The sequence below is a fragment of the Roseibium sp. R5 genome (assembly GCF_055755305.1).
In genome coordinates this window covers 5,075,276-5,190,618 of record NZ_CM146910.1, presented here as the reverse complement: position 1 = coordinate 5,190,618, position 115,343 = coordinate 5,075,276, and the positions used below count along the sequence as shown (strand labels likewise).

Below are 115,343 nucleotides of genomic sequence, written 5' to 3'. Positions count from 1 at the left end.
TCTTTCGAGTTCTGGGGCATACATTTTTCTGTTGCCGACCGAGATCGCGCCAAAGCGACCGTCGAGGCCAAGGGCGGAGCGGTTCTTTACGAGGACGATGATGCGGTCCTAGTTCAGGACCCGGATGGCGCGGCGTTCTTCGTGGCTGTGCCCAAAGCTGGTGCAAACAGTGAGGACGACTCGGCGTCCAAGTCTCTTTTCCGTTATTGGAAGCCTGCGGCCGCGCTCGCCGTGTTGTGGGGGGCATTTTTGCTGGACCAGTCCTGGGTCTGGGGGCTGATATTCCTTGCCTGGGCCATTCCGGCACTTCGCACCGGAGAAACGCATCTCATCGAACCGGTTCGCCAACGCGAAACACCCGTTCTGTTTTGGTCGATTACACTTACCTGGATCATTTTGAGCGCCGCAGTGCTGATATACGACTTCTAACTCGATATTGGCTCCCACCTAATTGACGCTGCGCCCAACGCCAATGGTGCCTTTCGCATCTGCGCGTTCGATCACAGTGACTGCTTGCTATTTTTTTAATAGCGACTTATTGCTATGAAAAGAATAGCATGAGGTCTTGTGATGATAGCGTTGCTTCCGGCAGTCGCCGCTTTGTCGGCGTCATTTGGTTGGGCATCTGGAATTGTCCTGGCCCAGTGGCCTGCCCGTCAGCTGGGTACTTTTGAGTTTACGAGAATTCAGCTGATTGCGTGCGCGGCCTTGATGTCTTTGGTGTCATCAGTGCTGGGCCTGTGGCCGGCCCCTGCCACCATCGACATCCCGGCGTACACTTTGAGCGTGGTCGGTGGTGTCTTGCTCGGCAACCTTGCCATGATCGAGTGTCTCCGACGGGGAGGCCTGCGTCTGACGGAACTGCTTTTGTGCTTGAAGGCGCCTCTCGTTGCGTTGATCGCCTACATTTGGCTCGGCGAAACGCTTTCTCTTGCGGACATCACAGGTGCAGGCGTGGTTATCACGGGCATTGTTCTGGCGATCCAGGCCAATCACGCGGATGAGGGGCCGAAAACCGGTGCTCGCAAAATCCTGGGGCCAGTGGTTCTATTGGGGATTGCAGCCGCCGCTCTTCAGGGAGGTGGGTTTCTTGCCGTTAAGCCGATGCTTGAGCAAGGTGCGGAGCCCATTGCCGTGGCGGCCATTCGCCTTACAGGGGCAGCCGGTCTTGTTATTTTGATTAGCCTGTGGCCAGCGGCGAGCTTCAAGCCAAAATCCGAGCCTAACGCTTATCTTGTTGTGCGCACGATTTTGCCAGGCGTCATTGGCTACGGATTTTCTTCGTCTCTGTTGCTTTATGCCTTTGCGCACATGGAGGCGGGGATCGCGGCGGTGCTGGGATCCCTATCCCCGCTGTTTGTGCTGCCGATCCTGTGGCTGAAAACAAAAATGCGCCCGGACCCCAGGGCCATTGCGGGCGCATTCCTTGCGGTGACAGGCACCGCCATCATTGTTCTAGGTTAAAGTCCTAGTCGAATTCGGGACCGCGAACCCGGTACGGGGTGATTTCCCGCCATGCCTTCATCAAAGTGTCCAGCTCATCATCCCCGTGCGGCGGCAGCATAATCTGGATCTTGACCAGGAGGTCGCCATGACCGCCGTTTTTGGTCGGCAAGCCTTTGCCCTTCAAACGCATGGTCTTGCCGCTGGAGGTATTCTCCGGAATGGTCAGATTGACAGCGCCGGTCAGGGTCGGTGTCCGGATCTTAGCGCCGAGGATCGCCTCATAGAGTGTGATCGGCAAATCCAGATGAAGATCGGAGCCTTTGACGTCAAACAGCTTGTGCGTCTTGAAGCGGACCTCAATCAGGGCATCGCCTGCAGGACCACCTTGGTCGCCCGGATGACCCTGACCTTTCAATCGGATCTTTTCGCCCTCAACCACGCCTTTGGGAAGTGTGACATTGACGGTTTTACCGCTCGGGAGCGTAACCTGAGCCTTGCCGGAGTTGAGAATATCCTCCAGCGACACAGCGGCTATCAGATCTGCATTCGCGCCTTTAGAGGGGGAGGACCGGCGCGCCTTGGCGCCGCCCGCACCTGAAAACCCGCTGGCACCTGGGCCCGCACTTCCGCGCGCTCCACCACGGCTGCCGAAACCACCCAAAATGTCATTCAGGATGTCATCGAACCCGCCACCGCCCGCAGCTCCGCCGGAGGAGCGGAACCCTCGGGAGCCACCGGCTGCACCAAAGTCTTCAAATCCGGAAAATCCGTCAAAACCACGCGACTGGAATTTCTGTTTGCCCTCGGCATCAATTTCGCCGCGATCAAACTGGGCCCGCTTGTCCTTGTCGCCGATGATTTCATAGGCCTGGTTTACTTCGGAAAAGCGCTGCTGTGCCCCCGGATCGTCCTTGTTCTGATCCGGGTGGTATTTTTTGGCCAATTGCCGAAAGGCCTTTTTGATGTCGCCCTCGCTGGCGGATTTCGCCACCCCGAGAACGCTGTAGGGATCCCGCATTCGTCTCACCAGTGTTCACAAGATTGCCGGTCTGGACCGCTTGTGCCGGTCTTGATGCCTGTCACAAGGCACTGCCCGCATATCGTTGTCCGACCATCGTTACCTTAGATATCGTAACGGATAGGAAAAAATTCCAGAGCGCCGACGGTGGACCCTCGGTTCTTTTACAGCGAATTTTCCGTTGTTCAAGCGTCAGCGACTGTGAGCGCTGTGACGGCAAACTTCTGCGTAATGTCCCGGCAAGCTGTGCCGGAGTAAAGTTTGATACCGCTGATCGTGTTGGCGGTGGTTTTGAAACCAAGGCACCCGGTCTGCGTAAATGCAGTCGAATTGATTTCGGAAATTGTTCCAGAATTCCCGCTGATGCCGTTCAGCCACGGCAGTTTCAAGTCTTCCAGGCCCGCCCCGCTCGCCAGATCCTGGTCAAGGGTGTCAAAGTTCTTCGCAATGGATTGCCGGTCCTCAACGCTGAGATCTGTGTAGGCTTCATCTGCCGCTGAGGGAATGGACCCGGTCAGAATGATCGGTGTTTTCAAGTCATCGGTGCCGACCTGCATGCCAACCTGGCTGCATCCCGATGTGGTCAATCCCATGACAAGTGCGCACACCACCGCGTATTGGCTTTTCAGGGGGTGGATCTTGCTGGGTCTGGCAGTATATGAACGCATACGGCGCATCACTTGATAGCCTTTCTCAAGGGCGGCATCTTCTTGCCGTTCCTCCGGCCATCGAATCCTTCGACAGGGTACCAATGACAGACCTCAAGAATCCCCATGAAGAGTTAACAAAAGGTGACTTTGTTGAGGCAGAGAAACCATTTGAGCTGTTTGATGAATGGCTTGAGAAAGCCAAAACGACCGAACCGAATGATCCGAATGCTTTGGCGCTGTCGACGGTTGATCCGGACGGATTACCAAATGTACGCATGGTTCTCCTGAAGGGTTTTGATGAAACCGGGTTTGTTTTTTACACAAACCTGGAAAGCGCCAAGGGCCGTGAGCTGTTGTCGGCTGGTAAGGCGGCCATGTGCTTCCATTGGAAGTCGCTGCGGCGGCAAATCCGGATTCGCGGCGAGATTGTTCAGGTTCCGGCGGAAGAGGCAGATGAGTACTACCAGTCCCGTCCGCGCGGCAGCCGTATCGGTGCCTGGGCCTCCCACCAATCCCGTCCGCTGGAAAGCCGCTTTGCGCTGGAAAAAGAAGTTGCCAAATACACGGCGAAGTTCGGTATTGGCGAAATTCCACGCCCAGAACATTGGTCTGGTCTGCGCTTGATCCCAAGTGAGATTGAGTTTTGGGCGGACCGGCCCTTTAGGCTTCATGACCGTGTAAAGTTCACGAGGTCCAGCCCGTCCGAGCCATGGAACAAAGAGCGCCTTTATCCTTAGGCCGTGTGGACGAATTGGAGACGTATTTCGTGAGACAAGTGCCAAGATATGGCGGCGACGGTCCGGTAGAGCGTATCGATATACGGTCAAGGGATCGGCGGTGCCAGATCGCTGGCACCTGTCTCACCCTTTGGGCCGTGTTTGCATTGCTCAATTCCAGCGCAAATCCGTCTTGATGATGCGCTAGCATCACCTTCACCGGATTTCCTTGATCTTGAACGATGCAAATCCCGGCGAAATACATCTCCAATTCGTCCATACGTCCTAAACCCGCTCAGAGCAGCCGGAGCCAGCGGAAAAGGAAGAAGGTCACTCCGACGGAGATCACCATCAAACCAATGGCAAAAAGGAACCCCATTTGCCATTGGAGCTCCGGCATATTGACGAAATTCATGCCGTAGATCGACGCAATCAGCGTCGGAGGCAAGAAAATCAGCCCCAAAACGGTAAAGATTTTCGCGATCTGGTTTTGCTCCATGGAGACCAGGCCAACGGTTGCATCCAAAAGAAACGTGAGTTTGTTGTCGAGCGCATCGCCGTGTTCCTTGATGGAATGGATGTCCCGCCCATACATCTTGCAATCGGTCAGTTGGTCGTCGCTGAGATTGAAGCGCTTTGCATGGGTGGTCATGTAAAGCACCATCCTTGCCAGCCCAGCGCACACATCGTGCATCTTGGCAACTCTCAAGCCAATCCGTCCGAGTTCCCTGATCGCGTCCTTATAGCTGGCGGTTTTCCGTGTGTTAAGGCCGTCGCCGAAGACTTTCAGCGCAAGGTCGTCATAACAAGCAGACGCGGTTTCCATTTCGTCGGCGCACCGGTCGACGATGATGTCCAACAGCGCGAACATGATCGCAGGTCCAAGATGCGCGATCGTCGCGTCCGATTGTACCTTTCGGGCCAAAAGTGTCAGGGATTTCGGCTCGCCGTATCGAACGGTCACCAGGCGTTTTGCATTCAGAACAAAGGTCACGGAAGACCGGACCGGATCCAGAGTATGGGACACGGCAGGCATTTGTGCCGTCATCACGACCGCGCCAGGTTCTAGATAGAATCGTTCGGACGTTTCGATTGAGGTGATTTCGTCCGGGTTCGGGATCTCGGCCCCCATCAACCGCTCTGCCTTGGTCCGCTCTTCTTGCGTTGGACTGATGAGATCAATCCACACGGAGGTTGATGGCAGGGCTACGTCATCGGCCAGCTCGATACGTTCCAGGCCATTCACTGACGGGCAATAGGCAATGATCATTCAGACAAGCTCCACCCAGATTGCAATGCAATCGACACTCAGGAGCTTGCCCAAAATTACTGGGCGCACGCAACCACTTTTGCGGCTATTTCAATAACATACCCTGACCAACAAACACTGTTGACAGATCATCCAAACGCTCACGGTTTGCACGCGCTGTTGCTGCGCATGCAAAAGGGTTTGGCGGTATGTCGTTTGTTTTGAAACCAGAAGGCGATGCCTGATCGCCTCGGATTACGCCTGACGGATTATTTTCCGGAGGTCTTTTTTGAGAACGGACGCGAGCACAATGCTGCAGCGTTCAAGGCTGCAATGCCAACTGGCTTGTAGAGGCTTTCAAGTTTTGCTCCAGCCTGTGCAGTTTGTGCAGGGCGGGCAGTTTGATCAGACATTGTTCCGTTCCGTCTTTCTGTCTCAGTTTTTAATCGATGCGGCCTAAGAGTGTTTCGGTCCGCAATCGGTGATGTGGTGCCGGAATAAGGCGCTTAGATGACATTTTGTCCATTTTTCGCTTTTTCTTACCCGGATAAACGTAGGATGCCCCGACGTTCCGTGTTCGGCTACTCAAAAAGGATGTCAGGTTGTTACCAACTTGGGTCAAACGTGAACAATTCCGGTAAGGCTTTCTTAACGAACCGGGTGAGCGCATTGGTTGCGAAGTACTTCAGGCCGGAGATCGATGTATTGCCGGGGACATCAGGCACATGCCCGCTATGCCGGCACGGTCAGGAATGCTAGACAGACGATTGGAAACTGAACGCAAGGTCAGATGAAGCAATACCCGGCTCACAGATCAAAAGCTGCACCAGCCAGCCGCACTCTCGGGGCGCTTGCGTTCGCGCTGGCTTTGGTCACCTTGGTGACGCAGCGTTTTGACCTTCTGACACCCGATACATTCGTTTTGTCCCTCTCTGTGGCAGCCGGTTTGGCCGTCGCGGCCATGCTGTGTGGGCTGATCGCCTTTGTCCGGATCTGGAGCCGTGGCGGCGGCGGTATCGGATCTTCCATACTTGGTGTCATGTTGGGTGCCGTCGCGCTGTGCGCGCCTGCAGCCGTTCTGGGACTTCTCATCGTGGATCCGGAGCTCACGGATGTGACCACGGACCCGGACGAACCACCGCTGCTGGTGGAGGTTCTGCCGCAGTCGGACCAGGCTGTATTGGTTTGGATGGCGTCGCATGTCCGGAACACGGCCTGGACCCAGTACCAGGAGGTCATGCGCACTGAGAGGTTAGCTGCGGAGCTTCAATTGGAGCTCTACCCGGACATTGTTCCACGGCGCTACCGGATAACTCCGGGCGAATTGCACGCGGCTGCAAAGAAGGCGGTTGATGAGCTGAACTGGCGGGTTGTTGACGAACTTCCGCCCGACCTTTTGGATGCGCCCACCGCATTATGGGCCGAGGAAACCACTCAGCTGTTGGGCCTTAAGCATGATATTGCCCTGAGGGTCCGCCCGGATCCGGTCGGTGCGCTCCTTGATGTTCGTTCCAGATCTCAGTCGCCTTTGCGTGAGTTTTCAGGCAATGCGGATGTCATTCGAGGTCTCATGGCTGAAGTCGACCGGGTCCTTCTTGAAACCTACGGCGATCTGGAGCGTCTGGCGGTTGAAGAGGCCGACCTTCAGGAGGACGCCCCTCTGGAAGTTTTTGAACGCGATCGGGAAACAATCCCGCTGCCGAGTTTCAAGCCCTACTTTGAAGATGATGAAGGGCTCTCTGCCGACGCCTTTGAGCTGGATGATCTCGAAGGATGATATCTATCGGTTACACCGTTAGCCGGAACGTCGCGTCCAGAGCCAGACTTGGGTCTGCAATTGTCCGACCGCGTTCGGTCAAATCTTCCAAATGTGCAAACACTGACAGCCCTGCCGCACCATGTAGTTTGGGATCCACATCGGCGTAAAGCTTGGCAACGATCTCCGGAATGCCGCGTGGTTGCGCACCGAGTTCATTCAGGATTGAAGCCTCGCGGGACAATCTGTGCTGTTTCAGCTGCTCAACATAGAGGGGCGCACTAGAAACAAGACCGCCATGCCCTGGCAGATAGGTTGTCTCGGAGCGCGCAAGCAGCTTGTCGATGGAAGCCATGTAGTCGCGCATAGACCCGTCGGGGGCAGCGACAATGGACGTAGACCAAGCCATGACATGGTCTCCACTGATCAGCACGTCTTCGCCGGAGAGTGCAAAACACATGTGATTGGCGGTATGACCTGGTGTGGCGATGGCTTCAAACTTGATGCCTGCTGCTTCAAATACATCGCCATCCTGATACTCCTGATCCGGCGCGTAGTCCTTGTCGCCGCTGGCATCCAGTGGATTGACTTCACCTTCCATGAGGGGACGGGCCGCATGGTGCGGCGCGCATCCGATGATCTTTGCGCCTGAGCGTTCTTGAAGCATCCGTGCCGCGGGCGAGTGGTCCACATGTGTGTGCGTGACCAGGATAGCCTCGATCTGTGCGCCGTGCGTGAGCGACAGCAGCGTGTTTACATGTTCTTCGTCCGCCGGGCCCGGATCCACAACAACCAGTTGCTTATGGCCCAGAATGTAGCTGTTCGTGCCATGAAAAGTGAACGGGCCCGGGTTTCTTGCTGTCACGCGGCAAAGGCCGGGCAGGAGCTCCACGCGTTCCCCATAGCGCGGATCGAAGGATCGGTCATGTTTCATGCTAAGATGGTTCCTGAAGGATGGGACCGGACGTCACGCAATTGACGTTTGAATCGGATAACGGCCATATGATGAAGCATCGAGCCCAAAACATGGGATCTTGTCAAACCCGATGAAACAAGATGTCGAAAACAACGCTGCCATGACGAGCCAAGTGGCATCGGAATTTGAATGCCGGTTTGAGAGCGTAATACCGCTTGCGCGACTTGATGCGTTCAAGCTGGTTGTCGACCATCCGGAGCTTTGGTGGTGCCCGCCCATGAGTGAGGCCCCCAGCGGTGACCTTGATGTCCGCATAGAGCCCTTTGCTGGCGGCGCCTGTTACCAAATCGACGACAAGGGGCAGCGGCGCATCTGGGGTACCGTTCTTTCTATAGAAGAACCGCTCTACATTCGGATTTCTTGGCAGGTGGCGCAGGATGGAAGTCTGATCGCGGATCCGGCTGCAGCTAGCCGGGTCATGCTCAATTTTCGCGAGGCCGGAGAGGTGACGCGGGTCGAGGTCGTACACAACAAGTTTCTGCGGCATGGCGAGGCGGGCGGCGAATATATGCAGCTCATGATGCAATCGAATGGCTGGCCACGAATTTTGAAGAACATTGGTGCGGCGGCAAAAACGCTGAAGCGGAAATGATGCGCCTGCGTCAGGAAGCCGCCATTCTGTCGTTTAGCTGACATGCATTCTGTGCTAGGCGGAGTGCAAATTTCCTGCCTTCACACCCTAACCTGCAAGGTGAGGTGTCGAAATAACCATAACCGGCGGACACCCAGAGTTCGTTTCAAACCCGCAAGCCCATGACCGTGTCTCAACCGCCTTTTGAAGACAGCCCTCAGATTTCGCCTGTGGAAACACCGAGGCGCCGCTTGAGGGATGCGCGGTGGGCGCTCTTGGCCAGCGCGGTCATTCTGACTGGTCTGGTGGTTGTGTATGAAATCCCGGTTTGGGTGGGGTTCCTCTGTTTTGCGGCCACTTTGGCAGCCACGCTCTCAATTCCCCGCAACTCCGCCAGCCGACGGCTGAAGATCAATGCGCAGCGCAGAATGCGGCGCATGTGGCCTGGAACGGACATGAAGGTCACGGTCGATGCTTTGCCAACACCGTGCTTCGTTGCAGATGCGCGTGGCATCACTCGGTATGTAAACGCACGGGCGATGGAGATTTACCCCGGCGCGAAACCGGGAGATCCGTTGTCGTTCTCCTTGCGGGCTCCATCGCTTTTGGAAGCGTTTGATCGCGCCTGTTCAAACGGCACTGCAGAGCGCATCAATTGGATCGAGAAGGTTCCAACAGAAACCTGGCTTGAGGCCTATATTGCGCCCATTCACGAGCTGGGTCCTCAAGAAGGACAGGCGAGTAGCCGGAAGCCCGCTTTTGTTCTTGTCGTGGTCCAGGATCAGACGGAAAACCGGCGCCTTGAACGTATGCGGACCGATTTCGTGGCCAATGCCAGCCATGAACTGCGCACGCCACTCGCGTCACTGACCGGTTTTGTCGAGACCTTGCAAGGGCCAGCTCGCGACGACGCTGAGGCACGTGACCGGTTCTTGTCGATCATGCTGGATCAGGCCGGGCGGATGCGCCGGTTGATCGACGACATCTTGTCATTGTCGCGCATCGAACTGCGTGCCCATGTTCGCCCGCAAACTTCAGTCGATCTTTGCGAAATCGTCCGGCACACAAATGACGCTCTTGGGCCGTTGGCGCGCGACATGAACATGACGATCCGGCTGGATCTCCCCGAGAAGCCAGTGATGATTTCGGGTGACCGGGACGAACTGATCCAGGTAACAGAAAACCTGGTCGAGAATGCGCTCAAATACGGCAGCACCGGCGAAGTCGTCGATGTCAGCTTGACCTCTAAACAGATGGGCGAGGGCGAGATCGCGTGGGAACTTGCCGTGCGTGACTACGGAGAAGGGATTGCTCCGGAACACCTGCCGCGCCTTACAGAACGGTTCTACCGTGTTGATGTTGATTCCAGCCGGGCCATGAAAGGCACCGGACTAGGTCTTGCGATCGTCAAGCACATCCTGACCCGTCATCGCGCCCGGCTCGATGTGGAGAGTGCACCGGGTAAGGGCGCCACGTTCAAGGTGATCATTTCCGGCTAATGTCTGTTTCCAGGCCGAGCAACCGCGACTTATCCGGTTGCTGGATCGAAAGTCTTCATTGTCAGAATGACTTATGGGGCGAGTTCGCTGGCTAATCACGCGAACCGTGCTGGAACGTGTTCTACTACCTAAAGAAGCGGGTTCGAGGTGAGGAGACCTGAGAGCTTCTCCACTGCGTGTCAGTCACGCCATGGATTATGTGTTAATCGGAAGCGCTGGATGACACAAAGAAATGTAGAATTGTAGAATTAATCAATGAATACAGATACTTACAATGTCATAAAACTGAAAAAAATCTGTCATAGAACTCTCATCCATCGGGCCTAGGTTCCGGGCAGCGCTTGGACGAAATCGCGTCCAGCGTGGATTTGCAAACCTTGACATTCAAAGGGAGTGGTCAAGTGAAATTTACGACCCTCGTTAGCGCAACTGCTCTTGCTGTTGCTTCCACTGCATTCGTTGGCGCCGCTCAGGCTCGCGACCAGGTTCAGGTTGCCGGTTCTTCAACCGTTCTTCCTTACGCTTCTATCGTCGCTGAAGTTTTCGGTGAAAACACCGACTTCCCGACACCGGTTGTTGAGTCCGGCGGTTCTTCTGCTGGCCTGAAGCGCTTCTGTGAAGGTGTTGGCGAAAACACCATCGACGTTGCAAACGCTTCCCGCGCAATTCGCGAAAAAGAGATCAAGGCTTGCGCAGAGAATGGCGTAACCGACATCATGGAAGTTCGCATCGGTTATGACGGGATCGTTTTCGCGTCCCAAAAAGACGGCCCGGCTTTCACCGCTTTCACACCGGTTCAGTGGCATAACGCCCTGGCTCCGAAGGTTCTGGTTGATGGCGCTATCGTCGACAATCCGTACACAAAGTGGTCCGAAGTAGACGCTTCCCTGCCGGACGTTGAAATCGCTGCTTTCATCCCGGGCACCAAGCACGGCACTCGTGAAGTCTTCGAAGAGAAAGTTCTCCTCGTTGGTTGTGAAGAGTCCGGCGCCATGAAGGCGATGATGGATGGCGGCATGTCCGAAGACGACGCTGAAGACGCATGTCTTGCAGTTCGTACAGACGGCAAGTCCGTGGACATCGACGGCGACTACACCGAGACCCTGGCTCGCATCGATTCCAACCCGAACGGCGTTGGCGTTTTCGGTCTGGCGTTCTACGAGAACAACACCGACAAGCTGAAAGTTGCGACCATGTCTGACATCGCACCTTCCACTGAGACCATCTCCACTGGTGAGTATCCGGTTTCCCGCCCGCTGTTCTTCTACGTCAAGAAAGCACACATCGGCGTTATCCCGGGTCTGAAAGAGTACGCTCAGTTCTTCACAGCTGACGAAATCGCTGGCCCGCAAGGCCCGCTGGCTCAGTACGGCCTGGTTTCCGATCCGGAGCTGGCTGCTACTCAGGCTTCCATCGAAGCTGAAGAAACCATGAAGTAATCGAGCCTTCAGGTTCGAATATGAGGGGCGGCATATTCCGCCGCCCCTTTCTCCTTTTTGGAAATTTCATATAAAATCCGGGGAAGCAGATGCCTGTGGTCTGGCTCATCTTGATCGTACTCGCCATTGCGGTGGTGGGCTACGTACTCGGACGTGGTCGAGCTTTAGCGAGCGCAGGAGGCGAGCAAATAAAGCTACATTCGCTTCCTTCGTATTACGGCTCAAACGTCGCAATGAAGGTGGTGGTTCCTGCCTTCCTCATTCTGGTCCTATGGCTGCTGGCGCAGCCTTTGATCGTTAACAACAGTGTTTCAGGTTTGATCCCGGACAGCGAGATCGCGGAAGGGTCGTCGCGTGGGCTTGTGCTTGCCGAAGTCCGCCGTGCTGCGCGCGGTTTGGACAACGCCGTTGCTCAAGGGCTGATTTCGGAAGACTTCGCGCGCAATGCCCGTGCCGACTTCAACGATGTCACGGCACGGCTGAAAGAGGCGGGGCAGGTCGTCACGTCTCAGATCACGCAGCCAATCCTCCGGGCAGCCCAAGAGTACCGGGTCCTGAACGCCACTGGCAATTTCATGATGTCGATTGTCGTCATCCTTGCGGCTTTGGCCGGGGCGGCATGGGGACTTTATGAATCCCGGGCAGACTTCCGAGCCAGGAACACGGTTGAGCGGGGCATCAAGGCGCTTTTGATATCAGCCGCATCGATCGCGATCCTGACGACTGCCGGGATCGTCTTTTCGCTGGTGTTCAACACGGTTGAGTTCTTCCGGCTCTACCCTGCATTCGACTTCTTCTTCGGCCTGACGTGGTCACCAACCTTCTCCGGCCGCGGCGGCAATTCACAACTCGGGATCATCCCGCTCTTGTGGGGCACGTTCTACATCTCGTTCGTCGCCCTAGCCGTGGCTGTCCCGATCGGGCTGTTTGCTGCGGTATACCTCTCAGAGTACGCCGGACCGAAGGTGCGCGCCGTCGCCAAGCCGCTTCTTGAGATCCTCGCCGGCATTCCGACGATCGTTTACGGTCTCTTTGCGCTGCTGACAGTCGGCCCGCTTCTTGTCTCGGTCTTTGGGCCGGACGGGGCCGGGATTATGCAGTCCGGTACGGCAGTGATGACCGCCGGCCTCGTGATGGGCATCATGCTGATCCCGTTTGTGAGTTCGCTCTCTGACGATATCATCAACGCGGTTCCGCAAGCCATGCGTGACGGCTCTTATGGCTTGGGTGCGACCAAGTCCGAAACCGTCAAGCAGGTTATTCTGCCGGCCGCCCTTCCGGGTATCGTTGGTGCGATCCTGCTGGCAGCCTCCCGGGCCATCGGTGAAACGATGATCGTGGTACTCGGTGCGGGTGCCGCAGCGCGCCTCAGCTTGAACCCCTTCGACGCAATGACAACAGTGACAGCGAAGATCGTCAGCCAACTGACGGGCGATGCAGACTTTGCATCTCCGGTGGCGCTGGTCGCCTTTGCGCTGGGCATGACGCTCTTTGTAGTGACGCTCGGTTTGAACATTGTCGCGCTCTACATCGTGCGCAAATACCGGGAGCAGTATGACTGATGACCGACGCAACTCTTTCTCCAGAAGGTGCAAAAGCGCCTGAAAAAACGTCGGCACAGCCGCGATCACTGTATGCGACGGACGAGCTGACGAAGAAACGCAATGCGTCCGAGAAACGCTTTCAGGCTTACGGCATTGCCGCTATCGGAGCCGGTCTGTTTTTCTTGGTTGTCCTGGCCTACTCAATCATTAGCGAAGGCATTCCAGCCTTTACGCGGACGGTTCTGACCGTTGAGTTTACGGTCACCCAGGAACAGTTCGACGATGCTGAAAGCCAGCTCTTCAAGACACGGGCTTACGAGGCTGTGTTCACTGAAGCGATGAGCGCGCAGTTTGAGCAAAAGAACATTCAGGTGCCGTTCGATATTGCCGCGATTGAGCGGATTGTCGGCAAGCCAGGAAGCACCATTCGCGAGTTCTACCGGGCAAACCCGGACCAGCTTGGTCAGCCGGTTGCCTTCGAACTGGCGGCTTCCTCCCGTGTTGACGGTTACATGAATGGCCGCCTGACCCGGGACAATATCACGGACAGCCGGTTCCTCCAGAAATCCGATCTTGATCTGGTCGATGTGCTGGTCGAGAGCGGGATTATCCAGACGGTCTTCAACTGGCCGTTCATCACCGGGGCAGACTCTGGAGTGGACAATCCGGGCGGTGCCGGCATCGGAGCCTCTGTGGTCGGATCGTTCTTCATGATGCTGGTGGTGTTGTTCCTGTCCCTGCCGATTGGAGTAGCCGCATCCATCTATCTTGAAGAGTTCGCACCGCAGAACAAGTTAACTGACTTGATCGAGGTGAACATTTCAAACCTTGCGGCCGTTCCGTCCATCGTGTTCGGTATTCTTGGTCTTGCGGTGTTCATCCAGTTCATGCACTTGCCGCAATCGGCGCCGATCGTTGGCGGTCTTGTTCTGACACTGATGACGCTGCCCACGATCATCATCTCCACACGCGCCTCGCTGAAGGCCGTGCCGCCAAGCATCCGCGATGCAGCCCTGGGCGTTGGAGCCTCAAAAATGCAGGCCGTGTTCCATCATGTTTTGCCGCTGGCGATGCCGGGCATCTTGACCGGAACGATCATCGGTCTGGCTCAGGCTCTTGGGGAAACAGCACCGCTGCTTCTCATCGGGATGGTCGGCTTTGTGGCCCGCGGATATCCGGACGGTTTCGTTTCCGGATTTATGGACCCGAACTCCGCGATGCCGGCACAGATCTACACCTGGGCGGCCCGTTCCGACTTCGCGTTCTACGAGAAAGCCTGGGGCGGTATCATCGTCCTCCTGATCTTCCTTCTGTCTATGAACATCCTCGCGATTATCCTGCGCCGCAGGTTCGAGCGTCGCTGGTAAGGAGGCGTACCCATGAATGACATGCCGAAAATTGAACAGGCGACAGATATGACCGACAGCAAGATTTCAGCCAATAAAGTGCAGGTCTATTACGGCGACACGCACGCGATCAAGGACGTGGATATTGAAATCCAGCCGCGTTCGGTCACGGCCTTCATTGGCCCGTCCGGGTGTGGCAAGTCGACATTCTTGCGGACCATCAACCGCATGAACGACACGATCGATATCTGCCGGGTCGAAGGCTCCATCCAGATCGACGGCGAAGACATCTACGATCCGAAGGTCGATCCGGTGCAGCTGCGCGCCAAGGTCGGAATGGTATTCCAGAAGCCGAACCCGTTCCCGAAATCGATTTACGATAACGTAGCCTACGGCCCGCGCATTCACGGTCTGGCCCGGAACCGGGCTGAGCTTGATGACATCGTGGCCTCCAGCCTGCAAAAAGCGGGTCTTTGGGAAGAAGCCAAGGATCGTCTCGACGAACCTGGAACCGGCATGTCCGGTGGTCAGCAGCAGCGCCTGTGTATTGCTCGCGCGATTGCCGTTAGCCCGGAAGTGATCCTGATGGATGAGCCGTGTTCCGCTCTCGATCCGATCGCGACTGCCAAGGTTGAGGAACTGATCGACGAGCTGCGCGAGAATTACACGATTGTGATCGTAACGCACTCCATGCAGCAGGCCGCTCGCGTGTCTCAGCGCACTGCATTCTTCCACTTGGGAATTCTGGTTGAAGAAGGTCCGACACAGGATATCTTCACCAACCCGGTGGACAAGCGTACGCAGGACTACATTACCGGCCGCTTCGGTTAACCGGATTGCACATTTTTTCGAAGGGACACAGGATGTCTGAACATACAGTCACGGCTTATGATGACGAATTGAACGTCATGGCCGGCCGGATCGCTGAAATGGGCGGTCTCGCAGAAAAAGCATTTGCAGAAGCCGTTTCCGCCCTCGTGTCCGGCGACACCGATTTGGCGCGCCGCGTGATTGATCAGGATCGCCGTCTTGATGCGCTGCATCAGGACGTTGAGGAAGGCCTGATCGCAATGATCGTGCGCCGTCAGCCGATGGGGCAGGATCTGCGTGAAATCACGGCTGCCAGCCGGATCGCGAACGATCTGGAGCGTGTTGGCGATCTTGCAAAGAACGTTGCCAAGCGGGCAATCGCAATCGACAACGACATTCAGAGCAAGAAGCTGGCAATCGGCGTCGAGCACATGACCGAGCTGGCCCTCGGGCAGCTGAAAAAGGTTCTGGATGCCTACACCGGACGCAATGCAGAGGCAGCGCGCCACGTGCAGGAAGCTGATGCCGAAGTCGATGCGATCTACACCTCTCTGTTTCGCGAACTTCTGACGTACATGATGGAAGACCCTCGGGTGATCACCTCCTGCGTCCATCTCCTCTTCTGTGCGAAGAACATCGAGCGGATCGGCGATCATGCCACCAACATTGCCGAAAACGTCTTCTTCATGGTGACGGGCGAACGGCTTCCGGAAGACCGCACCAAGGTTGATGAAACCGGCGCTATGTGAGTTGCCAGAGCCAGCCTGAGCGGGCTGTGAAGCAGGAACTGTAAGCCGGCGCTTTGGTGCCGGCTGAGGGAATTGGAGTGAGAATTCATGCCGAAGGTCCTCATCGTCGAAGACGAAGAACCGTTGAGCCTTCTGTTGCGGTATAATCTGGAAGCGGAAGGATACGCCGTCGAGACCTGTGTCCGCGGCGACGAGGCGGAAATCCGCCTCCGGGAAACCCAGCCGGACCTTTTGTTGCTGGACTGGATGTTGCCCGGACTGTCCGGCATAGAACTGTGCCGGCGCCTGCGGGCACGCGAAGACACCGAGCGCTTGCCGGTCATCATGCTGACGGCGCGCGGCGAGGAAGCTGAGCGCATCAGAGGCCTGTCGACCGGAGCGGACGACTACGTGGTCAAACCGTTCTCAGTGCCCGAACTGATGGCGCGTGTCCGCGCGATCTTGCGGCGGGCAAGCCCGGAGGTGGTGTCCACGATGCTGCGCTCTGGCGATATCGAACTTGACCGGGAAACACACCGCGTCCGGCGCAGCACCAAGGAAATCCATTTGGGGCCAACAGAGTTTCGCCTTCTGGAATTCCTGATGACCGCACCAGGCCGGGTCTTTTCCCGCGAACAGCTGCTGGACGGTGTTTGGGGGCACGATGTCTATGTGGATGAACGCACGGTCGATGTTCACGTAGGCCGCCTGCGCAAAGCGCTGAACAAGGGCAAGGCGAAGGATCCGATCCGCACGGTGCGCGGGGCTGGGTATGCCTTCAACGACCAGTTCACGGCAGCCTGATCGAGACTTTCAAGACAAACAAAAAAGCAACGGTGTTGGTAGTCAAGCGGAGACCATCATCGTTTCTTTTAGCCTTGCATTGAGAATGATGATCATTTTTCGCATGACGGCGACGAGGGCGACCTTTGACGGTTTTCCATTTGTTTTGAGGCGTTTGTAGAAGGCCTTCATGACCGGATCAAAGCGGATGGCTGGCAGAGCTGCGACGTAGAGAGCATCTCGGATTTGCCGCCGTCCACCGGAGATCATGCGTTTGCCCCGCATGAGGCCGCTATCCTTGTTGAGCGGGGCCACGCCGACGAGCTTGGCGACCTGTCCTTTGGACAAGCTCCCCAGCTCCGGCAAGTCGGCCAGCAGGAAGCAAGCTGTTCTTAGACCGATGCCTTTGAGGGACATGAGAACATTGGCCCTTTGGGCAAGTGCCGGGTCCGACCTGATGCAAAGCTCCATGTCGTCGATAACAGCCTGGCGCTGATTGGTCAAAAAGCGCAGACTTTCTTCGATCCAGGCTATCGTCCTGCCGGTCTGCTTTTCCCTGCGGTTCTTTTCTTGAACGATCATATGGCTCAGTTGCCGGTATCTTTGAACCAGCTCCTTGAGCAGGGTCTGGGCCGCGGAGCTGGGAGTGAGGAGGCGTGTCTCCAGGCGTTGGCCATAGTCGGCCAGAATGAAGGCATCAATCTTGTCGGTCTTGGAGAGCTGGCCACAGGCCCGGGCAAATTGCCGGACTTGCTTGGCGTTCACCTTGGCAACTGGCCGGCCAACCGCCAGAAGGGCAGCCTCAACGGCACGCTCATAGCCGCCGGTCGGCTCCAGGATCAGCCGTTCTATCGAGTTGAACCGCATGAGAAAGGTCAGGAATGCATCGATCCCTTCCTCCGTGTTGGTGAAACTCGCACGCTGCTCATCGGGCAGAACGCAAACGTCAAACGTGGATTTTGATATGTCGATGCCGACAAAACGGCTAGCATAAGGCATGGCTTGGTCTCCCTTATACGCGAGCGCGAAGCTCTCTCAACGGTTCGACGAAGCCTCAAGTGTGTGAAGGGTTCTGCTTTTTTGCGAACGCAAGGTTCATGCCCGCAAGGGCTCAACCACTTCACACACCGTCATAAAGGTAAGGCCATACCTCAATGACAAAGAGGCCGGAGCATCAAACCATGCTCCGGCCTCATAATGTATAAGCCCGCCAAATCGGCGGGCTTTTTCTTGGGTATTTCGAGATCAGGAAGCCTGGGCAACACTGGTCTTGTTGTTGGCGCTCCGGCGGCGGTCTGCGACCGGCTGGTAAGCAATCTTGCAGTGGTAGGGGCAGTAGGGCACGCCGGCTTCGGATACTTGACCACAGAAGTAGAAGTCTTCTGTCGCCGGATCGCCGATCGGCCACTTACAGGTGCGCTCAGTTAGCGTCAGGATAGTCGCCCGCTTGGACATTGGAACAACATCAGCGATCGGTTCTGCAACGGGTTGAACCTCTGCGACCGGGGCTGGCGTCGGCTCCATCTTCAGCGCTGCGGTACCTTGGGTCTGCGGCTGTGTTTGCGGACGTTTCGGTGCCGATTGAGACGCCGGATTGGCCGTTGTGCGGGGACGGCGCGGTTTTGCGCTTGAGGAAGAAGACTTTGCGCGGCCGGAAAGACCAAGCCGGTGTACCTTGCCAATCACTGCGTTCCGGGTGACACCGCCAAGCTCACCCGCAATCTGGCTTGCGCTCAAACCATCGCCCCAGAGCTTCTTCAAAAGCTCAACCCGTTCGTTCGTCCAACTCATTGCCGCACCCCTTGCCAAGGCCAGTGACTGGCCAAAATCCCGTTATTGGACACGCGAACGCAAGTCCATTATGGCATATCTTGTGCCTCTATTTGATACGCCGCACGAGATGTCGTGTCTGATTAGTCAAAGGTTACAATAACGTTAATTTGTGAAGCAACCGTCAGGCTGCAGTGAGTTGGGGATGAACGGACTTTTCCCCAACAGATGCGAGGTCCTTGAGACTTTTACATAAAACAGCCCGAACCCCGGCAATGGCCATTTCCATTGACAGGCGGGGACCTCGGCAGTGTATAAGGATCTTGCAACGTGCCGCCGCTTTGGCGGCACATTGCGTTTTTGGCCTGTAATTTAAGGCGATGCCCCGGAGTTCCGACGGTCCGATACCAGTGGCGCTTCCGGCGGCCAAAGGAGACTAAAGAGGTATGTCCGCGTCCGCGCTTTTTGGAAACTACGCAAGATCGAACCTGTCATTCGATCACGGGGAAGGTGTCTGGCTTGTTACGAGTGACGGCCGACGATTTCTCGATTGCGGGTCCGGGATCGCGGTAAATTCGCTCGGACATGCTCATCCGCATCTGGTCCAGGCCCTTCAGGATCAGGCGGCCAAGCTGTGGCATATTTCCAATTTGCATCAGATGCCGGATGGCGCGCGGCTTGCGCAGCGCCTCACCGATGCAACATTTGCAGACAAGGTTTTGTTCGTGAATTCCGGCGCCGAAGCAATGGAAGCGGCGATCAAGTGTGCCCGGCGTTATCACTATGACCGCAATGAGCCGGACCGGTATCAGATCGTGACCTTCGAAGGTGCTTTCCATGGTCGGACACTCGGCACGATTGCAGCAGGTGGCCAGGCAAAATACCTCGAAGGTTTCGGACCTAAGGCCCCGGGCTTCGATCAGGTGCCCAGCGGGGACTTGGAGGCCTTGAAAGCCATGGTCGGTCCGCAAACCGCAGCGATCGCGATCGAACCCATCCAAGGCGAGGGCGGCATTCGGGAAGTCGACTACGAATTCCTGCGCGCTCTGCGCAAGCTTTGTGATGAAACCGGAGCCCTGCTGATCTTTGACGAAATCCAGACGGGTGTCGGCCGGACCGGAAAAATGTTCGCGCATCAGTGGACTGGCGTTGATCCGGATCTGATGGCCGTCGCCAAGGGCATAGGCAGCGGGTTCCCGATGGGCGCTTGCCTTGCGACCGAAGAAGTTGCGTCCGCGCTGGCACCTGGAACCCACGGCACGACCTTCGGTGGCAATCCGCTCGCTATGGCTGTTGGTAATGCGGTTTTGGACGTCATCCTTGCTGATGGTTTTCTGGAAGAGGTTCAAAAGAAGGGCCTCTCCTTCAAGCAAAAGCTTTCCGGGCTGGTCGATAGCCACCCGAAGGTGTTTGAGGCTGTACGGGGCAATGGTCTGATGCTCGGCATCAAGTGCACCGCGCCGGTGGGAGACTATGTCGCCGCCGCGCGCGAAGCGGGCATTCTTGCGGTCCCGGCCGGTGACAACGTCGTCCGGATCCTGCCGCCACTGACCATCTCGGAAGAAGAGATTTCCGATGCGGTTGATCGGCTGGAGAAGGCCGCAGTTGCCGTTGAGAGAAAGTTGTTGGAAGGAGCGGCCGAATGACCGCCAACGGAGCGTACAAAAACTTCCTGGATCTGACCCAATTCGAGGGCGATGATCTGCGCGCTATTCTGGAAACAGGAAAGAAGATCAAGGCAACCCGCAACGGCGTTCGCCGGGGTGAGGGGCCGCTGGCCGGCAAAGTTCTGGCCATGATTTTCGAACAGCCATCGACACGGACCCGCATTTCCTTTGACGTTGGGATGCGCGAACTCGGCGGCGAGACGTTGATGCTGACCGGTGCGGAGATGCAGCTGGGCCGAGGCGAGACCATCGCAGACACGGCGAAGGTGCTGTCCCGGTTCGTCGACGGCGTCATGATCCGGATCCTGGACCACGAAGCCCTCAATGAACTGGCTGAAAACGCGACCATTCCGGTGATCAATGGCCTGACAAAGATCTCGCATCCGTGCCAGATCATGGCAGACATCATGACTTTCGAAGAGCATCGCGGCGGCATCTCCGGGCGCAGCATTGCCTGGACCGGCGACAGCAACAATGTTCTGGCGTCCTGGGTTCACGCCGCACCGCGCCTGGATTTCGAACTGCGCATCGCGACACCAGCCGAACTGGCCCCACCGCAGGATCTGATTGAGACCGCCCGTGCCAAGGGTGGTTCCATTCTGGTTACCGACGACCCATATGAGGCTGTCAAAGGGACCGACTGTGTCGTCACCGATTGCTGGGTGTCGATGGGCGACGATGATGCCGAAAGCCGTCACAATCTGCTGAGCGCCTATCAGGTAAATGAGCGTCTGATGGCGGAGGCAAATGGTGATGCACTGTTTATGCATTGCCTTCCGGCACACCGCGGCGAGGAAGTCACCAACGAGGTCATGGACGGTCCCAACTCTGTCGTGTTTGACGAAGCCGAAAACCGGCTCCATGCTCAAAAGGGCATTTTGGCCTGGTGTTTCGGCGCAGCTTGAGGCGTAGCCAAAGTGGCATTAAATTTGGAAGAACTGGGCATCAAGCCCGCAGGGCTGGACGCTGTCCGGCCCTTTGCCGTGGAAGGACTGGATGTCCGCGGGCGCAGTGTTGCGCTTGGCCCCATCCTTGAGAAAATTCTTGGACGCCATGATTATCCGGAGCCGGTATCCCGGCTTCTGGCGGAAGCCATTGTCCTGACAAGCCTGCTCGGAACCTCTCTGAAGTTCGACGGGCGGTTTACACTCCAGACCCAGACGCAGGGTCCGGTGTCAATGCTGGTCGTCGATTTTGAAACGCCGGACGCAATCCGTGCTTGCGCAACGTTCGACGCAGAACGTGTTGCCGGGTTGATCGATGCCGGTGCTGCGACACCAGAGGCGCTGCTCGGGCATGGTCATCTGGCGATGACCATCGATCAGGGCAAGCACATGCAGCGCTACCAGGGCTTGGTCGAGCTGAATGGTATCTCATTGGAAGAAGTCGCGCGCCGGTACTTCGAGCGATCTGAGCAGATCCCGACCGAAGTCCGTTTGGCTGTCGGTGAACTCTACACCCGGCAGGACGGAGATGCGCCGGTCAAATCCTGGACAGGCGGTGGCTTGCTCATCCAGTTCCTGCCTGAAGCGCCGGAACGGATGCGTCCGGCGGACATTGATCCGGGTGATGCGCCGGCGGGAACCGTTCGTCACGAAATTGACGAAGATGATGCCTGGGTCGAGGCCAAGGCACTTGTCGATACGGTCCAGGATGTGGAGCTGACCGACCCTGAAGTCAGCGTCGAAACGCTGCTCTACCGGTTATTTCATGAGCGCGGCGTCCGGCTTTTCGATGCCCAGCCGATTGCCGACAAGTGCCGTTGCTCGCGCGACAAAGTTGCCAATGTTTTGGCAAACTTTAGCGCAGACGAAGTGGAAGAAGTCACAGTTGATGGCAAAATCGTCGTGACGTGCGAATTCTGCAGCACCACTTACGAATTTGACCGCTGAGAACACACTGCAGGCCGGGGACATCTGGCCTGCAGACTGTATCCGCTGATACATTTGGATACACGAATTCCGGCCTCAAGGGCGCGTTTCTGCGCTGAAAACCTTGATTTTTTGCGGTGCAAAGTAATCTTATGCCCACTGTTCGCGTATAGTTTAGAGCCGTCGCATTCGCACCTGTGAGAAAGCTTGAGTATGTTGCAGTCCGTTGACCCGGAAACCGGCAAGCCGCCAAGTCCTGAAGTCCTTCCGCCCGCAGGCCGGACGCGGACACCGATGGAGCGCACAAAGCTGGTGCTGAAAGCGCTGCTTCAAACGGCTTTGGCGTTTGCCATTCTCTTTGGTGCCTTCAAGGGCATGAACCAGCTCATTGCAACCCGCCCGGACGTGCCGAAACGGCCCGTTCAGGAAAAAAGCTACGCGGTTGAAACAACCACCGTTCAACAAGGCGATTATGCGCCCTTGATCTCCGTTTACGGCCAGACCCAGGCTGGTCGGGAGGTCGATTTGCGGGCGCTGGTCGGCGGCGAGATTGTCGAAGTTCATCCAGACTTGAAGGCAGGCGGCAAAGTCGAGCGCGGCGATACCCTGGTTGTGATTGATCGTTTCGACTATGAAGGGGCCGTGACTGAAGCCCGTGCCAACCTTGCTGAAGCGCAAGCCGCAATGGTGGAAAACGAGGGCCGTGTTGCGCTTGAAAAGGCCAATCTGATTCGTGCCGGAGAACAGCTGGAGTTTGCCCAACGTGATCTGGAGCGGGCAGAGGAGCTTCTAGGACGCGGTGCGGCAACAGAGCGAACGGTTGACGACCGTAAGCTGATCGTGTCCCAACGCCAGCAAAGCGTTGAACGGTCAGAAAACACGTTGGCTTTGGAAGAGGCAAAAGTCGTTCAGCAAAAGGCGACTGTCGAGCGCCTGGAATGGCGCCTTGAAAACGCTCAGCGCCAGTTGGAGAACACTGTCCTTACCGCACCATTCGATGCGATCGTGCGCTCTTCGGCAGCAGAGCCAGGACGTCTTATCAGCGTAAATGATGCAATCGTATCCCTCTACGACAGCAGCGAATTCGAAGTCCGGCTGACCCTGTCGGACAACCAGTACGGCCGCTTGCTCGAAGACAGCGGTACGGTTGTCGGGCGCCCTGTCGACGTAATTTGGAACCTCGGGGATCAGCCTGTCACTTATGCGGCCACAGTCACGCGAATTGGAGCGGATGTCGCAAGTGACCGGGGCGGCGTTGATCTGATAGCGCGCATTGATGCGTCTGGAGCGGCTGTTCCGCTGCGGCCGGGTGCCTTCGTCGAAGTGGCGGTTCCGGACAGAACCTACGCCAACAGCTTTCGCATCCCGGAAACAGCCTATTATGGCCAGGGGACTGTCTATGTCGTTGAAGACAATCGCCTTCAGGCCAGGTCAGTGAATGCACTTGCGATTGACGACGGCTTCATCCTTGTGCGCGGCGATTTGAACTCCGGTGAAACCTTGTTGGTGACGCGGATCCCGGAAGCTGGCGAAGGATTGCTGGTCAGCGATGTGAACGCTGAGCAACCGGCCGCGAACCAAGCTGCTGAACCTGCAGATCAATCTGCTGCGGTCGCGCAGTAAAGGGGGACGACATGGCACGCTCTATGGAACCTCGCGGCATCATGGAAGTTCTTGTCCGGCACCCGAATGCAGCCAACCTAATCATGGCAATCATGGTGCTTTTTGGCGCATACGGCCTTGCCAAGCTGAACACGCAGTTCTTTCCAACCGTCAAGATCGACAGCATCTCCGTATCGGTTGCCTGGCCGGGAGCCAGTGCGGAGGACGTTTCGTCCAACATTCTTGAGGTCATCGAGCCCGAACTCCGGTTCATCGATGGCATGAAGGAATTGACATCCTACGGCCGCGAAGGCAGCGCCTCGGTGCGGATGGAGTTCTTTGAAGGCACCGACATGCAAAAGGCATTGTCGGACGTTGAACAGGCCGTCTCTGCCGTTACTACGCTTCCCGTGGATTCCGAAACGCCCGTCGTATCGGCGGCAAACTTTACAGACGGAGTGGCAACGCTTGCCCTGCGTGGTCCGTTCCCGGAGCAGGCGCTGAAAGTCTTTGCGCGGCAGATGCGCGATGACCTGCTCGCCCGTGGCATCGACAAGGTTGAGCTCAAGGGTTACCGGTCGCCGGAGTATCTCGTTGAAATACCGGAACGCGAACTTCGCCGGCTGGATCTGACCGTCTCGGATGTGGCTACCCAGATTGCCGGAAACACAGTTGATTTGCCTGCTGGCAATCTCGACGGAGGTGTCGAACGGCAGATCAGGGCCTTGTCTGAGGACCGGTCTCCGGAGGCTGTTGGCCGCGTTGAGGTGAAGTCCTTTGCATCGGGCGAAAAGACCAAGGTTGAGGATATCGGCACGGTCGTCCGGGATTTTGACGAAAGCGAAAACCAGGGTTTTTCTCAAGGCGCGCGCGCAATTGAGCTCGACATTCTTCGAGCCGAGACCACCGACACATTGAAGGCAGCGCAGATCGTCGATGACTATTTGGCAGAAATCACGCCTCAGCTGCCGCAGTCACTCGAAATCCTGAAATACGATGTCCGCGCCGATGCCGTGAAGGGCCGCATCAACCTGCTTGTCGAAAACGGGCTCACTGGTCTCGTGCTCGTGGTTGGGATTTTGTTCTTGTTCCTTAACGCACGGATCGCACTTTGGGTGGCAGCCGGCATTCCGGTCGCCATGATGGCAACGCTCGGGATCATGTGGCTGATGGGCGAGAGCATCAACATGATCTCCATGTTCGCCCTTATCATGATGCTCGGCGTGATTGTTGATGATGCGATTGTGGTCGGCGAGCATACCGCGACCCGGCAAGCCATGGGTGACAGTCCTGAAGATGCGGCTGTCAACGGGGCAACCACGATGCTGGCGCCGATCTTTGCCGCAAGCCTTACGACCATTGCGGCCTTTGTGCCGATCCTCCTGATCAGTGATGTGCTCGGTCAAATCATGGGAACGCTGCCCGTCGTTGTGGTCGCTGTTGTCATCGCATCCTTGATCGAATGTTTCATGATCCTTCCGGGCCACCTGTCGCATGCCCTCGGCAGCCGGCCGCGCTGGAACTGGTGGCGCGTCGTTCTTCTTGCGGGTGCGCCGGCGCTGTTCCTGAGCGCGCTTGTCAACCAGCCGGACACGTCGGTTCCCCCATTCCTGGATGTGATCGATGATCCCTTGCGCGCCCTCAAGAATACCGTCGGTTTGGTTCCGTTCGAGGCGATTGTTGTCGCGGTCTGTTTTACACTTGCAGTCGGATTTGAAGCTTTTCTGAGTGTCATGCGCCGATCACGGGCCGGGTCCCGCCGCAGCGGCCAGCCAAGCTGGTTCCGCCGCGGGTTTGACGCTGGCTTCAACTGGGTCCGCGATTATCCCTTCCATGCCTTTGTGAAGGTCGCGGTGAACTGGCGGTATGTGACCTTCGCGGTTGCTGTGGCCGCCATGGTGCTGGCTGTGGGGCTTGTCCGTGGTGGTCGGGTTGGCTTCACATTCTTTCCCTCGCCAGAAGCGGAAAACCTGACTGCCTCTATCTTTTTCCATGCTGGCATCCCGGAAGATCAGGCAATCGCCGGGATAATCAAAATTGAGGACGCCCTAAAAGAAGCGGAAGCGGAGCTCAGCGGCGGCGCTGGTTTGAGCCTTGTCGTTGCGACCTACGCAACGCTTGGTGTTGCGGGCAACAACCGTGGGGACAATGTCGCAAACATCACGGTGCAACTCAGCCGGTCCGAGGAGCGGACTGTCCGGACGCCGGCCATTGTGAATGCGTGGCGGGCAGCTGTTCCGGAGATTCCGGGCATCTCCCGCGTTGCGATCGCCGAACGGCGCGGCGGTCCTCCAGGGCGGGATCTGGATATCCGTCTGACCGGCGCATCGCTTCAGGATTTGAAGGCGGCAGCACGGGAGCTGCAGCAGGAACTGTCTGCGTTCCCGGGCACCAGCGGCGTTGAGGATGATTTGCCCTATGGCAAGCCGGAGCTGCTGGTCGAGCTGACGCCACGCGGACGGGCGCTCGGGTTCACGGTGGAAAGCGCAGCCCGGCAGATCCGCAATGCGTTTGAGGGCAACATCGCCCGGAGGTTTGCTGAAGGCGATGAAGAGGTGACCGTTCGGGTTCGCCAGCAGATCGATGTGGAGGGTACGGCCGCCTTGCGGCAGCTGTCCTTGCGAACACCGGGCGGTGAATTCGTACCGCTCACAGAAGTGGTCAACCTAACCGATGCGCAAGGCTTTTCGGTAATCCTGCGCCGGGATGGCAAGACGGTTGTCTCCGTGGTCGCCGACATCGACAGCACGGTGACGTCGAACAACCAGATCATTGCCGAGCTTCAGGAAACCTTCCTGCCCAATCTCGCAAGAACCTACGGTCTGGAGTATTCTTTTGCGGGTAGGGCAGAGGAGCAGGCGAATGCGTTCTCCGAGCTCCTGACCGGTGTGCTCATGGCAATCGCAGGGATCTACATCATCCTTGCTGCGATTTTCGGCAGTTATTCCCGGCCGCTCGTTGTCATGTCGATCATTCCGTTTGGCATCGTCGGCGCAATTGTCGGCCACTACCTGATGGGCTTCAAACTCACCATTCTCAGCATGATCGGTTTGCTCGGACTTGCCGGGATCCTGGTCAACAACTCGATCATTTTGGTCGCCCGTTTCGAGGAACGGCGCAAGAGTGGCGAAGACCTGGATTCAGCTGCAATCAGTTCAAGCTGCGATCGTCTTCGGGCCGTGTTGTTGACCTCAATGACCACCATCGGCGGGTTGTTGCCGCTGATGTTTGAGACCAGCCTGCAGGCGCAGTTCCTGCTACCCATGGCCATCACGATCGTGTTCGGCTTGGCGACCGCAACAGCGCTGGTTTTGGTGCTGGTGCCGGCTCTCCTGAAGATTGGCGACGATATCGCCGGTCTTATTCAGCTGCGCCAGAGACCTGTGCCACCATCTGCTGGGACCGGACGTGGATTGACCCCAGCCGAGTAGTGTCAATTCCCGGCTGCGAATTCTGCAACGGCTTGAGCGGCAGCGTGGATGTTGCCATCGAGCGTTGCGGGCGATTTGCCGCGCGGACCAAAGTCGTGGTTGCCGTCTTCCAAATACCTGAGCGCGACAGCATCGGGCAGAGTGATGGCATCAATTTCCGCCTGATTGCCAAAGGGATCGCGATCTCCCTGCAGAATTAGTACCGGGCGCTTGGCGTCCTGAAGAGGGGAAAGCCGCCAATCGGCATCCGGCTTGCCTGTGGGATGGAACGGATAACCGAAGCAGCAGACACCCTTAACCCGGGAGGGCAGCGAGCCGCCGCCGGACAACATGGCAGCCACCCGGCCGCCCATGGATTTCCCGCCCACAAAAAGCGGGCCTTCTGCTTCACTCATCAGCGTCTGCAGGGCAGTTTGGAACTCACCGGTCAGCTTGTCGGCCTTCGGTGGCGGTTTTTTGGGGCCGCCAGTTCTGCGGCCAGCCATGTAAGCAAATTCGAACCGTGCACTCGCAATTCTGTTTTCGGCGAGCGCACCTGCAAGCTTCTCCATGAACGTGGAATCCATCGGTGCGCCGGCCCCATGTGCCAGGAGTAGTGTTGCCAAGGGGTCTGTGTCCGGCCGGGTCCAAAGAAAATCAGTCATGGTTTTGTCTGCTGTGCCGCGCGAATGTGAATTGCTGGAAATCGTGTCCGTGCACTACATATGCTCGGCAAGGAAAGCAAGTCAGGGATGTGAGGTGCAGGTGGAGACGGCTGAATTACTGGAAAGTCTGGATACGAACACAATCCGGCTGGCCTGTTTTGCGGGAATATTTGGCCTGATGGCGGCTGTTGAATTTGCATTGCCGAAGCGGGAGCAACCACTAGGGCGGAGCAAACGTTGGCCGACCAATTGGGCGCTCGTCGTTCTTGATGCAGCGTTGGTTCGGTTCATCTTTCCAATTGGTGGTGTTGGTTTGGCGATGCTGGCCTTCGATAACGGCTGGGGCCTGTTCGGCTGGCTCGGCTGGTCGGGCGTTGCGGCCTGGTTGCTGACCTTCGTTATTCTGGATCTTGCGGTCTGGTTTCAACATTGGGCGTCTCACAAGGTGCCGCTGTTCTGGCGCATTCACCGGATGCACCACGCAGATGCTGAGGTCGATGTTTCGACCGCCCTTCGGTTTCATCCGATTGAGATCCTTCTCTCGTTTGTCTGGAAAGGTGCGGTTATAGTCGCGCTCGGCGGACCGGTGGAAGCGGTGCTGGTTTTTGAAATCGTGTTGAATGGCGCAGCGCTCTTCAATCATGCCAATGCCTCGCTCCCGGAATGGCTTGACCGGATCCTGAGAGTGTTGATCGTGACACCGGACATGCACCGGGTACATCATTCGGTTGAGCGCCGCGAAACGGACTCGAACTACGGCTTCAATCTTTCCGTATGGGATCGGATTTTCGGAACCTATGTGCCGCAGCCTGAGCGGGGGCACGATGGCATGGAGCTCGGCCTTGGACCCGAACTCACACCGAAAGCGCACAGTTTGCCGTTCAGTCTGGCTATTCCGTTTCTAAGGTCCGGACGGCGTCCCGAGGCACCTGAAAATCAGTAGAAACTGAGTGGGAAGTAACGCAGATACAGTTCCTGGTAGACGCCCTTTTGGTGCAGCTGCCTTAGGGCATAGTTCAATGCTGCGGCCCGCTCGGTATCACCGCTCCGCGTAGCAATCGCCATACCCTCCCCAAAGTAACCCGGCTCCAACCACGGACCACCGGCAAAGTGGCAGCAGTTTTCTGCGGCCGGGCTGCGCAGCCAAAACGAGAGACTGAGACCGTCACCAAAATGAGCATCTGCCGTCCCATTCTTCACGGCTTCTCTCGCTTCTGCAGTGGACGGGAAGTTCAGTATGTCGGCGCTGGGCCAGAACTTGCGGGCAAAGGCTTCGTAACGGGTTCCGGCTTGGACCGCGACTGTTTGGCCGGGTTCGGGAGCATCGCCGAAGTCGTTATCCGCTGAATTTGAAACGATCACACGGGCCGGCAGTTTCATGTAATCGTCGGTGAATGTCAGATCGCGGGCCTGCGGTGCATACCGGGAAAGGCCTGAGATGATTGCGTCTCCCTCTTCCTCCTCCAAGGCCGGGATCAAGACCTCAAAGTCCTTTATTTTCAACGCACAGGAGATTGCGAGCTCCTGGCATAGGGCACGGGACAAGTCGATGTTAAACCCTGTCAAGCGGCCTTGCGGATCGCGGAACACAAAGGGCGGGAAGTTGTCCGTTGCAAGAAACTGGATTGTGTCCGGGATGTTGTTCGGCCGGTCGAAAACAGCTTTGTGATCCCAGAAATTTGGAACGATGATTTCCGGTTGATCTGCCCGAGCTAAATCAGAAGTTGCAACCATAGCGATTATAGTTAATAGTAATGCAACTAAATATAAGAAAGTAACACCAAATACCCGTTTGCCGGGGGGCAGCAACTCAGATTCGTTTATTGACGATCCCCTACGGCAGAAGTGCGTGTATCGAGTATGCGGGGGGAACGGAAATGCAGGACAGTCTGCCGGGTGTTCTTGAAATCCTGTTGTCACGTGGCGTTCCCCGATCGGTTTTAACAGCGGCTCATGACGCGGCCCAAGTTCATGGCGTCCCGTTCGAAGAATATCTGCTTCGCCACGCCATTGTCACTACGGAGTGTCTTTACAGCGCCTTTGCAGAACTCTGCAATCTACCGTTTTTGCCCGAAAACGGATTTCGGTTGCGCACCTTGAATGACCGGCCATTGGCCATAGGGGAGGCGGAGTTCGGCCCGACCCTTCTATCGCTTTACCGGAACCAGGCGCTTTATGCGATCGCTCCGGAGCCCGGACAGTTTCTCGCGGTCCGCCGCCATTTGGAACGCCATCCGGTGCTAGCCAAACAAATCCGGATTACGACCCCGGCCGCAATCGAATATGCGTCCCATGTATCCAATTCACCGGCCGGAGAATTGGAAATCCGGTTTCCGTCCTATTCGGCGCGGCATATCCGGTTGCCGGCGGTCCTTTTGATCCTGTGTTTTCTCGCTGTCTTTGTGCTGGGTGTCAGCCAGATGATCTCCGGGGCTTTGCTGTTTGTTGTAACCGGCGTCGTTTCGCTGTCCTGTTTGGGAGCCGGGATCATCCGCTTTGTTTGCGCACAGTCTTCTCAAGAGGAAGACTTGGTCTACCATTTGCCGGAACCCTTGAGCTCCGGGCTGATCATTTGGCCGAGATATACGGTTCTTGTTCCGCTCTATAGGGAAGCAGGTGTTGTTCCGGATCTGCTACGGGCCCTGAACGCACTGAACTATCCGCGTGACCGGCTTCAGATCCTTCTCCTGATGGAAACGGACGACCTTGAAACCGCTGCAGCCCTTCCTGAAGATCTGCCACCTCACATCGAAGCCTTGGTGGTGCCGGACGGGACACCCCGGACGAAACCACGCGCGTTGGACTACGGTCTGGCAGCGGCCACCGGAACTTATGTGACTGTCTTCGATGCGGAGGACCGGCCAGACCCTGACCAGCTGAAGAAGGCGGCTTTCCTGTTTGCTCGAGGACCGGCCGAACTCGCTTGCCTGCAAGCGCGATTGCTTGTCGACAACGCCAACGAGACCTTCATCTCCCGCCAGTTCGCGCTTGAATATGCCTGCCTGTTTGACCAGTTGTTGCCGTGGTTGTTCAGGCATCGTTGGCCGTTTCCACTGGGGGGGACCTCCAACCACTTCCGCATCAGTGCATTGCATGCTGTTGGTGGGTGGGACCGGTACAACGTGACTGAAGACGCTGATCTCGGCGTCCGGCTCGAACGGCTTGGGTTCCGGCTCGGTGTCTTGCCGTGTCAGACATTGGAAGAAGCGCCGGTTACCTTGAGGGCTTGGCTCGCCCAGCGCGCCCGCTGGCACAAAGGGTGGCTGCAGACAATTTTCGTTCATGCCCGATCACCGAGACGGCTACTGAGCGATCTGGGAGCGGTCAGAACAGCCGTTTTGGCGGCATTGTTCCTCGGCACTTTTCTCTTGATCGCACTACATCCGGTTTTCTTGGTTCTTCTGACCGGCTCTCTCCTTGGGTATTACGACCACACTTATTTCTTCGGCAATATTGTGCTGACCGTGATGTTTGTATCAGGTGCGGCCGCTGGCTATGCGGGCGCTTTGTTTGCTTTGTGGACAGGTGCCCGCAGGCGCGGGCATGGCATCCGGTTGCTCGACGCACCGGGCGTCTTGATCTACTGGATGTTTGCGGGTCTCGCTTTTTACAGAGCCGTCTGGGAATTGGCCTCAGCACCTTACCGCTGGAACAAGACGGAACATGGTGTATCGCGTCAACGAACCTCTTTGACCGATTGGAAAACGGCGCCCGAAGCGGAACTAAAATAAGCATTATCTTTGTTGCAAAGCGTAATCATCCCATTTTCTTGAAAAATCGAAAACTGCTGATCTCTTTCCCCTCTGGCCTATGGAGCGTTTGAAGGCCATATTTCCGTTTGCAACTGAAATTAAGGGAAGAATGGCAGTGCCGAAGTCGTACTACGCGCCCACAGGCGGACATCCAGGGCAGGAAACACTCTTGACTGACAGGGCCGTCTTTACAGACGCCTATGCCGTCATTCCGCGCCGGACCATGCGCGATATCGTAACCAGTTACCTGCCATTTTGGGACGAGACGCGTCTTTGGGTCCTGTCCCGCCCATTGTCCGGGTTTGCCGAGACCTTTTCGCAGTACATCATGGAAGTCTCACCCGGTGGCGGGTCAGAGCGCCCGGAAACAGACCCCGATGCTGAAGGTGTTTTGTTTGTTGTGGAGGGCGAGGCCGTTCTGACTGTCGAGGGAACGCGCCATGACTTGCACGCCGGAAGTTATGCCTTCCTGCCGCCCGAGACGGATTGGACCTTCAAGAATGAAAGCACCAATCCAGTGCGCTTTCACTGGGTACGCAAATCCTATGAAGCTGTCGACGGTCTGGATTTCCCTGAGGTCTTTGTGAGCCATGAAGACGATGTCGCGCCAATAGAGATGCCGGGAACGGACGGCAAGTGGGCAACGACCCGCTTCGTCGATCCGAAAGACTTGCGGCACGACATGCATGTCAACATCGTCACCTTCCAGCCGGGGGCGGTTATTCCCTTTGCCGAAACCCATGTGATGGAGCACGGGCTTTATGTGCTCGAAGGCAAGGCGGTTTACCGGCTCAATCAGGATTGGGTGGAAGTGGAGGCCGGTGACTACATGTGGCTCCGGGCCTTTTGTCCTCAAGCCTGTTATGCCGGTGGCCCGGGGCCATTCCGATACCTTCTCTACAAGGACGTCAATCGGCACATGGCGCTCTAAACAGCTGCACCAGACGGAATGGGACGAGGTAAGGCAGTACCCTGCTCTTTCCCATAATTGTCTCTAAGGACAATGTTTTTCGAGACAGGCAGCCATGGATTGATAACAATATGACTGCGGTCCAGCTTCACCTGCCGGGCCGTGAAAGCCCGGTCTTGCCGGGTGTTCCGGCTGCTCTTCATCATAGCGGACATGTAACATGCGGATCGTCATCAACGGGTTCGGCCGTATTGGCCGGACTGTCTTGCGCCAAATACTGCGGTTGCCAGCTGGTCACTCCATTGATGTGATGCAGATCAATGACATCGCCGCGCTCGAGACTTGCGCGTACCTCTTCAAGTACGACAGCGTCTTTGGTCCTTATCCGGGATCCGTTGAGCGCACGGACAACAGCCTGATCGTGGACGGGCGTGAGATCCCGTTCACGTGTGCTCCGGACATTTCCGGGTTCGACCTGTCAGGTGTGGATGTGGTTATGGAATGCACCGGGCGGGCTGATACCAGAGATGTTGCGTCCCGGGGCCTCAAGGCCGGCGCCAGCAATGTGCTGATCTCCGGACCGTCTGCTGCTGCAGATGTGACCCTGGTGCTCGGGGCAAACAAAGATCAGCTCGGCAGACACACGATTGTGTCCAATGGGTCTTGCACAACAAACGCCCTGGCTCCGCTCTTGCGCGGAATTGATGATGCGATCGGCATCGAAACCGGCCACATGACGACGGTCCACTGTTACACCGGCAGTCAGCCGATGGTGGATGCACCGCGTGGGCCGCTGGAGCGCAGCCGAGCAGGCGGTGTGTCCATGGTTCCGACGACCACCAGTGCGACCAAGCTCTTGGGCGTTGTTCTGCCGCAGCTGGACGGCAAAGTCAGCGGGGCTGCCGTACGAGTTCCCTCGATCAGTGTCTCGGCAATAGACGTTACGCTGACGTTGAAAGAGCCGCCTGAAGATGACTTCAACGCGCAGCTCCAGGAGATCTTTGACAGCAGTTCAATCGTCGGTTTTACAAACGATCACGTCGTCTCGACCGATATGCGTGCCCGGCCGGAGTCTCTGGTTGTTGCTCTGCCGGAAACGCTTGCCGTTGGGGACCGTCAGGTCCGCATTTTCGGCTGGTACGACAATGAATGGGGCTTTTCCTGCCGGATGATCGACATGGCGCGCCTCATGGCGGCCCGGTAGGTCAAACCGCGTCAACGATCCAGGGCGTATCGAACCAGTGTTCTTCCAAGTTCGCCCCATCCCCGATCCGGTCGACGACGATATAGCGGCCAGGTTTTTCGATTGGGGCAAGGACCCCGTGCCACGTTCCCCGATGAAGGTTGATGGATTGCCCTGGCTGGGTGACAAAGGCTGTCAAATTGACCGGTGCGCCGTCCTGGTCTTCGGCGACAATCACCAGCATCGGAACACTGTCCAGCGGAACAAACGCCTGACTGCCGTCCGGGTGCCGCTCGACCATGTCGACCGTGTAGGGAAAGGTTCGAGCCTTGGCGTCAAAGAGGCTGATCCCGGCGCGGCCGCTGCCGAAATCAACCTTTGCCAGATCATGATGGCGCCCGCACATGCCTTGGTTGATGATCTTGTCCGGCTCACCGGATACCTCGATCACATCGCCATAGGCAGAAAAGGCCTCAGCTGTCAGTGGCGCGGGCGTCAGAACATGGGTCATGGCAGAACATCCGTCAGCCGGAACTCCGCGATCCGCTCAACCTGCCGGCAGGCCTCGGCAAATTCCGTTTCACGATCATTGCCGATCCGCTCGTGAAAGGCAGCCAGGATGGACGCCTTGGTGTGATCACGGACGGCGATGATGAATGGGAAGCCGTGCTTGGCGACGTAGTCGGAATTGAGCTTGGTAAAGGTCTCCCGCTCGTCATCGGTGAGCATATCCAGACCCGCACCTGCTTGTTCGCTGCTGCTTTCTGCTGTCAGGCGGCCAGCCGCTGCCAGTTTTCCGGCAAGATCCGGGTGCGCGGTCAAAACGCCCAGGCGTTCATCGGCGCTCGCGGTCCGGAATTTGCGGCAGAGCGCATTGTGCACCCCGGCCGCACAGTCATGCGCCGGGCCGAGTTCCAAATCAAACGCTCGTTCTGCAATCCAGGGCGAGTGCTCAAAGATGCCGCCGAATTTGGCAACGTACGTGCCGCGATCCATCTGGCTCGGCCGCTCAAAGGCTTGCGGCGGATGGTGTTTGGCCCAATGCTTAGCAATCTCGATCCGGCGCGGACACCAAACGTCGGTGTGGCTCTGGATGTAATCGATAAACTTCTTCAAGGCCGCGATCTTGCCCGGCCGGCCGATCAAGCGACAGTGAAGGCCTATAGACATCATCTTCGGAGCGCCCGTTTCACCTTCGGCATAGAGAACATCGAATGCGTTTTTCAGGTACTCGAAGAAATCCTCACCGCTGCTCCATCCCGGCGACACGGAAAAGCGCATGTCGTTGGCTTCCAGCGTATAGGGGATGATCAGCTGTTGCCTGCCGCCGATCTCAAGCCAATAGGGCAGGTCGTCGTCATAGGTGTCGGAGATATAGTCAAAGCCACCTTCTTCCGCGACCAGCCGGACCGTGTTTTCCGAGCAGCGACCAGTGTACCAGCCGTGTGGACGCTCACCTGTGACTTCTGTGTGGAGACGGATCGCTTCTGCGATGGCCGCGCGTTCGGTCTCCGGATCCATGTCCTTGTGTTCGATCCATTTCAGACCATGGCTGGCAATTTCCCAGCCGGCGCTCTTCATGGCCGCGACCTGTTCCGGATTTCGGGCGAGCGCTGTTGCAACACCGTAGATGGTTAGCGGGATGTTCGCGCCGGTGAAGAGCCGGTGGATCCGCCAGAAACCGGCGCGCGCGCCGTACTCATACATGGATTCCATGTTCCAATGGCGTTGACCCGGCCACTGGGCGGCACCCGGAATATCTGACAAGAACGCTTCAGACGCGGGATCGCCGTGAAGGACGCAGTTCTCGCCGCCTTCCTCATAATTCAGAACGAATTGCACAGCGACCTTGGCACCGTTCGGCCAGTTTGCGTTCGGCGGCGTGGGACCATAACCACGAAGATTGCGGGGATAGCGATTCAAGACAGACCTCCAAGCTTTCCGGTCTTATAAAACAGCGCGCGGGTATTCGGTTTTCGATAATTCTTGAAAGTGCTTCACAGTTCCAGTTTCAGACTGAAGGCGTTTTGGCCAGTTCGTCTTGAATGTGTGCAACCATGAAATCGATAAAGAGGCGGACTTTAGGATCCTGGCGGCGGCGGTGGGTGTAAAGGCATGCCATCTGTACCGGTATCGGTGGCTCGCTTTCCAAAACCTGAACCAAGCGCCCGGACTTCAAATGTTCCGCCACTTCAAACACTGGTTTTAGAACAATCCCGTGGCCTTCCAGCGCCCAAGCGGTGAGCACATCGCCGTGGTCGGACTCAAAAGGGCCTTTGACCGGAATGCGCTTTACACCCTCGGGTGTTTCAAGGGGCCACTGAAATTCCGGCGCGCCGGGATAGCGCATGTTCAGGCAGTCGAATTTTCCTGTCGACAAGTCGGCGCTCGATGCCGGTTGTCCCGTCTTGGCGATGTAGTCCGGCGAAGCGCAGAGGATCCTCTGGCAATCGGCGATCTTGCGGATCTTCAGGTTCGAGTCTTCCGGAACTCCCAAAAAGAACGCCGCATCGAGGCCTTCGCCTGTCAGGTCGACCTTCCGGTCAGACAAGCGCAGCCGGATATCGATCAGCGGATGGTCTGCCTTGAAGGTCGGAATGGCCGGGGCAATCAGACTTTGCCCCATGCTGATGGGAGCCGCGACGAACAGTGTCCCGCGCGGTGAGCGGGTCATGTTGGTGATTTCCGCTTCCGCTTCTTCCACCGCTTCCATTATTTTTGTTGCGCCGCGGTAAAAGATATTGCCCTGTTCGGTGGGGCTCAGGGCGCGTGTCGTGCGCTGAAACAGCCGGACATTCAGGTGTTCTTCCAGTTGAGAAATCCGGGACGACGCGACCGCAGACGAGATTCTAAGGTCCCTTGCGGCCGCGGACATGTTACCGAGCTCGTAGACACGTAAAAAGGTGCGGATATTCTCCAGGTAAGCCATTTGGCGATTGTTCCGAATTTTTTGAAACTGCTTGGATTATGTCGGGATACCAGAAAATTGAATGATCGACTAGGTTGATGGCAAAGTTTTTGGAGGGATTGGAATGCTGGATATCGCCATCATTTGGGACTGGCTGATGTTTGCCGTCAGGTGGCTTCATGTCATCACCGCGATCGCTTGGATCGGATCGTCGTTTTACTTCATTGCGCTTGATCTGGGCCTTAGAAAAGTGCCGCATTTGCCTGTTGGCGCGCATGGTGAAGAATGGCAGGTCCACGGCGGCGGCTTCTACCATATCCAGAAATACCTGGTCGCGCCTGCCAACATGCCGGAGCATCTGATCTGGTTCAAATGGGAGAGTTATGCGACCTGGTTGTCCGGCGCGGCTCTCTTGATGATGGTCTACTGGGTCGGCGGCGAACTCTATCTGATCGATCCGGCAAAAGCGGACCTTGCGCTTTGGCAGGGCATCTTGATCTCCGCAGCATCCCTGTCGATCGGCTGGCTTGTCTATGACTTCCTCTGCAAGTCGAAGCTTGGCGACAACCCGACCCTATTGATGGTTCTCCTGTTCGCGCTGCTGGTCGTCATGGGATATGGCTACAATCTGGTCTTCACCGGCCGGGCCACCATGCTGCATTTGGGCGCCTTTACGGCGACCATCATGTCGGCGAATGTCTTCTTCATCATCATTCCAAACCAGAAAATCGTCGTCGCGGACTTGAAGGCGGGACGGACGCCTGATCCGAAATACGGCAAGATCGCCAAGCTGCGGTCCACGCACAACAACTACCTGACCCTGCCAGTCATCTTCCTGATGCTGTCCAATCACTACCCGTTGGCGTTTGCCTCGGAATACAACTGGGTGATTGCAGCGCTTGTTTTCCTGATGGGCGTCACCATCCGGCACTACTTCAACTCCAACCATGCCGGTACCGGCAATCCGACCTGGACATGGCTGGTAACCGCGCTTCTGTTCCTCGGTGTTATCTGGCTGTCGATGGCTCCGCTTCAGCACGACACCTACGAAGCGTCCGAAGCGCGTCCGCTGACAAAGACCGAGCAGGTCTTTGCCAATGCCGAAGGGTTTGAAGAGGTGATGGCGATCGTGCCCGGGCGCTGTGCCATGTGCCATGCACGGGAGCCCTTCTACGAGGGGATCCACTGGGCACCGAAAGATGTGCTTCTGGAGACGGAAGCAGATGTTGTGCGCTCGGCCAAGCAGGTTTATCTCCAAGCTGGTGTGACCAACGCCATGCCGCCGGCCAATGTGTCTCATATGGAAGAGAGCGAACGGCGCGCGATTGTGGCTTGGTACCGGAACGCCACCAAGGATCAGCCGTTCTGGATCGGCGCGCGCTGACGGACCGGTCGGTCAATTTCTTTCACGCTTGAAATAACGCGCTTGTTAAACAGCACCTGCCCGCCTCCCAATGCTTTAATTCGGGAGGCGGCATTGTTCGCTGTTCGGCTCTGTCAATTGAAGACTTGTGTCATTCGGCAATTCTCCAAATAAAAAACTTTGCCTATGCCCTTGCGTCACGGGGTTTTACTAAGGCCGTCCCGCATCTATGGTTGAGGCACAATCTTCAGTGCTTGAGGAGGCAACTGAAGGTTGTTTGAGGAACAGGCGTTGATGCCGGGGGGAAGTAATGACATCAAGCGATCGTCCGTGGACCGCGTTTTATGGACCCGATGTGCGGTCCGATATAGAGGCCGCATCCTACCGCACGATCAGTGACTTGATCCGGTCTGCAGCAGACACTTTCAAGTCTGCCCCGGCCTTCACGACCTGCATGCACAATGGCATGAACGGCACTTTGACCTTCGAGCAGGTCGATGAAATGTCAGACGCCTTTGCGGTCTATCTTCGGGAGGTGGCAGGACTTGCACAGGGCGACCGCGTAGCGTTGCAAATGCCAAATGGCCTGTCGTTTCCAATCGCGGCCTTTGGGATCTTCAAGGCCGGCTGTGTTCTGGTAAACGTCAACCCGCTTTACACGGCTGAAGAGATGGCGCGGCAGTTCCAGGATGCGGAACCGCGTGCGCTGGTGATTGTCGATATGTTTGCCGACAAGATCCCGGCTGCAACAAAGGGACATCCGATCCCCAACATTATCGTCACGCGGGTTGCGGAGTTTTTGCCTTCGTTGCCGCGCGGCATCATCGGGTTGGTGCAAAAGTACTGGGACCGGTCGGTCAGACCGATCGAAGTCCCGCATATCCGTTTTCCGGAAGCGCTTGCCGCGGGGCGGGACCACAAAACCCGCGACCATGTCGAAGTTGATGCCTATCACCAGTCTGTCGAGCCCGACGATGTGGCCTGCTTGCAATACACCGGCGGGACGACGGGTGTTGCGAAGGGCGCGATGCTCACCCACAAGAACCTGCTAATGAACATGGAGCAATCGCTGGAGATGTGTCCGGCGGTGCAACGAGGTGAGGAGGTCGCTCTGACAGCCCTTCCGCTTTACCATATCTTCGCGTTCACGCTGAATTTGCTTGCCTTTTATTGGATCGGATCGCGGAATATTCTGATCCCAAATCCCCGGCCGCTGACCAATCTCAAACGCGCGTTTGAGAATTACAAGATCACCTGGATGAGCGGGGTGAACACCTTGTTCAACGGTCTGTGCAACGAAACTTGGTTTCTCGACAGCCCGCCAAAATATCTGAAGTTTTCCTCTGCCGGCGGCATGGCCTTGCAGGCAGATGTTGCTCGGAGATGGGAAGAGGTGACAGGCCGGCCGGTGCTGCAGGGCTACGGGCTGACCGAAACCTCACCTGTTCTCAGTTTCAATCCAATCGGCAAGACGCGGGACGGTTCAATCGGGATACCGCTGCCGTCCACCTTGTTGCGCTGTGTGGACGATGACGGCAACCCGGTGCCGCAGGGCGAGCGCGGAGAAATCGCCGCCAAAGGCCCACAGGTCATGGCTGGATATTGGAACAAGCCAGAAGAGACCGCGATCGTCATGCGAGATGGTTGGTTTCTGACAGGTGATATCGGCGTGATGGAGCCGGATGGGTACTTCTACATCGTTGACCGGAAGAAGGACATGATTGTCGTGTCGGGCTTCAATGTGTACCCGAACGAGGTCGAAGACTGCCTTGCCTTGCATCCGGGCATCTTCGAAGCTGCCGTAATTGGCGTTCCGGATGACACCACTGGAGAAGCGGTGAAGGCCTATGTTGTTCTGAACGACAAGAGCCTGACCAAAGAGGCGATCCGGGTTCATTGCAAGGAGCACCTGACAGCCTACAAGGTGCCCAAACGGGTTGAGATCCGGGACGACCTGCCCAAATCAAACGTTGGCAAGATCCTCAGAAAAGACCTGCGCGCAGAAGAGCTGCAGGCGGCGGAGTAATAATCCATGGTCGGAGCATTTGAACAGGCGCTTCTGGCGGCCATGATCTTTGTCATCATGCTGGGAATGGGCGCGTCCCTGACCCCGCGCGACTTCTATCTGGCACTGCGCCGACCCTATGGTCTCGCCGTTGGTGTCGTCTCGCAATATGGCTTTATGCCGTTCATCGGCTTCCTGATGACACTGGCTTTGGCATTGCCCGAGCCGATTGCAATCGGGCTGTTGATCATGTCCTGCATGCCGGGAGGCACAACATCGAACATTTTTGCCTATTTCTCCAAAGGCAATCTGGCACTCTCCGTACTCATGACGGTGACCTCGACCGTGTTCGGCGTCATACTTATTCCGATTGTCCTTGTGATCTACGCCACGGCGCTGGATCTCGAAATCCCGCGGGAAAACATCATCGCAACCCTTTTGATCCTGTTGGTCCCTGTCGCGATCGGCATGGGTTTGCGCAAAATCAGTGCAAATATCGGAGCGGTGACGGAGTTCTTCGGATCGGCCTTGGCCTTGTTCTTTATCGCCTTCATCGCGATCTCTTGGATCCCGCGGAACTGGCAATTCCTTCTGACAACCACACCGGCGACCTATTTCGCAGCGATCATGCTCGGTGTCTTCGGGATATTGGTCGGCTATCTCTTCGCATGGTCCTTGAAGCTCCATCCGCGCAATATTCGGACAATCGCCTTGGAGACCGGCATTCAGAATGGACCGCTGGCTGTCGCCATCATCGCCCTGACTTTCCCAAGCGACGAGCAGCAGGGGATCATGGCCGTGGCGGCGCTCTATTCCCTGTTCATCGTGATCACGTCGACCTTAGTGACGCTCATCTTCCGGCGGGCGAACACGGCCGCAGAACAGAAGATCCCCGACAGCCTGCTTTAGAGCGCCTCGCGTTTAATCGAATTCAGAATGTTTCAGGTTTCGCGTTCGAGGCGCTACCGAGAGGCAGCGAAACTTGAATCCGCTTAAACGCGATTTGCTGTAACGGCTGTCGGGTCTCTGCGCCGATCAGATTGCCACAAGACGCCCATCAGGTCTTTGCAATCAGATGATCTGAATATCCGACACGTCCAACTGTGAAACGGAAACGCCAAGCAGGGTGATCGACAGGCTGTCTGAGAAACGGAAAACGACCCCGGCATCGGTGTTCGCGGCGAGGGCCAGGATTTCTGCAGATGACGAGAAACCTGCGACCCCGATCTGAAGGATGTCACCGTTGCGGTTACTGGTGCTGAAATCAGTTATTGTGTCCGATCCGGAGGCTCCGTCAAAAACAAAGGCGTCACTGCCGCGCCCTCCATTGAGGGTGTCGTTGCCCGTGCCGCCGACCAGCACGTCATTGCCATCGCCGCCATAAAGTAGGTCGTTTCCGGCCTGGCCGAACAGGACATCGTTTTCGTCCTGTCCCTCCAATTGATCGTCTCCGCCGGCGCCGTCCAAGATGTCATTGCCGCGATTGCCCAGGATCAGATCCCTCTCTTCCGAACCGACCAGAGCATCATCCCTGTTGGTCCCGCCCAGGCGGTCATAAGCCAACATCACGTTGTCCTGAATGGACCGGATGTCCGTGTTGCGCTCGATCACGTCGGCCAGCGTGGTGGACCACAGAGCCTCAATCTGAGCCTGAGGAAGATCCAGGCCCTGGCTCCAGAAAGGATCACCGTCGCGCAACCGCAAAAACTGATCAAGGAGGATCGTCGCGAACAGCTCTCCGACGATGCCGCTGCCCGAAGGGTCCTCGGCTAGCCCGCCGATCCAGGCATCGACCTGATCGACGGATCCGTAAACGCTTGCCAATTGTGCCGCTAGAGTGGCATCCGATGTTACATCCGAGAAGTTTGTTGCGCGTTGCAGGCCAAGAGCCTCGCGCAGATCATTGTAGCTGGCGACCCCAAGATCCCGGCCGCGTTCGATGTTCAAGGCGGCGAGGTCAAGCCCGCCAGAGCCTGGAGCGCCAAACAAGAAGGAACGCACATCCTCTACGATGTGTGTGTCCAACTCTTGCGACATGCCGTCTGCAAGTCCGCGCAGAAGGGGATCGATGCCCCCATTCTCTGCAATCTCCGAAGGGTTGAAAAACGCTTCACTCAAAGAGAGATCTCCGGCAGCGATGTTATCGCCATCCCGGTCCAACCTTTGAATGCTGGACGACAAGAGGCTGTGGCCAAAGCGGAAAGCGGCAGTTGCAAATTCGACCGAAATGCCAGGATTTATGTCTGGATTGTACCCTGCGTAATCCGTGATGGCATCCTCTCCCAAGAGGAGTGGCAGAAACTCATTATAGGTGATTGCCTGGATTTCAGCTTCATTGATGATCCGGGCTGCGTCATAGAGTTCATCCGAGCTCATGCTTGGGTCCTGGCGGGCCAGCCGGTCCACCCAGAGGTTATGCTCGCGGGCAAACAGGGTGTGCATGGATGTCAGAGCGACATTTTCCGCAGCGCGCACTTCGCCGGCCAACACGCCACCTGTTTCTGTTTCGATGAGGAGGTTGTTGTCCGTCAGGAGCAGCCTCCCTCCGTCGCCGCGCAGCGAGGCGGCAGTTTCGGCATCTGATCCGTAAACCATGGAGGCATCGATAAAAGCGGTGATTTCATTGCTGTATTGCCGGGCAGACGTGGCTCCGGTTCCATCAACAAATCCCGCACGTGTAAACGGTATGACCGCTTCACCCGTTCCTGTTGGGTCAAAGTCGCTGTCGCCAGCAGGGACAACAACCGGCGCGAATTCAAATCCCTCGCTGCCGGTCAATGTGATGTCATGATCAATAAATTGGCCCCAGACCCAGAACATGTCACTTAGGCCAGACGAATTGGGCATATCTTCAGTTTGCTGCGCAACGGCGTTGCTGATCGCGCGCGCGTTCGGAAGGTCAGTTGCGACGGAGCCGATGCCGTCGGTGTAGTTCGCATCTGTTAAGCGCAGCATTTGCTGGCCGACAGATCCCCAGTCGATGTTGGTCTCATGACTGGAGGATGCGTCAATGGACCGGGTTTCAAGAGCCGCGACAAGGTTTGCCTGAATCTGCGCCAAAGTGTTTGGCGCGTTTTGCTGGTTTTGTGGCTGATCCGGGTTTTGCTGATCGCGACGTTGATCTTGATTGGACCGAGGCATCTCAGGCTCCTGATTTTATTGTTGGATGGGACGGAACGTGCGGTATCGTCAAAACGCCAGTGCACGCGGCGTTTGGTCGAATGCGATGAACTGCTGTTGCTTTGGAATAGTGAGGTGAGCGGACGTGGATCGCACGCGTAAACGGCAATCGCAGCGCCGGGCTGCGAGCTGGCTGGTGTCGTTTGTTTGTGTCGCGGCCTTGCAAGAAAAATCGCAAGGCAATGGCCTCCGGTACGGAGCAACATACCGCTCGTCCCCCAGTCTGGAGTCCACCACACCCAGATTTATGCACGCCCTACTGGAACAACCCTTCGGAACGGGTTTCATTCCGTTGGCCATGAAAAAATGCTAAGTTAGAAAGGCTTTGAGGGTTGCGGGAGTTGGGCGCCGCATCCCAGAGCATCATGCAACAGGCGGTCGTGATAGCCGCATGAATTCGAGTGCCTATTAAGACTTGCTCAGTGGTGTGCGGTTAAGAAGCAAACGAACCGCAATTAATTCAGCGAACAATATTGCATACCATTGTATACTGAATTATGTAGTGCGCAGCGAGCTTACCCGGCGAGCCAGCAAATGTGCGACCCGGCGACTAAGCGATATCCAACTTCAAGACGCCGGGGTCCTTATGAGTCTCTACACTGAATATCTCGCCGAGATCGAAACGCGCAAAGAGCAGGGCTTGCATCCCAAGCCAATCGAAGACGGAGCTCTGGTTGCCGAGCTGATCACGCAGATCAAGGACGCTGGCAACGAACACCGCGAAGACTCGCTCAAATTCTTCATCTACAATACCTTGCCAGGAACGACGAGCGCTGCTGGCGTCAAGGCGAAGTTCCTTAAGGAAATCATTCTGGGCGCGGTCAACGTTGCGGAAATCACACCTGCCTTTGCCTTCGAGCTGTTGTCCCACATGAAAGGTGGGCCGTCCGTGGAGGTCCTTTTGGATCTCGCCCTTGGCAACGATGAGGCAATCGCGAAGGACGCTGCTGAAGTCCTCAAGACCCAAGTGTTCCTTTATGATGCAGATACCGATCGCCTGAAAGTAGCCTATGAGGCTGGCAACGAAATCGCCAAGGACATCCTGGAAAGCTACGCGCGGGCCGATTTCTTTACGAAGCTTCCTGACCTGGACGAAGAGATCAAGGTTGTGACCTACATCGCCGCCGAAGGTGATATCTCAACCGACTTGCTTTCGCCGGGCAATCAGGCGCACTCGCGTGCTGACCGTGAACTGCACGGCAAGTGCATGATTTCAGAGAAAGCGCAGAAAGAAATCGAAGCGCTGAAGCTGCAGCATCCGGGCAAACGCGTGATGCTGATTGCCGAAAAGGGCACCATGGGTGTCGGCTCGTCCCGCATGTCCGGTGTCAACAACGTGGCCCTTTGGACCGGCAAACAGGCAAGCCCATATGTGCCGTTTGTCAACTTTGCTCCGATTGTTGCCGGCACCAACGGTATTTCTCCGATCTTCCTCACCACAGTCGGCGTGACCGGTGGCATCGGTGTCGATCTGAAAAACTGGGTCAAGAAACTCGGCCCGGACGGCAATCCGATCCTGAACAACGATGGCAACCCGGTGCTGGAGCAGAAGTATTCTGTCGAAACCGGCACGGTCCTGACCATCAACACGAAGAAGCAAAAACTGTTCAATGAGGCTGGCGATGAAGAGCTGGTAGACATGTCTTCTTCTTTCACGCCGCAAAAGATGGAGTTCATGAAGGCCGGTGGGTCTTACGCCATCGTCTTCGGCAAGAAGCTGCAGACATTGGCCGCGGAAACGCTCGGCATCGAAACACCGCCGGTCTTTGCACCGTCCAAGGAAGTGTCTCACGAAGGCCAGGGCCTGACTGCCGTTGAAAAGATCTTCAACAAGAACGCGGTCGGCTCGACTCCGGGCAAAGTTCTTCATGCCGGCTCAGATGTCCGCGTTCGGGTCAACATTGTCGGCTCGCAGGACACCACGGGTCTGATGACTTCCCAGGAACTGGAAGCCATGGCCGCAACGGTGATTTCCCCGCTCGTAGACGGTGCGTATCAGTCCGGCTGTCACACCGCATCTGTGTGGGATCTGAAGGCTCAGGCCAACACACCGCGCCTGATGTCATTCATGCACAAGTTTGGTCTGATCACCGGCCGCGATCCGAAGAACGTCTACCACCCGATGACGGACGTCATTCACAAGGTGCTGAACGACATCACGGTCGACGACTGGGACATCATCATCGGCGGTGACAGCCACACCCGCATGTCCAAGGGCGTTGCCTTTGGCGCGGATTCCGGAACTGTGGCGCTGGCACTCGCGACCGGTGAGGCGTCCATGCCGATTCCGGAAAGCGTAAAGGTCACGTTCAAGGGCTCCATGAAGGATCACATGGACTTCCGTGATGTTGTGCACGCCACACAGGCCCAGATGCTGAAGCAGCACGGCGACAACGTCTTCCAGGGCCGCATCATCGAGGTGCATATCGGCACCCTTCTGGCGGACCAGGCGTTCACCTTCACAGACTGGACCGCGGAAATGAAGGCCAAGGCCTCCATCTGTATCTCCAACGATGAAACCCTGATCGGATCTCTGGAACTCGCGAAGGGCCGCATCCAGACCATGATCGACAAGGGAATGGACAACGATGCCAAGGTTCTGCAGGGCCTGATCGACAAGGCAGACAAGCGCATTGCCGAAATCAAGTCTGGCGAAAAACCGGCGCTGACCCCGGATGCCGATGCGAAGTATTTCGCTGAAGTCGTTGTCGATCTGGATGAGATCGATGAGCCGATGATTGCGGATCCGGACGTCAACAATGCGGATGTTTCCAAGCGGTACACGCACGACACGATCCGTCCTGTGTCCTTCTACCATGGAGAAAAGAAAGTCGATCTCGGCTTCGTTGGCTCCTGCATGGTGCACAAGGGCGACATCAAGATCGTTGCCCAGATGCTCAAGAACCTGGAAAAGTCACAAGGCAAAGTCGACTTCAAGGCACCGCTTGTTGTGGCTGCTCCGACCTACAACATCATCGATGAGTTGAAGGAAGAAGGCGACTGGGACGTACTGCAGAAGTACTCCGGCTTTGAGTTCAACGACAACGCGCCGAAGACAGCAGCCCGGACCGAGTACGAGAACATCCTGTATCTTGAGCGTCCCGGCTGTAACCTTTGTATGGGCAACCAGGAAAAGGCGGCCAAGGGAGATACCGTTCTGGCGACATCCACCCGTTTGTTCCAGGGCCGTGTGGTTGCGGATTCCGAAACCAAGAAGGGTGAATCCCTGCTTGCCTCGACACCGGTTGTCGTATTGTCGGCAATCCTTGGCCGGACGCCGACCATGGAGGAGTACAAGGAAGCGGTTGAAGGCATCAACTTGACCAAGTTCGCTCCGCCGCTGCAGAAGCCGCTGGATTCAAAGTCTGTCCACTTTTAAGCGAGAGAGACAAGCCGGTTTATCGGCTGACAAATCAAATACGAAAAGGGCGGCAGAGATCTCTGCCGCCCTTTTTATGCCTTCCAGTCGCCGATGCCATGCCACCACTGATTAATCAGGCCCAGGCTCAAAGCCGGGTAGGGGGTGCCGGGATCGGGGTCCTCGGGATGCGGGAGTGCGCCATGTGACTGAAGAACTCTGAGGCTCGTTAGGAAATCGCGCATGCGGTTTGTAATTTGCCGGATCTCGTCCGGGGTTTTCGCAACAGCCCCGCTGGTGGGCCGATAAAACTGCTCCCACTGCCTGTAGAGCGCATGGCCGAGTTCAATAACTTCCTGCTCGCCATGCGGTTCGAGGCCAAGGCACATTTTGATGATTTTGGTTGCAGGGCCTTTGCCGTCTGTGAAACCTGGTGTCACCGATGGGTCTCTTTTCTGTTCTTTTTCTTGGGTGTCCGACATCTGTCATGCCTGCAGCGTGTAAAACCTGTTGGACGGCAGAGCCTCTCCCTTTTGAGAACAAAAGGGACATTTTAGAGGCGCTGAGAGATTTGGTTTGGGACGTTTTGGTTACCTGACAACGTTTGAGTCGCCAAGCAGGCCTTTAGGTGGCAAATCTGCCGTTGGGTGAAGCAATTGCTTTTTTCAATTCAGGACGAGATCATCCAACGGCTTGTTCGGCCAACGTGATGGCTTCCAAAGCCGAGAGAGCGACGAAATCGGCTCCCATGTTCTGGAAGCTGTCTGGATGCGTCAGGACAGCAGCACCGCCAATGACAATCTTGGTATTGCCAGTCGCTGCTTCCGACCGGCACCGTTGAATGGCTTCCATGCAGTCATTGGCCTCTTCGAGACGTCCGACCGACAGACCAAGCATGTCATACGGCCGGGCAGACAGGCGCATATACATTGTGTCACCGATTTCCATATCGGCGCCGCCATCGACGATCCATCCAAGGTCGCGGAAACACATTCTCACCAGGTTCACGCCGAGCGTATGTTTGGTCCCGTGGGACCGCGCCAGCAAGATCCGTTTGGCTGACGTTGGTAAGGATGGCTGAGGCCCTGCATGGGTCAGATGATTGACGATGTTGCTCAACCGCGTTGAAGCAACAGCAACCTGCATGAAATCGGCATCATCGGTGCACCAGTAGTTGCCAAGTTCGGTTGCGATCGGGCAAAGCAAGTGAATGGCCAGTGTCTGAAGCGGGATATTGGTCTGGACAAGTTCCTCAATCAGATCCCGGTGGTGGCGGGGGTCCGGGTCGATCAGTGATTTCAGGAACGGCACGCGGTAGGAAATCGCAACATCCATGGACGGCATTTGCCGCGCCCGCTCATCCAGTTCGGGATGCAAACGAAGATCGAGACCCGAAACCGGGTTCCCGTTCACAATAAGTTTTTCAGCCTTTGGATGAAGAGCTCCGACCAAACCGGACACTTGCCCACGCACGGTCGTCTCCAGAACGGTGAGGTCCTGCAGGGACAAATTGGCAGCATCGTCTGCCTTCAACGTCTGGCCATTGCCAGCAAGGTCCGACGGGGTCTTGTTTTTTTCCGTCTGTCGCTCGCTGTCGTCTTTATAGGCCAATTCCCCCTCCCGATGTCTCGGCCTAGGCGGTCAAGCTCCTCCAAGCAAAAGATCGTACTATACAACCTTTCCCCCGCCAATTGAGATCACCTATTCGTCTCTGCAATAATAAGTGCCGGTCTTCAACGGTCCTCCGCATGGTGCGTCCACATGGGGCGATCTTGTATTCGGGTGGTCCCGCCTCCGAGTGTTGCCCGTGACCCGTGACCCATGCGTGACAGGGTTACACGCACGAGATCGGCGATCTGGCGGGCATTCAGCCCGGCTTCATTATACATTTCCCAAGGCGATGCCTGCGAAATGAACGTATCTGGCAGTGTCATCGTGCGCACGCCGCAGCGTCCATCCAGCAAGCCTTGATCTGCAAGATGATGCAAAACCAGGGCCCCAAAGCCGCCGGTCGCCCCTTCTTCGACTGTCACCAGCAGCTCATGGGTCTCAACAAGGTCCTCAATCAGCTCCGTATCGAGTGGTTTGGCAAAGCGGGCATCGGCGACCGTGACGGAGATGCCGAGTGCGGACAAAAGCGCTCGGGCTTCTAGGCATTGTTCCAACCGTCCACCGAAAGACAACAGCGCGGCTGTGTGCCCGATGTCGACGATCCGGCCCTTTCCAATCGGCAGAGCCACCGGTTGAACGGGAAGTGGTGCGCCGGTTCCTTCACCGCGCGGGTACCGGAAAGCAATGGGGCCAAGGTCGTGTTCGGTCGCTGTCTTGACCATGTTGACCAGTTCCGCTTCGTCAGCGGCGGCCATGACCGTGAAATTCGGCAAATTTGCCAGGAAACCGATATCAAAGGCTCCGGCGTGGGTCGCGCCGTCGGCGCCGACAAGACCTGCACGATCAATGGCAAAGCGAACGGGAAGGTTTTGCAGGGCGATGTCATGGACGACCTGATCATAGCCGCGCTGCAGGAAGGTGGAATAAATCGCGCAGAACGGCCGCATGCCGCTGGCGGCAAGCCCTCCGGCAAAGGTAACTGCATGTTGCTCAGCGATCCCGACATCGAAACTGCGATCCGGAAATTGTTTTCCGAACAGGTCAACACCAGTTCCCTCCGCCATGGCAGCAGTGATGGCGATAACACGATCATCCTTCCGGGCTTCCTCAATCAAAGCGTTGGCAAAGACCTTGGTGTAGCTCGGCGCCTTTGGAACCGACTTGGACTGTTTTCCGGACGGAACGTCAAATTTCGAAACACCATGATATTTGTCGCTTGCCGCTTCTGCATGGACATACCCGGCACCCTTGCGGGTGATAGCATGCAAGACGACAGGCCCTGTGCCGTCATCTTTCAACTGGCGCAATGTCTCCAAGAGAGTTGGAACATCATGCCCGTCGACGGGACCATGGTAGGCAAATCCCATATTCTCAAAGAAGCTGCGTTCCCGCTGGACTGTATCGGATTGGGCGAGGGTGTTGAGATGATCCGATAATGCGCCTGTCGGCGGGGAAATCGACATGTTGTTGTCGTTCAGGATGACGATGATGCGGCTGTTGAGGTGGCCGGCGTTGTTGAACCCCTCATAGGCCATACCGGCTGTCATCGCACCGTCGCCAATGACACAGACAACATGACCGTCGTTGCCTTCAAGATCCCGGGCAACGGCAAATCCAAGCCCGGCAGAGATCGATGTGGAAGAGTGGGCAGCCCCGAATGGATCGTACGGACTTTCGCTGCGTTTCGTGAAACCGGAAAGACCGTCCTTTTTTCGCAATGTCCGCATTCTATTACGCCGGCCGGTCAGGACTTTGTGCGGGTAACATTGGTGGCTTACGTCCCAGATCAGGGTGTCGTCCGGCGTGTCGAACACGGCGTGGATGGCGACAGTGAGTTCGACGACGCCAAGACCAGATCCCAGATGGCCGCCGGTTTCTGACACGATATCAATAACATCTGTCCGAAGTTCATCAGCAAGTTGGGCGAGTTCGCCATCACTGAGGCTTTTCAGGTCTCCTGGCGTGTGGATGGTATCCAGCAATGGGGTTGCGGATGTCCTGTTGGAGCTCATTGCGTTTCCTCCACCGCATGGTTCCGTCTTTCTGGTGGTGCCAAGCTGTGACCAGCTTCACGTACGACCAGTAGACACTGATGTCGTTAGGGTATTCTCGGGGATCTTGATAGATGTGTAAACTTTTTTTTACACATAAAGCTCGGAAATATGTCGTCAAAGTTGACAGTTTATGCGGGGCGCGGCACGTTTTTGGGCTATCTTGAGCGAAGCGGTGGTGGGCTTGTTTTCCTGCCAGGTGCCCTTTAATCCAGTGTGACTGTTCGCAAATGCTCCGCAGTTCTTCATTGCGGAACCAGCGTTTCTATCTATTGCAGGGTCTAATCCCCCGGAACGGAGCCTTTGATGGCCATTGCAGTTTTTATTGGTGTCGTTTTTCTGGCTGCGGCTAGCGGTGCTGTGTTCAAACCAGGGCCGTGGTACGAGGAGCTGCGCAAGCCAAGCTGGACACCGCCAAACTGGGCTTTCCCTGTGGTCTGGACACTTCTTTACATCATGATCGCTTATGCTGGCTGGAGTGTCTGGTCCAAGGTTGGTTGGTCGTTGCCGATCGTATTCTGGGCCTTGCAGATCGTGCTCAATGCGGCTTGGTCCTGGTTGTTCTTCGGATTGCGGCGCATGGATCTGGCGCTTGTTGATGTCGGTCTTCTCTGGCTGGCAATTGCAGGGTTTATTGTTACTGCGTGGCCTGTTTCACCGATCGCAGCGCTGCTTTTCGTGCCTTATCTTGCCTGGGTGACAACTGCCGGATTGCTCAACCGTGCAGTCCAGCAGCTGAACCCGGGAGTCTAAACTCGTAATCGCGTGATCAGGTCCCATATATGGGCGATCAGTGCGAGGCTTAGAAACGACAGCACAAGAAACAGGGCATCGCCGCGCAGGGCAAATCCGAGCGCGGCCATCAGGCAGCTTCCGGCAAGGACATTGGCGAGCAACAACTTGAATCGCTCGCCAGGTGCGTTCGAAAACCTGCAAAGAACTGCGAACTCTATCCAAAGAAACAGAACTGCGCCGAACGGCAGCCATCCGGACTGCAGCCACGTCAAAAGAAGGTTCATTTCTGGCTGGCCGGCAGGCCTGCAAGTTGTGCCAGATCCTTGAAGAACACACGGATATGGCCGAGCGGATCGCGGCGAACCAGGCCCTTGTTGAGATAAGATTCCCAGGTCAGGCGCTGGACGTCCGGGTCGGCGCACATCGTCACAAACCGCTCTCGCAAACCATCACTGCGGTACCAGACCGCCTGCATGATGCCAAGAATGAAAAAGATACGGCCATGTTCCGCCATGAACCGGCGCCGGGCTTGGCGCAAAGCGGATGCTTGGCCGGTCGCAAGGCACTCAGCAACGGCATCGGCACTCAGGTTGCCACACAGCATAGCGTAATAGATGCCTTCGCCAGATGATGGGGCAACGGTGCCTGCGGCATCGCCGGCAAGAAGGACATTCTTCCCGTTGTCCCACCGACGCATTGGTTTAAGGGGCAGCGGAGCCCCTTCACGCCGGATCGTCCGTTGTCCGGTCAATCCTGCACGGTCGCGCAAGTCCGACGTGGCATCCCTGAGGTTATGACCCTTGACTGCGGAGCCGCAGCCGACGGACGTTTGTCCCCCATGCGGGAAGACCCAGCCATAGAAGTCCGGAGAAATCCGGCCATCATAGACAACATCGCAGCGGTCTCGCTGGAAGGCGTCTGGGTCCGGAGCCTCCGGGCTTTCCACGATCTCGTGATAGGCAAAAACGTAAGGCGGCTTCTTCTTCGCGGGGAACATCAACCGCCTGACAGCGGAATTGGCACCATCTGCACCAATTACCATGCGTGCATTGAGGTGTTCCGTTGTTCCAGGATTCTCTGGATCGGTCCCGTCCACTTTCAGGTCCAGGCTTCCATTCGACGCTGTGTCCATGCCAGCCAGCTTGCCTGTGACAAATCGGGCACCCGCCTGTTCAGCCCGGGCGCGTAGGTATGGATCAAAGGTTTCCCGGTCGACCATGCCGACAAATCCAATATCGCCAATGCGCATTTCTACCGCATTCCCCGACGGGGCAATGACACGCGCCGCATTGGCCCGGGCCACCAGCAAGTCTTCAGAGATCTCAAAGTCTTTCAGGGCGCGGGACGGGATCGCCCCGCCACAGGGTTTGATCTTGTTATCCGGGTCGACCAGAACAACAGAATGACCGGATCGCGCCAAGCGCTCCGCAGCGATCGCACCACAAGGACCGCCTCCAATGACAGCAACATCAAAATTCGATTTCATTGCAGGCTCCCTGGTGTGAGGTTTTGCGGCTATTCGGCGGGCACTGCCGATGGTTCCCGGTGTACGGGCAAACGAGGTTTGGCAACTTGACCGCCGCCGATCCGCAACGCGATGGCCGCAGACATGAGGAACAAGACGGCCTCCATTGAAAAGACGATTGCAAAGGCGGTGCTGTCCTGGGCCGTCGCCCATCGCCCGAGGGTCAAAGCGATCGTTCCGGCCAATCCTCCAAGGCCGAAGGAGATGGCCTGAGCTGCGCCCCAAACGCCCATCCGCATGCCTTCGTTGGCTTTTTTTCCGGCGCCAGCGAGGATCATCATGGTGCCAATGGCCGCAACGGCGAACGCGCCATTCATGAAACCGAGGACGAAGATGTTGGCCTCAAGCGGCCAGGCCGGCGCAAAAGATGCCGAGACCGCGAGACAGGCGAGCGCCACGCCCGAACCGACACAGCCGGTGACGATGAACATCTTCATCAGGCCGGGCTTGCGTTTTGAAAACAGCCATCCGGCGATCCCGACAAGTGCCATGCCTGCAAAGATACCGCCGTGTTGCGTTCCGGACAGCTTTGTTGTCTCGCCCGGAGACATGCCGAACAACAAGCCGGCAAACGGTTCCAGGATCAGGTCTTGTGTGGAATAGGCCAGCATCGACAGGAAGATGAACACGGTCAAAAGGCGCGCTTCCGGATCGCTCCAGACTTCACGGACACTTTCGCGGAAACTGCCCGGTTTCTCGCGGCCCGTCTCGCCCACCATGGTCGGTTTGCGTTCAATTCCGGCAACTGCGATGGCTGAAAGAACCAGAACCACAACACCGGTGAGGGCGGTGACTGTAACAAGTCGGAGATGCGAATAAGGTTCAAGGTTGATGCCGGTGACAATTGAAGTCACCACGATGCCTGCAATCATCAGCATCCATGTGATCGTGGCTGCAGATGCCCGGCGTTCCGGTGCCGTTTTGGTCGCAATCAACGTGAGTAGGGATGTGCCGCTTGCCCCGATGCCGACCCCGATAAGCGCGTAGGCGAGAACCGCCGCTGCCAAGCCAGCTGCAAAGCTGATCTCGAAAAGAAACGTTGTTGCAGCGGCCGCTGTCCCACTTACGGCGAGAAGCGCCAAGCCACCCAAGATCCACTGGGTCCGCGAGTTCCCGATATCCGACCGGTGTCCCCACAAGGGTCTGGAGATCTGCACGCCGTAGTGGAGCCCGACGAGCAAGCCAGGAATGACGGCTGCCAGGGCGAGCTCGACAATCATGACCCTGTTCAGTGTAGAGTTGGTGAGAACCACGATGGCGCCCAGTGATGCCTGTACCAGCCCAAGACGCAAAATCGAGACCCAGCTCAGCCCTTTGACAGCTGTAGAGTTTTGCTGATTGGCGTCTCCCCGACCGAACATGGGGATCTCCCTTTTAAAAAAGCCTATGAGATGGCGGGCACCAGAGTGCGCAGGCCAAATGCTGTGATCATCATTCCTGTGACGTAGAGCCCGACACCGATGGCCGAGTACCAGACCGCAAATCGCACGGGATTGCGGGCAAAGCGAACCATGCACACCATCTGCAGCAGCAGAACAATAAGGATCGCCAGCGCATAGACCGGCAGTCCGAGCATCCAGAGTGTCAGGACAACGCCCGCCTGAGCCACGGTCATGACGGCACAGGCGATGAGGGCTGCGGATCGTTCCCCATGCAGAACGGGAAGGGTCCGGATGCCCATTTCTTTGTCGCCTGCAATCGCCTTGAAATCGTTCAGCGTCAGGATGCCATGAGCACCAAGGCCGTAGAGCAAGGCCACGATCCAGATTGGTGTTTCCGGCACAAGGCCGGTCATGGCGGTTGCTGCTGTCAGCCAAGGCAGAGTTTCGTAACTGAAGCCGACAACGCCATTGCCCAGCCAGCCGTTTTGCTTGAAGCGGAATGGCGGCGCACTGTAGGCCCAGGCAAAGGCAAGACCGAGAAGCGCAGCTGCAAAGATGAACGAGCCCATCAGCCCGGCGACAACAAGCGAGAGCGCCGACATGATGATAGAGATATAAAGACCCCAGTGTCCCGGCATCCGGCCGGACGGGATCACCCTGTCCGGTTCGTTGATCGCATCAACATGTCTGTCGAACCAGTCGTTCACCGCCTGGCTGGTGCCGCACAAAAGCGGGCCGGCCAACAGGACGCCGAGCACGATGAACCCCAACCGCCCATCCATCCCGTGACCTGTGGAGATCGCACCGCACGCATAGGCCCACATCGGCGGAAACCAGGTGATCGGCTTGAGTAAAGCGACGATCGCGCCGGGCATGGGCCAGTTGGCCTGTGGTGTTTGGCGGGTGAGTTCCATGCCAAACATGCTAGGCGCCGCCCCAAAAAGTGTCAATTAAAATTGACACATTGCGCGGCGATAAAATGTGACTGTAAATGAGAGTTGACGGTTACTGCGAAGGCTTCAACTGCCGGGACGATAGTTTTCAAGGCCGTGCCGGCGCAGTTTGATGTAGAGGCTTTGACGAGAGAGGCCCAGGATCTCGGCCGCGCTGGCGCGGTTGTTGTTGGTCTGGTCAAGGGCGGCTTCAATACAGATCCGCTCAACAACGTCCAGTGACTCGCGGATCAGCTCCTTCAAGGGCACTTTGCCAACGAGGCTCGCAAATCCCTCGGCCTGATCTGGTGTCGCGGGTGGCGGCAAGGTCATTTTGCCGGCGCTGGCCGCTTGAGGAATAACCAGCAGCTGTGTGGTGTCGGTCTCTTTGTTGTAATGGGCGGAGAGACTGACATCCTGACCCTCGCCGAGCGTATCGGTCAGAACAGAAGAGAACCCGCTGAGCGTCTTTTCGTCCCGGACGCGGGTGAAGAGAACACTCAATTCGACGGTGGATTTGCCGAGCCAATTAGACACATTTCGTCCGACCACTTGATTGAGGGTTGGTGCATGAACACGGTCAAGAAACAGGGTATTCGCCGATAAAACCGTGCCTTCGCCATCAATTGTCAACGCGGCTTCGGGCAGAAGTTCCAGATCAACGCGGGCGCCATTGAAATGATCGCTGGAGCGTTTTGCATCACCCCTGTCCGCTTCCTGGGAGTTCTCCAGGGTAATGACCAGATTTGTGGTGCCGTGTTCCCGGTAGGCGCGCAGCTTTGCGTCGAACGTACTTCCTGCGCTGCTGTGAAGGTTGGCAAGCTGGACCGGTTCACCGCTATGGCGGGCTTCGCCAATCGCATCTGCAAGACGTTCCCGGTCCTCTTTCTTAAAGAGATCCCGCATCGCCTTTCCTGTTAGATTGCCGGAAGCGCCGGTCAAAAGAGATACAGCTGCCGTATTGGCTTCCAGAATCGTTCTTTTTTCACCGTCCAGTACGACATGGGCTGTTTCGGACATCTTGAAGACGGTCCGGTACCGCGCTTCAGCCTGCCGGAGTTCGCGGTAGTCGGCCTCCATCGCGATCTGCGCTTCCACCAAACGCTGCTGGTCCAGCATCTGCTGCCGCATTTCGTGTCCGACAACAATGGTGAAGGGAAAGTCGTCAGTCCTGCTGGCCGTGTAGGCGACGGGAAGATCGGGAAGGCCACTGGCGCTGTGGTTGACCTGATAGCCCCGGGCTGGCCGTTTTTTAGCCGGAGCAAGAAGAGCGTCAATTTTCGGAACGGATTCCACGGTCACGCAGTCCCGCAAGGGCTTGCCGACAACCGCCGACAAACCATACGCATCCAGATCGGAGTTGCGGTAATGGAGGCGGTTTACGACACCTTTTTCATCGACCAATGCGACGATATCGGCACCCAATCCGATCAAGGCTGTTAAGGCGTCTGCGCCCAGCAAATCAAGCAAATCAGTCCCAACCCCGATATCTTGCAGCGCGCCATGTGTCGAGGGAGAGGTCATTGGGAATGCCGATCGATGCTGCTTTTTCTTCTTTTTGCATCGCGGCCTTCCTGCGCGGCAAAGTGATTGATTTTTTCCAAATTGTAGAAACTCTCAGCGATTTTTACCGCTGAAAGCGCGCTATCGCAAATACAATCGACGCCCATTTCCACAAGGGGGTCGATAAAGTCAAGGGTAGCTGCACCGCCTGCAATTATGGGTAGTGTTTTGTGGCTGGAATACAATTTGATGTCGTTAATCAGTTGGATTGCGTTGCTTTTAAGGTAAGTGGTGCTCCACGCAATGCAGACAACATCAGCTTGAGTCACCACTTTGGCGAACTCAAATTCACTCAGTGATTCGTGCTGAACAACCTGTTGTTGCCATCCAAGTGCCTGAAAAAGGGCGCCGGTGAGGTAGGACATCAGGCTGTGTTGTTCATCAACGGGCAGAAAGATGACGGCGAACGGGGCCTTCGATCCAGAACGGTCCCGCGCAGCTTCAGTCGTGAGAGCTTGAGCAATGGCTTGCAGCCGGGCTGATGCGATCGTGACATCGATGAAGCTGGCCGCATCGCAGCTCCAGTTCTTGCCCAGTTCGCGCGCAACCGCTTCTAAAAGCATGACTTTCATCGCGGTGGGCGGAAGTGCTGCAGGGTTGCCATTTGATTTGAACCTGGAGCGGACCTCCTCGTCCAGAAAGGCAAGATGATCCTGTATGCGGGCATCTGGTGCCAGGATACGTTCGTACATTTCTGCGATAACAGATTTGTAGCGGATGTCGGTTTCAAGACCTGCATCCAGCAGGCCAGATAATTGCTCTGCGGCCATTGCTGCTACTGGTCCTTGGATGAGGTTGCGGAGCGTCGCTTGTTCGCCGCTGTTAAGCCGGGGTCTCTTTACCATATTTGCCTGATCAGAAACAAAAATATTGCCGTCGGCAGGCTCTGTCCGGCGGGCGTCCGCGGTTTCAACGGGCAATTCTGTTGTGCCGTTCATCCTCACTTCGCGGTCGGCCTCCCTGGCCTTACGGAAAGGGGTCATGCTCCGGCGTGCGCAATTGTTGCTTTTGTTTGCACCTTGAGCCTGCTTAGCATGACTCTCACGTGACGTGATGTAAACAAAAATATACGTCAATCAAAGTTGACACTTTTGCAGTTGCGGCGTTACCCTCACTCATCTGCTGAACCCAATGTCGGGTTCGGGGGGAGGGTTGAATGTCCGTGAGTGGAAACAGGAATTCGATAAAGCCCGGTTTTCTTTACACCGAGGAAGAAAGACGCCGCCGTGATGAAACCGTTTGGACACTGGTCCAAGGCGTTCTGGCACCCGTTCAGTTTGTCGTCTTTCTGATCAGCCTTGCTCTTATCGTTGTTTTTTTGATCTCAGGCGAGATGCAGGGCGCAGCCGAGCTCTCCGTCGTGATCAAGACGCTTACGCTCTATGCGATCATGATCACAGGATCGATCTGGGAGAGAGAGGTGTTCGGGTGTTACTTGTTCGCCCGGCCGTTCTTCTGGGAAGACGTCTTTTCCATGTTGGTTCTGGCCTTGCACACGGCCTATCTCGCCGCTCTTTTCACCGAGGCTCTGACTGCCAATCAGCTGATGGCTTTGGCCTTGGCAGCCTATGCAACATATGTGGTCAATGCCGGACAATTCGTCTGGAAACTGCGGCTCGCCCGGCTGGATCAGACAGCCCGCAAGACTGGTCTTGAAAATGGCGTCCGGTCCGCCGGCGTTAGCGACTTGCAGATCGCGGGAGGTTTTCAATGAACCAGGCGTTTTCTGCAGGATGCGGGACTGGGCCGACAATCCGGGAGCGGGGCCAGCATGAAGTCTTTTGCGGCCTGACCTCCATCATCTGGCTGCACCGGAAGGTCCAGGATGCCTTCTTTCTGATCGTTGGATCCCGCACTTGTGCACATCTGATGCAATCGGCGGCTGGGGTCATGATCTTCTCAGAGCCGCGCTTTGCGACCGCGATCATGGAAGAGCGGGATCTTGCCGGCATGGCGGACATGCATGACGAGCTCGATGGCGTGGTCGACAAGCTGCTCGCGCGTCGGCCGGACATCAAAATGCTGGTCCTGGTCGGGTCTTGCCCGTCTGAAGTCATCAAGTTCGATTTGTCCAAGGCTGCTGAGCGGTTGAACCGGGTTCACGCGCCCAAACACCGCGTGCTCTGTTATTCGGGCAGTGGGATCGAGACGACTTTCACCCAGGGCGAGGACAATTTTCTCACAGCGCTTGTCAATGAAGCCCCTGCCTCAGGTCCGCAAAACGAAACCAAACTGATTGTCGCCGGGTGTCTCCCCGATGTTGTCGAGGATCAGTTCGCGCGCCTGTTTGAAGAGCTTGGCATTAAGGGTGTTCAATTCCTGCCCGGCCGTTCGAGCGCTGCAATTCCGTCAATCGGCCCGGGAACCCGGTTCATTCTGGCCCAACCCTATCTGGGGGCGACAGCAGCAGCTCTGGAATCGCGCGGCGCTGAACGCATTAATTCCATCTTCCCGCTTGGTGAAGAGGGGACAACGGCCTGGTTAAAGGCGATCGCCGACACTTTTGGTGTACCGGAGGACCGGTTCGAAGCAGCGACAGCCGCGCCGCGCAAACGCGCCAAAGCCGCGCTTCAATCCTATTTGCCTTGGCTTGAAGGACGCAGGATGTTCTTCTTCCCAGATTCTCAGCTCGAGCCTTCGCTGGCGCGTTTCCTCCACAGCGAAACGGGAGCGGAGATCATCGAGGTCGGAAGCCCCTATCTTCACCGGGAACATGCAGCAGGCGAACTGGCTTTGCTCCCGCCGGGCACCGCGATTTCGGAAGGTCAGGATGTTGATCTTCAGATCGACCGGGCTCGCTCGGCCGATCCCGATTTGATTGTCTGCGGTATGGGGCTTGCCAATCCGTTCGAGGCGGAAGGCCGTCTGACCAAGTGGTCGATCGAATTCGCCTTCACACCGATCCAGGGCTACGAGCAGGCAGGCGATCTTGCTGAACTCTTCGTGCGCCCGCTGCGGCGCCAGTCCGTTTTGAAATCCGGTCTCGGATTTGAGGAGGGCGCGCCATGCAGCTGAGCATGTGGACCTACGAAGGACCGCCTCATGTGGGCGCCATGCGGGTCGCCGCCTCGATGAAGGATGTACATTACGTTCTGCACGCGCCTCAGGGCGATACCTATGCCGATCTCCTGTTCACGATGATCGAGCGGCGGGACAGCCGGCCACCTGTAACCTACACAACGTTTCAGGCGCGCGATCTCGGCGCGTCAACCGCCGACATTTTCAAGACGGCCTGTCACGATGCGGTCGATCGGTTCAAGCCGCGTGCCTTGTTGGTTGGGGCATCGTGTACCGCGGAACTCCTTCAGGACGATCCAGGCGGCCTTGCAAAGACACTTGATCTTGATATCCCGGTTGTGCCGCTTGAACTGCCGTCTTACCAGAAGAAAGAAACCTGGGGCGCGGCGGAAACCTTCTACCAGCTGGTTCGGGCGTGCGCGTCCAATCGGCAGCGGCCTGAGACCATTCCTGCCAACACCTGCAACATTTTGGGCCCGACATCCCTGGGGTTCCGGAACCGGGACGATGTCCGTGAGATCAAAGCGTTGCTGGAAGAAAACGGTCTGAATGTCAGTGTGATCGCTCCGCTTGGCGCAAATCCGGAAGATCTGGCCAGGTTGCCGGAGGCTGCCTTCAACATCGTGCTTTACCCGGAAATCGCCGATACCGCAGCCCGCTGGCTAAAAAAGGCGTACGGCATGCCGTACATGTCTACGGTGCCGATCGGCGTGTCTGAAACCCGCAGGTTTGTCACCGAGGCACGGGCTTTAGCCGGTCTTGAGCCGGTCCCGTCACCGTCAGAAAACAAGGACCGTCTCACCTGGTACTCCCGGTCTATCGATAGCACTTACCTGACCGGCAAACGGGTGTTCATCTTTGGCGATGCGACTCATGCAATTGCCGCAGCCCGAATTGCCGCGAACGAACTTGGCTTCGAAGTCTGCGGTCTTGGAACCTACATGCGCGAGTTTGCGCGCGATGTGCGGGCTGCAGCCAAGGAGTACGGCGTTGAGCCGCTGATCACCGATGATCATTTGGTCGTTGAAGATGCCATCATAGAAGCACGCCCGGAGTTGGTGCTCGGCACCCAGATGGAACGCCACATTGCCAAGCGGCTGCGTGTTCCCTGTGCTGTCATTTCATCGCCGGTCCATGTCCAGGATTTCCCGGCGCGGTATTCGCCGCAGATGGGCTTTGAGGGTGCCAATGTCATCTTCGACAGCTGGGTTCACCCGCTGATGATGGGGCTGGAAGAGCATTTGCTGTCCATGTTCCGCGACGACTTTGAATTCAATGACGGGGCGACTGCCTCGCATCTGCATGCCCACAGTCCGGCGGCAGCCTCAAACCAGCAGACAGCACCGGCAGGTACTTCAGCGGAAGACCAGATCACCTTGCCAGCGAGCGCAACGCTCTGGACTGACGAAGCTGAGAAGGAACTCAAGAAAGTCCCGTTTTTTGTGCGCGGCAAAGCACGGCGCAACACCGAAAGCTTTGCCGCTGACAATGGCATTCACCCGATAACCGTGGAGACGTTATACGATGCGAAAGCGCACTTCGCCCGATAACGACCTCCCGATCCGGGTGGTCTTTGTTACGCTCGACAATCATGTCGCAGCGGCCGTCGATGATGCACGCAAGGCTTTGCAAACAGAGATGCCGGGTCTGACCTTCACGGTGCATGCGGCAACCGACTGGGCGGACAATCCGGACAAGCTGGCCCGCTGCCGTGACGCCATACGGGCAGGCGACATCATCGTTGTTTCGATGATCTTCGTCGAAGAGCACGTCAAGGCGATCGCAGACGTTCTGGAAGAACGGCACCTTGAGTGTGACGCCATGGTCTGCTGCATGTCTGCCGGCACGATCATGAAGTATACGGCCATGGGCCGCTTCCGCATGAGCGGTGAGCAAAAAGGGCCGCTGGCGCTTTTGAAGAAACTGCGCGGCAGCAGCTCCAACAGTGGCAAGGAGAGCGGCAAAACGGCCGGCGAGCGCCAGATGGCAATGCTCCGCCGGTTGCCCAAGCTTCTGAAATACATCCCGGGCACCGCCCAGGATGTCCGCAACTATTTCCTGACCCTGCAGTACCGGATCGCTGCGTCGGACGAGAACATCGCGAACATGGTTCGCCTGTTGGTCGGCAAATATGCCGCCGGCGAACGGAAATCGTTGCGCTCCGCAGTCGCGGCAAAGCCGCCAAGTGACTACCCGGATATGGGGCTCTACCACCCGCGCACCGAGCCGCGAATTTCGACCCAAAAGAGCGATCTTGCAGCTGTCAAAGGGGCGAACGGCACGGTCGGGCTCCTGCTTCTGCGGACGTACATTCTGTCCGGTGACACCGGTCATTATGACGGGGTCATCTCGGCGCTAGAGGCGCGCGGGCTGAATGTCGTTCCGGTGTTCTGTTCCGGCCTCGATATGCGGTCCGCGATCGAAACCTACATGACGGACGCCAATGGCATGCCAACGGTCGACGCGCTGTGTTCGCTGACCGGCTTCTCGCTTGTCGGTGGCCCGGCCTATAGCGATGCAGCTGCGGCCGCGGAAACCCTTCAAAAGCTTGACGTTCCTTATCTGTCGGCCTGCGTGACCGAATTCCAGAGCCGCGAGGGATGGCAGGCTTCAACGCAAGGGCTTACGCCGATTGAAACCACCTTGATGGTTGCTATCCCCGAGCTGGATGGTGCCGTCGGATCCATGGTGATCGGTGGCCGCAGTGGATCGGAAGCCAACGGCAAGAGCTGTATTTGCGCCCGCCAGCTTGGAACCTGCCCGTCCGGCCGGTCTTGCATGCGGCCGGATGATGAACGTGTCGGTCTGCTCGCGGGCCGGATCGCGGCAATGACAAAGCTGCGGCAGACCCCACGGTCAGACCGCAAGATCGCAGCTACCTTGTTCAATTACCCGCCCAACGGCGGCAACATCGGAACAGCAGCCTTCCTCTCCGTTTTTGAAAGCCTTCTGGAAACGATGAAGCGCTTGAAAGCGGAAGGATATGACATCGACGTGCCTGCCGATGTTGAGACGCTTCAGGACATGATCCTCAAGGGCAACTCGGACCGATTTGGCACCGAGGCCAACGTCCATGCGACAGTTTCTGCGGATGATCACGTCCGCCAGGAAAAGTTCCTGAGCGAGATCGAAACCCAATGGGGACCGGCACCAGGGCGCATTTTGAGCAACGGCCGTGGGATCCACATTCTCGGACGTCAGTTCGGCAATTTGCTGATCGCTCTCCAGCCGTCCTTCGGCTACGAGGGCGATCCGATGCGGCTCTTGTTTGAAGGCGGGTTTGCTCCGAACCATGCTTTTGCCGCGTATTACACGTACCTTCGTGAAACATTTGCCGCTGATGCCGTTCTGCATTTTGGAACGCATGGTGCGCTGGAATTCATGCCCGGCAAACACACCGGGCTGTCCGGCTCCTGCTGGCCGGATCGATTGCTGGGCGCCTTGCCGAACTTCTATTTCTACGCGGCCAACAATCCGTCCGAAGGCTCGATCGCCAAACGCCGGTCTGCCGCAACGCTTGTGTCCTACCTGACCCCATCAATCACGGAAGCTGGTCTCTACAAGGGCCTGAACAGCCTGAAAGCCAGCCTTGACCAGTATCGCTCCATGGCGCCTGAGGCCAGAGGTGAGCGCGAACGTCTTTTGGCCGTGATCCGCGTTCAAGCAGACGAGCTCGATCTCACGGGCAAAACGGCGGAGTTGTCTGAAGACCAATTTATCCAGCATCTCGTCGCGGCCATCACCGAAACCGAATACGCGCTGATCCCCCACGGCCTGCACATTGCGGGACGCGGTATGGATACGTCCGAGCGCTCAGAAATGCTCGCGAAGATGGCTCTGAGTGTCGAGACAGACTCAGGCTTTATCGCCGACCCGGAGCTATGCCACGTCATTGCCACTCGGGATCGCGATGCCCTGGCTGCGGCAACCGACACCCTCGACGAAGAGGCGAAGTCTGTTGTTCAAAAACTCGTCCAGATCGATCAGGACTTATCAGACAATCGAGAACTTGACGGCCTGGTACAGGCGCTGGATGCGCGCTTCGTACCGCCAGCCCCATCGGGCGATCTGTTGCGCACACCGGACCTCCTGCCAACTGGCCGGAACATTCACGGCTTTGATCCGTTTGGTATCCCAAGCAAGTTCGCGCTTGAAGATGGCGCCCGCCAGGCGGCTCTCATTCTAGAACGGTATTTGGAGACCGATGGCAAACTGCCAGAGACCGTTGCAATCGTTTTGTGGGGCACAGACAATCTGAAAACCGGCGGTGCGCCGCTGGCGCAAGCCATGGCGCTTATGGGCGCGCGGCCGAGGCTGGACTTCTACAACCGCGTCTGCGGCGCTGAACTGATCCCGCTTGAAGAGCTAAACCGGCCACGCATTGATGCCGTGATGACCCTGTCCGGTATTTTCCGTGATCTCTTGCCGATCCAGGCGAGCATGCTCGCTGAAGCAAGTTATCTGGCGGCCACGGCGGATGAGCCGGTTGAGCAGAATTTCATACGCAAACATGCACTTGCCTATTGTGAGGCCCATGGCTGCAATCTGGAAGAGGCGGCTTATCGCGTCTTTTCCAATGCGGACGGCACCTACGGGTCGAACGTCAATATGTTGATTGCTTCATCGGCCTGGACCGATGACGAGGAAATCGCAGAGACCTACACGAACCGGAAGAGCTTTGCGATCAGCCGCAAGGGCAAGACCAGCCGCCAGACCGAACTTCTCGATTCTGTTCTGGCGGACGTCGACATGGCCTATCAAAACCTTGAATCGGTCGAAATCGGCGTCACAACGATCGAGCATTATTTCGACACGCTTGGCGGGCTTTCAAAAGCCGTCTCAAAGGCCAAGGGCGGCGCGGAACTCCCCGTTTACATTTCCGATCAGACCCAAGGTGAAGGCAAGGTTCGCTCCATCGACGAGCAGGTTGCTTTGGAGACCCGGACCCGGACCCTCAATCCGAAATGGTATGAGGGCATGCTCCAGCACGGCTATGAGGGTGTGCGGCACATCGAAGCCAATGTCACAAACACCTTTGGCTGGTCGGCAACAACCGGCGGCGTTGAGCCCTGGGTCTATCAGAAAATCACGGAAACCTACGTGCTCGACGAGGCGATGCGCCGGCGGCTCGCCGATCTCAATCCGGCCTCCGCGGCACGGGTCGCGGCAAGGCTCATGGAAGCGCACGAACGCAACTACTGGCAACCGGACGAAGAAACGCTCGAGGCTCTGCGCCGGGCGGGTGAAGAACTGGAAGACCGGCTGGAAGGCCTGGCAACGGAGGCAGCCGAATGAACATCTACACCCATCCGAAGACAGCCGCACAAGAGGCGAAAACCGCTCAGAAACTTCGGGAGCGCGCGGATGGCGACGGCAGTGTCCAGGTTCATCTTGATCCGACGATGGAAATCGACGGGGCCAAGGTTTTTGCGATCTACGGCAAGGGCGGCATTGGCAAGTCAACCACCTCTTCCAACCTGTCCGTTGCTTTCTCCAAGATCGGCAAGCGGGTTTTGCAGATCGGCTGCGATCCGAAACACGACAGCACCTTTACGCTGACAAAAAGCCTGATCCCGACCGTGATCGACATCCTGGAGCAAGTTGATTTCCACACCGAGGAATTGCGTCCGGAAGACTACATGGTCGAGGGCTTCAATGGGGTTCAGTGCATCGAGGCCGGCGGGCCGCCAGCTGGCACCGGCTGCGGCGGGTATGTGGTCGGTCAGACCGTCAAGCTCTTGAAGGAACATCACCTTCTGGATGACACTGATGTGGTGATCTTTGATGTTCTTGGGGACGTCGTTTGCGGCGGTTTTGCCTCTCCACTTCAACACGCCGAAAGGGCGGTTGTTGTCGCGGCCAACGACTTTGATTCCATCTTCGCGATGAACCGGATCGTCGCCGCAATCAAGGCAAAGGCGAAAAACTATGAGGTGCGCCTCGGCGGTGTTATCGCCAACCGGTCGCGCGAGACGGACCAGATCGACCGGTACAATGAGAGCGTTGGTCTGAAGCGCCTCGCCCACGTGCCGGACTCCGATCATGTTCGCTTGAGCCGCCTCAAAAAAAGCACGCTCTTTGAAATGGGCGACAGTCCTGAAATCGCAGCCATCCAGAACGAGTACCTCCAGCTCGCCGAGCAACTTTGGGCGGGGACAGAGGCCCTTCAGGCTGAACCCATGAAAGACCGGGAAATCTTTGAATTTCTCGGCTTTGAATAAGAAGGTTTGAACCGGATATGACACGGGCCAGCTACACACAGCGGATCGGCGAGATCGAACATTACTTCGATCGCACGGCGCTTGATGCCTGGAAAAAGCTGACCGGCGATCAGCCGGTAAGCGGGATCCGGGCAACCGTGCGTCAGGGCCGTGAAGACATGCGGTCAACTCTGGCCAACTGGCTTCCGCAGGATCTTACCGGCTGGCGCATTCTCGACGCCGGCTGCGGTTCTGGCGTGTTGTCCATGGAACTGGTTGCGCGGGGGGCGGACGTCGTTGGCATCGATCTGTCGGCGCAGATGGTTTCCTTTGCCCGCCAGCGTGCCGCCGAGCAAATGAGCCGCCTTAACGGTCACCCGCATGGAACTGTAACGTTCAAAAGCGGGGATATGCTGGATCCGCATTTGGGACAGTTCGATGCGGTCGTTGCGATGGACGTCCTCATTCATTACGCCCCCGAGGACGCCAAGAAGGTTCTGGAACAGTTTGCCGAGCGCACCAGCAAAAGCCTTTTGTTCACGCTTGCTCCGAGCTCGCACCTCCTGAAAGCCATGCTGATGATCGGCAAGGCATTCCCGCGGGCCGACAGGGCCCCGGCCATCTATCCGGCCAACCCGGAGCGTCTCGTTGACCAGCTCGTGCATCAACCGCACATGGGCGGTTGGACGAGTGGCCGAACGCACCGGATTTCAGTCGGTTTTTACACCTCCCAGGCCATGGAGGTGATCCGGCCATGATGTTGAAGTCCGCATCAGACAGGATGATCGGGTTCTGGCAGACCGCCGGGGGCCACTTCATGCCGTTTGCGGACGCGGCAACAAAAGACGTGCCGCTGTCACGTCTTCTTCGCCTCGCACTGTTCCAGGTGTCTGCGGGCTGTGTGCTTGTTCTCCTAACCGGAACGCTCAACCGGGTTCTGATCGTCGAGCTCGGGGTATCCGTTGCATTGGTGTCTGCTGTGGTGGCAATCCCGGTTCTGGCAGCGCCGTTGAGGCTTTTCTTCGGTTATCGTTCAGATACCTACAAGTCGGTGCTCGGCTGGCGGCGTGTTCCCTATCTCTGGTTTGGAACGATCTTGCAGTTCGGCGGGCTGGCCTTCATGCCCTTCGCGCTCTTGCTGCTTGAATCGCAGAGCGTTGGACCGGCGTGGGCCGGAACTGTGCTCGCAGGTCTTGCCTTTCTCTTTGCCGGCTTCGGCCTGCACATGTCGCAAACGGCGGGTCTTGCACTCGCAACCGATCTGGTTCCCCAAGACAAGCGGCCCCGTGTTGTCGCGTTGCTTTATGTGATGCTGCTGGCGGGAATGATCGCTGCATCGATCTTTTACAGCATCTTCCTGGCCGATTTTACGCCGAAGCGGCTCATCCAGGTGATCCAGAGCACAGCACTTTTAACCTTGGCGCTCAACGTGATTTCCGCCTGGAAGCAGGAAGCCCGCAACCCGGCCCGAACGTCCCATGACAGGAAAGTTGCCGGGTTCTTTGAGGCTTTGGCCGACTATCGGCGGGAGCCGGGCACCGTTCGCCTGTTGATTGCTGTCGCGATCGGGTCTGCTGCGTTTTCCATGCAGGACATCCTGCTGGAGCCTTATGGTGGCGAAATACTTGGCATGACGGTCGGGCAAACCACGCTGCTGACGGCGCTTTGGGCTGCAGGCACGATGGCAGGTTTTGCCTGGGCAGCACACAGCCTTAATCGCGGCGCCCACATGTACAGGGTCGCCGCCCGCGGCCTCTTGATTGGTATTGCAGCCTTCTCCGCGGTCGTTTTTGCATCGCCGCTCGAGACCGACATGCTGTTTTACGCCGGCGCGGCCGGTGTCGGGCTTGGCGGTGGTCTCTTTGCAGTCTGCACAATGCTGGCGGCCATGAGCATTTCGAAACGCGCTGACAGCGGGATCCTTGTTGGTGCCTGGGGAGCGGTCCAGGCGACCGCCATCGGCGTCAGCCTGTTGCTCGGCGGTCTGATCAAGAACGGCGTCAACATCCTAGCGTTGGATGGGCTGCTCGGAACTGCAATGAACAACGAGGCCGCCGGGTATCTGGCTGTCTATCACATTGAAATCGCGCTTCTTTTCATCTGTCTCGCCGTTCTTGGTCCCTTGGCAGGGCACCAATACCGGCAAGAGCGCGGAGACGACATGCGCTTTGGCCTTGCCGAAATACCCGGGTGATCCCGGATCGGCACCAGTTTTAGGAGGAATGACCATGACCGGTTCTATCGTCGGCAGCATAGATGTCGCCCAGGTGGTGCTCTATGTCTTTTGGGTCTTTTTCGCCGGGTTGATCTGGTACATCCGTCAGGAAGACCGGCGCGAAGGCTATCCGCTTGAAGATGATGTCACAGGCAGGTTCAACAAGGACCCTTGGCTGTTTGTGCCAGACAAGAAGACGTTCGTCCTGCCACACGGTCACGGGACCGTTCAGGTTCCCGATCTAAAGCGCGACGACCGCCCCTTGAATGCCAAGCGGGTTTCTCCTGCACCTGGATATCCGATGGAGCCGGAAGGCAACCCTCTTCTCGCGGGCGTTGGGCCGGGCTCATGGGCCGAGCGCGCTGATACGCCGGATCTGACCGCTCATGGCGATGCCCGGATTGTCCCGATGCGCGAGGCGGAAGGATTTTCGATCGCCGACGGTGAGCTTGATCCTATTGGTCTTTCGGTTGTGGGCTGTGACAGCAGTTCTGCAGGAACCGTCAAGGACGTCTGGGTCGATCGGGCAGAGTTTCTGATCCGCTACTACGAAGTTGAGGTTGAGGGCGCTGAGAAAACGGTGCTTCTGCCGAACAATTTTGTCGTTATCAAGCGGGGACGCGGAAACAAGCCTTATCTTTATGTCCACGCAATCACATCCGAGCAATTTGCTGATGTCCCGGCACATGCGAAACCGGGCACGGTCACCTTGCTGGAAGAGGACAAGATTGCGGCCTACTTCGGCGCCGGTCTCCTCTATGCCTCGAAAGATCGTCGGGAGGCCTTGCTGTGAAACAGTTTGTCGCTCGGGAACATGAGATGGAACCGGTTCCCGGATTGCCTGAATATTTACCGGACGGCGAAAAAATGCTGTGGCAGGGGCGGCCTTCAACCCGCCTTCTTGCCCGCCATCTCCTCAAGAACCGCTGGATTACCGGCTACTTTTTGATCTTGGCGGCATGGGCGGTGATTGGCGGTCTTTATGATGGCCGCCCATTGGCTGGCATCGTCTTCTCGGTCGCCGTATTGACCGCTTTGGCCGCGATCTTGATCGGCATGCTGGAGTTGTTTGCCTGGGCTGTCCACAAGACGACGCTTTACACCATCACAACGCAGCGCGTTGTCATCCGTTTTGGTGTCGCGTTTTCCATGACGCTCAACTTACCTTTCAAACAGCTGGCCGCAATCTCTATGGCCGAACTTCCAGGTGGTGCCGGGCATGTTGCTATCCAGGTTTTGTCGGGACATCAGATTTCCTGGTTGGTGCAATGGCCGCATGTTCGTGGGTGGCGGTTTGCAAATGTCGAGCCGAGCCTGATCTGCCTGAGCGATGCGAAGAAAGTGGCTGACATCCTTGCCCTTGCGATCAGTCAGAATGCGGCTGTGACTTCTGGTCACTCGCGTCTGGCTCACAATGACACCTCACCGCAGGGTGCAGTTCCTGCATCTGTAGAAGCTGCGGAGTAGGAGCCAGCGATGCCTTCGGTTTCCCATCTCGGATATTTCTCGGACCGCAAGGGCCGACGCGCCAAACAGTTTCCGCGCAGGATCCTGATCGGGACGGCATTGCTCTTGAGTTTTGCCGTCGCGGCGGTCGTTTTTGGCCAGACAACCGGCATTGGCGTCATCAAGCATCAAACAGGTGCACCGGTCGCGATCCGGGACATTCTAATCACACGGGATGCGGCAGATATCGTCACTGTCACGGACGCGCGAAGCGGCGTTGTGATTTCAGCTTTTGAGAAGGATACCGGAGGCTTCGTTCGCGGCTCGCTGCGCGCTTTCGAACGCATGCGGATGGTGGCAAAAGTTCCCGCCGCAGCACCTTACAGGCTCATTCAATGGGAGACCGGAGCGGTCAGCCTGTCTGACACGGCACTCGGCGAACGCATCTATTTGGAAGCCTTTGGAAAAGATAATGCAGCGGCCTTTGCAGCCCTGCTTGAAACCCGGGAAGGAGCGCGCCAATGAACGCGATTTTCAATCTCATGAGCCGGAAGGAAACCGTCAACTGCACGGTGGAGATCAACAACACCTTTGATCAACTCGGTGCCCATCTGCGCTTTGACAATGGCGTGGTGGTGCATCCGGGCGATGAAGTCTTTGTCCATGGTGCTCCCGTGTCGATCCCTTACGGGGAAAGTCAGAGGTTCCGCCGCGAGGCGACCATCCGCCGGGCCGGGCCGCTGGAACGCGCTTGGACCCGTGCCACTGGCGATTTTGAAATGATGGAACTGTGTGAATTCAGCTTCACGGAAAGGGCGTTGTCATGAACAAGACCGTATCGCCAGCCGATTTGGCCTCCAATGAACCGACCCTTGAAAAGCGCCGGGCCGCCGTCAACGATACGACCAAGAGTGCCTTGGTCTCCACGATGTTGACACCACGCTTTTATACCACCGACTTCGACGAGATGGACAAGATCAACGTCGAGCCCGTCCGGGAAGAGTGGGACGATTTGATTTCGCAAATGCGCTCCGATCCCAACCGGGGCCACTTCAAGCGCAGTGAAGCCTGGGACAATATTGACATCGACGCTCTGCCAGATGATCTGCGCGAAGAGCTGATCGATTTCCTCGTGTCGTCTCTGACCTCCGAGTTTTCCGGCTGCGTGCTTTACAAGGAAATGAAACGGCGCGGCAAGAACCAGGAAATCTGCGAGCTCTTCGGCTTCATGAGCCGGGATGAATCCCGCCATGCCGGGTTCATCAATGATGCGCTGAAGGATTTCGGCATCGGTGTGAACATGGGGTTCCTCGCCAAGGCGAAGAAATACACCTACTTCAAGCCAAAATTCATCTACTACGCGACCTACCTGTCAGAGAAGATCGGTTACGCCCGCTACATCACAATCTACCGGCATTTAGAGAAGCATCCAGAACATCGGTTCCATCCGATCTTCAAGTGGTTCAAAGAATGGTGCAACGACGAGTTTTCGCATGGCGAAGCGTTCTCGTTGATCATCCGGTCGGACAAGCGCTTGCTTGAAGGGCGCAACAAGCTCTGGATCAAGTTCTTCTTGCTGGCCGTCTTTGCCACGATGTATGTGCGCGATCACATGCGCCCGGCGTTCCACAAGGCACTTGGGATCAACATCGAAGACTACGACATGCGGGTGTTCCGCTTGACGTCTGAAATCTCCCGTCAGTGTTTCCCGCTCGAACTAGATCTCGATAATCCCAAGCTTCTGGAAGGTTTCCGGCGCATGGAGCGGATTAGCCGCAAGATGCAGGCTGCAACCGAAAAAGGCGGCCTCTTTGGCCAGCTGGGAAGAGCGTGGTGGGGGGCTGCCGCTGGTCTCAATTTCGTGCGGATGTACATGATCCCGACAAAGAAAAATACTTTGCCGGAGACCTCGCGCCTGCAGCCGATCTGGTAGGCCAACGCTCATGTGGCTCTCAAACCCGGTCATAGCTGTTCTGATTGCCACTGGCGTTTGGTGGCTATCGACCGGGCTTGTCTTGTTGATGGTGCATTGGTCGATCCGGAAGAAGCTCGGTCCCTGGCAGCTCTTGCCGCTGGTGACATTGGTCGGTGTTGCCGGTTTTCTGTTGCTCCTAAAGGGCAGCGAGATGCAGACACCGCTTGGATCCTACGCCGGGTTCTTTGGCGCACTGCTGGTCTGGGCCTGGCATGAAACCACGTTTTTGACCGGGATGGTGACCGGCCGGAGCAAACAGGAGTGCCCGCCGGATGCGAAAGGCGCTGCCCGGTTTGTCGCTGCCTGGAAAGCCGTGTGTGATCATGAGATCGCGCTGCTTGTAACGGCTGTGTTTCTCTGGTTTGTCCTGGCGGATGCCCCCAACACCTTCGGCCTTGCCACTTTTGGGCTTTTATGGGGGATGCGGATCTCGGCGAAGCTGCTAATTTTCCTGGGCGCGCGCCATGCAATCAGCGGCCTGATGCCCCCGGGGATCGTGCATCTGAAGACCTACTTCAACACTGGACGGACAACCCCCTTCTTCCCACTTCTGCTGGCGATCGCGGTCGGGTTGTTTGCGGTCCTGGTGGCTGGAGCGATGAATGCGCACAGCGCGTACTCCGTCGTAGGTCACATTTTGCTCGCCGCGTTTATGGCACTGGCAATCATCGAACACCTAATTCTCGTTCTGCCGGTCTCGGATATGGCGCTTTGGCGCTGGGCGGTTCCCAAAGGGGCACGCGAGCCCCGCTCAAACCCACCAGGACATGAGTTTGCACCTGCCGGCGTCGGCACGAAAAGCGGCTTGGAAACGCGATAATTGGAATACCTTGAGGAGAGGACGAAGCGATGGACATCTTGAAAACTATGGAGACCGCTCTCTCCGACTTGCACGAGGCTGGCAATTATCGGGTCTTTGCCGAGCTGGAACGCCATTGCAATGACTTCCCAAAGGCAACGTTTTATGACGATGCCGGTGAGACAAGTGAAGTGACGGTCTGGTGCTCCAACGACTATCTGGGCATGGGGCAGAACCCGGTTGTCACTGATCGGATGACTGAGATCATTCAAAAGTGCGGGGCAGGCGCAGGTGGTACCCGTAACATTTCCGGCACCAACCATTATCATGTGATGCTGGAGCGTGAGCTCGCTGATCTGCATGACAAGGAAGCGGCACTGATTTTTACATCTGGCTATGTGTCCAACTGGGCAGCGCTCGGCACGCTCTTGTCGAAGATCCCTGGAATAATCGTCTACTCCGATGCCCTCAATCACGCGTCCATGATCGAGGGGATTCGCCATTCCAGATGCACAAAACGGCTCTTCCGGCACAATGATCCGGAGCACCTGGCCGAATTGATGGCGGCCGATGACCCGAACGCGCCGAAGCTGGTTGCTTTTGAGAGCGTTTATTCCATGGATGGCGATATTGCGCCGATCGAGGCAATCTGTGATGTCGCTGACCGGTTTGGAGCAATCACCTATCTCGATGAAGTTCATGCCGTTGGAATGTATGGACCGCGTGGCGGCGGAGTGGCCGAACGGGAAGGTCTTATGGACCGGCTGACAGTGATTGAAGGAACCCTTGGCAAGGCGTTTGGCGTCATGGGGGGCTACATCACAGGTCCGGAAGTGCTTGTGGACTTCGTTCGGTCGTTTGCATCGGGCTTCATCTTCACGACAGCCTTGCCGCCGGCGCTGGCCGCTGGCGCAACAGCTTCGATCCGGTACTTGAAAGAGAGCTCGGCCGAGCGGGATGCGCACAAGGCCAATGTTGCGAAAGTGCGGGCGGCTCTGAATGCCAGAGGCATTCCGCATATGGAGAATCCGAGCCACATCGTGCCGGTCATGGTTGGAAATGCGTCGAAGTGCAAATGGATTTCGGATGTTCTCCTGACCGATTTTGGCATATATGTGCAACCGATCAATTATCCGACCGTGCCGGTTGGAACGGAGCGGCTGCGGATCACACCGACACCGCTTCATACCGAAGCCGATATCCGGCATCTGTCAGGGGCGTTGTGCTCCCTATGGTCACAATGTGCTTTGGCAAGAGCGGTGGCCTGATCAAGGCGACAGCAAAAAGACACTGTCTGAAACAAAGAAGGGGCAGCGAGCCCGTACACCAATGAACAAGCCCTTGATAATTCCTGCTGTCGCACCGGATGGATCGTTTTATCCGGTCGAGAAACTGCAAGCCCATATAGATGGCGTGTTGCATCTGGCCGTGTCTGTCTTTGTTTTCGACGGCGATCATCTGCTCATCCAGAAGCGCGCTGCCGGGAAGTATCATTGTGGCGGCCAATGGGCGAACACATGTTGCAGTCATCCCCATTGGGACGAGAGCGTTGAAACCTGCGCAGAGCGCCGGCTGATGGACGAGCTCGGCTTCACGCTGCCACTGATGCGGCATCAAACGGTTGAATATGAAGCCAGCGTCGGTGAGGGCCTGAAAGAGCACGAGCGCGTTACGCTCTTTAGTGCGCACGTGGATCGCAACAAGCTCATCGTGGCGCCCAATCCGGACGAGGTGGAAGACGTGCGGTGGGTTACCGCGGCGGACCTTCATCGTGAAGTCCTGGAAAATCCAAATGCCTTTACGCCTTGGTTCCGAATTTATCTGGGGCGCTTTCCGGGGCTGAAGTTCCAAGCAGCAGCTTGAACTTCCCGCAAATCAAACTCCTACAGAGCCAACACGGAGTTCAATGGCTGCATGAACCGCGCTAGTTTGGCGCGCGACTCCGGCCTTGCCGGCCGCGGACTTTGGCCTCTGACAGGTTTCTACATTTTACAAGTGAACCAAACGGCGTGAAGGCCTCTGTGACTGTGTTGCGGGTTTCGAAGTCTGCTGTTTAGTGCATGTCGCGTTTTATCGAACTCGATGGTCCCCGGATTTTGCGTTGAAAATTTCGATATCAGGCAGCGAAAACCGGGTCCTGCTCAACGCGACTTGCTCCAAACACCGAACTCGAAAATCGTCACTGAGAGCTCCTTTTTCGAGCAAAAAACAAAAAAAATGGGAGCCCGAGGGCTCCCAAAGTGTCCTCGGCGGATGCCGCGCTCATTGCTGAGTGGCGGCAACCGTCCTTTTCGCCGGGAGGGCGGAGGAGTTGGTCGGTCCGTCCGGCGCCATGGTCTGGGTCTCGCCGGGGACGTATTTCGAATAGTCAGGTACCGCAGTCGGTCCTTTCTTATCCAGGGCGTCTACGTAGTTTTGAAGCATGGAAACGCCGTAGAGCGGTTTTTGAACGCCTTGGTGGCAGGTCGAACAACCGATCTTGAAGACATCGCCTTCCGGTCCCTTACGGTTGTCCGGGAAGACCGGGGTCAATCCGACCATGTAGTCGTTGTTGAGGGCCCGTGTCATTTGAATGCCGTGCCAGGCGGTAACCCGTTGCGGAGGGCTCTGATCCCAGTCGTTAAAGGCCCGGGAGTTGTGGCAAGTCACGCAGTTGACGCCAAGACCCTCTGACATGTGCATCATCAAGGCCCAGGTGCTTTCCGTTTCCTTCGTTCCCGCAGGGTTTGGATTTGCAGGGTCAGGCAAAGCGGTCAGGGAGTGTACGCGGATTTCCTTGTCGCCCAGCAGATACTCTGCCAAGGCATTTTGCGGCATGGATGTGTTGCCGACAAACTGACCGACAACGTTCTGTCCGCCCCGGCCGGACGCACTGGCCGGTTTTGGCTCCTGATCATCATACCAGTAGTAGGCGGGAACAGCCTGGCCGCGGTGGCAGGTGTAACAGGTGACCCCCACATCACCGACATGCGGTTCCCAGTCCACGTTGATGGTCTGGTTCATCTGGATCATGCGCCGGGAAACGACCTTGGTGTAGACCTCGTCAGAGGCAAGGTTCTCCAAATTGTGGCAATAGCCGCAGCCCTCTTCCGGTGCGATCCATTCCGTAATGGCCGCCATGAACAGGTTGAACTGGTCATCGGACAAATCACCCAAGACCTGAACGTTTTCATAGATCTCACCAGCGCGGTCACCTTCCGGATCCGCTTCCCAGAGCGGTTCTGGAACCGCATTCAGGGCTTTCAGGGCCTCCACCTTGTCAGCGTCCTTGATGACATTCATGCCTGTGCCGCGATATCCCATCTGGGTTGTCTCGACAGGGGGGGCATCCCAATCGGCACCAACGAAGCTCGCAATACCGAGAAGTGTTCCGGCGGCAGCTGCAAAAGGTATCCAAAGTTGCATTTTTCTTCTCCTTATTGCGCCGCCGGATCAACAACACCCGGCCAGACGTCCGGTGTCGGAGACACGATCCCGTGCTCGATGCCCCACAGGTACCAATTGTCGACGACAGTGCCTGTGAGAAGGATGCCGATCCCTCCGGTCAGAGGGGTCAAAATGGCGAACCACCACGCCCAGCGGTGAACCGATTCCATGGTGGCGTTGAAGCCCATGGTCCAGCGCCAGAAGAGCGCTGCACGTTCGGACGCGGTCCCGCGGTCGGTGATCTGCTCAAGCTCCCGCTCGCCGCCATACTTGCCGACAGCAAGGATCGTTGCGCCATGCATGGCAAACAGCAGAACCGAGCCATAAAGGAAGACGATCGAGAGACAGTGGAACGGGTTGTAGTAAAGGTTGCCGTAGCGGATGGAGAAGGCTGCGGTCCAGTCAAGGTGCGGGAAGATCCCGAAAGGGACGGCTTCAGAAAAATCGCCCATCAGGATCGGACGGATAAAGCCAAGCACCAGGAACAACCAGATTGCTGAGGCAAATGCCCAGGCAATATGGGTGCCGAGCTCCAGCTGGCGTGCCCGCCGGTAGACGCGCACCCACCACAACAAGATGGAAGCTGTCAGAAAGAAGCCGGCAATTTGCCACCAGCCACCTTCGTTCAGAGGTGCCATTGTCAGGCCGTATTCCGCTGGCGGCGGTTCCAGGCCAAGCCAGAACAACTGCCGGACGAACTGGATCGGATCCCAGCCCACAGAGGCCAGCATGTTCAAACCGATGATCTCGAATGCGATCAGTCCGAACACAAGGGACAAAGACCCGAGAAAGCCCAGGTAAATTGGCCCGATTTGCGCGTTCCCCAACCAACCGGCGAGACGCGACATGATTGGCGTGCCAATGCGGTCGCTGTCGCCTTTGGGAAGCGGCATGCCCTCTTCGGCCGGACCGCTGACCTGAATGATGGTGAGGATGTTTTGATATTGGGTCATTGTCGTGTCCTCAGCTCCAGATCGGAAGGTTCAGCCACCAGTTCCACCATTGCGGCCAGCCCTGGTTCCAGAACGGGCCGCTGATGACGATGCAGACAGCGCTCCAAAAACCGGCGTTCAGCGCAAGGATCAATCCCAGGCGGTGAATGCCGAGAGTCCCAATGGAGTAGCCGATGATGTCGCGGAAAAAGGTGTCTTCATATTCCGGCGTTTTCACTTCCGCCTGCTTGCCGCCGCCTTCCATGGACTCGCCCGGATTGGCCGCCGACAAAATCAGGCCACCGTGCAAGGACAGAGCGAGTGTCGTCGTGAAGAAGAACGTCACGGCGATCATGTGTGCGGGGTTGTAATGGAAGTGGAGATATTGGTAGCCGACGTTGGAGACCCAGTCGAGGTGACTGAAAATCCCGTATGGAAATCCATGTCCCCAAGCGCCCAGCAGCAGTGGCCGGAAGACGACCAGAGTGGCGTAGGCAAAGATCGCAAAGGAGAAAGCGAAGGGCACGTGATAGCCCATACCAAGCTTGCGGCAAATCTCGACTTCGCGCAAAGCCCAGGATCCGAAAGACCCCAATGCGCAAATGGTTATGATCTGCCAGAGGCCGCCTTCATTTAGCGGCGCCAAGGCAAGCCCGTAGGAGATATCAGGCGGGGCGATCGAGATCTGCCAGATGTTCCAGGTTGGGCCGATTGCAGCGCCGTAAACAATCAGGGCGGTGCCAAGAAATGTAAAAAACGCGCCGGTAATTCCAAAGAAACCGACATAAAATGGGCCCACCCAGAAATCGAACAAGTCACCGCCGATCAGTGTGCCCCCGCGTACGCGGTACTTCCTTTCGAAGCTGAGCAAAGCCATAGAGTCCTCCTTAGCCGCGTTTTGCCAATGCGCGTGCTGCGGCTAATCATTGAAAGCAAGGCTTGGTGGCGGAGAGTGCTGACCGTCGTCCAGGCGCCGGCCAATACGCAGCCTCCGCCACCGATGATGTTGAACCGTATGCGTTCGTCAGACCAAAGCTGACGAACCCTCCGGTAGGAGCATTTCGATATGCGCGTTGCCGTCGCTTAACGATGCTTGCTGTTCCAGCCAGTTGTACCTTTCGGTGCTGAGCAGAATGAAATGAATCAAAACTGCAAGGCTGAACAGGAAGACCGTCAGAAGAACGAGCACCCGGCGCGGATCGAACAAAAGCCACATTTTCCACATGTCTTCAGATCCTTGTCTGGTGTGAGCTCGTCAGAGCCACGGTTTGTAGAGCCACATCGAAATGTGGGCGAGGAAGGGTGCAAGCGACATTGCGATCGCAAACTTCACAAAGAGCCGGTGAAACTCCTGTGCTTCCTCACGGCTAAGACCTGTAAGGGTCTCCTTGTCCGAAGCCATTCGCATGACCTCCACTACTTGCCTTTCGGCGGTTACCGCGCAGAACCCTCGCGGCGGGGTCCCAGTCAAGCCGGTTGGAAGGGCTCACTGAGCAATTGCCGATGCCAAAGCAGCAGCAAAAGGCGTTGGGATCATGCGTGAAACGCGTATCCCAATGCGGCGTATGCCGAGGCCTTGGCTTCGGCGTATGCAGATTGTGTCGTGCCTTCATGGGCGCCCAAGACGCGGCCGAGTCGGCCGAGGACGGTGGACATGAGGCAAAATGGAAACACCACGAGAAACAGACGCTTCATCAAGAGGCGCTGGGATTCGCGTTCCTGATGGCGGCGGCTGCAGACCGCTTCGCTATGGGTGGTGGAAATCATCTGTCTTCCTCCCGGGTGGCCAGTGGGGTGTTGAAAAAGAAAAGGGTCATGCAGGCACGCCCTTCTTGCTGGAGACCTGCTCCAGGTCATCAAGGGTGACTTCCGAAGCTCCAGTCTGCCGGGCGCGCTGTTCGGCGGCCTCACGCAAACGTTTGGCTGCGGAAATGCGAACCAGAACGGGCTCTTGATTGACGCGGCGTTCAAGCGCGGCTTGAGCATCTGGATGCCAGGGCATTTGAGAATGAGCCTTGGCCGCCGTCGCTTCGATGGCATCAAGCTCACTGGCCTTGGGCAGGATCTCGAACAGCATGTCGAAAAGCGCGTTGCAGACCTCCTGGATCAACCAGCAAGCTCCGGAGTATCCCATGACTGGTGTGCCGGTATGACGGCGAACAATGGCGCCCGGATAGGAAAGCTGGATGAATTTTCCGCGCGCACCGGCTTCCGCCATGTACATGCGTTCGTTGAACGATCCGAACATCACCATGGGTGGGGTGCTGGCCGTCAGTTCGGCGACTTCGGCATTGTCGGTCTTCGATCCGGCCTTTCGCGCGACGGCGAAGGCACAGGGGAGGCCCATTTCCTCTTCGAGGAAGTTCTGGATCCCGCGGACATAGGTCTCATTTGCAACCACAGCGAAATTTGCAGTGGCGAAGAAGTCCTGCGTCACGGAGCGCCACAGATCCCAAAGCGGTTTCAGCGTCGTATGTTTTTCGCGCTCAATGAACGGCTCCGGATCGAGGTCCAGGATATCGCCCAGTTTGCGCAGGAAAGCCGTGGTCGAATGAATGCCGATCGGGGCTTGGAGATAGGGCCGCTCGAGGGTTTCACACAACAACCGGCCGAACTCGCGGTAAAGGCAAATGTTCGCGTCCGCATCGGCGAGCTTGCGGATGTCTTCCACATGACTGCTGAGCGGGAAGATCATGTTGATCTCCGCTCCAAGACCTTCCACAAGACGGCGGACTTCATGCAGGTCCGATGGCATGTTGTAGGTACCGTAAATCGGGCCGATGATGTTCACCCGGGGCTTGGCGCCATCTTTGCGCTTCCGGGGCTTTGGAACCCGTTTCGGGCCAAATTCCGTCCAGAGCCATTTCAAGGCGCGATCTGCACTCTGCCATTGATCCTCATCGATCGTGCGCGGCAAAAAGCGTTTGATGTTAGAGCCTTCCGGTGTGACCCCGCCGCCGATCATTTCCGCAATGGAGCCCGTCACAACAACAGCTGGAAGGTCCGGATCGAGTGCATCACGGGCACGTTTCATGGCACCTTCCGTGCCATGTTGGCCGAGTTCTTCTTCCGCAAGGCCGCTGACCACAATTGGCAGTTCGTGCGGGGGCAGGGCATCCGTATAGTGAAGAACGGAGGTCACCGGCAGGTTCTCGCAGCCGACAGGTCCGTCGATGATCACCTGCAAGCCCTTGATGGCCGTGAAGGCATAAACGCTGCCCCAATAGCCGCCAGCTCTATCGTGATCGAGGATCAGCATCCAACGCTCTCCCCGTTGTCGACCGCATTGCGGGATTTCGCGACAGACTTGGCATATTTCGCGCGGTAACCGCTGTGGTCCTTCGGAGTGTCCTGCCAAATCCCGGCGGTGTCCCCCTGACCGACGCCTTCAAAGAAGTCCTGCATTTTCAGGAAGCGGTCCTTGTTGGCGATGGCCGTTGAAATCACGCTTGGGAGCGAAGCCGTTCCGGCGGGACCCATCAGCGGGCGGGCGGAAATCAGATTGGTGAAGTAAAGCGCGGGTGTTGCCCGCTCTTTGGCTTTCTGAACGACAGGGGTCGTACCGATCGCCAGATCAGGATCAAATTCTTCAAACGCAGCGAGATCCTGCTCCAGAGAAGCCCGGAACTGGACTGTCACACCTTTGGATTCAAGCCATTCGGCATCCGCTGCGCTGTAGGGCGTTTTTGGACAGGCCGTCCCGACATACCGAAGGTCAGCTCCCAGTTCGGCCAGCAACCGGCCGACCAGAAGTTCAGACCCCTCATATCCGGACAGGGTAATCCGGCCGTCGATCCGGTTCTCGCTCAACATAGTCGTGATGGCACCGCGCATCGCGTTCCGGCTGATATCTGTCTTGGCAGCAGCCACACCGCAGCTCTCGCCGATGGCTGTGAGCCAGGCATCGGTGCCTTCAAGTCCAACAGGTGCAGAGCCGACAATAGCGCGGCCCGCCGCCTGAAACTCCCGGAACGCGGAGGTATAGAAGGGGTGAATGGCTGCAACGGCGGCACAATCAAGCGCAGCATAGAGCTCACGCCACTCGCGCACAGGCACGGTTGGCCCGGCTGCCAGGCCCATTGGTTCCAAAATGTTGCCGATGACAACCGGATCGGCCGGGAACATTTCCCCAACGAGGGTCACAGTCGGCTTGTCCTTGACGCCGTCGCGGGGTGCCAGAACCGGCCCCTTCAGCGCTTCCTGGCGGGCATAGGCGAGCATTGCACCCGAGAGCACGTCCTTGGCTTCGGCATGGGTCGGAACGCCAAACCCAGGAACGTCAATGCCAACGATCCGGACACCGTTGATTTCCTTCGGCAGCATTTGCAGCGGCACACCGGAGGCGGTCGGGACACAGAGGTTTGTGACCACGATGGCATCGTATTTTGCCGGGTCCGCCATGGCATGAACTGCTTCAACGATGTCTTCAAAGAGTTTGCCGGTGACCAAAGTCTCGGAATTGAACGGCACATAACCGACAGAGCGCTTTGCGCCATAAAAATGTGAGGTGAATGTCAGCCCGTAAACACAGCACGCGGACCCGGACAAAATGGTTGCTGTCCGGCGCATGCGCAGGCCGACGCGCAGTGAACCAAAGGCCGGACACATGGACTGCGGCTGATCGTGAGGGCCCTTCGGATAGTCGGTTTCCAGCCGGTCCATCAAGGCGTCATTTCCAGCGCTTCTGGCCGCAGCTTTTGAAAGCTCTTGCCCGCCATGGCAGCCGCCGCCGTCGGCGGGTTGGTCATCCGCCAAATCCATCACCGGCCGGTCGGAAACTGTGGCGCTTCCAACTCGGTCGGGATCATGAGATTTGGAGTAGGTGTCCATGTCGCGGATCGGTCCTCAAACGGTGTCGTAAATCACTTCCAGAGATGGTTTGTTGAGCGCACCTGCGGCGCACATGTCTTCCGGGGTCGCCGGTGTCAAAACAAAGTCCGCACCGGTCTCGCTAGCGTCGAACAGGCCGAGCAGCCCATCCTGGTCGAGAGGTTTGGGAAGGACCGGCGGCGCTTCGGCGAGATTGATCGACAGGGCTTCAAAGAGCGGCGCCCAGACACCGCCCGGCTTGCCGATGATCTGGTAGTTCGCGCTTTTCCGCCGGATGTCTTCATCTTGCGGTATCGAGGCCAGAACCGGAATGCCGACGGATTCTGCAAATGCTTGTGCTTCGCCGGTTCCGTCATCCTTGTTCACGACAAGTCCAGCAACGCCGACGTTACCGCCGAGCTTGCGGAAGTACTGGACGGCGGAACAAACGTTGTTTGCTACATAAAGCGACTGCAGGTCGTTGGATCCGACCACCACCACCTTCTGGCACATGTCACGCGCGATCGGCAGGCCGAAACCGCCGCACACCACATCGCCCAGGAAATCGAGAAGAACGTAGTCAAAATCCCAGTCGTGAAACCCGAGTTTTTCTAGTGTTTCAAAGCCGTGGATGATGCCCCGGCCACCGCAGCCCCGGCCAACTTCGGGTCCGCCAAGTTCCATGGCAAAAACACCATCACGTTTGAAGCAGACATCCGAGACAGTCACCTCACTGCCGGCTTCCTTGGCCGCAGAGGCCGTCTGAATAATCGTTGGGCAGGCGCGTCCGCCGAACAACAAAGAGGTGGTGTCGCTCTTGGGATCACAGCCGATCAGAAGCACTTTTTTGCCAAGCTGTGCCAGCATGTAGGAGAGGTTGGCGAGCGTGAAGCTCTTGCCAATGCCACCCTTGCCATAGATGGCAATGATCTGCGTTTCCTTGGTGACAGGCCCTGTTGCAGGCGCATCAGGTTCAATGGCTGCCTCGTCTCTGAGGAAGTCCTGCATCTGGTAATGCCGGCCTGTTGGGTTTTCCAGGATCATGCAGCTTTCCTCCAGTCGATAACCATTTTCAGGCAGGCCGGATCATCGAAGGCGGTCCGATAGGCCTTTGCCGCGTCGGACGGGGGCGCGTGATGTGTCACGAGCCCGCCAAGAGACAACCGGCCGGAATCCACAAGATCAACAACCGCTTGAAGGTCATCTGGTTTGAATTCAGCGGACAGCAGGACTGAGATTTCCCGCATAAAGGCGGCGGGGAATGCAAAACTCACCCGTTCACCGTAAAAGCCAGCAAGTACCAGCGTGCCGCCCTTTGTTAGCCGGCTGATGGCCGGATCAAGCGCGTCCTGATTGCCGCTGGCGTCGATGATTGTGTCGAACGGTTTCGACGCCCGTGCATCGTTGGGGGCAAGAACGTCATAATCATCGGCACCATGCATTCGGTCCGGACAGGTTTCCGTAACGATCGGCGGCTCTTGGCCAAGTGCACAGGCGAGCCGTGCCATGAGCCGGCCAAGGACGCCATGGCCAATGATCAGGTCCACTGGGCTTTCTGCGCGAATCAGAGCGTGATGGGCGGTGGCGGCGAGGGCGAGCAATACGGCGTCTTCGGAAAAGTCTTCCGAGATCTGGATGGTGCGGACACCTGGAAGGACCAGCCGGTTGGCGGTCGCGCCGAACAACCCGGCAGCACCTTCAAAACAGGATGCGCCTGGAATGAAGACCGTTTCGCCGACTGTGCGACCGGACAAGGGGCCCGCGCCGACAACTCTGGCAACAGACTCATAGCCAGGGACCAACGGATATCTCATTCCGGGGAATGCCGGCATGGTGCCGTCGAACAGCATTTTTTCCGTGCCGGTGGAAACTCCGCTCACCATGGTTTCGACAACCACATCAAAGTCGCTTGGTTCCGTGAGCCCAAGTCGTTTGACCTGGAGCTTGCCGGGATCCTCAAAGACGATTGCCGTGGTTTCCATGAGTGCCTCCCTCTCGTGGGTTTGGCGGCGTATGAGTGTCATTGTAAATTGACGCATTTGAGTGTCAATTAAAATTTACACATTTGCTGACAAGGAGAGTGTTTAGGACGGTCGGACCGCGCAGGCCCGCGCCGCTACCGTTCTGCAAAAACGAGCGTTGCCAGCAAAGGATTCGGAGTTGTTTGGGTGTGTGGATTTTTGAAACCTGCGCCCAAAAGAAGATCTTTGATGGCGGCATCGCTTCGGCAGCGGCCGGACCCCATAGCAAGGAAATAAAGGCTGAAGTAGACAGATGCGAGCTCAGCGCCTTCGCTGTTTCCCGCCATAGCCTCGGCGATCATGACCTTTGTGCCGGGCTTCAAGGAACGATGCAGATTCGCCAAAATCTGTTTCACACGCCCATCATTGTGGTCACACAGGATCCTGACCAGGCTGACGCACTCGGCATTTTCCGGGATTGGATCCCTTGCAAAGTCACCGCCGTGAACCTCGGCCCGGTCAGCAAGGTTTTCTCTTGCAAGATGCATTTTCGCAAGGTCCGTGACCGATGGCAGATCAAAGAGGTGTAGGCGTGTATCCGGACAGGCCTTGCCAATTGCTGCCAGGAATGCGCCTTCGCCGCCGCCAACATCCAGAACCGCCGGGTACTGAGAAAAATCATGAGCTGCGAGAATACAGTCGGCGAGCATCTCCTGGCTGCTGCGCATCAGTTCAGAATAGGGCTGGGTTATGTCCGTCCCGATATCCGCAGGGTCCTGCGCGTGCGCATAGGCCCAGTATTTCTTGAGTTCGGTATCTTGAGAAGGTGCCTTTAGAAGAGCGGACGGATCTGCAAGGTCCCGGTAGAACAGGGCGTGATGCCGGATCATGGCCTGCAGTCCGGGGTCGGCTGCTACCACGGCGCCGGCATCGTCCAGAACCCAAGAGTTTCCTTCAACGTTTTTGACGAGCTGCAGACGTTCTGCCTGCTCCAGCAGCAATTGCATCCGGCCTGGCTCAAGTCCGCAGTCTTTTGCAAGGATTTCTGTGCTTGCAACCGTGTCTGTGAGCCGTGCAAGCACGCCAAGCGACACACAGGAACTCAAAACCTGACTGAAGACAAAACCGTTGATCAGTTTGAAAAGATCATTCGATTTCTTCTGCGCGATCCATCGCGTCCCTGGAAACCGCGCGATTTTGCTGCGGAACGTTGCCGATCCGATCAGCCGGTTGCGCCATAAGCGATAGCGCACACAAAGTGCATTCAAACTGGTCATAGACCGACCGGATGGTCTTCCCTGTTGTGGCGCGTTGGCCCCGGGCGCCGTCTCTGTCCAATCCGACATTGTCAGGCGGCGCTGGCGGCCAGTTTGGCCGGCATGAGACGTTTGGCTTCCTTGTGGATCATGGCACTGAGCAGATCAGCGCCCTCGCAGTCCGGAATGCTATCGGCTGCTGTTTCGACCAGTTCCTGCAATTTTTTCAAAGCGCCTTGAACGCCGAGTTCGGCCACCAGGTTTGGGCGCCCGTTTTCGGCGTCCTGGCCTGCAGGTTTGCCCATGCTGTCCGTATCATCCATCGCGTCATAAAGATCGTCAGCCACCTGATAGGCCGCACCAAGGGCATCTGCCAGCGCATACCAGTCGAGCGGATTGCCGCTTGAGGACAGGGCACCGGCTGACACGGCGCCGGTAAACAGCGAGGCTGTTTTCGCGCGGTGATAGGCAGTGATGTTGATTTTCTCTTCGCTCTCCCAGGCCTGACCGGCAACGATCCCGTAAGGAGAGCCGACTGCATTGGCAATCGTGGCGACAAGACGTGCTGTTAGTTCGGGCGCGTGAAGGGTCTCTCGGGCCAGAGTTTCAAAGGCTGTTACGATCAGACCGTCGCCGACCAGAAGGGCAATTTCCTCGCCATATTCCTTGTGGACGGAGGGCTTGCCACGCCTGGTTGCCGCGTTGTCGAAACAGGGTAGATCGTCGTGAACCAGAGACGCACAGTGCAAAAGTTCAATCGCCGTTGCGCAGGCATTGGCAACGCGTGGGTCCTTGTCGCCGCACGCCAGGGAGACGGCGAGGCAGAGCCGGGGCCTAATGCGGGCGCCGCCCGGAAAGACGGCATATTTGAGGGCGTTTCCAAGCTTTTGCGGGCATCCATTCGCAGTGGCGTAGCGGATGGCAGTTTGCATCCCTGTTTCGATGCGGTCCGACAGGTCCATGGAGCCATTCCTCTATTTAACGTGGATGTCCACAAAAATTGACGGTATAGTGTCAACTAAGAGTGACACATTAAGGGCGAATGTCAACTTGAAGGAACACGAATGGCATCAGCCATAACCGAGCAAAGAGTGGTCGTTGTTGGCGCCGGTATGGGCGGTTTGGCTGCTGCGCTGCGTTTATCCGCTGCTGGCCGGCAGGTCACTGTTGTGGAAGCGGCCGCCGCGCCGGGTGGCAAAATGCGCCACGTTGCTGCAGGTGGCCGGACCTTCGATGCCGGTCCGACTGTTCTGACGATGAAATGGGCTTTTGACAGTTTGCTTGAGGCTTGCGGGACAACGCTGGACCGTGAAATCCCAATGGAAACGGCGGGTGTGATTGCCCGGCATTACTGGGACGGCGGCGCTTGCCTCGACCTTCATGCCGATGTTGCAGACAGCGTCCGAGCCATTAGGGATTTTGCGGGACAGCGCGACGCCGACGGATATCAGGCCTTCGCGCGGGACAGCCGCCGGGTCTTTGAACTTCTGAAAGACACGTTTATCGATGCGACTCGTCCCAATCCAATCACCTTGTCCCGGCGGGTAGGCCTTTCAAAACCCGGTGCACTTTTTGCACTCAAGCCCTTTTCATCCCTCTGGTCTGTTCTCGGGGACTATTTTTTCGACGAACGGCTGCGGCAGCTGTTCGGACGGTACGCAACCTACTGCGGATCTTCGCCCTATCTGGCGCCGGCAACATTGATGCTCGTTGCGCATGTGGAACAGGAAGGCGTCTGGATCCCGCAAGGCGGCATGCACGCAGTTGCTCGCAAATTCGCTGATCTTGCAGTGGGCCTCGGCGCCGAGTTCCGGTACGGCGCGAAGGTCTCCGAAATTGTCTCCAGTCCTGATGACCGCTCCGTCTCAGGCGTTAAGCTGGAGAGCGGCGAGTTTGTTCCGGCCGGTCAGGTTGTCTTCAACGGAGACGCCGCAGCGTTGCCCAGACTTTTGGGCCGCAGCAACGCGAAAAAGCGGGCATCGGTGAAGACCGCGCGATCCCAATCTGCACTTGTCGTATGCGGCCTCGCAGAGCCCGATGGCGTGCCATTGGCCCATCACACCGTCTTCTTTTCCGAAAACTACAGGGCCGAATTTGAGGCCGTGTTTGACCGCGGCGAAGCGCCCAAGGACCCGACAGTTTATGTGTGTGCCCAAGACAGGACTGCCGACGGGGACCGGAAAGGGAGCGCAACCTCGGATCCGATTGAACGGATTTATTGTCTGACGAACCTGCCGCCAGATGGCGACCGGCATGACTACACCGAACAAGAGTTGAACCAATGTCTGACAGCGATGGACCGCCGTATGGCGGCGAATGGATTGGTGCTTCGGCGGGACCGGACGGCTCAAGTGGTCACGGCGCCGGACACGTTCGAGCAGCTGTTTCCAGCAACGGGGGGCGGCCTTTACGGCCAGCCATCCCACGGTTGGATGGCATCGTTTCAACGGCAGGGCGCGCGGAGCCCTCTGAAGGGACTTTATCTCGCAGGCGGCAGTGTGCATCCGGGCCCGGGCGTGCCGATGGCGCTTCTGTCGGGCAAGATCGCGGCGGAAACTCTTCTCACAGACCATCCTTCGACCGGCCGGTCCCACCTGGCGGCTATTGCTGGTGGTACATCGACGCAACCAGCGACTGCGGGCGCTACGCCCTCACGGTAATTGCGTTTATCGGGTCTGTCTTCTCGCCCTATTACCATTGGTCCGGCCGGGGAAAACCACAAAACCACGTGGCCCTGAATGTTGCGCTCTACGGCAAGGACCGGAACAGCTGGTCCATGACGGAGCGGGGGGAGAGTGACCTCGTTCGAACGCAAAATACCATGCAGATCGCCAGCAGTTCGATTGTTTACGTCGACGGTGGGCTTGAGATCGTGTTCGACGAAATCGCCCTGCCGTGGCCAGGCCATCGGCTCATGCCATCGCGGATGTCCGGCCGGATCCGCCTCGAGCCGCAAATCCAGAACGACCGCGTTTTCGATCTGGATCCGGAGGGTCATCACATCTGGTGGCCGGTGTTCCCGCGGGCGCGTGTGACTGTTGAAAGCAACCATCTGCCCGATGGCGGCTGGCAGGGAGAGGCCTATCACGATTTCAATTTTGGCGACCGTGTTCTGGAAGAGGATTTCGAGCACTGGGACTGGGCTCGCGGGCCGTCAGGCGATCAGGCGACGACGATCCTGTATGATGCGGTTTTGAGAAGCGGAACCCGCCGAACCCTGGGTGTCGTGTTTTCTAGTGAAGCGGAAGAACGTCATTTTGCGCCGCCAGACCGCCAGATGCTGCCTGTTGGTTCCTGGGGCGTGAAGGGCGGCATTGCGTGCGATCCCGGTGGCACACCTCGCCTATCCATGAAGCTGGAGGACGCTCCCTTTTACCGGCGTTCCCTTGTCGAAACGATGGTCAATGGCGACCAGCTTGCAATGGTGCATGAGACTCTCGACTGCAATCGATTGGCAAATCCGGTTGTCAGGATGATGCTGCCGTTCCGGATGCCCCGCAGAACCAGTCGATAGAGCCGCAGTGCCCCGCTAGAAACGGTTCTGAGGCCGTCTTTGCATGGCGAGCTTCTGGGATCTGTGGTGTGCACGGCTTTCTGCTTGCAGCTTGATCATCACACCGAGGACCCACTCCATGTTGCTGTCATCAGCATCGCTTCCGTGTGCAGCTTTTTGCAGTCTGGCATGTGTTTCGAACGAGTTTGCACAAGCAGAAACCAGGTGCGCGGCAGATGGATCAGCCGGACGTTGTATATCGAAATGTGCCGTATTGGACTGTTCCAATTGGGTCAGCCGGGCCTTTATCAGAAGACTGAGCTTTTTGATCTTCCGGGTGTGAGCGCGGCGTGTGACGCTGTCATAATTGTTGACTGCGATTTCAGTCCCGATTTCCTGATAAACCAGAGCTGCCGTCCGGATCGCATGGCGGCAGTTTTCCGGCAGTGCGTTAATCCCGGCATGGCCCAGTTCATAGTGATGGGCAGCTTCTGCCAACAGCCGCACAACGACTTCGCGGAGCTCCGGCGAAAACTCCGGAGAGGCGAGAAAAGCCTCCGGATTAAGGCCTGCGTCGCGCATCCAGTCTTCCGGAAGATATAAGCGTCCGTTCCGGGCGTCTTCTCCGACATCTCGGGCAATGTTCGTCAATTGCATTGCAATCCCGAGATCGGCGGCCCTTGCAAGGGCGTCCTTATCTCCCGTCCGCATGACAAGCGACATCATCAGGCCGACCGTTGCAGCAACACAGGTGGCGTAATCCTTGACTTCTGCGATGGTCTTGTAGCGCCGGTCACCAAGATCCATGGCGAACCCGTCAAGCAAGGCATCCGGAACGCATTTCGGTATTCCATACCCTTGAACAGTTCTGGCAAACGCCCGGTCGCAGGCATAGGGCGCGGGCGTTCCGCGATAGACAAGATCAAGGCGGTCTTTCAGCTGATCAAGGGCTGTTCGATCAGCACGTGGATCATCGATCAGATCATCGGAGTGCCGGCAAAAGGCATAGAGCGACAAGGCTGCCTTTCGGGTTTCCGCAGGTAATATCAGGGAGGCGAGGTGAAACGATTTTGATCCTTTTCGGATCGCTGCGGCGCATTCCCTCAGATCCGCCTGATGACTTGCAGAAACGGATGCCTGTGCTGCTCTGGCCCTTTGTCTGCTGGTGCTGGTCGCGAACGGCACGAAACTCTCCAGATTGTCCGGTGTAATGTCGCTCATACAGATGCCTCCGTCCCGGCATGCGCCGCCGTTAGGTTTGACGGATCCGGGGCAAGCTCAGCAACGATCTTGGCAGAACAAACAACACCTGGAAGCCCGGCGCCAGGATGTGTTCCGGCACCGCACAGGAAGAGGTTGTCCAGCTCCTCGCTTTTGTTATGCGGCCGGAACCAGGCACTTTGGAAAAGGTTCGGTTGAAGCGAGAAGGCGGCGCCCTGCCAGGACAGAAGCCGGTCCCGGAAATCAAGCGGCGTCGAGATACGGGAGCTCACAATGTGCTTGGAAAGATCCGGAAGCAGCGTTGCCTCAAGTTCTGCGGCAATCTTGGCCCGGTACTGCTCAGCGACAGTTTCCCAATCCGCATCGCCTTTCAGATTTGGAACAGGGCTCAACACATAATAGGCATCGCAGCCGTCCGGCGCGACGGATGGATCGTTTGCAGAAGGGCGGTGCAGGTAAAGGCTGAAATCCTCTGCAAGCACCTTGTTCTTAAATATGTCCTTGAGCAGCCCTTTGTAGCGGGGGCCGAACAGCATGGTGTGGTGCCCGACATCGTCATACCGGCGATCGGTCCCGAAATACCAGACGAACAATCCCATTGAGTAGTCCTGCCGGCCCAGCTTCCCGTCGGACCAACGCCGGCGCGGCAAGTCTTTCAAAAGCCTTGAATAGGTCGTTGCCGGGTCGGAGTTAGAAACGACAATGTCCGCTGGCACGGTTTCCCCGGAGGATAGGCGCACCCCTGTCGCGTGCCGTCCGGATGTCAGGATCGTATCGACCGTCTCCCCATACCGGATCTGTCCTCCGTTCCTGGTGACGAGACTTGCAATCCCGCGCGCCAGGGCATTGGTGCCGCCCATGGCGTAATGCACCCCATGTTTGCTCTCCAAGTGAGCAATAAGACAATAGAAGGAAGTGGTGGTGAACGGGTTCCCGCCGATAAGCAGCGGATGGAAGGAAAACACAGACCGCAGACGGTCATTCTTGAAGTGCTTGGACACCACATTATAGACGGACCGATAGCCGCCAAGCCGGATCAACTTTGCAAATGTGCTCAGTGTAAAGGGCAGGCTGTGAAACGGCTTGTCCGCGAGTTCTAGGAAAGCGTATTCGTAAATCTCTTTGCTTTCCGCCATGAAAGAGCGGTAGCCCTTGACGTCATCTGGCTCAATCTTGGCGATTTCCGCTTCCATCGCGTCTTTGTCGGCCGAGTATGTGAAGAATGTGCCGTCCGTGAACCGGATCTTGTAGAAGGGAATGTTCGGGCGGATGTCAACATCGTCTGACAGTTTCCCGCCGCATGCTTCCCATAACTGCTCGAACAGCCATGGAGCGGTGATGATGGTTGGGCCGGCATCAAGAGTAAAACCGTCCTGCTCAAAGGCATAAGCCCGGCCGCCCGGTTTATCGAGCGGATCGAAGATTGTAACCCTGTACCCCTTCGCGCCAAGCAGAGCACCAGCCGCCAAGCCGCCTATTCCTGCGCCGATAACGGCCGCATGCGGTCGTGTAGACCCGATTGGTTGCGGCTTTGGAAACCCAAATCCCTGGACAACATTCACGCCAGAACTCCCGTTCCTGCAAACCTCTCACCTGAAGGTCCGCTTTGGCTCTCCCCCGGATCTCCGGGTGGTGAGCGTGTGCCTTGGCCACAGCTGATATGAAGGCCAGACCTTCACATGTGTCAAATTTAGTTTACACTTTTCTCTGCAAGAGAGAAGGGCCCTGGCGGATTATTCCGCTGCATCGAGGTCCATGGACCGTCTTTGACGCGGTCTGGCTGTTCGTTGAGTGAAGCGCTGGGTAACTTTGTGCCGATGGTAGAAGATGAGAGCGAGACCCGTAACGAGTGGAATGGCCCAGAGCCCGGGTGCCAGGGCCAGTTCCGGCATCAGCCGGACGGCGCCGAAAGCGAAAAACGCGGTGTAGACCGAGATGCCGGTGCCGACGATTGCCTTGATATGTTCCAGCAGCCACTCGATCGGAGACGGGTCGGACTTCACAAGAAACCAGACATTCGTCGTGACGGTCGCAAATCCGACCATGGAAATCCCGATCATCATCGGCTGGGAAATCAAGACCCCTTGAATGGCGCAATTGGCGGATGCAGCAAGCAGGGCCGCCTGAAGACCCCAGTTGAGCGCAGTCTGGTTCTTTCGCTGATCCCGCTTGTTAACCGCGCAGCGCCAGCCGTACCAGGTGAGGTTTACGGTCAAGAGCCCGAGATAAAACATCATCCAGCCAAATATGCCCTGCACCAGAACGGGATCGGAGAACTCCGGGTGATCAACGAGATGCGGATGCGTCGGCATGGGGTAAAGGAGTGTCAAGGTTGCCATCATCATGGCCACCGAGCCTGTGATCAGCATCAGGACCGAGAAGATCTTGCCCCACCACTTGTGACGCTCGCCGCCCTTTTGGGCCAAGACCGGGATCCAGAAACCGATCAGTCCCGGCGCGCCGGTTGTGATGTGTATGGCGATCAATACGACAAAAAGATCATGTTCGGTCATGGGCTTGGCTCTTTGATCGAGGCATACGAAATGCGGAAGAAGGGACATGTTGATGGCAGCTGTTGAGACATACATTCCGCCGCGCCCGTCGCGGCTGCCGCCGGTTCTGGCGCTGCTGCGCACCGTCTGGCACGGCGATGGAGATCTTCTCAGCCTGTTGCCGGGGGCAGCGTTTTCCATGGCTGCTGGAGAGCTGGGCTACTCGCGCCGGTCCATCAAACTCTTTAACGACCCGGAACTGGTCCGGCAGATCCTGCTCGACCCTGAAGGAATCTTTCCGAAAAGCGATCTGATGGTCGGTGCACTGGAGCCGCTTATTGGCGATTCCATCTTCGTCTCCGATGGGGCGAAATGGCGCCGCCAACGGGCCATGATCGATCCGGCGTTTTCCAAAATGCGTCTGACCCATGCCTTTGGCGCAATGGTCGGGGCGGTCGATGACTATGTCGCCCGTTTGAAGGAGAGTGCAGCCCGCGATGAGGTTCTGTCGCTTGACAGGATCATGAGCGAACTCACGGCCGATATTATTTGCCGAACGGTATTTTCGACCTCGCTCGACACCGGAATTTCGCGGGACGTCTTTGACGACTTCGCCGTATTTGAACGCGGTGTGGCGCAAGTGAAAATCTGGCGATTGATCACCGATCGGGCCTGGGCCGATGTTCCGCAAAGCGATGAGGTTCTGGCGGCTTGTAAGCGGATCCGGCACCACCTTGGGAGCTTGATCGACACGCATATGGGCCCGGATGCCGGGAAATATGATGATATCGCCAGCGCAGTCATTTCTGCGTGCGATAGCGAAACGGGGGAGCCGTTCACGCGCGATGAACTCATCGATCAGCTGGGGGTCTTTTTTCTTGCAGGTCATGAAACGACAGCGAGCGCCCTGACCTGGGCGTTTTATCTCTTGGCGATGTGTCCGGATGTCTTGCGCCGGCTGCGGGCGGAAGTCGACGAGACCACGGACGGTGATGCTCTCACCTTTGAGGCGACCCGTGCGCTGGGCTATACGCGTGCCGTCTTTCGCGAAACCTTGCGGCTTTACCCGCCGATCACGTTTTTGCCGCGGGTCGCGATGCAAGGCACCCGTATCGGCAAGTACAAAGTGCGCAAGGGCGCGCTTTTGATGATCTCGCCCTGGACCTTGCAGCGTCATGGAGATTACTGGCCCGATCCGGATCGTTTCGATCCGGATCGCTTCCTGCCACCAAGGGAGCAAGAGGTCGTGCAAGGGGCCTACATTCCCTTTGGAGCCGGGCCGCACACCTGTGTTGGGGCCGGTTTTGCGGCAGTCGAAAGCGCGCTCATTCTTGCCCGCCTGACACGTGAGTTCGACTTTCTGCCTGAAAACGCGGATGTCGTGCGACCGGTCGCGCGCCTCACGACGCGCCCTGCGGAACAAATCTATGTGCGGCTCAAGTCTCATGGGCGTTGACCGGATCGGCGGTGCTGACCGTCTGTTGCGTGCTGGCTGACTGGGGAACGCGAGCTTCTCCCGCCGCTTCGGCGCCAGAAATCCCGGCAGGCCAGGCAATGTCGAGCGTTGCAGCTTCACCAAAGGTTTTCCCGCCAAACATAACCTGTTTCAGCACGGGCCAGGACGAGAACGTCATCATCGGAAACGGTAAGGGATCGGAGCCCGACCACAGCACATCCCGCGATGTGACCATGGCACCGGCACGGCGTGCCATCTGTTTTGGCTTCAGAACACTGCCGTAGACTTGCAACAGGGTTGTGTGGCCTTCCTGAAAACGCTTCTTCGCCTTCAACCGAACCGGCGGTGCGTTGTCCGGATCGGACACCGCAGCGGCCAGATCCTCATGCTCCATAAAATGAATGCCGCTCGTCAGCCGCGGATTGCATTCCAGTGGCCAGGGCGTTCCGGTCTGGTCCACAATGAAGTCGAACGCCAAAAAGTAGGAGTAGCGATTTGCAGCGACGAAATCGGCGACCCATTGCGCCACTTGCGGCGCACCTTCGACACGTTGAAAACAAACCGCAACCGTGCCTGAGAAGACAAGGCCTTCATAGGTCACATGTGCCAGGATCTTGCCGTCCTGGCACAGGGTCAAGGTGCTGAGTTCGCGGCCAAAAACCCGCTTCTGAACGATGGCATCAGGATCGCTCAAAAGTTCTTCCGGAACAGTGTCCGGTGTCAGCATTTGCATCTTCTGCCCGGAGCATCCGATGCGAGGTTTGAACACACACGGCGTGGTCCGCACCAGTCTTGCAGCCTCAGGATCGGTGGCAAGATGGGTCTCGGGGGCCGGCAAACCCGCGGATTGCGCCAAGCGGCTGAAGAGGTATTTGTCGTTGAGGTCCCACAGCACGCCATGCGGATTGGTGAAGAGCCGGGTCCTTTCCGGGAGCCGCGGCGCCAGCAGGCTGACATGAAGAGCTTCTTCGGAAACGGGAACGACCAGATCGACGTTTTCTGCCTTTATGATAGTAAGCAGGGCATCGAGATACTCGGATTGCTGCGTCGCTGGCGGTGGTGTTTGATAACACTTGTCGACCACATTCGACGGCCGGCTCAAGTGCCACGCAAATGGATCGGCCACCAAAACCCGGCAGCCCGCACCTTTCAGGGCCCGGGCGAGTTCCAGCGACTTTGGAAGCCGTCCAAGTGTGAGCAACACGGTTTTTGGGAGCGTCTCCGTTGCCACCTCTCCATTCCCTGGTTGTCTATTGATCCTTGCTCATGCAGCATCCGCGCCGTTGGTCTTGGCGGTCTGCAGGGCCTCAGCCATCCAGCTTGCGACACCTTCCGGATGACTCTCGTGCACAAGATGGCCCCCGGTCGGCGTGAGCTGCAGATGTCCGTTTGGTGCGAGCGTCGCAGCTTTTTTTGAGCTGGACGGCGGCACCATCGGGTCGTCTTCGGCCGCATAAAGATGAAGCGGTGCGCTCAATCGCTGAAGCATGGCGTTTAGATGCGACAGATCCCAGGACGCCATCATCCCAAGAGCCCCGCGAACATGGCCGGAAGATCCAAGGAGGCGTTGGTAGATCGCATCACCCAGCGGATCGATCCGGGACCCGGTTGCGCTCAAGAGGTTGTTGCCAAGCGGTGTCGACTTTGCGAGCAAAGAAAACATGGACGCCGATAAGGGATTGGCAAACAGCGCCTTGGCCATTGGCGACAGGATCCGGTTGCCGCGGATTGGCTTCAAGGCTCCGTTGACGCTGAAAATTTGCGGCGTTGGGTCCAGCGTGTGTTTCGCATGACGCGTTGCGTTGACCAGCGATATCCCGATAACAGAGCCGGCCGAATGCCCTAAGAAAAATTGCGGTTTCAAGTTCAGATGGTGCAACAATCCACGAATGGCAGTCGTCATGCCTTCAAGAGAAAGGTCCGGGCTGTCCGTCGGCCGGGTGAAACCATGGCACGGCAAATCCAGGACGATCAGCCGATAGTCCTTTTCCAGAAAGGGAATGAGATTGCGCCAGGAGAAAGAGGCTGCCCCGGTCCCATGGATCAAAAGAAACGCCGGTGCCGCATCTTGACCTAACAACTGGACATGCCACCGGTAACCGCTTGCCTCTACAAACTGGCTGGTCTCTCTGTAAGGCCAGTCTTGCCCGTCCCGGTCCCAGTTGAGCCAATCACGATCCGCCATCAGCTGTGCGCCTCCTCGAGCGAAGCGTTGACGAGATCGGACATGGCACGGGAATCGGCATGCCGCAAAATATGCAGATCTGCGCCCATGGTGCTGGCCAGAGTGGAAACGGATTCCCGCGGACGGCGGGCGATGTCGATACAAATTGCCCGGATCTCATGCGCACGGCATTGTTCAGCAAGGCCATGCACTTGTTCAGCTGCCCGGGTTCGGTCTGGCGTGCCATCCAGCGCAATGTTGCCCCGTCCGTCCGTCATGAGGACCAGCACCGGTGTGCTTCCTTGCCGCCGGACATTGAGCGCGAGCTCCAGGCCCCGTTCCAGACCGGCCGCCAGTGGTGTCGGACCTCCGCCAGGAAGTCTGGCAAGTTTTCGCTTTGCCATGACCAGCGAACGGGTCGGTGACAAAAGGGTTTCTGCTTGGGTGCCGCGAAAGGCAATCATTGCCACTTCATCGCGGCGCACATAACACCTGGAAAGCAACTGCTCAATGGCGCCTTTGGTTTCGCCAAGACGCTCCAAAGCTGTTGAGCCGGAGGCATCAACGACGAATATCGCAGTCGACGGCGTCTCGTGACGCAGGCGCTGATAGCGGTAATCGTCGCGCGTGATCAACGTGCGCGGTTTGCGGCGCGGTGGAGCGGCGATCGTTCGTTCCAGTTTGGTTGCCAGAATGTCCCGGTTGCGGTTCCGGATGAGTTGCCAGGGAGCGGCTGCACGCAAGGTCGCAAGAATGTTGGGACGGGCATCCGGACGGGGCGGCATGCGAGAGGTTGAAACCGGCCGGCCGCGGCGGGCGTCTTTGCGAACCGCACCGGACTTTCCGGACCGGGCCCGGGGCGAGGATTTGGTTGTGTCGGCCAGAAACTCGGGAAGACCGTCGATTGTGCCAGCTTCGACAGCCGCCAAAAGTTCTGAAAGCGCGGAAAGGTCCTGCTCAGCAGTTGCGGGCGTATTCTTATCCTGGTTTTCCCCGTCCTGTTTGGGCCCAGCATCCTGTTGGTCAGACTGGCCATTGTCCTCAGGTTGTGCCTGGTTTTCTTCGACCGGATCGTTTGGCTGTAAAGCGAGGGACAGCCCAAGGCACAAACGGACTGCTGTGAGGGCATCTGCCTCTGAAACGGTACTTCGCTCCTCCAGCGCTGCAAGCGTTTGGCAGAGCCTTGAGAGGTGTTTCAAAGTGCGCAGCGAAGAAACGCCCGCGGCAAACGCCAGACGGGACAGGAGGCCGATCAGTTCGTCACTGATCATCACGTCGGCAGCAGTGATGGTGGAGGTACGCTCCGAGCCGGGTGAATGTGATGCGACCTCGCTCCAAGGGATTGCATTGAGGTCAATCATGAGCCCGAGCCGGTCTCCCAGCGCTTTGGGCAGATGTTCTTCGGGGTCTGCCCCTTCATCAACCGCGATCACTATAAAGTCTGCGGTGTCTTCGGCAGCACTGTCGGCTGGGCGGCCGGCCCTTGGGCAGGCGCGGCGATCCATTGTCTCGCCGATCAGGGCCGCAACAGGGGCTTCCACACGTTCCGCCATCGGGATGAGAAGGACGCCCTGATCAGCCTTTGCGAGAAGCCCGGGCTGGGTGATGACACGCCCAGCGAGGGCGGTTGCCGGAATGTCGACACTGCCGGTCAGGCCCTGCAGGGAAACGGATGAGGGAACGCGGACCCAGGGTTTGTCCTGACCCAGCAGCGCGGCAAGGTAATCGAGATATGCATCACGAACACCGCCTGCGCGGGCCTTCAGCCAAAGTCCGCCAAGTCTCGCACCACCCGCTTTCAGGACTTGTGCTGCAAGAAGGGCATCCTGCCACGTATTCGGGGCAAGTTCTGGTCTTGCGGCATCAAAAGCCTGCATGGACCGGACATCATCCATGCGCTGCCTCTGTTGCGGCGGCGGCCTCGGCACTCACGGCAGCGACGGCGCGTTCAATCCGCGGAGCGCTTCCTGCATCATCCAGCGGATCCCGACGCAACCGGTGGCATAAAACCATTGGCGAAATGTCAGAAACATCCGCCCAGGTTACCGCCAAACGTCCGGCGAGGGCTGCGCTTGCCCGGCAGGCCCGCATGAGGGTCAGCTCGCCGCGCATCCCGTCAATGCCAAGGCTCATGCAGAGTTGAGACATCCTTGAGAGGACATCATCCGGAATATCGACCTGCCGCAGGATCTTGCGGGCCTTGACCACATTGTTCCGGATGGCGGCATCCTTGCGGGACCACTTCGCCACAAAGGCAGCCGGGTCGGCTTCAAACGCGTCACGGCGGCGGATCACTTCGATGCGTTGCTGGAGATCGTTGATTGTGCGTATCTCGACACTGAGACCGAAGCGGTCGAGCAGCTGCGGGCGCAGATCGCCTTCTTCCGGATTGCCGCTTCCGACCAGCGCGAAGCGGGCGGCGTGCCGAATGCTGAGGCCTTCCCGCTCGACCACATTGACGCCGGACGCTGCAGCATCAAGAAGAAGATCAACCAGATGATCTTCGAGAAGATTGACTTCATCGATGTAGAGAAAGCCCTGGTTGGCCGCAGCCAAGAGACCTGGCTCAAAGTCCTTTTCGCCGGCAACCAACGCCTTTTCCAGATCCAGAGCACCGCAAATCCGGTCTTCGGTTGCGCCAAGGGGCAGATCGATCATGGGGATGCGGATCTGCACTTTCTTGGGCGGCTTCTTGCCATCTGCGGGCGTGCAAACCGGGCAGGCGGCCTGCGGGTGGTCCGGTGAACAATTGAACCGGCAGCCTGCGCGGGTGTCAATTTTGGGCAACAGTTCAGCGAGTGCGCGAACGGCAGTGGATTTGCCGGTGCCGCGATCACCAAAAATCAGGACACCGCCCAATAGTGGCTCTACGGCGGCCATCAGCAGGGCCTTTTTCATGTCCTCTTGGGCGACAATTGCTGAGAAGGGAAAGGGTGCTGACATTGGAATCCACCATATATGAGTGTCAATATAAGTTGACACATTTTGTTGGTGGAGAGAAGAGGCAGAGCGTTTTTTTTGGGCGCTGTACTTAGAATGCCGGTGTCTTTGTGTTCAAGCAGCACGCGCCGCCGTGTCTAACCAAGAAAAACCGGACACCAAAAGGGAGGCAATGGCACCGCGTCTCTGTGCTGGCGGCGACTTTCGGCGATAAGGGAGCTATTGTTGGTCCCAATTCAATTCGATTAAGATGTTTCGGGTCAAACAATTGACCGTTATCCGCCGTCCTTGATGGAAAGGGATGTTATGCCCAGCGACACTTCATTGATCCTCTGCCCGGTCAATCTGCGCCATGTGCAGTTGAACGTCACCGCTTATGAAGAAGCCATGGCCATGGCACGGCGCAGGCAGGCAAAGCTTTTGGTGGCGACCATCGCTCCTGAAATGGAACGGAACCTCAACATTCGGGATTCCGCTTCCTACTGGGAAAAGCAGCTAAAGAGTTTCGTTGAGCAGCATCCTGCAGAGGGGATCGAACAGGAGACAGTTGTCCGTCTCGGCGCGGTACACCGGCAGATCGTGAAGCTCGCAGATGAGCGGAACGTGGATCTTATCGTGATGGAGTCAGCCAATCCACGTGTTCAGGATTACCTGCTTGGCACCACCGCCAGCCACGTCGTCGCGCATGCAAAATGCTCGGTCTATGTTGTCCGGGGTTAACGCGGGAACCGAAGATTCAAGGACGGCCTTTGATAGGGTGGTGAACGCCCCCGTACGGATCGGGGGCGTTCAAACCGGGGCCTAAAGCTTGCGGTGCTCGGACCGCAGCGCCAGCCATAGGCAATAGCACATGACCAGGACGACCATGGTGAAAGGAATTCCCATGGAGACCGCCGCCCCCTGAAGTGCGTTCAGCCCACCGCCTAGTAGCAGGGCTATGGCCACCAGACCTTCAAGTGTGCACCACCAAACGCGCTGAACAACAGGTGCGTCCAGCTTGCCGCCGGCTGTGATCGTGTCGATCACAAGGGAACCGGAGTCCGACGAAGTGACAAAGAAGATCACAATGAGAACGAGCGAGATCGGTGCCACGATGCTGTAAAGCGGCAGCTCCTTCAAGAAACCGAAGAGCGCGCCTTCCGGTGCGTAGCTATCGATGACCGTGGCCCGCACACCTTCTGCACCGCCCGCATTCAGCATGTCGATCGCAGCGCCGCCGAAGGTGGACATCCAAAGTGCACAGACTGCGGTCGGGGCGATCAGGGCGCACAGGACAAACTCCCTCACCGTCCGGCCGCGCGAAATACGGGCAATGAACATGCCGACGAAGGGCGACCAGGCAATCCACCAGGCCTAGTAAAAGGTTGTCCAGCCATGGAAGTAACTGGTGTCTTCCCTGCCAAACGGATTGGAGAGCGCGGGAAGTAGGGTCACGTAGTCGACCATCACGCTGAAGTACCGCGAGAAGGCGGCACCGATCCCGGTCACGATGACGACAAAAAGAAACAGGCCGACGGCCATGATCATGTTGATTTCAGACAGCCGCTTCACGCCTGCATCCATGCCGAGCAGCACGGACCCGAGCGCGATCAGTGTGATGCCGACGATGATAAGAACGGTAAGCGTTGGCGACGGTGCAATGCCGAAGACCTCGTTTAAACCGGCTGCAACTTGTTGTGCGCCTAAGCCGAGTGACGTGGTCAGGCCAAAAAGCGTCGCGAATACCGCGAGTGTGTCGATGACATGACCCCAGAACCCCCACACCTTTTCCCCGAGCAGAGGGAAAAACGCTGACCGCAAGGTCAATGGCAGGTTGAGGTTATAGGCGAAGATTGCCAGCGACAGTCCGACGGCCGCTTAGACGGCCCAACCTTCGAGCCCCCAATGGTGAATTGTGCCGACGATGCCGATGTATTCGTTGCCGGGTTGGGTGATGTCGATGCCAAGCGGCCGCGCGCCGCCGTTTTCGGAGAAGTTGTAATAGACAGGCTCCAGTACCCCGAAGAAAAGCAGACCAATACCGATGCCTGCAGCAAACATCATGGCGATCCAGCCCGCATAGGAGTAGTCGGGTTTGGCATCCTTACCGCCAATCCTGACCTTGCCGACCGGCAGTACGATCAGCGCAAGGCAGAAAAGGGTGATCGCGTTGACCGACAGCACCAGGAACCAGTCGAACGTGCTCGTCAGCCAGGGGCGCAGCCAACCAAAGAAAGCTGCGGCAGCCTCCTGATTGGCAAGCGCTGCAATAACGAAGCCCAGGATCAGGATCCCTGAGACGATGAAAACCGGATTGTGGATGTCCAGCCCAAGCGGACGGATATTGTCTTGTCCCAGTTCGTATTCCGTCTCGAAATCCCATACCCTTGGGTCTGGATCGAGCATCTTTTTGTGACTTGTGTCTGCCATTGTCTCCCCCTCCTGGCTTATACTATCGGAGTAGACTGGCACGGCAGGCAGGTTCTGTCTAACGCTGCGGCAGAAAAGTGATCATTGTCTGCTTCAAAAAGAGGCAGGTGATCAGTAATAGATATTCAAAGGCCCGCCGCGTTCAGAATAAAAACACAACAATACTATCACGACATTAGGTCATGTTGCGGGCAGGTGCGTGCCGGGGGAGGGGAGTCAAGGCTTTGAGATCACTGGAGCGGGTGAAGGGAATCGAACCCTCATCTTAAGCTTGGGAAGCTTCTACTTTAATTATAAATTCTAAAAAATATATAAAAATCAGTAATTTGATTTAATAAATAATCCAGACTTCGACTGATGGGCAATTGTGCCTGGGTATGGAATGAGAAAGGATTGTTCGCCCGATTATTGCTGGGGGCAGTTTAATTGGAGGAATGCAGCGCAGAGTACCGACCTGCTGTGTTAGGTAGCTAAGGCTCAACGCCACGCCCTCAATCCCACCCATCTTCGAACAATTGTCTCGCCCATGCGCGCGCAGCGTGCCTGGTCTCGTGTTTTGAGAGCTCGGTCTGCAAGGCGCATGAGAAACAGCAACTCATCGTTGCCGAAGTTCTGGGCAGGGAGGGTGGCGCTGACCAAGATAGTTTTAACTCTGTTTTGTCGATGAGCCGGCGGGTCGCTAACGGCGCTGATATGGTGATAAGCGAGCGATGCCTTTTTTAATTCATTCGCGAAGGCAATTGAGAGTGCATCGCCCATTATGCGCTAGCGGCCTGGAAGGAATTCGTGTTCAGGGGCGTCTGGGACACCATTTAAGAAATCTGCTCACCGGGCTGCTTCTTCGGCGAGGTTTTCTACCGGTCCGGTGACGTGATCACGATCCCGAGGCCGCGGTCGATCAATGGTTCGAGCGGCCGTGACCGGCCATTCGACAGGTCGAATTGCAGTCCAACCGTTTCAATGCCGCGTTCCTCTAACATGTCGCGGACCAGTGGTGCGAAATCTCCCGCATCGGCATAGCGTCCGTGACGGGCAGGGTCATTTGCCGACAATTCCGTAACGTCCACAACGATCGCACCCAGTTCCGACAACTCCTCGTCGTTTTCATAAGCGCCGACCCGGCTGACGCCACCGGCTATCTTGCGGGATAAACGCAACGCAACATCATCCCGCGCGACCAAAATGATGAACGGGCGGTCCGGTCTGCCGATCCGCCGCATCTGCGCCTTGAAAAGATCCACATCTATGTCCGGTGCCGCAATGATGACTTGGGAGAATTTCCGTTTGTCTCCGATAATGTTCTCAAGATGCGCCTGCCGGATGCCTTCCATGAGCAAAAGGCTGCCCATCGAGTGTGACATAAGAACGATCTCGCGCGCCGACGTCTCGTTGAGGGTTGCCAGCGTTTCCACCAAACCATCCCGCGCAACCATGGTGCTGTTCAAGTCAAAGAGGTATTCAAGCGTGTTCCCGCTGGAGCCCCAGGTCACCAAAACCGGCACACCCTTGTAGCCGGTATCATGGGCCAGTTGGGTCAGCCTGTAGGTGGCTTCGGCAAAGCTTGTGTTGTAGCCGTGAATGAAAACAAAGACATTGCGTTGATCGGGCGCGCGCCGGCTGAGTTCCTGCTCAATCGCTTGCCTGAATGCCGCGTTGCCGGAAAGCCGGGAGGTATCGCGAACAGTGAAGTGGCGTTCTGGATCGCCCGGAAATGTTCTGGGCCACTCGATTTCTCCGGGCTTGTGGCCCGGCGGCACCGAAAGGGTCACGGAGGCGTAGGAGATCCGATCGCTGCGGTCTCCTTCAAAGAGAGTGCCGAATGTCTCGGCTTCTGCCCGGGCACTCGCCACAAGGATGGTGTGCGGCGTGCCTGCCGATTGTGCCGTTTCGTTCGTCAAAAATGCATCCACAGAGTACCGGGCGGCGCAGCCGGACGTGCCGGCGAGCAACACAAGAAGCCCCAGGCCTGCTAACGCCTTAAAGGCATATCGGTGCACTCGAAAGCGGATCCGTGGGATCCTTGTTGAAGTTTCCTTCGCCATACCAGCCGTGATCGCCTGCCCAAATTAAGAAATACGAGACTGACGGGTCGGATGCAGACTTGCACGGCTTTTTTCAAGAAGATGTCGTGGAAGACCGCAGGAGGGTTTGAGACGGCAGCTCTTGAAACCAGCGCTTATAGTCGGTGGCAAATTGCCCGACGTGAAGAAATCCCTGTTCGGCCATAACGTCTGCAACGGTGATTTTGCCCGGGTCCGCCTGCAACAGTTGACGGCGCGTTTGGGCGAGCCTCCAGGATTTCATAAACGCAGCCGGCCCGACCCCAAATCTGTCCTTGAAAGCGATTTCCAGTGCGCGGCGAGACAGGCCAGCTTCGGCGCACAACTCGGGAAGGCGCACGTCTTCGATCTCACCTGCATCAACCATTTCCAGGATCCGGGTCAGCACCCGCTGTGATGTATGCAGTCCAGCCGCACGGGGATGAAGGCCCGCCTGGGCCAGCCAGCACCCAATCAAGTCTTCTACCAGAGCATCGAGCGTCAGGGTATCGAACTGCGGCGCTGGGGAGTTAAGCGAGCACAGCACGTTCTGCGCCCGACTCAACAGGGCGTTGGGTACCTTAAATATGGTCTGTAAACGGTAGGGATTTAAGTCCGGTGCGCCGAGGCGCGCGACATAACGCGCAAAATCGGCCAGGTTTATCGAGAGGAGATATACTTCAAAGTCATTGCCTGAGATCGACCGCCACCCAACGCCGGGGTAGTAAACCAGAACGGAGTCGGAGGCCGTCTCTTTGCCACACCACCACAACCTCGACATGGTCGGGCCCGGGATCGTGAAAGTGAGTTTCCCCGGGGGAGGGGCGCCGCGCTGATCCAGATTTTGATGGAAGCGCGCATAACTCAGCTCGAAGGACGCGAACGTCCCTTGAAGGATGTGGGCAACACGGCCGTCGTCTGACTGTGCTGTCAAAGGCTGGAACTGAATATCCCAATACTGAACCTCGTGGCACAGTTGATCCACGTGGCAGAAGTCCGCGACCAATGTCGCCTGAAACGCCGGTTGATACACGGGTCTGTTCAAAAGAGCGGCTTTCCGTTTCGCAATTTCGATCACTCCAGACTGCATCATAAACTACACTTTTTTCAACTCTGCCCGAGGGAACAAAATCTTAGGCTATTATGGTCTTGTCAAAATTGACGTTTGGGCAGTGGGAGCGCGATGCAGATGGCAGTCATTGGAAATATTGCTTTTTACCTTGGTCTTCTGACAAGCGTTGGGATTGGAGCCGTCTATTTTCGAGACCTCGGGGATGTCAGTCAGATGGTCCTCAAGGTCAAGCGGGCCAACATGGTCCGTTTCATCCGGAACGAGGGCCGGTTTGTTGCCGCAGGTCTGAGCGGTGCAGCGGTCATGACCATTGCCCATTTTGCTTTGGGTGGTGGGCCATTTTGGCTGTGGCTGATCGCTAGCGTCCTTTGCGCCGTTCTCTATGGGTTTCCAGCCGTTTGGGTGCACATTGGCCTGCGGAACCAGAAAAACAGTGCCAAATACTATTCGATCGCAGACGCCCAGGAGTGGGTTAGCCCGTCCAGTCCAGTCGTTGTCGTTGAAAATAGGGGAGTGGCCCGTGCGCATCCTGATGCGCAGATCATGCGGCCGCATCTTGCGGGCAATGATGAAGGCCTCGCCGGCGAAAACGTCGTCATGACCTATTGTGCGATGGCCAATCTCGGCATTGGCTACACGCCGGAAGTTGAAGGCCAACCATTGGACCTCAAGGTTCTTGCCCAGCATGGCAACAATCTGATCCTGCGCGATAATACGACAGGTGAACCGATCCAGCAGATCTATGGGTTCCGGGAAAGGGATGTCGCCCCGTCAGCCGATGGCCCTGTCTGCCCGGCGCGTCCGGACCTGCGCATGAAATCCTGGCCGACATTCCGCATGACATTCCGAGGATTTCAAAAGGCGTATCCGAACGGGACCGTTTTCATCAACAAACCGCCGTCGAATCCACTGTTGGCGCTCTTCGACATGGTTCTGGAGACCGTCTTTTCATCAGAAATCGCAAAACAACACCGTATAGCCAAGCCGGTCATGGACAATATGACCCGGCACGACACCCGGCTCCACAACAAGACGTATGTCTGGGGTGTCGACATCAACGGTGATGCAGCCTGCTGGACAGACGATTTCGTGGTCGAGAACGGCAATCTCGTCAACGCGGCGGTCGGTGGGCAGGATCTCGTAATCGCCTGGCATCCGAAGTTTGAAAGCCTGGGTGTTTGGATCAACGACACCGGCAGCCCGATCGACGAAATCGACTTCTCCGGCAACACGAACAAAGGGCCGCTCAAACGGGCGTCAATGTTGAAACCCGGCATGTTCTGGCACGTATGGGCCGAATATTACCCGCATACAGACATCAACCGCACCGGACACGCTGCGGAGGCCGCCGCATAAGACATTAAAAGGCCAGAGGGACATCCAAGTCCGTTCGAAAATGGCTGGAGGGGACGAAGGAATGACAAGAAGATCACTTGCAACGGTTCTCATCGGATTGATGTCGATGGGGACCGCGTCAGCGCAAGACACAGATATCATTCACGATGCCGAGTACTACATTCTCCAGGCTCAAAACGGCGCCCAATGGGCCGAGGATGATGCGGCGGTTGACCGGTTGCTCGAACAATTCCGCGCCGGCAATGGCGGCAAATCTCCCAACATCGTGTCCATACTGGTCGATGATCTCGGGTTCGGCGACATGGGAATTCCCGAGCTGAATGCGGTTCGTGGAATAGAAACGCCAAATATCAACCGGTTCTCGGACGAAGGCATGCGCATGGTCCGCATGTATACCGAACCGTCCTGTACGCCAACGCGGGTTGCACAAATGACCGGCCGACTGCCGGTCCGTATGGGAATGGGGGATACCACGGTCGACATCGCAGGGTTTGGCCTGCCTGGAAACGAAGTGACGCTCGCCGAGGTTCTCAAGGAGGCGGGCTACGCAACGAGCCATGTCGGAAAGTGGCATATGGGCGATATCGCCGAAAGCTGGGCCATGAACCAGGGATTTGATTACGCCCAGCACGCGGTGCACCAGCAAGGACAGCTGACCATCTTCAACGACGATGCCATTCGCGAACAGGTGTCCGTCGGCATCAAGGACTTTGAAGATGACTACATTGTCGACAATTGGTTCCGTCCTGATCCAGCGGCGATGATGACTGTGATCGCCGGTGAAGCCGGCGGTCCGATCCGCGAAATCCGGATGGCCCCGGGCGAGCGCTGGAATGCCGAAAAATATGATGCCATGAACGAAGCGTTTCAGCTGAAAACGATCTCCGAGCTGAAACGGCTCTCTGAGGGAGACGCGCCGTTCTTTTTGCAATACTGGCCCATGATCCCGCTCGACAATACCCGTGCCGGACGGGACGGTCCGGAAAGTGTGAATGGCGGTCTCTACGCCGACAAGCTCCAGCTCCTGGACAGCTATCTTGGAGACCTGTTTGCCGAAATGGAAGCGGTCGGCGTGGCAGACAACACGATCGTGGTCCTGATGGGCGACAATGGCCATTTCACGAAGTATTCGCCGCAATCCGGTTTCACACCCATGATCTACCGTGGGGGCAAGGGCGACACGACCGAGGGCGGTGTCCGGGTCGATGCCTTTATCCGTTGGCCGGGCATGATTGAAGCCGATTCCATGGTGAACAACATCATCCATGTATCTGATCTCTATACGACCTTGTCGCGGTTCGCAGGCGCAGAAGGCTTTATACCGCGCGACAGGCTTGTTGATGGGGTCGACCAGTCGGCCGCCCTGCTTTTTGCCGATGAATCCAAAACCCGCCGCGATCACGTGATCATTTACTCGGTTGCAACGCCGAAAGCGCTTGTAAAGGACCACTTGCGCCTGAACCTTCCGGGGCCCGGTGAAAGCGCAATCCTTGCCAACTTCTATGACATCTACCGGGACACTCACGAGAAATATCCGGTGTCGACAGAGGTCGGTGCATGGGGCGGGCAAGAGTTCGTCCGGATCCTCGGACGGCATTTGGCGCGCAAGGAGAAGTATCCGGACACCGGACCGGCTCGCGGAGTTCCCTATGAAGGGATCGAAAACATCCGCCCTGAAACCCAAGCGGCAGTTGAGGCTTTTCTCGTGAAACAGGCTTCCGTTCAAAAGTGAGGAACAGCAGTCCCAATACCCGACGTCCGGGATGAAGAAAGATCCAGGAGAAAAACATGCGCATGAAACTTGTATTGGCGACACTTTTGACGGCCTGCGCTTTCTGGCTGGCAGACATCCGGCTTGAAGAGGACACCGTCGAAAGCGGTTTTGTGGCTGGTATCGCGATTGGCGCGAAGAAAGCCTTGGCGCAGCGCGGTCCCGGCACGGTGCATGGCACGGCGCGGCGAACCTCGCGCAGAACAACGCGGCGCGTGGTTCGCCGCACGTCAGTCGCGGGCTGCACCCCATACCGCGCCTATTACAACTGCGGCGGCGTTTATTACCAGGCCGTTCAGGAAGGCGGCACCACGGTCTATGTTGTGGTCAATCCGTAAGCGGAGATGAGATATGTTGAATGCAGTGAAGCGCTCGTCCGCTATCGGCCTCGTACTCGGTTTGGGTCTCATTTCTCCTGCCCATGCACAAGGGGTGCTGGAGGCCTGCTAACCTGAAATTGTCGAGTTCTGTTCAGCCGTAGAACCAGGCAATGGGCGGGTACTGTCTTGCCTTTATGCGCATGAAACCAAAATCAGCCGGACCTGCGGAGACGCGTTCGATGATATTGGCGATGTGATCGATGGCCTGTTCTTTACCATCGGCTCCACGCTCGCGATTTGCGACGCAGACTTGCAAAAACACTGCGCGGACACGCGCTTCGGTCAGGGGCGCCTGTTGAGTTGCCTGGCCGAAGTGCAGGCAGATCTGGAACCGGCCTGCAGCGGTGTGGTTGCAGAGTTGTCCGGCGAACTGGCCAATTGACGTAGCGGCACATAAGCTGAAGGTCACACCAAGGACTTCAACGAGAGACACATGACATTCCACAACCTGAAATCAAAAACTGCAAAACTGTGCATTGGAACGCTGGTCTCGTGCGTTCTCCCGGCCACTGGTCTTGCAGCGGATCTTCCGCAAGCCCCAGTTCCAGTGAATGAGCGCGTCAACAAGACATGGGAATTTGTGCTGGCACCCTATTTCGTCGGAGCGAATATCGTCGGGACATCCCAGATCGGCCGCTTGCCGTCCACGGACATCGATGTCGGCACCTCAGACATCCTGTCGAACCTTCGTTTTGGCTTCATGGGCCGGGCAGAAGCGGTCTATCAGCAGCGGTTCGGCGCGATGGTGGATGTGGCTTACATGAACCTTGCGAACTCGACCGACGCGCTCTTGCCGGGCGGGCGCATCCGCGTTGGCGGTGATCAGCTGATCGTGGAGGGCATGCTGTTCTACCGGGCCTACTCAACACCGCAATCGTATGTCGACCTCATTGCGGGCGCGCGGTACTGGGACATCAATCTCGATTTCAATCGCACGGGTACCGTTGCCGGCAATTTCGATATTTCCCGCGGCGCCGACTGGATCGATCCCGTCATCGGGGTTCGCGGATTTCACAAGCTAAACGAAAAATGGTCCGTGAGCGGCCGCGGAGACATTGGCGGTTTCGGAGCCGCGTCCGACTTCACCTGGAACGTGCAGGCCGGCATCGGGTACCACTTCAACCAGATCTGGTCGACGCATCTTCAGTACAAGGCACTCGGCGTTGATTACAGCAACGGCAAGTCGGGCATCGACAGCTTTGCTTACGACACCGTCACGCACGGACCGCTGCTCGGCGTTGTGGCGCGGTTCTAGGGGTTTTGGGACTTGCCGCCACTGAGCGGTGGTTGGCCCAGTCTTACTACGGTAACCTTTTGGGAGGGACTATCTATGAAATGGTTACGAAGCTGCCGAAACGGCAGTGCACTTGCGGCGCTTCTTGCAGGATCGGCGTTGATCCTGCCTCAGAGCGCTTCGGCCCAGGATGGGACGGAAATCATCCATGATGCGGAGTTTTATGTGCTTCAAGCCCAGAACGGGGACCGTTGGGCGGAAGAGGATGAAGGACTTCAGGCAAAGCTTGCTGAGCTTGAAGCGCGCTTTGGCACCAAGCCCAACCTTATTCACATCATGTGGGACGATACGGCTTATGGTGATCTGGGCATTCCTGCGATCCAGGCTGTGCGCGGGCTGAACACGCCGAACATCAATAAACTTGCCGAAGACGGCATGATGTTCACGCGCATGTACACGGAAGTCGGATGTACCCCGAGCCGCGCCGCGGCCGCCACGGGACGGATGGCGATCCGATCCGGCATGTACAATATTGGCATGCTGCAGGAAAGCCACGGTCTGCACGCCGATGAGGTGACAATGGCCGAGGTGCTGGGTGACGCGGGCTACAACACCGCGTTCTATGGCAAGTGGCACCTTGGAGATATCGAGCAAAGCTACCCGCACAACCAGGGTTTCGACGAGGCTCTGTTCACCGGCTACAACCAGATCCTGTCGCTCAACACGCGTGAAGCCGAGCAGGGCAACGCTTCCATCGGGTTGTTCGAAGACATGCTGGTCGAGAACCCCTACAAGCTCGATGACACCTTCGTCACCAAGGATTGGGTGATGGTGGCCGAAGGCACAAAGGGCGGTGAGACACTGCAATGGCGCGACAACACCACGGAAACTTATGAGAGTATCGACGCTGAAGGTTTGGACCGCATGTTTGCGTTCATGGAGCGCAGCGTGGAAGCCGGGGAGCCGTTCTATGTGGCCAATTGGCCAATCATGGCGAACTTCATGCCTATCCGTCCTAAATGCACGCGGGCCCGTGCGCTTTTGCAGAACGGCCTGCAATGTACCGTCGATCCGATGATTGCCGATATCCGTGCCAAACTCGAAGAGTTGGGTGTTTCGGAGAACACATTGATCGTGGCGATGGCTGACAACGGACCGATGTCCCACAATCCGCCTCCGGGCACAGGTTTTGCCGAGACGATCTTCCGCGGTGGAAAGGGCGACTTCCTGGAAGGCGGCGTGCGCGTGCCTGCCTTTGCCGTCTGGCCGGGCATGATCGAGCCCGGATCTCTCCCAGGAGACATGATCCACATCACGGATTTGTTCACGACCTTCGCTAGCCTTGGCGGCGCAATGGGCAACATCCCGACTGACCGTGTGATCGATGGTCTGGACCAGACATCGCTGCTGCTCAATGGCGATGGTCACAGCCGGCGCGACTATACCTTCACCTATGCCGGGCCAATGCTTGGCGCGATCGTGAAGGGGGACTACAAGCGGCACTTTATCTCGCCCGACCCGGTTGGGGATGCAAGCGGCATTCCGGCGGCCTTCTACTTTCTGCCATCGGATCCGCGGGAGGTGCAGCCCATGCTGACCAACCTCATTCACCTGAAGCGGCCGTTCAACCGGATGCGGCTGCGCCACGACCTTTGGAAGGAAAAGTACCCGGATCGTCCGGAAACGCACGGTATTCCGTGGACGGGCATTGCAAACGCTTCCGAGCAGTTGAAGCGCGAGCAGGACCCTCAGCTTGTGCTTGGCGACCTGCCCTTCGATCCGCTCGAGTACATTGAGCACCTGGACGAGTTGCCGTTTGATCCGGCCGCTGATCCGAGCATCGGCCAGTAACACTGGTGCCCGGCCTCAGAGCCTTGAGGCCGGGTCCATGCCCTGATTGTGCCGGGATTTGCCGATCTCCCTGATGTGTCTGATTGTAACGGAATGATATGCCGCAAAAACACGGTTTTTCTTCGTTGGCTGTCTTCGGTTTGGCATGTGGTATCAGCCTGCCAGCTCAAGCCGATACCAACGAGGATCTTGCCAAGCAACTCGCAAATCCGATCGCTTCCCTGATTTCTGTTCCCGTTGAGGTGGCGCACGACCGGGGACTTGGCACGAGCGGAGACGGTCATTCCACAGCTCTTGTCGTGAAACCGGTCATTCCTTTTCGCATCAACGACAGCTGGAACATTATCTCCCGCACAATCATTCCATATATCACAACCAGTGACGTCACCCCCGGCGAGTACAAACACGGCTTCGGGGACGTGCAACAAAGCTTCTTTCTGTCGCCGAATGCCGCCGGGCCCGGTGGCGTGACGTGGGGTGTTGGACCTGTTCTTCAGATCCCGCTTTCTGCCAACAGCGGGTTGGGCACCAATGAGTGGGGGGCAGGCGTTACCGGGGTGGCGCTGGCGCAACCCGGGCCCTGGACCATCGGTATCTTGGCAAACCACGTCTGGAACGTGGATGCTGCTGCTCCCGAGCAAAGCAAGACATTCCTTCAGCCATTCCTGAATTACACCACCGAAACCTCATGGACGTTTACGGTGAACACGGAAAGCACCTACGACTGGGTCAATGACCAATGGACTGTGCCAATGAACTACAAGATCGCCAAGTTGGTGTCCGTCGGTGGGCAGCGGATCAGCCTTTCCGCCAAAGCAACGCATTGGGTGGAAAGCCCTTCGGCAGGTCCGAGGGATTGGGGCGCAACTCTTGGTGCAACATTCTTGTTCCCGAAATGAACTCCGACAGGCAAGCAGGTTTTAATCAGGAATCCATGTGATGTTTAACAGAAGACAGTTGATCCAAGCCGGCGGAATGGCACTTGCGGCCGGTCAGGGACTGTGGAGCCCAGCCGCATCCGCTCAAGGTTCGCTGCTGCCCATCACAGTGTCGAGTTATCTTTTGGATCGCACCCAGGCCCTTTTTGATGGCAGCGTTGCAATTGAAGGGACAGACGCTGAGTTCGTTCAAGGGGCCATCGGGGACATGAACACGGCCGCTTTTACCGGGACCGGCCGTAACGAAATCACTGAGCTTGGCCTCCACCCGTTCATGCTTGCACATGCCAATGAAGGGTTCCGCGATTACGCCCTTCTTCCGGTTTTCCTGCTGCGCCAGTTCCGGCACAAAAGTGTTTTCGTGCGCACCGGCGCCGGGATCGAGAAGCCACAAGACTTGGCGGGAAAGCGGATAGGAACCGCCGGCTATTCCTCGACGTCACTGACCTGGATCCGCGGTATTTTCGAAGAGGAATACGGCCTCCGTCCGCAGGATGTGGAATGGCTGATTTCGAACGCTGACAGTTCGGCAGCCGTTGCGGGTGCCGTATCAGCACAAGAAAGCCAGATCCCCGCCGGTATCACCGTCACACAGGGAAAACCCGGGCTCGATGAGTCCGAGCTGCTGTTATCCGGCGAGGTGGATGCCCTTTTTCATGCGGCAACACCGGCGGCCTTTGTTGAGGGGGATACCCGCATCGCCCGTTTGTTCCCGGATTTCAGGTCTGTTGAGCAAGCGTACTTCGAAAAAACCGGCGTATTTCCGATCATGCATGTGCTGGCGATCCGGCGGGACACGGCAGCCGAGCACCCGTGGCTCGCCAAAGCCGTTTTCGACGCCTATTCAGAGGCCAAGTTCAAAGCGTACAGGACCAAGGATCGCCTGACTTGGGCAACGGACATGTTGCCCTGGTACAGTCAGGAACTCGACAACACCCGCCAGTTAATGGGGCGCAATTTTTACCCCTACGGGATCGAACCGAACCGGACAACGCTTGAAACCCTGTTCCGCTATTCGCACGAACAGGGCCTTGCGGACCGGCTCCTGACAGTTGAGGAGACTTTCCTGCCAGAAAGTCTTGAGTTTACGGAAGTGACCCGGCCGTGAAGGCTGAAACAAGGCAAGCGTATCCGTTACCTGAAAAAGGAGACTGCAGATGATGACTTTAAAGCGTGCATGGTCGGCTTTTCCTGTCGTGTTGCTTGTTGCTTGCGGCGTCGCATCAGCTGAACCTGCTCTCAAGCACGGCCTTGAAGGTCAGCCGAACTTCCGAGATCTTGGAGGATATCAAACGTCCGATGGACAGACCCTTCGTACCGGTCTGGTTTTTCGGTCAGGTGAGCTGCCACGCACAACTGATGCCGATCTTGAGACCCTCAAGGACCTTGGCGTGAAAACCGTCGTCAACTTCCTGACGGAAGGTGAGATCGAATATCGTGGACCCGACCGGTTGCCCGCTGGCGTTCGGGAGATCAGTCTGCCGATCACCGGAGATATCGGCGGTAATCCAGATGCGGCAAACATGCTGATTGAGGCGCGAAAGACCGGAGACTTCAGGCGGTTTCCGCCCGAGTTCAATCCGCAGATACACGAAGAGCTCGTGAATGGGCTGGCCGATGACCAATATGCTGCCCTTTTTGACATCCTCGCTGACGAAGCGAATTACCCGGTGGTCTTTCACTGCTCTCATGGGGTCCATCGGACGGGCACCGCGGCTGCTTTGATCCTGACCGCGCTCGGTGTTCCCTGGGAAACGGTCCAAGAAGACTACCTGCGGTCCAACGAAACCCGAGCGGTCGAAGTCATCCCGCGCATCGAACACTTGAAATCGCTTGCTATGGACATCGAGATGCCGACAAGTGAAAGAGCCAAGAACGATGCCGCAATCGAGGCATTTTATGTCCTGGAGCCGTCCTACATTGATGCGTCGCGCAAGGAGGCCGAAAAAAGTTATGGCAGCCTCAAAGCCTACATTGGAAAAGGTCTCAATCAATCGGACGATGACCTGGACCACTTGCGGTCGTTGCTCCTGGATTAAGAAGGGATCTTATGTTCCGGATTGAAACGCATACCATTCGGTTGGGTCGTCTTGGCCTTATGGCTGCTCTGATTTTTGCGGCTCATGTTCCTACTGGAGTAACGGTTGCGCTTGCCGAAAGTCATGGATTTGCGGGCCTTGAAGGGGGAACCTTCGCCATGGGGTCGGGCAAGCACTACCGGGAAGAGGCGCCGGTCCGCCAGGTCACCTTGCGGCCGTATTCCATTCAAAAGACGGAAGTGACAAACGCCGAGTTCGCAGCGTTTGTGGAAGCGACCGGTTATGTAACGACGGCCGAGAAGGACCTGGATCCGGCGGACTACCCGGATCTTCCCCCGGACCTTCTGAAAGCAGGGTCTATGGTGTTCGCCCAGCCAAAAGAAGCTGTTGCGCTGAATGACATCAATTTGTGGTGGCGCTATGTGCCAGGTGCTCAATGGCGGCATCCCCGTGGCCCCGAAAGCTCGATAGAAGGCCTTGAAAACCATCCCGTCGTTCAGGTGTCGATCGAGGATGCAAAGGCTTATGCGGACTGGGTAGGCGGCCGCCTTCCGACAGAAGCCGAGTGGGAGTTCGCAGCACGCGGCGGGCTGGATGGTGCGCAATTCTCGTGGGGCGAGGATTACGATCCATCAGAAGGCTGGAAGGCAAACACCTGGCAGGGCGTCTTTCCAAGTGTTGACACCGCGGAAGACGGTCATCATGGCAGTGCGCCCGTCGGTTCCTATGCTCCCAACGGGTATGGATTATACGACATGGCCGGAAATGTCTGGGAATACGTGTCCGACTGGTGGATCCCTGGCCATCCGACCAAGGATCAAACCAACCCGGGCGGCCCGTCCAAGACGCTCGCAGAGCAGTTTGCCAATTCAGCTGTTGGCGCCCGGCATGTGGTCAAGGGCGGTTCCTGGCTCTGTGCACCGTCGTACTGCTTTCGTTACCGACCCTCAGCGCGTCAACCGGCGGAGAGGAGCCTTGGCTCCAATCACATCGGCTTTCGGATCGCGCGTGATGGTGTGAACTAACTAACTGGAGGCAGTTTTGGACCCTCTCATGATTTTCGCGCTGATCGTGCTGCTGGTGTTGCTGGCAACGCTCATCGGCGGGTGGCTGTTTCTTGCTGTCTGGCCCGGAAAAATCGCAAAACGGCGGGGGCACCGGCGTGCGGAGGCCGTGGCGATGTGCGGCTATTGGGGCGCGCTTACTCTTGGCCTTTTGATGCCTATCGCTTTCATCTGGGCTTACACAGACGGTGAGGAACCAGTACGGAACAGCGGTGTGGAGGGTGACGCGTGATTGTTTTCCTGACCCTTTGTTACTGTGCTGTTCTGTTCGGTCTCATCAAGGCTGGTGTCATCCGGCTCACCACTTTCTGGAAGATCTCGCCTGTCCTGTGGCTGGTTTTGCTGCTGGTGGTGCTGTTCATTCCCATGCAATGGGGGGCGCCCAGCGGCCCCATCCGCTCCTATACGTCGGTCATCGAAATTGTGCCCAACGTCTCCGGGGAAGTGACCGAGGTGCCGGTTCAGCCGCTGCTGCTGGTGAAAAAAGGAACGGTCCTTTTCAAGATCGATCCAGAACCGTTCGAAGCGGCGGTTTCCCGCAGCCGGGCTGCGCTTGCAGAAGCGGAACAAGCGGTTCCGCAACTTGAGGCAAATTTCAGGGCTGCCGAAGCGTCGGTGTCAGAAGCTGCGGCAAATCGGGATCGGGCCAAGGACGAGTTCGATAGGCTGCGCACGGCCAACGAGAATGCGACAGCTTTGGGCCGCCAGAGTACGCCGTTTTCGGAAAGCGATGTTGAACAACTCCGGCTCACCTATCTTGCGTCCGAAGCCTCGCTGACCCGTGCCGAGGCGACAGCAGAGCAGGCGCGTCTCGCCTTTGCCTCTGAAATTGATGGTCAAAACACAACAGTTGCACGCCTGGAAGCAGATCTACGCCGGGCGGAATTCGATTTGCGCGAAACTGTCATCAGAGCGCCGGCAGATGGGTATGTCCTCGCGTTGACCTTGCGTCCGGGTCAAAGGGTCAGCAACCTGCCGCTCCGGTCCTGGATGGCATTCGCACCAGTAGCGACTGGCCGGGTTGTTGCCTCCATCCCGCAAACGCGTGTCCGGTTCATTGAACCGAACCAACCGGCTGAAGTCACGTTTGCCTACCTTCCTGGCAAGGTGTTCACCGCGCAGGTGGAGTCACTTGTGAGGATCACCGCAGCGGGCCAGTTGCCGCCAAACGGGATCCTGCCATCCCTTGCGCCCCATCACGGACCGAACGAAACAATGGGCGTGGTGCTCCAAATTGACGACAGTGGCGGTGGCTTTGCAGAGATGCCTGGCGGGATTGGCGGGACCGCGGCGATCTATACACAAACGGCGGGCGCAACACATTTGATCCGCAAGGTGATGATCCGAATGGATGCCTGGTTGAATTATCTGCGTCCGAATTAGATAAAATGTGGTGCCAAACGGGTGGTTCTT

The 115,343-nt window shown here is 57.3% G+C and carries 100 protein-coding genes and 1 pseudogene (1 of these 101 cut by a window edge); 57 read left to right on the top strand and 44 right to left on the bottom strand.

Features of this window, described 5'->3' with window-relative positions:
* Positions 1-429: the final stretch of a VOC family protein gene (locus AC0J4F_RS24260; RefSeq protein ID WP_473025022.1), read on the top strand. The gene continues 594 nt to the left of window position 1, outside the view; only the last 429 of its 1,023 coding nucleotides appear in the window; its start codon lies beyond the left edge, outside the window; the stop codon is at positions 427-429.
* Positions 430-570: 141 nt separating this feature from the next.
* On the top strand, positions 571-1,464 hold the full coding sequence (locus AC0J4F_RS24255) for a DMT family transporter (RefSeq protein ID WP_209002290.1): 894 nt from the start codon (positions 571-573) through the stop codon (positions 1,462-1,464).
* Between the two features lie 4 nt (positions 1,465-1,468).
* Here AC0J4F_RS24255 and AC0J4F_RS24250 read toward each other — a convergent pair whose 3' ends face one another.
* A complete protein-coding gene (locus AC0J4F_RS24250; protein ID WP_133948093.1) occupies positions 1,469-2,464 on the bottom strand; it encodes a J domain-containing protein in 996 nt (331 codons plus the stop codon).
* Positions 2,465-2,649: 185 nt separating this feature from the next.
* Positions 2,650-3,132 (bottom strand): RT0821/Lpp0805 family surface protein, encoded by a 483-nt coding sequence (locus AC0J4F_RS24245; RefSeq protein WP_473025021.1) that lies wholly within the window; start codon positions 3,130-3,132, stop codon positions 2,650-2,652.
* 83 nt (positions 3,133-3,215) lie between these two features.
* On the opposite strand from AC0J4F_RS24245, the gene pdxH reads away from it, so the two are divergent.
* Positions 3,216-3,851: a pyridoxamine 5'-phosphate oxidase gene (gene pdxH / locus AC0J4F_RS24240; protein ID WP_473025020.1), complete on the top strand. Its 636-nt coding sequence runs from the start codon at positions 3,216-3,218 to the stop codon at positions 3,849-3,851.
* Between the two features lie 274 nt (positions 3,852-4,125).
* Here pdxH and AC0J4F_RS24235 read toward each other — a convergent pair whose 3' ends face one another.
* Entirely contained in the window at positions 4,126-5,100 is a 975-nt protein-coding gene (locus AC0J4F_RS24235; RefSeq protein WP_473025019.1) for a CorA family divalent cation transporter, read from the bottom strand.
* 248 nt (positions 5,101-5,348) lie between these two features.
* Positions 5,349-5,492: a hypothetical protein gene (locus AC0J4F_RS24230; RefSeq protein WP_166672677.1), complete on the bottom strand. Its 144-nt coding sequence runs from the start codon at positions 5,490-5,492 to the stop codon at positions 5,349-5,351.
* A gap of 377 nt (positions 5,493-5,869) precedes the next feature.
* Between AC0J4F_RS24230 and AC0J4F_RS24225 the strand changes: the two genes are divergently transcribed.
* Positions 5,870-6,856 (top strand): DUF1499 domain-containing protein, encoded by a 987-nt coding sequence (locus tag AC0J4F_RS24225; protein ID WP_133948087.1) that lies wholly within the window; start codon positions 5,870-5,872, stop codon positions 6,854-6,856.
* Between the two features lie 10 nt (positions 6,857-6,866).
* Here AC0J4F_RS24225 and AC0J4F_RS24220 read toward each other — a convergent pair whose 3' ends face one another.
* Positions 6,867-7,769 carry an MBL fold metallo-hydrolase gene (locus tag AC0J4F_RS24220; protein WP_133948085.1) on the bottom strand — a complete coding sequence of 301 codons (903 nt, stop codon included), beginning with the start codon at positions 7,767-7,769 and terminating at the stop codon, positions 6,867-6,869.
* Between the two features lie 112 nt (positions 7,770-7,881).
* Between AC0J4F_RS24220 and AC0J4F_RS24215 the strand changes: the two genes are divergently transcribed.
* From AC0J4F_RS24215 to phoB, 8 genes are all read left to right on the top strand, one after another.
* The gene (locus tag AC0J4F_RS24215; protein WP_133948084.1) at positions 7,882-8,403 is read left to right on the top strand and encodes an SRPBCC family protein; all 522 of its coding nucleotides are present in this window, start codon (positions 7,882-7,884) and stop codon (positions 8,401-8,403) included.
* A 161-nt stretch (positions 8,404-8,564) separates the two neighbouring features.
* On the top strand, positions 8,565-9,881 hold the full coding sequence (locus AC0J4F_RS24210) for an ATP-binding protein (protein WP_473025018.1): 1,317 nt from the start codon (positions 8,565-8,567) through the stop codon (positions 9,879-9,881).
* A 401-nt stretch (positions 9,882-10,282) separates the two neighbouring features.
* Positions 10,283-11,320: a substrate-binding domain-containing protein gene (locus AC0J4F_RS24205; protein ID WP_473025017.1), complete on the top strand. Its 1,038-nt coding sequence runs from the start codon at positions 10,283-10,285 to the stop codon at positions 11,318-11,320.
* An 89-nt stretch (positions 11,321-11,409) separates the two neighbouring features.
* Positions 11,410-12,882: a phosphate ABC transporter permease subunit PstC gene (gene pstC / locus AC0J4F_RS24200; RefSeq protein ID WP_133948078.1), complete on the top strand. Its 1,473-nt coding sequence runs from the start codon at positions 11,410-11,412 to the stop codon at positions 12,880-12,882.
* Positions 12,882-14,231 carry a phosphate ABC transporter permease PstA gene (pstA, locus tag AC0J4F_RS24195; RefSeq protein WP_133948077.1) on the top strand — a complete coding sequence of 450 codons (1,350 nt, stop codon included), beginning with the start codon at positions 12,882-12,884 and terminating at the stop codon, positions 14,229-14,231. Before pstC ends, pstA begins: the two co-directional genes overlap by 1 nt.
* A 21-nt stretch (positions 14,232-14,252) precedes the next feature.
* Positions 14,253-15,041, top strand: a complete 789-nt coding sequence (gene pstB / locus AC0J4F_RS24190) for a phosphate ABC transporter ATP-binding protein PstB (protein ID WP_286189813.1) — start codon at positions 14,253-14,255, stop codon at positions 15,039-15,041.
* Positions 15,042-15,073: 32 nt separating this feature from the next.
* Entirely contained in the window at positions 15,074-15,769 is a 696-nt protein-coding gene (phoU, locus tag AC0J4F_RS24185) for a phosphate signaling complex protein PhoU (protein WP_133948073.1), read from the top strand.
* Positions 15,770-15,856: 87 nt separating this feature from the next.
* Positions 15,857-16,552: a phosphate regulon transcriptional regulator PhoB gene (gene phoB / locus AC0J4F_RS24180; protein ID WP_040451610.1), complete on the top strand. Its 696-nt coding sequence runs from the start codon at positions 15,857-15,859 to the stop codon at positions 16,550-16,552.
* A gap of 42 nt (positions 16,553-16,594) precedes the next feature.
* Here the strand turns inward: phoB and AC0J4F_RS24175 are convergent, their stop codons facing one another.
* Both AC0J4F_RS24175 and AC0J4F_RS24170 read right to left on the bottom strand, forming a co-directional pair.
* Positions 16,595-17,530, bottom strand: coding sequence for an IS110 family RNA-guided transposase (locus tag AC0J4F_RS24175; RefSeq protein WP_473023611.1), 936 nt, complete (start codon positions 17,528-17,530; stop codon positions 16,595-16,597).
* Positions 17,531-17,776: 246 nt separating this feature from the next.
* Positions 17,777-18,322 (bottom strand): GcrA family cell cycle regulator, encoded by a 546-nt coding sequence (locus AC0J4F_RS24170; protein ID WP_133948071.1) that lies wholly within the window; start codon positions 18,320-18,322, stop codon positions 17,777-17,779.
* 425 nt (positions 18,323-18,747) lie between these two features.
* Between AC0J4F_RS24170 and AC0J4F_RS24165 the strand changes: the two genes are divergently transcribed.
* From AC0J4F_RS24165 to AC0J4F_RS24145, 5 genes are all read left to right on the top strand, one after another.
* Entirely contained in the window at positions 18,748-19,947 is a 1,200-nt protein-coding gene (locus tag AC0J4F_RS24165; RefSeq protein ID WP_473025016.1) for an acetylornithine transaminase, read from the top strand.
* Positions 19,944-20,873, top strand: coding sequence for an ornithine carbamoyltransferase (gene argF, locus AC0J4F_RS24160; protein ID WP_209172869.1), 930 nt, complete (start codon positions 19,944-19,946; stop codon positions 20,871-20,873). Before AC0J4F_RS24165 ends, argF begins: the two co-directional genes overlap by 4 nt.
* 12 nt (positions 20,874-20,885) lie before the next feature.
* Positions 20,886-21,860, top strand: coding sequence for an Hsp33 family molecular chaperone (locus tag AC0J4F_RS24155; RefSeq protein ID WP_473025015.1), 975 nt, complete (start codon positions 20,886-20,888; stop codon positions 21,858-21,860).
* Between the two features lie 192 nt (positions 21,861-22,052).
* Positions 22,053-23,462, top strand: coding sequence for an efflux RND transporter periplasmic adaptor subunit (locus AC0J4F_RS24150; protein ID WP_473025014.1), 1,410 nt, complete (start codon positions 22,053-22,055; stop codon positions 23,460-23,462).
* Between the two features lie 11 nt (positions 23,463-23,473).
* Positions 23,474-26,872 (top strand): efflux RND transporter permease subunit, encoded by a 3,399-nt coding sequence (locus AC0J4F_RS24145; protein WP_473025013.1) that lies wholly within the window; start codon positions 23,474-23,476, stop codon positions 26,870-26,872.
* Positions 26,873-26,874: 2 nt separating this feature from the next.
* Here AC0J4F_RS24145 and AC0J4F_RS24140 read toward each other — a convergent pair whose 3' ends face one another.
* The gene (locus tag AC0J4F_RS24140) at positions 26,875-27,516 is read right to left on the bottom strand and encodes an alpha/beta family hydrolase (protein ID WP_473025012.1); all 642 of its coding nucleotides are present in this window, start codon (positions 27,514-27,516) and stop codon (positions 26,875-26,877) included.
* A 178-nt stretch (positions 27,517-27,694) separates the two neighbouring features.
* Here AC0J4F_RS24140 and AC0J4F_RS24135 point away from each other — a divergent pair, with 178 nt between their 5' ends.
* Positions 27,695-28,459 carry a sterol desaturase family protein gene (locus AC0J4F_RS24135; RefSeq protein ID WP_473026465.1) on the top strand — a complete coding sequence of 255 codons (765 nt, stop codon included), beginning with the start codon at positions 27,695-27,697 and terminating at the stop codon, positions 28,457-28,459.
* On the opposite strand, the gene AC0J4F_RS24130 is transcribed toward AC0J4F_RS24135, so the two are convergent.
* On the bottom strand, positions 28,453-29,250 hold the full coding sequence (locus AC0J4F_RS24130) for a transporter substrate-binding domain-containing protein (protein WP_473025011.1): 798 nt from the start codon (positions 29,248-29,250) through the stop codon (positions 28,453-28,455). The two genes, AC0J4F_RS24135 and AC0J4F_RS24130, sit on opposite strands and share 7 nt — an antisense overlap.
* Before the next feature lie 143 nt (positions 29,251-29,393).
* On the opposite strand from AC0J4F_RS24130, the gene AC0J4F_RS24125 reads away from it, so the two are divergent.
* The 3 genes from AC0J4F_RS24125 to AC0J4F_RS24115 all read left to right on the top strand — a co-directional run bounded on the left by AC0J4F_RS24125 (position 29,394) and on the right by AC0J4F_RS24115 (position 33,382).
* The gene (locus AC0J4F_RS24125) at positions 29,394-31,247 is read left to right on the top strand and encodes a glycosyltransferase family 2 protein (protein ID WP_473025010.1); all 1,854 of its coding nucleotides are present in this window, start codon (positions 29,394-29,396) and stop codon (positions 31,245-31,247) included.
* Positions 31,248-31,377: 130 nt separating this feature from the next.
* A complete protein-coding gene (locus tag AC0J4F_RS24120) occupies positions 31,378-32,199 on the top strand; it encodes a bifunctional allantoicase/(S)-ureidoglycine aminohydrolase (RefSeq protein ID WP_473025009.1) in 822 nt (273 codons plus the stop codon).
* A 199-nt stretch (positions 32,200-32,398) separates the two neighbouring features.
* A complete protein-coding gene (locus AC0J4F_RS24115; RefSeq protein WP_473025008.1) occupies positions 32,399-33,382 on the top strand; it encodes a type I glyceraldehyde-3-phosphate dehydrogenase in 984 nt (327 codons plus the stop codon).
* Between the two features lies 1 nt (position 33,383).
* Here the strand turns inward: AC0J4F_RS24115 and AC0J4F_RS24110 are convergent, their stop codons facing one another.
* From AC0J4F_RS24110 to AC0J4F_RS24100, 3 genes are all read right to left on the bottom strand, one after another.
* A complete protein-coding gene (locus AC0J4F_RS24110) occupies positions 33,384-33,872 on the bottom strand; it encodes an ureidoglycolate lyase (protein ID WP_473025007.1) in 489 nt (162 codons plus the stop codon).
* Positions 33,869-35,284 carry an allantoinase PuuE gene (gene puuE, locus AC0J4F_RS24105; RefSeq protein WP_473025006.1) on the bottom strand — a complete coding sequence of 472 codons (1,416 nt, stop codon included), beginning with the start codon at positions 35,282-35,284 and terminating at the stop codon, positions 33,869-33,871. The genes AC0J4F_RS24110 and puuE overlap by 4 nt, the downstream gene beginning before the upstream one ends.
* Positions 35,285-35,372: 88 nt before the next feature.
* Positions 35,373-36,290 carry a LysR family transcriptional regulator gene (locus tag AC0J4F_RS24100; protein ID WP_473025005.1) on the bottom strand — a complete coding sequence of 306 codons (918 nt, stop codon included), beginning with the start codon at positions 36,288-36,290 and terminating at the stop codon, positions 35,373-35,375.
* Positions 36,291-36,393: 103 nt separating this feature from the next.
* Here AC0J4F_RS24100 and AC0J4F_RS24095 point away from each other — a divergent pair, with 103 nt between their 5' ends.
* The 3 genes from AC0J4F_RS24095 (at position 36,394) to AC0J4F_RS24085 (ending at position 40,546) form a co-directional block, all read left to right on the top strand.
* Positions 36,394-37,653 carry a urate hydroxylase PuuD gene (locus AC0J4F_RS24095; protein WP_209172881.1) on the top strand — a complete coding sequence of 420 codons (1,260 nt, stop codon included), beginning with the start codon at positions 36,394-36,396 and terminating at the stop codon, positions 37,651-37,653.
* Positions 37,654-37,942: 289 nt separating this feature from the next.
* The gene (locus tag AC0J4F_RS24090; protein WP_473025004.1) at positions 37,943-39,658 is read left to right on the top strand and encodes an AMP-binding protein; all 1,716 of its coding nucleotides are present in this window, start codon (positions 37,943-37,945) and stop codon (positions 39,656-39,658) included.
* 6 nt (positions 39,659-39,664) lie between these two features.
* Complete coding sequence (locus AC0J4F_RS24085; RefSeq protein ID WP_473025003.1) at positions 39,665-40,546, top strand: bile acid:sodium symporter family protein; 882 nt, start codon at positions 39,665-39,667, stop codon at positions 40,544-40,546.
* 162 nt (positions 40,547-40,708) lie between these two features.
* On the opposite strand, the gene AC0J4F_RS24080 is transcribed toward AC0J4F_RS24085, so the two are convergent.
* The gene (locus AC0J4F_RS24080; RefSeq protein ID WP_473025002.1) at positions 40,709-42,778 is read right to left on the bottom strand and encodes a peroxidase family protein; all 2,070 of its coding nucleotides are present in this window, start codon (positions 42,776-42,778) and stop codon (positions 40,709-40,711) included.
* A 625-nt stretch (positions 42,779-43,403) separates the two neighbouring features.
* On the opposite strand from AC0J4F_RS24080, the gene AC0J4F_RS24075 reads away from it, so the two are divergent.
* Positions 43,404-46,196: a bifunctional aconitate hydratase 2/2-methylisocitrate dehydratase gene (locus tag AC0J4F_RS24075; RefSeq protein WP_133948037.1), complete on the top strand. Its 2,793-nt coding sequence runs from the start codon at positions 43,404-43,406 to the stop codon at positions 46,194-46,196.
* 74 nt (positions 46,197-46,270) lie between these two features.
* Here the strand turns inward: AC0J4F_RS24075 and AC0J4F_RS24070 are convergent, their stop codons facing one another.
* The 3 genes from AC0J4F_RS24070 to AC0J4F_RS24060 all read right to left on the bottom strand — a co-directional run bounded on the left by AC0J4F_RS24070 (position 46,271) and on the right by AC0J4F_RS24060 (position 49,798).
* The gene (locus AC0J4F_RS24070) at positions 46,271-46,657 is read right to left on the bottom strand and encodes a hypothetical protein (RefSeq protein ID WP_133948035.1); all 387 of its coding nucleotides are present in this window, start codon (positions 46,655-46,657) and stop codon (positions 46,271-46,273) included.
* Between the two features lie 199 nt (positions 46,658-46,856).
* Positions 46,857-47,786 (bottom strand): cobalamin B12-binding domain-containing protein, encoded by a 930-nt coding sequence (locus tag AC0J4F_RS24065; RefSeq protein WP_133948033.1) that lies wholly within the window; start codon positions 47,784-47,786, stop codon positions 46,857-46,859.
* A gap of 122 nt (positions 47,787-47,908) precedes the next feature.
* Complete coding sequence (locus AC0J4F_RS24060) at positions 47,909-49,798, bottom strand: 1-deoxy-D-xylulose-5-phosphate synthase (protein ID WP_473025001.1); 1,890 nt, start codon at positions 49,796-49,798, stop codon at positions 47,909-47,911.
* A 345-nt stretch (positions 49,799-50,143) separates the two neighbouring features.
* Between AC0J4F_RS24060 and AC0J4F_RS24055 the strand changes: the two genes are divergently transcribed.
* Entirely contained in the window at positions 50,144-50,590 is a 447-nt protein-coding gene (locus AC0J4F_RS24055) for a TspO/MBR family protein (RefSeq protein WP_209177038.1), read from the top strand.
* Here AC0J4F_RS24055 and AC0J4F_RS24050 read toward each other — a convergent pair.
* The 6 genes from AC0J4F_RS24050 to AC0J4F_RS24025 form a co-directional block, all read right to left on the bottom strand.
* Positions 50,587-50,856 carry a hypothetical protein gene (locus AC0J4F_RS24050; protein ID WP_306149491.1) on the bottom strand — a complete coding sequence of 90 codons (270 nt, stop codon included), beginning with the start codon at positions 50,854-50,856 and terminating at the stop codon, positions 50,587-50,589. The genes AC0J4F_RS24055 and AC0J4F_RS24050 overlap by 4 nt on opposite strands.
* Complete coding sequence (locus AC0J4F_RS24045) at positions 50,853-52,058, bottom strand: geranylgeranyl diphosphate reductase (protein WP_473025000.1); 1,206 nt, start codon at positions 52,056-52,058, stop codon at positions 50,853-50,855. The genes AC0J4F_RS24050 and AC0J4F_RS24045 overlap by 4 nt, the downstream gene beginning before the upstream one ends.
* A gap of 29 nt (positions 52,059-52,087) precedes the next feature.
* The gene (locus AC0J4F_RS24040; RefSeq protein WP_209172890.1) at positions 52,088-53,458 is read right to left on the bottom strand and encodes a BCD family MFS transporter; all 1,371 of its coding nucleotides are present in this window, start codon (positions 53,456-53,458) and stop codon (positions 52,088-52,090) included.
* Between the two features lie 23 nt (positions 53,459-53,481).
* Positions 53,482-54,402, bottom strand: coding sequence for a chlorophyll synthase ChlG (chlG, locus tag AC0J4F_RS24035; protein ID WP_306149488.1), 921 nt, complete (start codon positions 54,400-54,402; stop codon positions 53,482-53,484).
* A 96-nt stretch (positions 54,403-54,498) separates the two neighbouring features.
* The gene (ppsR, locus tag AC0J4F_RS24030) at positions 54,499-55,935 is read right to left on the bottom strand and encodes a transcriptional regulator PpsR (RefSeq protein WP_473024999.1); all 1,437 of its coding nucleotides are present in this window, start codon (positions 55,933-55,935) and stop codon (positions 54,499-54,501) included.
* Positions 55,932-56,912, bottom strand: a complete 981-nt coding sequence (locus AC0J4F_RS24025) for a cobalamin-binding protein (protein ID WP_473024998.1) — start codon at positions 56,910-56,912, stop codon at positions 55,932-55,934. Before AC0J4F_RS24025 ends, ppsR begins: the two co-directional genes overlap by 4 nt.
* A gap of 218 nt (positions 56,913-57,130) precedes the next feature.
* Here AC0J4F_RS24025 and bchF point away from each other — a divergent pair, with 218 nt between their 5' ends.
* The 15 genes from bchF to idi all read left to right on the top strand — a co-directional run bounded on the left by bchF (position 57,131) and on the right by idi (position 73,490).
* A complete protein-coding gene (gene bchF / locus AC0J4F_RS24020; RefSeq protein WP_473024997.1) occupies positions 57,131-57,688 on the top strand; it encodes a 2-vinyl bacteriochlorophyllide hydratase in 558 nt (185 codons plus the stop codon).
* Complete coding sequence (locus tag AC0J4F_RS24015) at positions 57,685-58,989, top strand: ferredoxin:protochlorophyllide reductase (ATP-dependent) subunit N (RefSeq protein WP_473024996.1); 1,305 nt, start codon at positions 57,685-57,687, stop codon at positions 58,987-58,989. Before bchF ends, AC0J4F_RS24015 begins: the two co-directional genes overlap by 4 nt.
* Positions 58,980-60,542 (top strand): ferredoxin:protochlorophyllide reductase (ATP-dependent) subunit B, encoded by a 1,563-nt coding sequence (gene bchB, locus AC0J4F_RS24010; protein WP_133948013.1) that lies wholly within the window; start codon positions 58,980-58,982, stop codon positions 60,540-60,542. Before AC0J4F_RS24015 ends, bchB begins: the two co-directional genes overlap by 10 nt.
* Positions 60,517-64,287, top strand: a complete 3,771-nt coding sequence (locus AC0J4F_RS24005; RefSeq protein ID WP_473024995.1) for a magnesium chelatase subunit H — start codon at positions 60,517-60,519, stop codon at positions 64,285-64,287. The genes bchB and AC0J4F_RS24005 overlap by 26 nt, the downstream gene beginning before the upstream one ends.
* On the top strand, positions 64,284-65,213 hold the full coding sequence (gene bchL / locus AC0J4F_RS24000) for a ferredoxin:protochlorophyllide reductase (ATP-dependent) iron-sulfur ATP-binding protein (protein WP_447234819.1): 930 nt from the start codon (positions 64,284-64,286) through the stop codon (positions 65,211-65,213). Before AC0J4F_RS24005 ends, bchL begins: the two co-directional genes overlap by 4 nt.
* A gap of 17 nt (positions 65,214-65,230) precedes the next feature.
* Positions 65,231-65,950, top strand: a complete 720-nt coding sequence (bchM, locus tag AC0J4F_RS23995; protein ID WP_133948007.1) for a magnesium protoporphyrin IX methyltransferase — start codon at positions 65,231-65,233, stop codon at positions 65,948-65,950.
* Positions 65,950-67,386: a BCD family MFS transporter gene (locus tag AC0J4F_RS23990; protein ID WP_133949578.1), complete on the top strand. Its 1,437-nt coding sequence runs from the start codon at positions 65,950-65,952 to the stop codon at positions 67,384-67,386. Before bchM ends, AC0J4F_RS23990 begins: the two co-directional genes overlap by 1 nt.
* A gap of 34 nt (positions 67,387-67,420) precedes the next feature.
* Complete coding sequence (puhA, locus tag AC0J4F_RS23985; protein WP_166672676.1) at positions 67,421-68,200, top strand: photosynthetic reaction center subunit H; 780 nt, start codon at positions 67,421-67,423, stop codon at positions 68,198-68,200.
* Positions 68,197-68,874 (top strand): photosynthetic complex putative assembly protein PuhB, encoded by a 678-nt coding sequence (gene puhB / locus AC0J4F_RS23980; RefSeq protein ID WP_133948004.1) that lies wholly within the window; start codon positions 68,197-68,199, stop codon positions 68,872-68,874. Before puhA ends, puhB begins: the two co-directional genes overlap by 4 nt.
* 9 nt (positions 68,875-68,883) lie before the next feature.
* Positions 68,884-69,378, top strand: coding sequence for a photosynthetic complex assembly protein PuhC (gene puhC / locus AC0J4F_RS23975; protein WP_133948002.1), 495 nt, complete (start codon positions 68,884-68,886; stop codon positions 69,376-69,378).
* Positions 69,375-69,680 carry a hypothetical protein gene (locus tag AC0J4F_RS23970; protein ID WP_166672675.1) on the top strand — a complete coding sequence of 102 codons (306 nt, stop codon included), beginning with the start codon at positions 69,375-69,377 and terminating at the stop codon, positions 69,678-69,680. The genes puhC and AC0J4F_RS23970 overlap by 4 nt, the downstream gene beginning before the upstream one ends.
* Positions 69,677-70,786: a magnesium-protoporphyrin IX monomethyl ester (oxidative) cyclase gene (gene acsF / locus AC0J4F_RS23965; RefSeq protein ID WP_209002283.1), complete on the top strand. Its 1,110-nt coding sequence runs from the start codon at positions 69,677-69,679 to the stop codon at positions 70,784-70,786. Before AC0J4F_RS23970 ends, acsF begins: the two co-directional genes overlap by 4 nt.
* A gap of 10 nt (positions 70,787-70,796) precedes the next feature.
* Entirely contained in the window at positions 70,797-71,648 is an 852-nt protein-coding gene (gene puhE / locus AC0J4F_RS23960; RefSeq protein WP_473024994.1) for a putative photosynthetic complex assembly protein PuhE, read from the top strand.
* 29 nt (positions 71,649-71,677) lie between these two features.
* A complete protein-coding gene (gene hemA, locus AC0J4F_RS23955) occupies positions 71,678-72,895 on the top strand; it encodes a 5-aminolevulinate synthase (RefSeq protein ID WP_473024993.1) in 1,218 nt (405 codons plus the stop codon).
* Between the two features lie 61 nt (positions 72,896-72,956).
* On the top strand, positions 72,957-73,490 hold the full coding sequence (gene idi, locus AC0J4F_RS23950) for an isopentenyl-diphosphate delta-isomerase (RefSeq protein WP_166672674.1): 534 nt from the start codon (positions 72,957-72,959) through the stop codon (positions 73,488-73,490).
* A 399-nt stretch (positions 73,491-73,889) separates the two neighbouring features.
* Here the strand turns inward: idi and pufC are convergent, their stop codons facing one another.
* The 12 genes from pufC to AC0J4F_RS23890 all read right to left on the bottom strand — a co-directional run bounded on the left by pufC (position 73,890) and on the right by AC0J4F_RS23890 (position 84,973).
* A complete protein-coding gene (gene pufC / locus AC0J4F_RS23945) occupies positions 73,890-75,032 on the bottom strand; it encodes a photosynthetic reaction center cytochrome PufC (RefSeq protein ID WP_133947994.1) in 1,143 nt (380 codons plus the stop codon).
* An 11-nt stretch (positions 75,033-75,043) separates the two neighbouring features.
* Positions 75,044-76,006 carry a photosynthetic reaction center subunit M gene (pufM, locus tag AC0J4F_RS23940; protein WP_133947992.1) on the bottom strand — a complete coding sequence of 321 codons (963 nt, stop codon included), beginning with the start codon at positions 76,004-76,006 and terminating at the stop codon, positions 75,044-75,046.
* Between the two features lie 10 nt (positions 76,007-76,016).
* A complete protein-coding gene (gene pufL / locus AC0J4F_RS23935; protein WP_133947990.1) occupies positions 76,017-76,862 on the bottom strand; it encodes a photosynthetic reaction center subunit L in 846 nt (281 codons plus the stop codon).
* 147 nt (positions 76,863-77,009) lie between these two features.
* Entirely contained in the window at positions 77,010-77,210 is a 201-nt protein-coding gene (gene pufA / locus AC0J4F_RS23930) for a light-harvesting antenna LH1, alpha subunit (RefSeq protein ID WP_133947988.1), read from the bottom strand.
* 30 nt (positions 77,211-77,240) lie between these two features.
* Complete coding sequence (locus AC0J4F_RS23925; RefSeq protein WP_008196822.1) at positions 77,241-77,387, bottom strand: light-harvesting protein; 147 nt, start codon at positions 77,385-77,387, stop codon at positions 77,241-77,243.
* A gap of 131 nt (positions 77,388-77,518) precedes the next feature.
* Positions 77,519-77,752 (bottom strand): hypothetical protein, encoded by a 234-nt coding sequence (locus AC0J4F_RS23920; RefSeq protein ID WP_209172908.1) that lies wholly within the window; start codon positions 77,750-77,752, stop codon positions 77,519-77,521.
* A gap of 46 nt (positions 77,753-77,798) precedes the next feature.
* Entirely contained in the window at positions 77,799-79,244 is a 1,446-nt protein-coding gene (gene bchZ / locus AC0J4F_RS23915) for a chlorophyllide a reductase subunit Z (RefSeq protein WP_473024991.1), read from the bottom strand.
* Positions 79,238-80,746: a chlorophyllide a reductase subunit Y gene (gene bchY / locus AC0J4F_RS23910; RefSeq protein ID WP_473026464.1), complete on the bottom strand. Its 1,509-nt coding sequence runs from the start codon at positions 80,744-80,746 to the stop codon at positions 79,238-79,240. Before bchY ends, bchZ begins: the two co-directional genes overlap by 7 nt.
* A gap of 84 nt (positions 80,747-80,830) precedes the next feature.
* Positions 80,831-81,838 (bottom strand): chlorophyllide a reductase iron protein subunit X, encoded by a 1,008-nt coding sequence (locus AC0J4F_RS23905; RefSeq protein WP_208326692.1) that lies wholly within the window; start codon positions 81,836-81,838, stop codon positions 80,831-80,833.
* Positions 81,835-82,776: a chlorophyll synthesis pathway protein BchC gene (gene bchC / locus AC0J4F_RS23900; protein WP_133947980.1), complete on the bottom strand. Its 942-nt coding sequence runs from the start codon at positions 82,774-82,776 to the stop codon at positions 81,835-81,837. The genes AC0J4F_RS23905 and bchC overlap by 4 nt, the downstream gene beginning before the upstream one ends.
* Before the next feature lie 134 nt (positions 82,777-82,910).
* On the bottom strand, positions 82,911-84,032 hold the full coding sequence (locus AC0J4F_RS23895) for a methyltransferase (RefSeq protein WP_473024990.1): 1,122 nt from the start codon (positions 84,030-84,032) through the stop codon (positions 82,911-82,913).
* A gap of 71 nt (positions 84,033-84,103) precedes the next feature.
* Positions 84,104-84,973: a polyprenyl synthetase family protein gene (locus tag AC0J4F_RS23890; protein WP_133947977.1), complete on the bottom strand. Its 870-nt coding sequence runs from the start codon at positions 84,971-84,973 to the stop codon at positions 84,104-84,106.
* A 102-nt stretch (positions 84,974-85,075) separates the two neighbouring features.
* Here AC0J4F_RS23890 and crtD point away from each other — a divergent pair, with 102 nt between their 5' ends.
* On the top strand, positions 85,076-86,671 hold the full coding sequence (gene crtD, locus AC0J4F_RS23885) for a 1-hydroxycarotenoid 3,4-desaturase CrtD (protein WP_473024989.1): 1,596 nt from the start codon (positions 85,076-85,078) through the stop codon (positions 86,669-86,671).
* A gap of 68 nt (positions 86,672-86,739) precedes the next feature.
* Positions 86,740-87,525, top strand: a complete 786-nt coding sequence (locus AC0J4F_RS23880) for a carotenoid 1,2-hydratase (RefSeq protein WP_473024988.1) — start codon at positions 86,740-86,742, stop codon at positions 87,523-87,525.
* 15 nt (positions 87,526-87,540) lie between these two features.
* Here the strand turns inward: AC0J4F_RS23880 and AC0J4F_RS23875 are convergent, their stop codons facing one another.
* The 3 genes from AC0J4F_RS23875 to AC0J4F_RS23865 form a co-directional block, all read right to left on the bottom strand.
* Complete coding sequence (locus AC0J4F_RS23875; protein ID WP_473024987.1) at positions 87,541-88,725, bottom strand: phytoene/squalene synthase family protein; 1,185 nt, start codon at positions 88,723-88,725, stop codon at positions 87,541-87,543.
* Positions 88,722-90,287, bottom strand: a complete 1,566-nt coding sequence (gene crtI / locus AC0J4F_RS23870; protein WP_473024986.1) for a phytoene desaturase family protein — start codon at positions 90,285-90,287, stop codon at positions 88,722-88,724. Before crtI ends, AC0J4F_RS23875 begins: the two co-directional genes overlap by 4 nt.
* Positions 90,288-90,458: 171 nt before the next feature.
* Positions 90,459-91,238 (bottom strand): hypothetical protein, encoded by a 780-nt coding sequence (locus tag AC0J4F_RS23865; protein WP_473024985.1) that lies wholly within the window; start codon positions 91,236-91,238, stop codon positions 90,459-90,461.
* 52 nt (positions 91,239-91,290) lie between these two features.
* Between AC0J4F_RS23865 and AC0J4F_RS23860 the strand changes: the two genes are divergently transcribed.
* Positions 91,291-92,673 (top strand): cytochrome P450, encoded by a 1,383-nt coding sequence (locus AC0J4F_RS23860; RefSeq protein ID WP_473024984.1) that lies wholly within the window; start codon positions 91,291-91,293, stop codon positions 92,671-92,673.
* Here the strand turns inward: AC0J4F_RS23860 and AC0J4F_RS23855 are convergent.
* From AC0J4F_RS23855 to bchI, 4 genes are read right to left on the bottom strand one after another with little or no spacing between them, the layout of a single operon-like run.
* A complete protein-coding gene (locus AC0J4F_RS23855; protein WP_473024983.1) occupies positions 92,654-93,904 on the bottom strand; it encodes an ATP-grasp domain-containing protein in 1,251 nt (416 codons plus the stop codon). The two genes, AC0J4F_RS23860 and AC0J4F_RS23855, sit on opposite strands and share 20 nt — an antisense overlap.
* Positions 93,905-93,937: 33 nt before the next feature.
* Entirely contained in the window at positions 93,938-94,858 is a 921-nt protein-coding gene (bchO, locus tag AC0J4F_RS23850) for an alpha/beta fold hydrolase BchO (protein WP_473024982.1), read from the bottom strand.
* Positions 94,858-96,732 carry a VWA domain-containing protein gene (locus AC0J4F_RS23845; protein WP_473024981.1) on the bottom strand — a complete coding sequence of 625 codons (1,875 nt, stop codon included), beginning with the start codon at positions 96,730-96,732 and terminating at the stop codon, positions 94,858-94,860. Before AC0J4F_RS23845 ends, bchO begins: the two co-directional genes overlap by 1 nt.
* Positions 96,725-97,780: a magnesium chelatase ATPase subunit I gene (bchI, locus tag AC0J4F_RS23840; RefSeq protein ID WP_473024980.1), complete on the bottom strand. Its 1,056-nt coding sequence runs from the start codon at positions 97,778-97,780 to the stop codon at positions 96,725-96,727. The genes AC0J4F_RS23845 and bchI overlap by 8 nt, the downstream gene beginning before the upstream one ends.
* Before the next feature lie 303 nt (positions 97,781-98,083).
* On the opposite strand from bchI, the gene AC0J4F_RS23835 reads away from it, so the two are divergent.
* Positions 98,084-98,497 (top strand): universal stress protein, encoded by a 414-nt coding sequence (locus tag AC0J4F_RS23835; RefSeq protein WP_473024979.1) that lies wholly within the window; start codon positions 98,084-98,086, stop codon positions 98,495-98,497.
* A gap of 81 nt (positions 98,498-98,578) precedes the next feature.
* Here AC0J4F_RS23835 and AC0J4F_RS23830 read toward each other — a convergent pair.
* From AC0J4F_RS23830 to AC0J4F_RS23820, 3 genes and pseudogenes are all read right to left on the bottom strand, one after another.
* Positions 98,579-100,162: pseudogene (locus tag AC0J4F_RS23830) on the bottom strand (BCCT family transporter).
* A gap of 878 nt (positions 100,163-101,040) precedes the next feature.
* Positions 101,041-102,084, bottom strand: a complete 1,044-nt coding sequence (locus AC0J4F_RS23825; protein ID WP_473024978.1) for an alpha/beta hydrolase — start codon at positions 102,082-102,084, stop codon at positions 101,041-101,043.
* A 217-nt stretch (positions 102,085-102,301) separates the two neighbouring features.
* Positions 102,302-103,318, bottom strand: coding sequence for a helix-turn-helix domain-containing protein (locus AC0J4F_RS23820; RefSeq protein ID WP_473024977.1), 1,017 nt, complete (start codon positions 103,316-103,318; stop codon positions 102,302-102,304).
* A 96-nt stretch (positions 103,319-103,414) separates the two neighbouring features.
* On the opposite strand from AC0J4F_RS23820, the gene AC0J4F_RS23815 reads away from it, so the two are divergent.
* From AC0J4F_RS23815 to AC0J4F_RS23760, 12 genes are all read left to right on the top strand, one after another.
* On the top strand, positions 103,415-104,653 hold the full coding sequence (locus AC0J4F_RS23815) for a DUF3179 domain-containing (seleno)protein (protein WP_473024976.1): 1,239 nt from the start codon (positions 103,415-103,417) through the stop codon (positions 104,651-104,653).
* A 61-nt stretch (positions 104,654-104,714) separates the two neighbouring features.
* Positions 104,715-106,385: a sulfatase-like hydrolase/transferase gene (locus AC0J4F_RS23810; protein ID WP_209176264.1), complete on the top strand. Its 1,671-nt coding sequence runs from the start codon at positions 104,715-104,717 to the stop codon at positions 106,383-106,385.
* A 56-nt stretch (positions 106,386-106,441) separates the two neighbouring features.
* Positions 106,442-106,762, top strand: coding sequence for a hypothetical protein (locus tag AC0J4F_RS23805; RefSeq protein ID WP_473024975.1), 321 nt, complete (start codon positions 106,442-106,444; stop codon positions 106,760-106,762).
* A 235-nt stretch (positions 106,763-106,997) separates the two neighbouring features.
* Positions 106,998-107,186: a cysteine rich repeat-containing protein gene (locus AC0J4F_RS23800; RefSeq protein ID WP_473024974.1), complete on the top strand. Its 189-nt coding sequence runs from the start codon at positions 106,998-107,000 to the stop codon at positions 107,184-107,186.
* A 51-nt stretch (positions 107,187-107,237) separates the two neighbouring features.
* Positions 107,238-108,059 (top strand): hypothetical protein, encoded by an 822-nt coding sequence (locus AC0J4F_RS23795; RefSeq protein WP_473024973.1) that lies wholly within the window; start codon positions 107,238-107,240, stop codon positions 108,057-108,059.
* Positions 108,060-108,134: 75 nt separating this feature from the next.
* Positions 108,135-109,889: a sulfatase-like hydrolase/transferase gene (locus AC0J4F_RS23790; protein WP_473024972.1), complete on the top strand. Its 1,755-nt coding sequence runs from the start codon at positions 108,135-108,137 to the stop codon at positions 109,887-109,889.
* 98 nt (positions 109,890-109,987) lie between these two features.
* Positions 109,988-110,788: a transporter gene (locus AC0J4F_RS23785; protein WP_473024970.1), complete on the top strand. Its 801-nt coding sequence runs from the start codon at positions 109,988-109,990 to the stop codon at positions 110,786-110,788.
* 40 nt (positions 110,789-110,828) lie between these two features.
* On the top strand, positions 110,829-111,935 hold the full coding sequence (locus AC0J4F_RS23780; RefSeq protein ID WP_473024969.1) for an ABC transporter substrate-binding protein: 1,107 nt from the start codon (positions 110,829-110,831) through the stop codon (positions 111,933-111,935).
* 49 nt (positions 111,936-111,984) lie between these two features.
* Positions 111,985-112,866, top strand: coding sequence for a tyrosine-protein phosphatase (locus tag AC0J4F_RS23775; RefSeq protein WP_473024968.1), 882 nt, complete (start codon positions 111,985-111,987; stop codon positions 112,864-112,866).
* A gap of 11 nt (positions 112,867-112,877) precedes the next feature.
* Complete coding sequence (locus AC0J4F_RS23770) at positions 112,878-113,891, top strand: formylglycine-generating enzyme family protein (RefSeq protein ID WP_473024967.1); 1,014 nt, start codon at positions 112,878-112,880, stop codon at positions 113,889-113,891.
* 28 nt (positions 113,892-113,919) lie between these two features.
* Positions 113,920-114,162, top strand: coding sequence for a DUF3302 domain-containing protein (locus tag AC0J4F_RS23765; protein ID WP_209178000.1), 243 nt, complete (start codon positions 113,920-113,922; stop codon positions 114,160-114,162).
* Entirely contained in the window at positions 114,159-115,313 is a 1,155-nt protein-coding gene (locus AC0J4F_RS23760) for an HlyD family secretion protein (protein ID WP_473024966.1), read from the top strand. The genes AC0J4F_RS23765 and AC0J4F_RS23760 overlap by 4 nt, the downstream gene beginning before the upstream one ends.
* The last annotated feature ends 30 nt before the right edge of the window (positions 115,314-115,343 follow it).

Excerpts from the sequence above, each read along its gene's own strand:
- puhE (WP_473024994.1), top strand. The coding sequence starts at position 70,797 with ATGTGGCTCTCAAACCCGGTCATAGCTGTTCTGATTGCCACTGGCGTT.
- bchL (WP_447234819.1), top strand. The coding sequence starts at position 64,284 with ATGAACATCTACACCCATCCGAAGACAGCCGCACAAGAGGCGAAAACC.
- bchZ (WP_473024991.1), bottom strand. The coding sequence starts at position 79,244 with ATGCTGATCCTCGATCACGATAGAGCTGGCGGCTATTGGGGCAGCGTT.
- AC0J4F_RS24245 (WP_473025021.1), bottom strand. The coding sequence starts at position 3,132 with ATGCGTTCATATACTGCCAGACCCAGCAAGATCCACCCCCTGAAAAGC.
- AC0J4F_RS23815 (WP_473024976.1), top strand. The coding sequence starts at position 103,415 with ATGGCAGTCATTGGAAATATTGCTTTTTACCTTGGTCTTCTGACAAGC.
- AC0J4F_RS24165 (WP_473025016.1), top strand. The coding sequence starts at position 18,748 with ATGTCCGCGTCCGCGCTTTTTGGAAACTACGCAAGATCGAACCTGTCA.
- bchI (WP_473024980.1), bottom strand. The coding sequence starts at position 97,780 with ATGTCAGCACCCTTTCCCTTCTCAGCAATTGTCGCCCAAGAGGACATG.
- bchO (WP_473024982.1), bottom strand. The coding sequence starts at position 94,858 with ATGGCGGATCGTGATTGGCTCAACTGGGACCGGGACGGGCAAGACTGG.
- pufL (WP_133947990.1), bottom strand. The coding sequence starts at position 76,862 with ATGGCTTTGCTCAGCTTCGAAAGGAAGTACCGCGTACGCGGGGGCACA.
- pufA (WP_133947988.1), bottom strand. The coding sequence starts at position 77,210 with ATGTGGAAAATGTGGCTTTTGTTCGATCCGCGCCGGGTGCTCGTTCTT.
- AC0J4F_RS23905 (WP_208326692.1), bottom strand. The coding sequence starts at position 81,838 with ATGATCCTGGAAAACCCAACAGGCCGGCATTACCAGATGCAGGACTTC.
- AC0J4F_RS24025 (WP_473024998.1), bottom strand. The coding sequence starts at position 56,912 with ATGAACGGCACAACAGAATTGCCCGTTGAAACCGCGGACGCCCGCCGG.
- AC0J4F_RS24175 (WP_473023611.1), bottom strand. The coding sequence starts at position 17,530 with ATGCCTTATGCTAGCCGTTTTGTCGGCATCGACATATCAAAATCCACG.
- bchY (WP_473026464.1), bottom strand. The coding sequence starts at position 80,746 with ATGGATTTGGCGGATGACCAACCCGCCGACGGCGGCGGCTGCCATGGC.
- AC0J4F_RS23875 (WP_473024987.1), bottom strand. The coding sequence starts at position 88,725 with ATGAGCGACATTACACCGGACAATCTGGAGAGTTTCGTGCCGTTCGCG.
- AC0J4F_RS24130 (WP_473025011.1), bottom strand. The coding sequence starts at position 29,250 with ATGGTTGCAACTTCTGATTTAGCTCGGGCAGATCAACCGGAAATCATC.
- AC0J4F_RS23990 (WP_133949578.1), top strand. The coding sequence starts at position 65,950 with ATGTTGAAGTCCGCATCAGACAGGATGATCGGGTTCTGGCAGACCGCC.
- AC0J4F_RS24220 (WP_133948085.1), bottom strand. The coding sequence starts at position 7,769 with ATGAAACATGACCGATCCTTCGATCCGCGCTATGGGGAACGCGTGGAG.
- AC0J4F_RS23865 (WP_473024985.1), bottom strand. The coding sequence starts at position 91,238 with ATGACCGAACATGATCTTTTTGTCGTATTGATCGCCATACACATCACA.
- AC0J4F_RS23780 (WP_473024969.1), top strand. The coding sequence starts at position 110,829 with ATGTTTAACAGAAGACAGTTGATCCAAGCCGGCGGAATGGCACTTGCG.
- pufM (WP_133947992.1), bottom strand. The coding sequence starts at position 76,006 with ATGACCCAATATCAAAACATCCTCACCATCATTCAGGTCAGCGGTCCG.
- AC0J4F_RS23925 (WP_008196822.1), bottom strand. The coding sequence starts at position 77,387 with ATGGCTTCGGACAAGGAGACCCTTACAGGTCTTAGCCGTGAGGAAGCA.
- AC0J4F_RS24150 (WP_473025014.1), top strand. The coding sequence starts at position 22,053 with ATGTTGCAGTCCGTTGACCCGGAAACCGGCAAGCCGCCAAGTCCTGAA.
- pstA (WP_133948077.1), top strand. The coding sequence starts at position 12,882 with ATGACCGACGCAACTCTTTCTCCAGAAGGTGCAAAAGCGCCTGAAAAA.
- AC0J4F_RS24215 (WP_133948084.1), top strand. The coding sequence starts at position 7,882 with ATGAAACAAGATGTCGAAAACAACGCTGCCATGACGAGCCAAGTGGCA.
- ppsR (WP_473024999.1), bottom strand. The coding sequence starts at position 55,935 with ATGACCTCTCCCTCGACACATGGCGCGCTGCAAGATATCGGGGTTGGG.
- AC0J4F_RS24115 (WP_473025008.1), top strand. The coding sequence starts at position 32,399 with ATGCGGATCGTCATCAACGGGTTCGGCCGTATTGGCCGGACTGTCTTG.
- AC0J4F_RS24100 (WP_473025005.1), bottom strand. The coding sequence starts at position 36,290 with ATGGCTTACCTGGAGAATATCCGCACCTTTTTACGTGTCTACGAGCTC.
- AC0J4F_RS24140 (WP_473025012.1), bottom strand. The coding sequence starts at position 27,516 with ATGACTGATTTTCTTTGGACCCGGCCGGACACAGACCCCTTGGCAACA.
- AC0J4F_RS24085 (WP_473025003.1), top strand. The coding sequence starts at position 39,665 with ATGGTCGGAGCATTTGAACAGGCGCTTCTGGCGGCCATGATCTTTGTC.
- AC0J4F_RS24135 (WP_473026465.1), top strand. The coding sequence starts at position 27,695 with ATGGCGGCTGTTGAATTTGCATTGCCGAAGCGGGAGCAACCACTAGGG.
- AC0J4F_RS24050 (WP_306149491.1), bottom strand. The coding sequence starts at position 50,856 with ATGAACCTTCTTTTGACGTGGCTGCAGTCCGGATGGCTGCCGTTCGGC.
- AC0J4F_RS23890 (WP_133947977.1), bottom strand. The coding sequence starts at position 84,973 with ATGGACCTGTCGGACCGCATCGAAACAGGGATGCAAACTGCCATCCGC.
- AC0J4F_RS23895 (WP_473024990.1), bottom strand. The coding sequence starts at position 84,032 with ATGACCAGTTTGAATGCACTTTGTGTGCGCTATCGCTTATGGCGCAAC.
- AC0J4F_RS23785 (WP_473024970.1), top strand. The coding sequence starts at position 109,988 with ATGCCGCAAAAACACGGTTTTTCTTCGTTGGCTGTCTTCGGTTTGGCA.
- AC0J4F_RS24005 (WP_473024995.1), top strand. The coding sequence starts at position 60,517 with ATGCGAAAGCGCACTTCGCCCGATAACGACCTCCCGATCCGGGTGGTC.
- AC0J4F_RS24040 (WP_209172890.1), bottom strand. The coding sequence starts at position 53,458 with ATGTTCGGTCGGGGAGACGCCAATCAGCAAAACTCTACAGCTGTCAAA.
- AC0J4F_RS23920 (WP_209172908.1), bottom strand. The coding sequence starts at position 77,752 with ATGATTTCCACCACCCATAGCGAAGCGGTCTGCAGCCGCCGCCATCAG.
- phoB (WP_040451610.1), top strand. The coding sequence starts at position 15,857 with ATGCCGAAGGTCCTCATCGTCGAAGACGAAGAACCGTTGAGCCTTCTG.
- AC0J4F_RS23770 (WP_473024967.1), top strand. The coding sequence starts at position 112,878 with ATGTTCCGGATTGAAACGCATACCATTCGGTTGGGTCGTCTTGGCCTT.
- AC0J4F_RS24235 (WP_473025019.1), bottom strand. The coding sequence starts at position 5,100 with ATGATCATTGCCTATTGCCCGTCAGTGAATGGCCTGGAACGTATCGAG.
- AC0J4F_RS24210 (WP_473025018.1), top strand. The coding sequence starts at position 8,565 with ATGACCGTGTCTCAACCGCCTTTTGAAGACAGCCCTCAGATTTCGCCT.
- AC0J4F_RS24070 (WP_133948035.1), bottom strand. The coding sequence starts at position 46,657 with ATGTCGGACACCCAAGAAAAAGAACAGAAAAGAGACCCATCGGTGACA.
- AC0J4F_RS23845 (WP_473024981.1), bottom strand. The coding sequence starts at position 96,732 with ATGGATGATGTCCGGTCCATGCAGGCTTTTGATGCCGCAAGACCAGAA.
- AC0J4F_RS24045 (WP_473025000.1), bottom strand. The coding sequence starts at position 52,058 with ATGAAATCGAATTTTGATGTTGCTGTCATTGGAGGCGGTCCTTGTGGT.
- AC0J4F_RS24060 (WP_473025001.1), bottom strand. The coding sequence starts at position 49,798 with ATGAGCTCCAACAGGACATCCGCAACCCCATTGCTGGATACCATCCAC.
- crtD (WP_473024989.1), top strand. The coding sequence starts at position 85,076 with ATGGCATCAGCCATAACCGAGCAAAGAGTGGTCGTTGTTGGCGCCGGT.
- AC0J4F_RS23970 (WP_166672675.1), top strand. The coding sequence starts at position 69,375 with ATGAACGCGATTTTCAATCTCATGAGCCGGAAGGAAACCGTCAACTGC.
- AC0J4F_RS23820 (WP_473024977.1), bottom strand. The coding sequence starts at position 103,318 with ATGATGCAGTCTGGAGTGATCGAAATTGCGAAACGGAAAGCCGCTCTT.
- AC0J4F_RS24095 (WP_209172881.1), top strand. The coding sequence starts at position 36,394 with ATGCTGGATATCGCCATCATTTGGGACTGGCTGATGTTTGCCGTCAGG.
- idi (WP_166672674.1), top strand. The coding sequence starts at position 72,957 with ATGAACAAGCCCTTGATAATTCCTGCTGTCGCACCGGATGGATCGTTT.
- AC0J4F_RS23790 (WP_473024972.1), top strand. The coding sequence starts at position 108,135 with ATGAAATGGTTACGAAGCTGCCGAAACGGCAGTGCACTTGCGGCGCTT.
- AC0J4F_RS24055 (WP_209177038.1), top strand. The coding sequence starts at position 50,144 with ATGGCCATTGCAGTTTTTATTGGTGTCGTTTTTCTGGCTGCGGCTAGC.
- AC0J4F_RS24170 (WP_133948071.1), bottom strand. The coding sequence starts at position 18,322 with ATGAGTTGGACGAACGAACGGGTTGAGCTTTTGAAGAAGCTCTGGGGC.
- AC0J4F_RS24080 (WP_473025002.1), bottom strand. The coding sequence starts at position 42,778 with ATGCCTCGGTCCAATCAAGATCAACGTCGCGATCAGCAAAACCCGGAT.
- AC0J4F_RS24015 (WP_473024996.1), top strand. The coding sequence starts at position 57,685 with ATGAACCAGGCGTTTTCTGCAGGATGCGGGACTGGGCCGACAATCCGG.
- pdxH (WP_473025020.1), top strand. The coding sequence starts at position 3,216 with ATGACAGACCTCAAGAATCCCCATGAAGAGTTAACAAAAGGTGACTTT.
- bchF (WP_473024997.1), top strand. The coding sequence starts at position 57,131 with ATGTCCGTGAGTGGAAACAGGAATTCGATAAAGCCCGGTTTTCTTTAC.
- AC0J4F_RS24250 (WP_133948093.1), bottom strand. The coding sequence starts at position 2,464 with ATGCGGGATCCCTACAGCGTTCTCGGGGTGGCGAAATCCGCCAGCGAG.
- AC0J4F_RS24075 (WP_133948037.1), top strand. The coding sequence starts at position 43,404 with ATGAGTCTCTACACTGAATATCTCGCCGAGATCGAAACGCGCAAAGAG.
- AC0J4F_RS24090 (WP_473025004.1), top strand. The coding sequence starts at position 37,943 with ATGACATCAAGCGATCGTCCGTGGACCGCGTTTTATGGACCCGATGTG.
- AC0J4F_RS23795 (WP_473024973.1), top strand. The coding sequence starts at position 107,238 with ATGACATTCCACAACCTGAAATCAAAAACTGCAAAACTGTGCATTGGA.
- AC0J4F_RS24125 (WP_473025010.1), top strand. The coding sequence starts at position 29,394 with ATGCAGGACAGTCTGCCGGGTGTTCTTGAAATCCTGTTGTCACGTGGC.
- AC0J4F_RS24230 (WP_166672677.1), bottom strand. The coding sequence starts at position 5,492 with ATGTCTGATCAAACTGCCCGCCCTGCACAAACTGCACAGGCTGGAGCA.
- AC0J4F_RS23775 (WP_473024968.1), top strand. The coding sequence starts at position 111,985 with ATGATGACTTTAAAGCGTGCATGGTCGGCTTTTCCTGTCGTGTTGCTT.
- AC0J4F_RS24120 (WP_473025009.1), top strand. The coding sequence starts at position 31,378 with ATGGCAGTGCCGAAGTCGTACTACGCGCCCACAGGCGGACATCCAGGG.
- acsF (WP_209002283.1), top strand. The coding sequence starts at position 69,677 with ATGAACAAGACCGTATCGCCAGCCGATTTGGCCTCCAATGAACCGACC.
- bchC (WP_133947980.1), bottom strand. The coding sequence starts at position 82,776 with ATGGAAACCACGGCAATCGTCTTTGAGGATCCCGGCAAGCTCCAGGTC.
- chlG (WP_306149488.1), bottom strand. The coding sequence starts at position 54,402 with ATGTTTGGCATGGAACTCACCCGCCAAACACCACAGGCCAACTGGCCC.
- pstB (WP_286189813.1), top strand. The coding sequence starts at position 14,253 with ATGCCGAAAATTGAACAGGCGACAGATATGACCGACAGCAAGATTTCA.
- AC0J4F_RS24255 (WP_209002290.1), top strand. The coding sequence starts at position 571 with ATGATAGCGTTGCTTCCGGCAGTCGCCGCTTTGTCGGCGTCATTTGGT.
- puhC (WP_133948002.1), top strand. The coding sequence starts at position 68,884 with ATGCCTTCGGTTTCCCATCTCGGATATTTCTCGGACCGCAAGGGCCGA.
- AC0J4F_RS23835 (WP_473024979.1), top strand. The coding sequence starts at position 98,084 with ATGCCCAGCGACACTTCATTGATCCTCTGCCCGGTCAATCTGCGCCAT.
- AC0J4F_RS23765 (WP_209178000.1), top strand. The coding sequence starts at position 113,920 with ATGATTTTCGCGCTGATCGTGCTGCTGGTGTTGCTGGCAACGCTCATC.
- AC0J4F_RS23810 (WP_209176264.1), top strand. The coding sequence starts at position 104,715 with ATGACAAGAAGATCACTTGCAACGGTTCTCATCGGATTGATGTCGATG.
- phoU (WP_133948073.1), top strand. The coding sequence starts at position 15,074 with ATGTCTGAACATACAGTCACGGCTTATGATGACGAATTGAACGTCATG.
- AC0J4F_RS24145 (WP_473025013.1), top strand. The coding sequence starts at position 23,474 with ATGGCACGCTCTATGGAACCTCGCGGCATCATGGAAGTTCTTGTCCGG.
- puhA (WP_166672676.1), top strand. The coding sequence starts at position 67,421 with ATGACCGGTTCTATCGTCGGCAGCATAGATGTCGCCCAGGTGGTGCTC.
- AC0J4F_RS23805 (WP_473024975.1), top strand. The coding sequence starts at position 106,442 with ATGCGCATGAAACTTGTATTGGCGACACTTTTGACGGCCTGCGCTTTC.
- pufC (WP_133947994.1), bottom strand. The coding sequence starts at position 75,032 with ATGCAACTTTGGATACCTTTTGCAGCTGCCGCCGGAACACTTCTCGGT.
- pstC (WP_133948078.1), top strand. The coding sequence starts at position 11,410 with ATGCCTGTGGTCTGGCTCATCTTGATCGTACTCGCCATTGCGGTGGTG.
- AC0J4F_RS24110 (WP_473025007.1), bottom strand. The coding sequence starts at position 33,872 with ATGACCCATGTTCTGACGCCCGCGCCACTGACAGCTGAGGCCTTTTCT.
- bchM (WP_133948007.1), top strand. The coding sequence starts at position 65,231 with ATGACACGGGCCAGCTACACACAGCGGATCGGCGAGATCGAACATTAC.
- AC0J4F_RS24225 (WP_133948087.1), top strand. The coding sequence starts at position 5,870 with ATGAAGCAATACCCGGCTCACAGATCAAAAGCTGCACCAGCCAGCCGC.
- AC0J4F_RS23860 (WP_473024984.1), top strand. The coding sequence starts at position 91,291 with ATGGCAGCTGTTGAGACATACATTCCGCCGCGCCCGTCGCGGCTGCCG.
- bchB (WP_133948013.1), top strand. The coding sequence starts at position 58,980 with ATGCAGCTGAGCATGTGGACCTACGAAGGACCGCCTCATGTGGGCGCC.
- argF (WP_209172869.1), top strand. The coding sequence starts at position 19,944 with ATGACCGCCAACGGAGCGTACAAAAACTTCCTGGATCTGACCCAATTC.
- hemA (WP_473024993.1), top strand. The coding sequence starts at position 71,678 with ATGGACATCTTGAAAACTATGGAGACCGCTCTCTCCGACTTGCACGAG.